We start from the raw sequence: 112,565 nt of genomic DNA on the forward strand, positions 1-112,565 counted from the left end.
CGTCGACGATTACGAGGCGCTGCTGCCCTGGAACATCGAACTCAGCGCAGCATAGGCCGCGCTGCGCGCATCGGTTCCGACTCCGCGCACAAGGGCGTGGTTTATTGACGGCTTACGCTTTCTAAGACATTAGGTCTTGAGCACTTGAGCTTGCGGCCAGCGTTCTCAGGCTTGATGCTCGCGTGCAAGGATGTAGCGAACCTGGTCCGTTCTTCGTCCGTCTCTGCGATCCGCCTCACTTCGCGCGAGGACGGTTCCTTCTCAACGCCCGGGTATGTCTTGAGTGCGTACGCCTCATCCATCGACCAGCTTGAGAGGTGCCGACTCCACATGCCCGTAGAGGGGAGCCACCAGTGGAAATACTCAACTTCTTTCATGGGTACTACTGCATGCCCATCCAGTGTTTTGTCAAGGCATTCGCTTCGCACGATCCTTCATCAAGTCGGTGATCGACTGCACTGAGTTGACGTACAGTTTGGCGGTCTCGACGTTCGGCTTGTACTTGCTGTGCGCCACTTGGTTTGCCAAGTCCAACAGGTCTTTGATCGTGCGACGCATCTTCGCGTTGATGTAGCGCTGTTGCTCCAGCTTCACGATCACGTCATCCATCATCACAAGCAATCCTGGAACGGTGCCAGTCATCTTGGTGAACATGTTGGTGAGGGTTCGCTCAAGGTACTGGCGCCCAAGATGAAAACCCGCTGACGGATCGGCATAGAGCAGCAGCATGTTGGTGACCGGTCTGTCGTCATACTGCGTGTTCTCTTCTGCATTGTTGGACGGCATCGGTGGCGGTCGCTCGTCATAGTGAGGCGCTGGTGGCACTTCAAAGGGGGGCAACGGTTGCTGTTCCTCTACTGCGATCTCACGTACCTCGGCTTGGACCTCTTCAACCTTGCGAGCGAACTTGGCCTTCTGGCCGAACAGTTCAAGCTCCGAAACGTTGTCAAACAAGGCGAGCCATTTGTCCTTGAAGAACCAGATCACAAACCCAACGACCGCAGGCCATGCCAGACCTTTCACAAGGTCGGTAGACGCCTTGAACATTTCGACCGATGCCTTGACGAGCTCGGCGATGAGGGTGTTGCGGTCCATAGCTGGAGTGTATAGCCGGCAATCTGTAGGCGTTCCAACGAAGGTCGCCTTCCTCAGTGCGTGGCCGAGGTAGACCGGAGGTTCCCCGCTATGCCCGGCAACGTGGCCTCACAACTTTGGAGTTGACGACCGCAACACCAAAGCGCTCAATCCATCTTTTCCCTGCAACGACTGGAGAGTTAGGCATGAAGACATCTTCAGTCGCCGCAGTCGTCGCCGGTTGCACAATCGTTCTCGGTTGCGACATCGAGCCTCATGTCCTGTTCGTCACGGATGGAAACCCGTTTCAGGGTCTGCAGTTGACCGATGCCCAGGACGGATGCACCGCGCCCCACCGTGTCAGCTACCTCACATCGCTGGATGGCGGAGCGTCTAGGGGATGTTGGGTTCGGGAGGGAGCCTACATCCGCGCCCGCTTTCCAAACTTGGGTGACAAATTAATACCGGTGGGCGAGTTCCGCCGCACGACGTTGGCTGAGTATCAGAAAGCCTCTTTGGGCGACGACTAGGGCAAGGGCGCGTCGAGCGCTTCCCTTTGGTCTTTCAATGCTCGTGCAAGCTCGCGCAGCATCTCCCGATGCCCACCCTTCCAGCCGTTGCGTGGCGGCAATCGACCGGCCCCCGCGCTGAGCAAGGCAAGGCCGCTGCATCTCACTCGTGGTCGCGCATGTCCCCGCACACGGTGCCAGTGACAGTCGCTGATGTTGCGCGCAAAATCAGTGCCCCTTTTTCAAACCCGAACCGGAGGGCGCTATGCCGATAGTGAATTGGAGCCTGAAGTCGTTTCACCCTTCTTGGCGCAACATCGCATTGCTTGTCGTCGGTCTGCTCTCCTTCCTGATGTCTGTCGAGCCCGTCAGTGCTGCGGACGAACCCCTCACGCCGGGTGCCACCAAGATTCGAGATTTGTTGACCAGCAGCCCCGCTTGGTCGCTTGCAACCACTGTCAGCATGCCCCTTCCCCCCCTTGAAAGCTGGAATTTCTACCCGTCCACCTTTTCTGCGGTTGGCGCCAAGCTGCGACTTCAGTACGTGAGCCCGGACGCGGGAACTGTGGAGTCGGACGTTGCGCTCGGCGATGCCGGATTTATGTTTACGAGTGCGATAAATGGCGATATCAGTATGGTCTTCGACCCTGCAGACACGGAGCGTCCATTCAAAGGTCAACAAAACGGATGGACGTATTGGCTGGTTCAGAAGCGATAGTGCTCTTATGACGGTGCATCCTTTGCCCCTTGCACGTCCTCGGCGTCGGTGTCGCGTGGAACGACCGCAGACCACGGTGCTGGCTCATGCGCGCCATCCACTGGGCCAGAAACTCCCCCCAACGTCGACGGATGTTCGCCTTAGCCACCAAGGGAGGCAGCGGCTCCGGTTTGGATTGCCAAGGCCTACTGATTCGAGCCGTTGCTGGCCTGCCGTAGCTGCTCTCTCTCGACCAACAGATCGACGAACGCTCTTACCTTCGCCGGACGAAAGCGCGCCGCCGGAAACACTGCATGGATGCCACCGGAAGGCAGGCGCCATTGGGGCAGAACCTGGATGAGGCGTCCCGCGGCAAGGTCGTCTTCGACCGCGTAGTCCGGGAGCACAGAGAGCCCCAGGCCCAGGCACACGGCTGTACGCACGGCGAGCGTGGCATCCAGAAAAACGGAGGCGTGCACGGTCACGTCCTGGCGTTCGATCTCGTTGAGCGAGAAGTTCCACTTCTGGGAGTCACGCAAGGCGGTGAGTGCGACGAACGGCAGCCTGGCAATGTCTTCCGGTCGGGTGAGCTGTGCCACCTGCGGCGCCATGGCCGGTGACGCAACGAGCAATTGCCTGAAAGTACCGATCCTGCGCGCCTGCAGGCCGGTCTCGGCCAGCCAGCCAACCCGGATCGCCAGTTCGATATTTCCGCTCATGATGTTCAGCGTCTGGTCGCTCAGGATGGCATCGACTTTGCAGGCGGGATAGCGCTGCCTGAAAGCGGCGATGACCGGTACAACGACGCCGATGCCGTAGTCGAAGGGCGCCGTCAGCCGCAGCGTGCCGGACGGGTCTGTCGATCCCTCGGCCAGTTCGTCGAACGCATCTTCGGCTTCGCGCAGGATCATGGCGCAGCGCAGGTAGAAGGCTTGCCCGGTTTCGGTGGGCTGCACCTTGCGCGTGGTGCGAACGAGGAGCGAGGTTCGGAACTCGCTTTCCAGCCGTGCCACCTGTTGGCTCACCACTGCCTTGGTGATGCCCAGGCGCTCCGCTGCCGCGGTGAACGAACCGGTCTCCACCACCGACACGAAGTAGGTCAGGCGCCTCAGATTTCCCAGCCCTCCCAGGCTGTTGTCGGCTTGATTGTATGTTTTAAGCATACATTGTGTTTAGCATGTATGTATTTACTAGTCAATTGACGGTACCTACCATCGCTGCCAAGAACTGAATCCATGACCAAAACCCTGCATTACCTGTTCGATCCGCTGTGTGGCTGGTGCTACGGCGCAGCGCCCGCTGTTTCCGGGTTGTCGGCATTTCCCGGCGTCAGCCTCGAGTTGCTGCCTACGGGCCTGTTTTCCGGTGAGGGCGCGAGACCGATGGACGACGCGTTCGCGTCCTATGCCTGGTCCAACGACCAGCGCATCGAACGCCTCACGGGGCAACGCTTCACCGAGCAGTACCGCAGTCGGGTTCTCGGAGATCGCCAGCGGCCTTTCGACAGCGGTCCCGCCACGGTTGCCCTGAGCGCCGTGTCGTTGACCGACCCCGCCAGAGAGCTCGAAGCCCTCAAGGCCATCCAGCATGCGCGCTACGTGGACGGTAGCGACGTGACCTCATTGGCGGCCCTGGCCGATCTGCTGGGGGCGCTGGGTCTCGAAGAGGCCGCCGCGAAGGTCGCGCACCCCGATGCGGATCTGCTCGGCGCCAACCGGGCCCGTACGGGTCGCGCCCAGGCGTTGATGCGGGAGTTCGGTGCCCGCGGCGTGCCGACCTTGATTGCCGAATCCGGCGCGAAGCGCTGGGTGGTGGATCACGCTGCCATCTATTCCAACCCACAGGCACTGATCAGTCAGCTGGAAGCGGCCTGAGCTGCGCCTGAACCCATCGTCGGGCCCGGCCCGGCTATCCACTGTCCACTTGATTTTGTAGAAGGTAAGACCCCATGACAACGCGAAGAAACGTGATCAAAACTGTAGCCGGCGCGGGTGTCGCGACGGCCATCCTAGGAGTGAAAAACGCTATGGCTGCAACGACCCAACTGACCTGGAAGCATTTTCCCGCCGGCGAGCACGGATTCTTCCGTGCACCGGTGCTGATTTCTGGTGCGAACGAAGCCGTCCTCATCGATGGAGGCTTCACGCTTCCCGACGGCAAGGCGCTCGTCGAGGCCATCAAGGCCAGTGGCAAGAAGCTCACGACCATCTACATCAGCCAGAGCGATCCCGACTACTACTTCAGCCTCGCGCCGATCAAGGCGGCGTTTCCCGGGGCCAAGGTGATCGCGGCGTCGGCCACGATCGCGGCCATCAAGGGCAACGTCGAAAAGAAGCTGGCGACCTGGGGTCCCCAACTCAAGGAAAACGGCCCGCAGGCCCTGGCAGACATCGTGATGCCCGAAGTCTTCGACGGCCGGACTCTCACCCTGGAAGGCCAGACCATCGAGATCGCCGAAGCCGATGGCCTTGCCAACCGCCGCTACATCTGGGTGCCTTCGCTCAACGCCATCTTCGGCGGCGTGCTGCTGTTCTCGGGCGTTCACGTTTGGACCGCCGACACACAGGGCGCCGAGGCTCGCGCGGCTTGGGTGAAGACGCTCGACGCGATGGCAGCGCGCAAGCCCGCCGTGGTGGTTCCTGGCCACATGGCGCCCAGTGCTGCAACCGACGCAACGGCGATCCGCTACACCCGCGACTACCTCGTGGCGTTCGAGGAAGAACTGGCGAAGGCCGCAGATAGCGCGGCCCTCATTGCCGCCATGTCCAAGCGCTATCCGAGCGCCGGCATGGGCGTGGCGCTGCAGATTGGCGCCAAGGTCGCCAAGGGCGAGATGAAGTGGGGATGAGGCGATGACGACGAACATCGACATCGTCGGTGCGCACTACGCGGCGTCGGCGCAGGGGAACATCGACGAGATGATGGCCAATGTGTCGCCACAAGTGCGCTGGACCGAGATGGCGGGCTTTCCCTGCGCGGGCACGTGGGTCGGGCCGCAAGCAGTTGCCGATAACGTCTTTGCCGTTCTGGGCAGGGATTGGATCGGCTACCGCTTCGAACTGCAAAGCCTCGTCGACGGTGGCGACCAGGTCGTCGGGGTGGGAACCTACCACGGCACCTACCGCGCCACCGGCAAGGAAATGCAGGCTCGAGTGGCCCATGTCTGGAAGTTGCAGGACGGAAAGATCGTGGGCTTCGAGCAATTCACCGACACGCTGCTCGTTCATCAAGCAATGAGCTGATACAAGCTGCCTGCGCCACGTCCGCGAGGCAGCAAAGAAGGAACTCGCGATGCTGCCCGCGGCGGACATTGCCGCATTCTTGCGCGGGCTCAGTCCGGCCCGGCTGCTGGGCGCGTTCACGCCGGGCAGCGTCGGCATCTACCGGGCTCCACGTCCGGTGCGCGACGGTGTGGTGCTGCCGCGCGAACCGCTGGCTGAAGTCTTCGCTTGCGGCCAATGGAACCGCGTGCCGGTAATTCTTGGAAGCAATCGCGACGAGTACAAGACCTTCAGTGCCGACAAGCCCGAGCACTCGCGCCTGGTGATGGGGAAGATCCCGATGTTGCGCGACCGCCGCGGCTATCAGGTGGAAATGAAGTACCTGTCGCTATCCTGGAAGGCGCTGCATATCGACGCCCCGGCCAACGCGATGCTGGCTGGGGGACACACCGAGGTGTGGACCTATCGTTTCGATTGGGACGAGCCACCCGCCGTGCCCTTCGTGCGCCCGGATCTGCTTCTCGGCGCGGCACACGGCATGGAGATGGCCTTCGTCTTCCGCGACACGGCCGGCGAACTCGACATCTTTGGCGTGAACACGCGGTTCAATCGCCCCGGCAGGGCCGTACTCGCCCAGGCAATGGGCGATTCCTGGGGCTTGAAGTTTGATGTAGCGCTGGCCACGCATTTTTTCTACAACGATACGCCTGCCCGGTGCTGTGTCGGAGTGATGCCGTACCGCTGCTTGAACTCGCGAGCAAAGTGCGCCTGCGTCGAAAAGCCGCATCCGAGAGCGATGTCCCCGATAGACTTGGAAGCATGAGCTGTGTCGGCGAGTTGCCGATGCGCCAAAGCAAGGCGTTCCTGCCAGATCCACTGCGTCACGCTGCAGTCATGCTCAGTGAACACGCGGTTCAGGTTACGCAGCGACATTGCCATGTGGTTTGCAACAGCTTCTGCGTCGAGTTCGCCGTCCGCGAGGTGTTCGGCAATGAAACGTTCAGCTCGCAGGAGGCGAAGGGTGTTGACGTCGTGACTACGCGGCGTCTCATGCGCCGAGGGTTGCAGCAGCACCCGCAATCTCGCGCGGATTTCCTCGTTCAAGGAGGTGGCAACGTCGGCCAGAGGGCTTTCCATGAACCCAAGAATCCGGTCTCGCAGTGGCTGCATGAGCATCTGGCCCGCGCGAAGGTTGCCGTCGATCTTGAGCAGTGAGGAAGGCAGCGCAATGCCGCCACTGGACTCGAACAATGCGTCTGCCTTGACGTCAATCATCAGCTGTCGCATTGGCTGCGTGAACCCGTACAGGTACGGCTTGTCGGTGCTGTAAATGATGAGGTCGCCGCGGTGGACGAGGGTGCAGCGGCCAGACTGATAGAAGAATGCCTCGCCTTCCAGCAACAGGCATGCGAACAGTGAATCCTTTGGGTGACGTCGCACGATGGGCATCGTGCGTTCAATAACGTGTTCGTTTCCGACAATGTCGGCAAGGCGAAGTGCGCCAAGGTCGAAGTTGCGCTGCCGTGCGTTGAGACCTTCCGGCGCGAAGGTAGAACACCGCAGGCCGACAAGCTCGGATGCGGTGTACGACTCCCAGTAGCGCAAGCGCTCGCGCGCCGGCGCTAACTCCGTCGCCCCTTCCTTGAAGGGGACGTAACGGCCCTGTCCGGTGGTGAGTGATGGCATGGGGTTGGGGCACGCCGACCCAGGGCTGGGGCGAACCAATTCATGTTAGCACCGCAGCGGCCGTATTCAAGTCGCTGGGGCGGATCGGGGAATTCCCTGATGCACCGCCGTATTGTCAAGACGAGACAAACAACTCGTCCGCGGTGGAACAGCGCGTTCCTCCAACTGGCGCCAAAGTTGCCACCCATACACGTTATGGAGACAACGATGAAAGCTGAAACCGAGTTCTGGCGGGACATTGCGCCGATTGCCGATGTTTTCAAGCCCGACGCCAAGCCCGAGGTGCACATCGCCAATGCAGCAACCGATGACCTGCGCTACTACGTGCCGTTCAGCGAGACCGTGTCCTCTCGCCCGCTGTGGATCTCTCCCAGCCAGAACAAGTGGGCCGATGTGCTCCGGGCCGACAAGCCGGGCCTCGTGAACCGCCACTATCACCCGCACGAGGTCTTCGCGTACACGATCTCCGGCAAGTGGGGCTATCTCGAACACGACTGGATCGCGAAGGCGGGCGATTTCGTGTACGAGACGCCCGGCGAGGGGCACACGCTGGTGTCTTACGAGCACCCCGATCCCATGCGCGTGTTCTTCATCGTCAAGGGGCCGCTGATCTGGCTCGACGAAAAGGGCGGCTCTGTGGGCCACTTCGACGTGCACGACTACATCAAGCTCTGCCGAGAGCACTACGAAAAGATCGGCATCGGCGCAGGCTACGTCGACACGCTGTTCCGCTAAGCGCGATGAAGGCACTGCGTTGGCATGGGCCACGGGACTTGCGACTCGTGGAGCTGGTGGAGTCCGCCTTGCGGCCAGGCGAAGTACGAATTCGAGTCGCCTACTGCGGCATTTGCGGAAGCGACTTGCACGAATACGTCAACGGGCCGCATGCCATTCCCGTCGACTGTCCGCATCCGATTTCGGGTCGACGTGCGCCCTTGACGCTGGGACACGAGTTCTGCGGCACGGTGGTCGAGTCCGCCGAGCGGGACGTCACGGTCGGCGCGCGTGTGGCGGTCGAGCCCGAATACCGCTGCGGCAAGTGCGACTACTGCCGACAGGGCCAGTACAACCGCTGCGTCGCGATGGGATTCATCGGCCTCATGGGCGATGGAGCTTTCGCGGAAACAGTGGTGGTGCCGTCGTACACGGTTCACCCGCTCCCCGACGAAGTGCGCTTCGACCAGGCTGCTGCGCTTGAGCCTGCAGCCGTCGCCTTGCACGCCGTGCGCACGAGCGGGCTGCGGGCGGGCGACGCTTGCGCGGTGTTCGGAATGGGTCCGGTCGGCCTTCTCACGGTGGCCATGTTGCGCCGGTGCGGCGCCAGTGAGATCGTCGCCGTGGATGTTCATGCCCATCGCCTGGCACTTGCGGGCGCGATGGGCGCCAGCAGGGTCGTGGACGCGACCCGCGAGGACAGCGCCAGCGCAGTCTTCGCGGCGACCTCGGGCCGAGGCGCCGCGATCGCATTCGAAGTGGCCGGCTTGCAAACCACGCTGGACGGGGCGCTCGCGTGTGTCCGGAAGGGCGGCGAGGCCGTGCTTGTCGGGCTGATGGGCAAGGCCCAGATCGACATCTTCGACATAGTCAACCGCGAATTGCGACTGACGGCAAGTGTCGGCTACAGGGATGTTTTTCCGACGCTGATCGCGTGGACGGCGGGGGGCCTGCTCGACCCGTCAACGATCGTTACGCGGAAGGTCGCGCTCGCGCAGGCCGTTCCACATGGATTTGACGCGCTGCTTGCCGACAAGGATCAGGTGAAGGTTCTCGTCGCGCCCAATCTGGAGAACATGAAATGACTTTTGTATCAACGCTTTTCGAGGGGCGCCGTGTAGTGGTCTTGGGCGGCACGTCCGGGATCGGCGCCGGCACCGCGTTGCGGTTCGCGCAACTGGGGGCACATGTCGTGGCCGCGGGCCTGCAGGCCGCCGGGGAGCACGCGCCGATCCACGACCGGGTCCGCCGCGAGGAACTCGACGTGACGGATGGACCGGCAGTGCAGGCTCTGCTAACTCGGGAGAGCTCTATCGACGTTCTGGTCAATTGCGCCGGCATCAGCCGCGACCGGGATGAATACGAGATAGACGTTTTCGAGCAGGTGCTGGCCGTCAATCTGACTTCGATCATGCGTGCGTGCAATGCGGCTATGCCAGCACTGATTCGAGCCAGAGGCTGCATTGTCAACGTCGCCTCGATGTTCAGCACGTTCGGCAGCGCGGACAGGCCCGCCTACGCGGCAAGCAAGGGAGGCGTGGTCCAGCTGACCAAGTCCCTAGCCCAGGCCTATGCTCCGGCGAAAGTTCGCGTGAACGCCGTTGCCCCCGGCTGGATCGCCACGCCGTTGTCCGAGGGACTGCGTCGCGATGAAGAGGCAAGCCGGCAAATTCTCAACCGGACGCCACTGGGGCACTGGGGCGAACCGGGGGACGTGGCAGACGCCATTGTCTTTCTCACTTCGCCGGCTGCCAGCTACATCACCGGCGTGACCCTGCCCGTGGACGGCGGTTACCTGACCGTCTAAGAACCTTGACTACCCGAGTGGGCACTGCGAATTGATCCACAGCGCATTCTGCGCGGTTTGCCTCGAAACAGACCGTCAGGCAGTCGACCATCCGCTCCGAGTAAAGCAATAGAGGAGACATACGTTGGAGACTCAAGTTGTCGACTACATCGTGGTCGGAGCCGGCTCGGCCGGATGTGTGATCGCGCACCGCCTCGTGAAGGCGGGTCACTCGGTGCTAGTTCTCGAGGCAGGTCCGACCGATGCGAGCAAGTTCATCAAGATGCCGGCAACGTTCGTCCGCGTCATCGGGACCGAGCGTTCCTGGGTTTACGAGACAGTCCCCCAGCCGCATGCCAATGGCCGCAAGATGTACGTGCCGCAGGGGCGCATGAATGGGGGCGGCAGTTCGCTCAACGCGATGATCTACATCCGCGGTGCGGCGGCGGACTACGACGCGTGGGCTGAGGCAGGCTGCGACGGCTGGGGCTGGAAGGATGTGCTGCCTGCATTCAAGCGCGCCGAGAACAACATGCGCTTCTCCGGTGAGATGCACGGTACCGACGGACCTCTGCATGTCAGCGACACGAAATACCGGCACCCCCTGAGTCTGGCGTTCCTGAAGGCCGCGCAGGAGGCAGGCCTTCCGTACAACGACGACTTCAACAGCGGCACTCAGGACGGCGTGGGCTTCTACCAGACCACGACGATCAATGGCACACGCGGCAGCACGGCCGCCACATACCTCGCTGCAGTTCTCGGCGATCCGAAGCTCACCCTGGTCAACGGCGCCCATGTGTTGCGCGTGACCCTTGAGGATGGCAATGCGACTGGCGTGGAGTACCGCCGCAATGACGGTGGCACCGTGATGGCGCGTGCCAACCGCGAAGTAGTGCTGAGCGCGGGTGCGCTCGCATCGCCGAAGTTGCTGCAAGTGTCGGGTATCGGTCCGGGCGACCTGCTGCGCGACTTGGGCGTCCCGGTGCATCGCGATCTGCCGGGCGTGGGCGAGAACTTTCAGGACCATCTCGAGATCATTGCGCACGGCCGCTGCAAAGAGCCGATCAGCCTGCTGGGCCAGGACAAGGGCCTCACTGCGTTGAAGCACGGCGTGCAATGGGAGCTGTTCAAGACAGGCCTTCTCACCTCCAACGTGGTGGAGAGCGGCGGCTTCGTCGACACAGCCGGGACCGGCCGTCCCGATGTGCAGTTCCACGTGTTGCCTGTGCTGGTGGGCGACGTGGATCGCCCGATGCCGGAGGTGCACGGCATTTCGATCGACCCCTGTTTCCTGCGCCCCAAGTCGCGCGGGCGTGTGCGTGCCGCTAGCGCGAACGCCCTGGATCCGGTGGAGTTCGATGGAGGTTTCCTGTCTGAGCAGGAAGACGTGGACACGCTCGTGCGCGGCCTCAAGCTGGCACGACGCATTCTGCGGATGCCCTCGCTGCGCAAGGTGGTCGCCGACGAGCTCTACCCAGGTCCCCAGGAGCACATCCCCGACGGCGAATTGGAGCAATTCGTGCGCCAGTACGCCAAGACCGTCTATCACCCCGTGGGCACCTGCCGAATGGGAAACGACCCAATGGCTGTCGTTGATTCCCAACTGCGCGTACGCGGCGTGGGCCGCCTGCGTGTATGCGACGCATCGGTGATGCCCACCATTTGCAGCGGCAACACCAATGCGCCCACGATCATGATCGCCGAGCGCGGCGCCGAGTTCATGCTCGGCCGCTGAGCGGTGCGATTTCCCCTTCCCCTCCACCATCCCGCACCATGAACCCCAAAGACCTTTCCCAACAGGAGCTGGAACGCATCGGCTTCCTCTCGCGGCGCAGCTTCGGCAATTTCATCGACGGCAAATTCTGCGAGTCCCGCAGTGGCAAGCGCATCGATGTCGTCGATCCTGCTTCGGAAATGATCGTGGCCGACACGCCCGATAGTGACGAGGGCGATGTGGATGTCGCTGTCGCTGCGGCGCGCAGGGCATTGGAAGACTCGGCCTGGTCGCGCATGCGGCCTGCCGACCGCGAGCGCGCACTGTTCCGGCTTTCCCAGCTGATCGAAGAGCACGCGGACGAACTGAGCGCCATGGAGACCCTGCAAAGCGGCAAGCTGCAGGGCGTCGCGCGCATGATCGACGTTGGTTTTTCCGCCGAGTTCGTGCGTTACATGGCCGGCTGGGCCACCAAGCTCGAAGGCAGCACGCTGCAGCCCTCGATCCCGTTTCCTCCGGGAGCCCGCTACCACACCTACACGCAACGCGAACCGGTGGGTGTGGTCGGCGCAGTGGTGCCCTGGAACTTCCCATTGGCCATCGCGCTCTGGAAGATCGCGCCGGCGCTGGCGGCGGGTTGCACCGTGGTGCTCAAGCCATCGCCTGAAACGCCGTTGACTGCGCTGCGCCTGGCCGCACTCGCGCTGGAAGCAGGCATCCCCGCCGGAGCGCTGAATGTGGTGTGCGGCGGCGCGACGGCCGGCGCTGCGCTGTGCGCGCACCCCGGTGTCGACAAGATCAGCTTTACCGGCAGCACGCAGACCGGACGTGCCATTGGCCACACCGCGGTCGACCGCATGGCACGTTTCACGCTGGAACTGGGCGGGAAGTCTCCCATGATCGTCTTGCCGGATGCCGACCCTGTCGCCGCCGCCGCAGGCGCCGCCATGGGCATCTTCTTCAACCAGGGTCAGGTCTGCGCCGCGAGTTCGCGGCTGTATGTCCATCGCAGCCTGTTCGACCAGGTCGTGACGGAGGTGGCGCGCCAGGCAGAGGGAATGCGCATCGGCTCCGGATTCGATGCCACGGCGCAGTTGGGGCCAGTCGTGTCGCGCCGGCATTTCGACCGGGTCATGGGTTTCATTGACGGTGCACGCCGCGAGGGAGCTACGGCCCTGACCGGAGGAGAGCGCGCACGCGATGCCGGCTGTTTCATCCAGCCCACCGTGTTCGTGGACGTGAATCCCGGGATGCAGATCGTGCGCGAGGAGGTCTTCGGTCCCGTGCTCGTCGCAATGCCATTCGACGACGTGGAGGACGCCATTCGCCAGGCCAACGACACGCCCTTCGGACTGACAGCCAGCGTGTGGTCGAACAACCTGTCGGCCGTGCACCGGATCATCCCCCGCATCAAGGCCGGAACGGTCTGGGTCAACACCCACAACCTGCTCGACGCGAACCTGCCGTTCGGTGGGTACAAGCAAAGCGGTTTCGGCCGCGACCTCGGTCGCGCTGCGGTCGAGTCCTATACGGAACAGAAGAGCGTCTGCATGTCGATCTGATGAACCGATCCATCCACAACAGGAGACAACATGAAAACGATAGAAACCCACTGGTCAAACCGGAAGATCACGAAAAAAACTTTCCAGCGAATCTTCGTTGCAGCGGCCCTGGTGGCCGGCGGCAGCGCAATGGCGCAAAGCAAGCCCGTTTGCGGACTGAATAACGGCAAGGCGGCGACCGGCGAGCCGATCGCGATCGGCGCCGTGGTCGGCAAGACCGGACCCGACGACTTCAGCGCCTCGGCGCTGGCGGCCCAGGCGTACTTCAAGTGCGTGAACGCCAACGGCGGCGTCAACGGTCGGCCAATCGAGTTCACGATCGCCGATGATCAATGGAATCCCGAGGTGGCAGCCCAGGTGGCGGCCAAGCTCGTGAAGGATCGCAAAGTGGTCGCGATGGTGGGCAGCTCCAGCTTTGTCGAGTGCGGTGTCAATGCCAAGATGTACGCCCAGGAGGACGTCATGGTGATCGCCGGGGTCGGCGTGCCGCGCGAGTGCTTCTTCGCCAAGAACTACGTCCCGGTGAACACCGGGCCGCGCGTGTCCGCCACCGTTGTCGCGATGTATGCGGCGCAGCAATACAAAGCCAAGCGGATGGTCTGCGTCATCCCGAACATCCCGAGCCTGGGCAACTGGGCCTGCGATGGGGCGAAGGATTGGGGCAAGGCCAACGGTGTCGAAGTTGACGTGATCACCATCGATCCCGGATCGCCCGATGCCACCTCCACGATGCTGCAGGCTGCGGCAAAGAAGCCGGACGTCGTCATCCTCAACGTGCCCAAGGGCATCATGGTGCCGATGCTCGCCGCTGCCGAACAGCAGGGTCTCGCAAAGAAGATCCACTTCGTCAGCAGCACGCCCGCCTACAACTTCGACGTGCCCAAGACGATCGGCCCGGCGTGGAGCGGCAACTTCGACATCCACCTGGAGTTCATGCCCGTCGAATCCGCCGGCAAGGACAACATGAACTGGAAGGCGACGATGGAGGCCTTCGGTGGCAAGAATGACCCGCGCGATTCCTTCGCACAGGCGGGCTATCTGGCAGCGCGCATTGCAACCGAGGCCCTGCTCAAACTCGATCCGAAGAAGATCGACCGCGCCACTGCCAGTGCCGCGCTGCGCGATGTAAAGGGCTTCCAGAGTGACATCCTGTGCCGGCCGTTCTACGTTGGCGCGGGCGCACGCCACAACGCCAACAGCAGCGGTCCCATTGCCCAGGTAAGTGGCAACGGCTTCAAGCAGGTTAGCAACGGCTGCCTGATGGCCGCGGATCCTGAACTGGCCGACCTGCGCGCGCAGGAAAAGCAGCTGGGCCTTTGACCCGGAGCCGCCATGTCTGAACTGTTGCCATTCCTGGTCTCCGGCCTCGGCGTGGGCGCGGTGTACGCAATGTCGGGCGTGGGCCTGGTCGTCCTGTACCGTTCGTCGGGCGTGCTGAACTTCGCGTTCGGTGCGCTCGGCGCAGTTGCCGCCTATGTGGCCTGGTCGGCGTTGGATCGCGAGTGGCCGTTGGCGCTCGCCGCGATCGCCGCGGTCTCCACCGCCGTTGCGATCTCTTTCGCCTACGGACGCCTGCTCGCTCCCCGCCTGGCCGCAAGCGACCCGACGGTGCGCTCGATCGGCACGCTGGGCCTGGCGCTCGTGCTGCTCGGTTTCACCGAATGGTTCTGGGGAGAGCAGCCGCGCAGGCTGGTGCTCCCGACGGACAACCAGGCCATCGAGCTGGCTGAAGTGCGCCTGACCTACACGCGTGTGGTCGGCTTGGGCGTGGCCGTTTCGATGATGGCCGCCGTCGGCTTGCTGCTCGCGCGGACCCGCATCGGCCTGGCGATGCGTGCGTTGGCCGACCAGCGCGGGCTGAGCGCCATCCTCGGCATCCGCGTGCTCCAGGTCGATACCGCGGCCTGGGTGATCTCCGGCGCTTTCGCCGGCGTGTGCGGCCTGCTACTGGCCAACATCGTGCGGTTGCAGGCCACGGTGCTGACCTTTCTTGTGATCCCTGCGTTCGCGGCCGCCATCATCGGCCGCCTCTCTTCCCTGCCCGCGACAGCTGCCGCGGGCCTGGCGATCGGAATCCTGGAGTCGGTCGCCGTACTGGTGCCGGGATTCTCCCCATTCAGGGCAGCCACCCCTTTTCTCATCGCGCTCGTCGCCATCGTGTTGTGGCGCGACGCATCCCGCAAAGCATGACTCCTGATTCCGTCCGTCGTGAGCGGCGTGCCGCCCGCCTCAGCCTTGCAAGCATGGTGCTCTTCCTCCTGGCTCTCGGCGCGCTGCTGCCGTGGATCGCGAACGCCTACTGGATCAAAACGCTGACCTCCTCTCTCGCACTGGCCATTGCCGCTGCAGGCGTGTCCCTGCTCTACGGGCAGCTGGGATTGGTAAGCCTTTGCCAGTTCGCCCTCCTGGGTGCGGGAGGCTGGGTTGCGCTGCGGGTCGGTCATGGGCTGCAGTGGCCATTCGAAGCTTGCGTGCTCGCGGGCGGGTTGTCCGCCGGCGTCCTTGGAATGCTTGCCGGGTTGCCAGCCCTGCGATTGAAAGGAATTTACCTGGCCCTGGTGACGCTGATGCTCGCCGGGGGATTCCAGGTGGTGGTCAGCGCGACGGGTTTTCCGGACGGCGGTCCGGGTTGGCTCGGGCGCATCACCGGTAGCGAAAGGTTGATGATGCCCCGGCCGGCGATAGCGCAGGGTGAAGGCGCTTACCTGACCTACGTTGCTGCGTGGCTGGCGGCGATGCTCGCGGTGATCGAACTGCATCGCCGCACGCGCGCCGGCCGATCGTGGGCGCTGATCCGCCGAGGCGAGGCGGTAGCCGAGGGTGCAGGCGTCAATGTGCTGCTTTACCAAACGTGGGCTTTCGGACTCGCAGGTGTCTGCACCGGTGTGGCCGGCGCCCTGCTGGCCGGCGCGGTAGGCCAGCTGGACGGCCGCGCGTTCGCGGCCAGCGAGTCGGTGATGCTCTTTGCGCTCACGCTTATCGGCGGCGCCCATCACTGGGCCGGCGCGTTGGTGGCCGGGCTGCTCCTGCGGGCTGTGCCGTCAATGCTGGTCGACCTGGGAGTGAACGGCTACCTCGCGATGGTCTTCTTTGGCGCAGCGCTCCTGCATGCGCTCATCACGGCGCCGCGTGGAATTGTCGGCCAATGGATTGCGGCGATTTCCCGCCTGCGCGCACGAAAGAGGGCACCATGATCGACATTCGCGGCCTGTGCGTCGCGTTCGGCGCCGTCACAGTCATCGACGGGCTGGACGCCGTGTTGGAGGCACCGATGTGCGGGTTGATCGGCCCTAACGGCGCCGGAAAGACGACCCTGGTCAATGTCATCAGCGGATTCGTCCGCGCCCAGGCGGGTGAGGTGTGCATCAACGGCACGCCCCTTCTAGGCTTGAACACTGCGCGCCGCGTCCGGCTCGGCCTGCGTCGATCGTTCCAGACCGAGCAGGTGGTCGAAGACCTCAGCACATGGGACAACGTGCAGGCCATGCTGGACCATGTGCCGCATGCGCTCGCGGACGCTCCGCGGCAGGTGCATCGCGCCCTTGAGCACACGGGCTTGCTGGACTGCGCGGCCACGCCCGGAGGCGAGCTGGACTTGTTCCGGCGCCGCATGATCGAAGTGGCGAAGGCGCTCGTCGGAAAGCCCCGGCTCATCCTGTTCGACGAGCCGGGAGCCGGACTGGACGAACGCGAATCGCGCGTGCTTCGTGACGCCATTGCCGCCATCCCTGAAGAGTTCGGTGCCCAGGTCGTGCTGATCGACCACGACGTGGAGCTCATCGCAAGCCTGTGCACGCAGACGCTGGTGCTCGACTTCGGCAGAAAGCTCGCGCTAGGGGCGACGCGTGCGGTGCTCGACGACCCTGTCGTGCGGCAAGCCTACCTCGGAAGCTGACCCAGCCATGCTTGAGATCCGTCAACTCCACATTTCCCGCGGCGGCAAAGCCGTCGTCCACGGTGTCGATCTCGACGTCGCGCCCGGCGAGATCGTTGCAATGCTCGGCCCCAACGGCGCGGGCAAGTCGAGCATCGTGCTGGCTCTGGCGGGCGCCATCCCGCGGTCGCAGGGGCAAGTCCGCTTGGGCGGAGCGACGCTGGATGGCCTCGCCCCCGATGCAGTGCGCCGCGCGGGGCTCGCCATCGTGCCCGAGGGCCATCAAGTGCTCGGCAGCCTCTCGGTTCACGACAACCTGCGCGCGGCGGCCATGGTGTTGCCCGCCAACGAGGTCGAGCCTGCGATCGAGCGCGTGCTGACGACGTTTCCCGAACTGACGCCCCGGCTCGAGCACCTCGGGCGCTCCCTTTCCGGAGGGCAAAAACAGATGGTCTGCATGGCGCAGGCGCTGCTGGCGCGGCCCCGCGTTCTCGTGGTCGATGAACTGTCGCTCGGTCTCGCCCCCCTTGTGGTCAAGCGGCTGGCCGACGTGCTGCAGAGCGTCGCGGCGGACGGTGTCGGCGTATTGCTGATCGAGCAGTTCACCACGCTGGCGCTGAGACTCGCCCAGCGCGCCGTCGTCCTGCAACGGGGACGAACCGCTTGGTGCGGCCCGGCGCAGACGCTGCGTGACGCGCCTGAAATTCTGCAAGCGAGCTATCTGGCTTGACGGAGAGATCCACTTTGCGAGCCGCCAGGCTCACCAATGAAAACATGTCAACCGCCAGGAGATCGTGAGATGCCTACACGCCGCAAATTCACAAGCCAGCTCGCCGGGATCGCAGCCTTGACCGCTGCCCCGTTGCGCTATGCGCATTCGCAGAGCATTGGTCTCGCAAAAATACTGGTCGGCTTTCCGCCGGGCGGAGCCACGGACGCGGTTGCCCGGCGACTGGCCGAAAAGATGCGAGGTGGCTATGCAAATACTGTCGTGGTGGAGAACAAGCCGGGCGCGTCAATGCAGATCTCCATTTCGACGCTTAAGGACAGTGCGCCGGATGGGAGCACCTTGTTGTTGTCGCCCACCGCGCCGTTCTCCATCTATCCCTTTACCTATCGCAAGCTCCCATACGTTGCAGAGGACGTGGCGCCAGTCACAACGGTTTGCTCGTTCGCATTCGGGTTCGCCGTGGGTCCGGCGGTGCCTCCCAGCGTGCGCGGGATCAGCGACTTCATCGCCTGGTGCAAGGCAAATCCAGACAAGGCCAACTTTGGCTCGCCCGCCTCGGGTTCCACGCCCCATCTGCTTGGCATCCTGCTGTCCAAGCTTTCCCACACGGAGTTGACGCACGTCGGGTACCGCGGAGATGCGCCCGGACTGCAGGATCTGATGGGCGGCCAGGTGTCAGCCTATTCATCGACAGTGGGAAGCTTCCTGCCGCACCTCAAAAGCGGCAGGCTTCGTCTTATCGCCGTCTCCGGGCAGGGCCGAAACGCGTTCGTGCGTGATGTGCCCACGTTCCGTGAGCAGGGATATCCGATCAACGCAACGGAATCGTTCGGCTTGTTCCTTCCGGGAAGAACCTCGCAAGATATCGTGCGCCGCGCAGCTGCATACCTGCACCCCATCCTGGCGCAGGGGGAAGTGGTCGCTGCGTTGGGTGACATCGGAATGACCGCGAAATCTGGCACCCCACAAGACTTGGCAAACCTCATCAAGGCCGATACCGACGAGTGGCGCCGATTGATCAAGATCGTCGGCTTTACCGCAGAGTCTTGATGCATAGGAAGCGGCGCGCCGCAATCGGCTTCTCGTCTCTGCGGGCCACTGCCGCCTCGTCGGAGTGACGATGGCCCAAACTTCGACGGGCTGCCAGCCCCCGAATTCAATTCGCAACGCATGCGGCCGCGGTCGTTCTTGAGGGATCGTAGAGCGCATCCTCGCCGACGAGAACCATTGCTTCACGCACTGCTCCATCGGCGGAATGCTCTCAAATTGGTGCATCGCCCACGCTGCATGCACTTGATCTCCGGCAAGCGTATGCGCCTGCCCTCTGGCTCCGACAGCAGACCGCCTTGTTTGTCACAACGAGACAAATATTGTCGTCCTGTGTCGAGCTAACTACCCACATCTGCAGGAATCTCGATCATTTCCGACAAAGTGCGCCCACATCGGGGAGCAGAGATCGAATAGGAATTCCGGGCACGCAGCATGCATATCCACGCCGCTCCCGGTTCGGACACCTCCTCCTTCTTGCCGGTGCATCAACACATAAATAATCTCATGAAGAAAATGAAGCAAACAAACTTGGAATTGCACCGTTCGCGCGCTGCGGGTGCGCTGTTGACGTCGCTCTTGCTGGCAGCCTGCGGCGGCGGCGAGACCGGCTCGTCATCGGCGGGGGCGGCCGCAGCTGCAGCTGCAGTTGCGCCCGCACCTGCACCTGCACCTGGATCCGTGCCTGCACCTGCACCAGCGCCAGCACCTGGATCCGCACCTGCACCGGCGCCTGCGCCTGCGCCCGCATCTGCTCCTCCTCCTGTGCCTGCACCCGCGCCTGCACCGGCAGCGCCCGCACCTGCGCCCGCACCTGCGCCCGCACCTGCGCCCGCGCCCGCACCTGCACCTGCGCCTGCGCCTGCGCCTGCGCCTGCGCCTGCACCAGCGCCTGCACCAGCGCCTGCACCGGCACCGGCACCGGCAGCGCCAGCACCAGCACCAGCACCAGCACCAGCACCTGCTCCTGCTCCCACCTCGAACAGCGGTGGATTCGCCGGCCAAGTCACCGGCGGCGGCAGCGTCGCGGCGGTGACGGTCTCTACCGCCGCGCAGATGCAGGCGGCCATCGACGCCTACACCGGCACCGGTGGACTCGTGATCCGCTACAACGGAACGTTCAACTTCGCCGCCATCACCGACGCCTGCACGCAGTGGAAGTTGCCTGACGGCGCCATCGTCGAGATCAAGGACAAGAGCAACATCACCATCGAGGGCGTCGATGGCTCATCGGCCAACTTCGGGCTGGCTGTGAAGGCCGACGCCACGAACATCATCATCCGCAACATGACGATCGGCCTGCTGCCCGGTTCGATCGATGCAATCGGCATCGAGGGCCAGGGGGGCAAGTTCCCGGGCTACGTCTGGATCGACCACAACACGCTGTTCAGCAGCCTGAAGGAGTGCTCGGGCGCGGGCGACCTGGAGTTCGACGGCCTGCTCGACAACAAGGCTGGCGCGCACCACCTCACCTACTCCTACAACTACATCCACGACCACCACAAGGTCGGCCTCATCGGCTCGAGCGACAGCGATGCCAGCGATCGCTTCATCACCTTTCATCACAACTTCTACGAGAACGTCGGCTCGCGCCTGCCGCTACAGCGCGGCGGCTACACCCACCTCTACAACAACCTGTACAGCGGCGTGCTCACCACGGGCGCCAACATCCGCATGGGCGGCTTCTCACTGATCGAAGGCAACTACTTCGAGAACTCGCAGAACCCCGTGACCTCGCGCGACAGCTCGGCCATCGGCTACTGGGAACTGCGCAACAACAACATCAGAACCCCGGCCGACTTCAGCGGCTTCGGCATCACCTGGGTGGCCAGCTCGTCCTCGCCGTCGCGCGACGCCACCGACTGGATCACGACGAACGTCTTCCCGGTTGGCATCCCCTACGCGTACACGGCGCAAGACCCGGCCTGCGTGAAGCAGAAGTTGCCCGCGGTGGCTGGCGCGGGCAAGGCGCTCGCCCTTCTAAGCTGCAACTGACGAGTGGCTCTGGCGATGGCGCAAACCGGAGCCCGATAGGCGGGCGGTTCGCTCATCGATGAAATCCGCGTGTCGATGGGTCGATTCGCGGCGCGCTGTGGGAGCGAGGCTTACTGTAGAACCGCGGTGCGGCGTGAAGCGAGGGCCAGGCGCTGACACTCGCCTGGCGTCATGCCGTATTGCTGCTTGAAGAGCCGGCAGAAATGGGCATTGCTCTTGAACCCCCAGGCATAGGCGATCTGCGCCGCAGCTCGGCCCCCGTTGCCTTCGTGCGTAAGAGCTGCATGACAGCGTTCCAGCCGCGCATTCCAAATCTGCCGTTCGAGGCCGACCGTGTCGGCCTCGAACACCCTGTGCAGGTAGCGCCTGGAACAGCGTAGCGCATCGGCGATGCCTTGGATGCTCAGGTCTGGCTCAGAAAGGTGGGCGTGGATGTACTGCCGCGCACGCAACTTCAGAACAGAGGGTAGAGGTACCGGCTCGCTGCTCCGACGGGAGGTCTCGGCCAGAGTCGAGCCGAGCAGCCCCATAACAGATTCACTGATCGATTGGCCGACGCCGTCGGGCAGACCGGGCAATTGCTCGCTCAGCGCACGCAGGTAGGTGCCAAAAACGCCATGCAGGCCAGCCACATTGTCGTGGCCTGTCTGGCCGGCCAGCGGGCCGGAAAGCTTAAGCCCTGAAAGGAGTGCACGCGGCACCTGAGTCACCAGTAGCGTGCAGCGCTCCTGGTTGGTGATGGTGTACGGCGCGCGAGGATCGTAAAGGATCCACTGACCCGGTTGAAGCTCCACGCGGCGGTGCTGTTGTTCGACGACGCCGCGGCCGGACACCTGCAGAACCAGCTTGTAAAACTCGTCGCTCGGAAGATCACCGCAAGTGCTGTCGCGCGCCACGTGGTGTGCCGGCGCGGTGATGCTGAACATGCGTAGCGCGCCGACCTCGTAAGTATCGAGAGATGCATCCAGCGGCTCGTCATCCAGGCTCGACACCCTCAGGCGACCAAAGTACCGTGTGTTGATGCTGCTCCACGCGGCGGCACGCTCGCAGACGAACACGCGGTTTGTTGACCAATGGGTAGTGTGCATGGGGAGCCCCCGGAAATAGGTTGGTGCAGTCTATTTGGGCCGTTTGCACGCCCAGTCAGTAAAAACGAGTAAGCGGCGCCGTCATCGTTCCCCGACGCGGCCCTATCGATTGACTGACAGTGCACACGCGGAAACCTGCAAGGCCCTTGCATGACCGGCCAACTTCTATCAATCAACCCGGATGTTGTTGGCCTTGATGAGGCGCCCCCAGCGCTCGCGTTCGTCCTTCACATACCTGGCCATGTCGTTCGGGCTGCCTGGCAGGCCCTCGACGCCCAGCGCGAGGAAACGCGCCTTCACCGGCGTCGAATTCAAGGCATCCACCAGCGCCTTGTTGAGCTTTGCCACCGTCTCCGGCGGGGTGCCGCTGGGGACCGACAGGCCCTGCCACGCATAAGCCTCGAAGTCCGCGAGTCCCTGCTCGGCCAGCGTGGGCACGTCGGGCAAGCTGGCGATTCGTTTGGCGCTCGCCACGCCGATCGCCTTGACCTTGCCGGCGAGCACGAACTGGTTGCCGCTGGCGGTGTCGACCATCATGAACGGCACTGAACCTCCCAGGATGTCCTGCATCGCAGGCGCTGCGCCGCGGTAGGCAACGTGCGTCATGGCAATCCCCGTCTTCTCGCGCAGCAGTTCAGTGGCCAGGTGGTGCGGGCTGCCCGCGCCGGCCGACGCATAGTTGACGCCGCCGGGCTGCGCCTTGGCCCAGGCGACGAACTCCTTGAAGTTCTTCGCCGGCACCTGCTGGCCCACCACGAGCACGAGCGGAAAGCGCGCCAGCATGCCGACCGGTGCCAGGTCTTTCTCGGCGTTGTAGCTGAGCTTGGAGAACAGGAAGGGGTTGGCCGCCAGCGTCGCGAAGTCCGCCGTCAGCATGATGCTTCCATAGTCCTTGGAGCGGGCCGCGTATTCGGCAGCGATGTTGGTCGCGGCGCCAGGCTTGTTGGTGACGACGATCGGCCGGCCAAGATCCTTGGACATCGTTTCGGCGGTCGCGCGGGCAACCGAATCGGAGCCGCCGCCGGCGGCATATCCGACAACCCATTCGATGGGCTTGCTGTCCTGTGCGACAGCGAGCAGGCTTGTGGCGGCCAACGCAAGGCCAGCGAGGCAAGAGCGAATCATGTGAAGTGTCTCCGTGGTTGTGTAAGTGGCGCAAGGGATGCCGGGGTCAGCCGCGCCGGGCAGCGTCGAACGCTTCGCGAAGAACCGGAAGCGACCCGATGTGATTGGCCAGCACCAGAATCAGCCGCGCATTGAAGGCATGACTCTCCTCCGTGGACAGGCCCTGATGCGCTTCGATCAGCGCCTGGTAGAAATCATCCGGTGCGTCGAGGTGCGCAGCGGTGGTGAGTTGGGTTGCAGTGGCGTGCGGCATGGCGGCGTCCTTCATGCTTTGGCGAGTGCGCGGTTCAGGGCTGCGCGGAGGGTGATGGCGTCGGCGTGGCGCCAGCGCCCGCAGATGTGTTGATCCGGACGCAGCAGGTAGACCGTGCCGTCTTGCGCGTCATACCGTTCGGCAGCCAGCGCATGGGCTGCATCCAGCGGCACGCGCACCTTTTCGACCGGCACGCTGGCGGCAGCGGCGGCGTCCGAGACAGCACGCGCTGCGCTGTCCGAAGGTGTGCCGGAACCGAACACCAGGGCGGTGAAGCCGGCCCACTGGCTTTGCCGCAGCAGCCAACCTTCCACGCCATCGGCCGAAATGACCGGCGCATCGGAAGCCACGGCGCCCGGCACCATCCGGCCCTTGAAGCCGTAGGTATCGGCGGTGTTGAGTGACGAGCCGTGCAGCGTGGCAGGTACCGAAAGGCGCCCGCTGTTGACGAGGGTTCGCGCGAAGGCGTGCTTCTTCGCGAGCTCGAGCACCGCGTCGCGGAACAGCCGGCTCACCTCGCTCTTGGGCGTGATGAAGTCGGTGGCGCGCGTGGAATTGAGGATGTTCTCGTCGGCGGCGTATTCGCGCTCCTGGCCGTAGCTGTCGAGCAGCGCATCGGGCGCCCTGCCCTGTACGACGGCGGCAAGCTTCCACGCCAGGTTCTCTGCGTCCTGCACGCCCGAGTTGGCACCGCGTGCACCGAACGGCGATACACCGTGCGCCGAATCGCCGGCAAAGAACACGCGGCCCTGCCTGAACTGGTCCATGCGCAGGCACGAGAAGGTGTAGACGCTCGCCCATTCGAGCTCGAACTGCGCGTCTTCGCCCAGCAGCGCCCTGACGCGGGGAATGATCTTCTCGGGCTTCTTTTCTTCTTCGGGGTCGGCATCCCAGCCGAGCTGGAAGTCGATGCGCCAGACGTTGTCCGGCTGCATGTGCAGCAGCACGCTCTGGTTGCGGTGGAACTCCGGATCGAACCAGAACCAGCGCTCAGCCGGCCGGTCGAGTTTCATCTTCACGTCGGCGATCAGGAAGCGATCCTTGAACTGGCGCCCCTTGCTTTCCTGCCCCAGCAACTGGCGCATGCTGGAGCGGCCGCCATCGCAGGCCGCGACATAGTCGGCTTCGAGTTGATAGGCGCCTTCGGGGGTCTCGACCGTCAGGGTGACGTAGTCCGCATGCCGGGTGACGCCTGCAACCTTGTTCTTCCAGCGCAGATCGATCAGCGGCAACGCTGCCGCACGCTCGGCCAGGAAGCCTTCGACGTAGTACTGCTGCAGGTTGATGAACGCCGGGCGCGCGTGTCCGGCCTCCGGCAACAGGTCGAAGCTGTAGATCTGCTCGTTTCTGAAGAACACGCGGCCGACGTTCCACGACACGCCCTTGTCGACCATGCGATCGCCGCAGCCGAGCCGGTCGAAGATCTCCAGCGTGCGTTTGGCAAAGCAGATGGCGCGCGATCCGGTCGACAGCGTGTTGTCGTTGTCGAGCAGAACCACCGGCACGTCCCGCTGTGCCAGGTCGATGGCCAGCGCAAGGCCGACGGGGCCCGCGCCCACGACGACCACGGGGCGCCGAGCAGGCGTCGCCGCATCCTGGTCAGGATGCCGGGCGTAGTCGAACACCAGTTTCTGGTAGTCGACGGCTTCTCCCTTGCGCGAAGCAAGTTCGTTCAATTGCATTGTTTGTCTCCACTTGCGCGGCTTGTGGTTGCCGCGACGCGTCACTGGCCTTCGAGCGTCTTCCACATTTCAACGTCGCGCTCGGCCGTCCAGATCCTGGGATCGGTGTACTTCGTTGATTCGTCGTAGCAACGGGTGACATCGAAGGGCATGCAGTGATCGAAGATGACCCAGTGGCCGTACTTGGGCTTGAGCGCGGCAAAGGTGTCTTTGTAGACCGCGTTCAGATCCTTGCCGGCCGCGACGCCCTTCTGCACGTTGGCATAGACGTCGGCGATGAAGCCGCGCGTCTCGCTGAGCCCCTTGGCCACTTCTTCCGGCGTGGTCAGCGCGGCACCGCGGCCGGGCACCAGGGCCTTGGGCTGGAGGGCTGCAAGGTTGTCGAGCGTCTGCGGCCAGTCCTTGAAATAGGCGTCGCCGGCGTAGGGCGTTGCGCCGAACTCGACCAGATCGCCCGACAGCAGCGCGCGCTCCTGCGGCAGCCAGACCACCGTGTCGCCCTTGGTGTGGCCGCGGCCGAGCTGCAGCAGTTGCACTTCGAGCTTGCCGAGCCACAGCGTCATCTTGCCGGTGAAGGTCATGGTGGGCCAGGTGAGGCCCGCGGGCACGCTTTCGACGTTCTGGAACAGGCGCGGGAACCGGCCGATCTCGCTGGCCTTGTCCTGCTCGCCGCGTTCGACGATCAGGTCGCGCGTGTCCTGGCTGGCAAGGATGTGCTCGGCGCCGTACGCGCTGGCACCCAGCACGCGCACCGCGTGGTAGTGCGTCAGCACCACGTACTTGATGGGCTTGTCCGTCACTTCGCGGATACGGCGGATCACGTCCGCCGCCATCGCCGGCGTGGCCTGGGTGTCGGCCACCAGCACCGCATCGTCGCCAATGACGATGCCGGTGTTCGGGTCACCCTCGGCCGTGTACGCCCAGGCGTGCTCCGAGATCTGGCTGAAGGTGACCTTCTTTTCCTCGAGGTCGGCTTGGCTGGCGAATGTCTTGGTCGTGGTCATTACCGGGATTCCTTGAATGCAGGAGTTTGTCTTAAGCAAATGTGTTTGCAGTATGCGCTACGCATTCGCTTATGGCAAACTAATTAGCATCCTGAGAATTAAGTGTTTACCCTCAAGGGCGGGCCGCTGGATGTTGTTTGGAAATGGCAAAGTGCTTTGTCCCAGACAAACTAAACTTGTGACAGACATCTTGAAAGGCTCGCCATGCGAGACAGCCATCCCGGAGAAGCAGTGAAGGAAGACAAGGAACAGCGGGCCGTCCAATCGATCGAGGTGGGAGGCCGCCTGCTCCTTGCCTTGGCGAACAGCCCGACCCCCCTGACGCTCAGGGATCTTTCCAGCCGATCCGCGCTGCCGGCGTCGCGCGCGCATCCGTATCTGGTGAGTTTCGGCAAGCTCGGGTTGATCGAGCAGGAGTCCGATTCAGGCCGCTATGCGCTGGGGCCTGCGGCGCTGCAGCTTGGGCTGACCTGCCTGCACCAGCTCGACCCCGTGCGGGCTGCATTGCCGGTGGCGCAACAACTCGCCGCATCGACCGGACATGCGGTGGCGCTGGCGGTTTGGGGCAACTTCGGGCCCACCATCATCCGGATGATCGAGGCCCGTGAACCGCTCCACGTTTCGATGCGAGCCGGAACGGTGATGTCCATCCTCGGCACGGCCACCGGCCGGGCCTTCGCCGGAGTCATGCCGGTTGAACGCCTCGAGAAAGCCATGGCGGTCGCGCTGGGAGATCCTGAACGTCGGAAGGCCCCGCTGCTCGAGGCCCAGTCGGAGGCACTGCAGGAAGCCGCGGCAGACATCCGCGACCACGGCGTCACACGCGCGAAGGGAAGACCGATTCCCGGCGTCAACGCCTTCAGCGCCCCGGTCTTCGATCATGAAGGGGAGCCCGTGATCGTCATCACGGCACTGGGGCACCAGGACGGCTTCTCCGCCGACTGGAGTTCCGATGTTGCGGTCGCCGTCCGCAATGCGGCAAGGGAGGCTTCCAGCCGGCTTGGGTGGCGCCATACCTGAGCTATACACCCCGACCGGCTGATCGCCGGCCGCCACCTCACTCCTCCAGGAACAAATCCGCCACCGTCGACCGAAGCCACTGGTTGGCGGGATCCTGCTGGTAGCGCTCGTGCCAGTGCTGCTTGATCGAGAACGACGGAAACTTGAACGGGGCGGGCAAAGACTTCACCTTCGCAATTCGGACGAGCATCTCGGCAACGCGCTCCGGAACCGTCGCGACAAGCTCGGTGTTCGCAAGCAGGTTGCCCACGCCAGGCAAGGTCGGGAGCGAAAGCGCCACCCTCCTTTCGATCCGCTGGCGCACGAGTGCCTGCTCCACCAGTTCGTGGCCTGTTCCGGGTGCCGTGATGACGACGTGCTTTTCACGCTTGAAAAGGCTCTCGGTGAGTCGCTTGCCGACACGTGGATGCGCGCGACTGACGACGCAGGCAAAAGTCTGGTCGAACAATTTCTGCTGGTAGAAGCCTGCTTCCAGTTCAGGCATGAAACCGACGGCCAGGTCGGCCTCTCCGGATTCAAGCAGTTTGGGCGTGTCCGATGTGATGCGCAGAACCTCGACACGAACATCGGGCGCGAGCTTGCCCATCTTGTTGATCAGCGACGGAAGGAACTCGAGGTGGCTGATGTCCGTCATCGCGATGCGAAAGAGCCGCGAGGAGATGGAAGGATCGAAGACCACCTGCTGCTGCATGGCGACGCGAAGAAGTTCCAGCGCCTCCCGCAATGGCCGCGCGAGAGCGGCCGCGTGCGGCGTGGGCATCATCCCGGCCCCGGTCCGCACGAACAGAGGGTCGTTGAACTGCCGGCGCATGCGTGCAAGCGCGAGGCTCACGGACGTTTGCGCGAGCCCCAGGTTCTCTCCGGCGCGCGAAACGCTTCGCGTTTTGTACACCTCGTCGAACACCATCAGAAGCTTCAGGTCCACTATGTCTTTTCCCGCTGGCCACATTGGCCGCATCGCATTGACGTGATGATGCCCGCCCCGGAAGCCTCCATACAAGCGGAACGCGCTAGCCTTCGATGTATGCGCCGTCGACCTGCAACCGCTGCTGAAGCCGAAGCACATCGGTCTCACGCAAGGCAGCGACGCCGGCATGCGCCGCAGCCGTGCCGGCCGCCTGCCCCATCACAAAGCAGCCGCCGCTTGCGCGCGCAGCCGACTGGCCTTCGTGCGTCATCGATGCGCAGCGGCCGGCCACGAGAAGGTTATCGACGCCCTGCGGCACCAACATCCGCCATGGCAGATCGTTGTAGGCGCGATGCTGATCCGTCGGAAAGCGCCATTCGATCTTGCCGGCCTGGTGCAACTCCATCGGCCAGGCGTTGATGCCGATGCTGTCGTCAAAGCGCGCGGAGTTCAGGATGTCTTCACCCGTCAGCGCATACAGGCCGCCGATGCGACGCGTCTCGCGGATGCCCACCTGCGGCGCAATCTCGACGATCTGCGATTCGGCGAATCCTGGCACTTGCTCACGCAGAAAACGAAAGAAGTCGACGATCTGCCGCCGCCCCTCGACTTCGCCCGCGCTCAGTTCGCGCGCGTCCACACCGTTCATCGCGTGGCCAAGATCGTTTTTCAACTGCGTGACGTTGGCGCGCCATTCGGCCGGATGGATCTGGGGCCGCAAGATTGCGCCTTCGCGCGGGAAGCGGTAGCGGCCAGGGAACTCTTTCTGGGCGCGTTCCATGTATTCGTTGATGGCCTTGAACTCGCCAACTGCAGCCAGCGCTGCCGGAGCGTCCACATGGCCAACCCGGAACATGGTGGATGGGAAAAGCCCGCTGCCATTGCCATCACCCAGCGCATACGGCACGCCGGCAAAGGCAGCCACGTCCGCGTCGCCCGAGCAATCGATGAACACGTTGGCTCGCAGCGCCTGCCGGCCGGACTTGGTCTCGATCACGAGAGCTGCAATGCGAGGCCCATCCATCACGACAGCGGCTGCCTGTGCGTGGAAGAGCAGCTGTACGCCGGAAGCCAACAACAGCTGATCAGCCGCGCATTTGTACGCCGAGGTGTCATAGCTGCGCACGCGTATGCGGCCCCCCATCCCGTCTTGCGGCCGGTTCAGGCCGCCCAGCGACTCGATACGCGAAAGCAAGTCGTCTACAACGCCATGCACCAGCTGGTGCATCTCACCATCGCGCTGGCCGTACAGCCCCGCGAAGTTCGTGACGCCGCCGGCAGTGCCCATGCCTCCAAGGAAGCCATAGCGCTCCACAAGCAGCGTACGTGCCCCATGCCCAGCTGCGCTGACCGCGGCGGCAAGCCCGGCGGGCCCGCCTCCGACCACCACGACATCGTATTCACCATAGACCGGCAGCTCGCGTGCCGGTTCCTGCACTGTGTCCATCGTGTTCATTGGAGCTTGATTCCGCTTGCAGAAATAATGCGCTGCATGATCTTCGACTCGGCCGCAACGCGGGTCTGCAGAGCAGGCGCCGATGCAGTTGCCGGCGCCTGCCAGCCCTGATTGAAAAGCTGCTGCCGTGTGGCGGCATCCTGCAACACGCCAGGCAACACAGCGGCCAGCCGCGATTTGGCTGCAGCGCTGAGCTTGGCCGGGCCAACGAGTGCAGTCCAGACCTCGAGCTCGAAATCCTTCACGCCGGCATCGGCCAGGGGCGGGATGTCCGGGGCGAGCGTGCTGCGCCCGGTCGTCAGGCCGATAGCCTTGAGCTTGCCTGCGTTGATTTGCGGCAGCGCAACGCCTGGCGGTACCAGCGCCATCTCGATCTGCTGGCCGAGCATCGCCGTCACCACCTGCGGATTGCCCTGATATGGCACATGCATCGCGGCCATGCCAGGCACCCGCGTTTTCAGCAGTTCCATACCCAAGTGACCGACGGAACCGGCGCCCACGGAGCCATAAGACCACTTCTCGCCGGCCGACCGCGCTGCATCGAAGAACGCCTTGCCGCTCGGCGCGCCTGCCTGTGCAACCAGGATCAGCGGCGCAGTCCCGACCAGCGTGAGATACGTGAAATCGGTCGCCGGGTCGTAGGGCAGCTTGGCATACAACATCTTGGCCGAGGTCAGGTTGCCGTTGATGACGATGCCCAGCGTGTGGTCATCTGTGGCCTTGGCGATTTGATCGGCGGCGATGTTGCCGGATGCACCAGCCTTGTTGTCCACGATCACCGGTTGGCCGAGTGCCTTCGAAAGCGGCTCGGCAATGGCACGGGCCGCGCCGTCAGGCGTGGAGCCACCGGGAAATCCGACGAGCAGCCGAAGTGGCTTGGTTGGCCAGGCGACAGCTTGGGGCTGTGCAAAAGCAGCAGCCGTTCCACACGCAAGCAGGGCGACCAGCGCGCCGAGGCGTGCGGCCAGATTCAAGGACAGGGGGCGTCTACCGCAAATACGCTGGTCTGAATGGTTCATCGTGTCTCCGTAATTTGTATTCACGAGGGTGCGTGGGGCCCCTGGTGCATGAAGGTTAGGCATGGAACACCATTGCAGCAATGGCATGGATCGAATATCGGTCAGCAGGATCCTCAATAGTGGATCCAAAGTCGCCGGTTCAATGCGCCCCGGCGACTGCCGCGTCGAGGCATCGCTCGGCGCGCCAGTCATAGAGCCACTCCAGCGCGTCGTAGAAGCGTTCCTGGCTTCGACCGGTCCACAGACTGTTGCGAACCAGTCGATCCACGCCCTTCGCGTGATAGATGCGCCCCATCTCGCGCACCGACAACACGACCCGTGCCGTGCGGGCAATGCGGGCCGACTCATACAGCCGGAACGCATCTGCAAAGCTGTTTGTTCTCTCGACCGCAGCAGCCAGTGTGACTGCGTCTTCCATGGCCATGCATGCGCCCTGCGCCAGATACTGCATCATCGGATGGGCCGCGTCGCCGAGCAACGTGGCACAGCCCTCGCTCCAACGTTCGACGGGTTCCCGATCGGCCGTGCTCCAGCGCCGCCATGTTGTTGGTCGGTCGAGGAGTTGCCGGGGCTTTGCATGCACGCCCTTGAAATACGACAGCACCTCTTCCTTGCTGCCATCGCTCACACCCCACTCCTCTTTCTCCCTGCTGTGGAAGGTCACGACGAGGTTGTACTGTTCGCCGCCGCGCAACGGGTAGTGCACCAGGTGGCAGTCGGGGCCGGCCCACACCACCGGCGCGTTCCATTGAAGATCCTTGGGCATGTCTTCGGCCGGAACCACGGCGCGGTAGACCACATGCCCTGAAACACGCGGCGTATCCCCCAGGAGGCGGGTGCGCACGACAGACTTCACGCCGTCGCAGCCAATCAAGGCCGCACCCTTGAAAATCCTGCCGTCCGAGGTCGTGGCTGATGCGCCGTCGTCATCGAGGTGCACCGAGTCGATTCGCGCACCGACATGCAGGGTAACGAGTGCGCTGGCTTTGGCCGCGGCATAAAGCGCGCCATGCAGATCTGCTCGATGACTGACCGCGTAAGGGTTCTTGAAGCGGGCACGAAATGCGTCGCCCACCGCAACAGACGCGACCTCCCTGCAGTCGACTGCGTCCATCATGACCAGGCGCTCATTGAAAACCGCTTTTTGGCGCACTTGCTCGCCGACGCCCAGGGCATCGAGCGCTGCGAAGGCATTCGGCCCCAGTTGAAGGCCCGCACCGATCTCCGCAATCTCGGCACTCTGCTCGAGAAGTTCGACAGGCTGCCCGAGTTTGGCCAGTGCCAGTGCGCAGGCAAGTCCGCCGATGCCGCCTCCGGCAACGATGACGGGCGGCCTTGTGGTGTCCATATGGGTAGTCATTGCGCATCCACCTGTGCAGGCTCAGGCGATCCGCACGGTCAGCGGCTCGAGGCCGTCGACGTGAACCGAGATGGTCTGGCCGGCCACCACCGCACCTACGCCTTCCGGGGTGCCCGTGAAGATCAGGTCGCCGGGCTCCAGTGCGAACAGCGTCGAGAGATTGGCGATGACTTCGTTGACCGACCAGATGAGGTGGGACACATCGCTCTTCTGCTTGACCTTGCCGTCCACTTCCAGCGTGATGGCACCCGAGGTGATGGCACCGCCGTCCTCGATTCGACGGATAGGTGCGATCGGAGCCGAGAGATCGAAGGCCTTGCCCACTTCCCACGGGCGGCCTTTTTCGCGGGCAGCGATCTGGAGGTCGCGGCGCGTCATGTCCAGACCGACCGCATAGCCATAGATCAGCTCGGCGGCTTTTTCTGCAGGCACGTCCCGCCCGCGCTTGCCGATCGCCACGACCAGTTCGGCTTCGAAATGATAGTTCTGCGTTTGCGAGGGATAAGGCAAGGTGGCGGTCGCGCCTGCCTCGACCGGAATCACCGACGCATCGTCGTTGGGCTTGCAGAAAAAGAAAGGCGGCTCCCGATCTGGATCGAAACCCATCTCGCGGGCATGTGCGGCGTAGTTGCGGCCCACGCAATACACGCGCCGCACAGGAAAGAGATCGTCCGACCCGGCGACGGGAATGCCTACGATGGACATGGGAGTAACGACAAAGGACATGTGTGCTTCTCGAAGAAAAGTTGAGGAATGGATTGACGATCAGTTGCCCAGAAACTGTTCGCGATGAATGCCGATCGCGTCCTGGACTGGACGATCCGAGAAGCTGAACAGCACCGTCTCGTCGTCGGCTTCCAGCCGAAGGCTGGCCCAGGAAGGCACGACGAAAGTGTCTTGCGGCTGGAAGGCGAAGCGCTGGCCAGCGATCTCTGCCGTGCCGCGCCCTTCGACCACGCTGTACACCGCACCATCGGTGGCGCGATGGCTCTTGCCCTTGAACGACTTCGGCAGCAATTGCAGATAGGTCGCCATGGTCGGCATGGGCGCCCCACCCGTGAGCGGGTTGACGTAGCGCAGCTTCCAGCCCAACCAGTCGTCCGGCGCCTCTGCCTTTTGCAGCGCGGCCAGCGCTTCGCGGCTGCGCGCATACGGATAGCTGAAGATCGGCGAGGTCGGCGACGTGTGCGTGTGGCGGACCGGCACCATGTTGTGCCCGAAGCGCGCATAGCTGTGGCCTTCGGGGCGCGCCACGCTCTGTGAGGCCGCAGCATCGTTCTCGGCGAAGCCCGCATCGAAAAAGCGCACCAGCGGAATGTCCAGGCCATCGAGCCAGACCACCGGCTCGCTGTCGCCTTGCAAGCCCTCGTTGCCGTGGTCGTGCCAGGCCCATGACGGCGTGATGATGAAGTCGCCCGGAAACATCGTCGTGCGTTCTCCACCCACCGTGGTGTACGCCCCCTTGCCATCGACGATGAACCGGAGCGCCGACTGCACATGCCGATGCGACGGTGCGACCTCGCCCGGCATGATCAGCTGCAAGCCTGCATAGAGCGATTGCGTGATGCACGACCGGCCCGGCATGCCCGGGTTTTCGAGAATCAGCACGCGCCGAACCGCTTCTTCCGCGGTGATGAGTTCGGCCGACTCCATCAGGGAGGGCTTGATGTCCGCATAGCGCCAGAGCGCCGCGACGCACGGCGAAGCGGGCTCCCGCGGCACCAGCGCGTGCAGTTCTTCCCACAGCGGGGTCAGGTTCAGGGCTTTGATGCGCTCGTAGTAGCGGCGCCGCTGCGCAAGCGTGTCGAGCGTTGCCGGCGAGGCGATGGTGTCCATGTTGTCTCCTGGGAAGCGACGTCCTTGTCACTCAGGATCCGATTCTTGCGGGCCACCTCTATTCGAGCAACCGCGTTCATGGAATACTTCCAATCGCAATATTTAATAATGGCTTTGGAGCTTCACGATGGCAGGACTTGATCTCGAATGGCTGGCGGTGTTCGATGAGGTCTACAAGACGTCAAGCGTGTCCCGAGCGGCAGAGCGGCTGGGCATCGCCCAGGCCTCGGCGAGCATTGCGCTGGGCAAACTGCGCACTCACTTTGACGACCAGCTGTTCAGCAGAACCGCGCGTGGCATGCAGCCCACGCCGCGCGCCCAGGCGCTACAGCCCGTCATGCGAAAGGTCTTGGCAGAACTAGAGCAGGCGCGGGCAAGCCGGCAGGTGTTTGACCCAAAGGTGGCAGACCGCGAGTTCCGTATCTGCATGACCGACATCAGCGAAGTCGTTCTCTTGCCGAAGCTGCTCAACCACCTGCGCACCGCTGCGCCGGGAGTGCGCGTCCATGTGGAGAAGATCTCGACCGCAAGCGCTCGGCGCCTGGAGGATGGGGAGGTCGACCTGGCCGTGGGCTTCATGCCGCAGCTCGACGCCGGCTTTTATCAGACCGTTCTGTTCGCGCAGAACTTTGTCTGCCTGGCGGCGGCGGCACACCCCCGGATCAGCGGGCGCTTGACCAAGGCCGCCTATGCGCGCGAGAGCCATGTCGTTGTCACGGCCTCAGGCACTGGACATGCCATCGTCGACAAGGTTCTCACCGCGGCAGGCGTGGTGCGGCATGTGGCGCTGAGTGTGCCGAGCTTTCTTGGCGTTGCCAGGATCGTGGCGGAGACAGAGCTGATCGCCACGGTGCCGCTTCGGTTCGGCGAAGCAATGCAAACCCGCGAACACATCCGCCTGATCCCGACGCCTCATGCCCTGCCGCACTATGAAGTGAAGCAACACTGGCACGAACGGTTCAACGCTGACGCGGGCAATGTGTGGCTGCGTCGAACGGTGGCGCAGTTGCTCGCATGAATGAGGCGACCCTCAGCGGGCCCGGGGAGTTTTCACCAATCGGGTTCGCTGTTTCTGCAATACCGCAAGCGCGACCAGTTCCGCCCGGCAGTCGGCCGGCGTCGCAATCAGTCGGTAAGGGTTGCGGCGCAACGCTGTGACCGCCTTCTCGGCGGCCACAGGATCCTTGGTCGACCCGACAAGCCCGGCCGCCACCATGGCCCGCGATTGCCGGGTAAAGGCTTTCTCAAAGGCAGGTGTGCCACAGCGCGCCGCGACCACGCGGTAGTCTGCTTCCTGCTGCAGCGTCCCCCCGCTGGCCGGCGCCACGGCTACTTGGGCGGTCGCGAAGCTCGACCACAGCAGGATCGGAATGGCAACTCGGCGCGGGATTGAAACTGACATGCAAATACCCCCTTTGGAGCTTAAGCATCAGGCGGGGCCGCCCTGCCCCGCGCAGGCAATAGACCACTTCGTCAGTCAGCATTTGGCTCGCGGTTCCCTCCGACCGCGGAACAGACGAAATGCCTAGCCAGCGGCCGTCCGACGGAGCGTCGGAAGGCCGACGCCTGTCGCTTCAAAGCCGCCATCCACCGCGAGCACCTGCCCATTGACGTAACTCGCCGCAGGGCTGCACAGAAACCCCACAGTGGACGCGATCTCGTCCATGGAGCCGTACCGCCCCAACGGAATGGTGTCATGGTAGTCGGCGCGAATGGCGGGCGTGTGAACCTGCCTGGCCATCTCCGTCTCCACCGGTCCCGGCGCAATGGCATTCACCCGGATGCCGACAGCGCCCAGTTCAACCGCCTGCTGGCGGGTCAGGTGAATGAGCGCCGCCTTGCTCGTTCCGTAGGCGACGCGCAAGGTGCTGGCCCGGAGGCCCGAGATGGATGCGATGTTGACAATGGCCCCGCCGCCGGTTCGAAGCATGACGGGCGCACAGGCCTGCGAGCAAAGGAAGGCCCCATCCAGGTTGGTCGCGAAGACGGTTCTCCATTCCTGGAACGTCGTCGTCTCGATGCTCTTGAAAACGGCAATGCCTGCGTTGTTGACCAGGTAGTCGATGCGGCCGAATCGGGCGGCGCCCTGATCGATGCTGGCTTGCACCTGATCCGGCTGGGACACATCGCAGCTAAGCGCCAGAACACGCGCCTCATCGTTCAGGGCGGCTTGCGCCTTTGACAACGTCTCTTCGTCAATGTCCAGCATGAGGACACGATGCCCACTGTCGAGAAACCAGCGGGTGATTGCGAGGCCGATACCGCGCGCTGCGCCGGTTACGACCGCGACCGGCATGGCTGGCGCTGAAGGCGGGTCGATCTTTGAAGAGGACATGCAGGATCCGGCAAGGGGTTGCTGCAGATTGTCGTGCAAGCCGTGTTGGCCTGCGAGTCGACAGCCAGCCCTTGCCCGATCAGCACGTCGATGGGGTTACCCTGCGCAAGGGCCTAGGTTCAGCTCGAGCCCAACTGTGATTGGGGCGATAGTTGCGAGCGCAACCATGCAGCCAGGTCGGCCATCACCTGGGTGCCCAGCGGCGACACCGCAGTGAAGTGAAGGCAGGCGTGGATAGCACCGGGGTAATGGCGGTGCTCGGTCGGCACGCCGCCCTGCGCGACGCGCAGCGCCAGCGCATGGCCCTCGTCACGCAGCGGGTCATGGCCCATGGTGGCCAGCCAGGTGGGCGGCAGCGTGTCCAGCACCTGCGAGTGCAGCAAGGCGAAATCGGAGTGCCGCGCCAGCTCCTGCCGCCCGCCGAGGTAGCAGTCGATGAACCATTGCATGACACCGGTGGTGAGGAACTTGCCTTCGCCGTTCTCGGCCATCGAAGGGCTCGGTTCGCTGTAGTGCTGGGCGACGGGATAAATGAGGCCCAGCGCACGCGGTGCGATGGCGCCTGCGCCACGCAGCGCCGCCACGGTGGCGAGTTGCGCACCCGCGCTGTCGCCGGCCAGCGCGATGCGCGACGGGTCGGCCCCGAGCTCGTGCGCATTCGCGGCCACCCAGCGCAGCGCGCATGCCACGTCGTCTACCGCGGCTGGAAAGGGATGCTCGGGCGCCAGCCGGTAGTCCACCGCCACCACCACGGCGGCCACGTCATGGCACAGGGTGCGGCAAATCTTGTCATGGGTTTCGAGGTCTCCGATCACGAAGCCGCCGCCATGTACATAGAGCAGCAAGGGGAGCGGCCCCTGGGCGTCGGGTTGGTAGATGCGCAGCGTCAACGGACTGCCGGGTCCGTCGATGACGCGGTCGTTGGCCGACGCGATGGCCGGCGCCGGCAGGCCCAGGCCGGCCGCCAGGTCGCGGTAGATCTGGCGCGCCACCGACGGCGGCAGCGACTCCAGCGGCGGGTTGCCTTGTGCGGCGGCCTGCGCCAGAAAGCCGGCCAGCGCCGGGTCGAGCGGTGCCGGGTCGAGCACGGCGGGGATGGAGGTGTGGGTCATTGTGGTCGTCCAGGCGTTTGTCTCGGTTTTCGCTGCGGGGCCGCCGAAGAAATGGGTCGGACTGGCCGCGGGCGGAAATGCCCGCAGCAGCGCGTTCTTTGTGCAACGGTCGTACCAGCAGCGCCGCGACGGGGGTGGCCCGACGCTGTTGTGCAATGCTTTTTCATTGGGGCAATCAGGGAATTCCCGAGGCCTTGATAGTTATGCCAAATAACTGGTTTACCCGAATCCGCGTTTTCACCAAATGATCAAACAACGGTCATTCGTTTCACCAAACGATGAACAACAACGCGCGGGTGGCGATCATCGCTGTGGTGGCCGGCAGCCTGGTTTTGTGGCTGCGATTGCCGGGTGGCCGGCGCTCCCGCAGGCGGCGCGAGTTCAACCAGGCGCACCTTCCCCATGGAGCCGGATGATCAAGGCGCGCAGCCAGGCCACGGCGGGGTCCCGGTGATACCGGCCGTGCCAGAACAGGTTGATCGCAATCTCGGGCAGCTTGGCCGGATGGGGGACATATGACAACCCGAAAGGCTCGACCAAGGCCTGGGCGAGCCGCTCAGGAACTGTCGCCACCAGGTCCGAGTCGTGCAGGATATGGCCGACCGCCACATAGTGCGGCACGGTCAGGACGACCTTGCGAACAATCTTCTTGCGGCTGAGAAGTTCGTCCGCCTTGCCGTGGCCAGTTCCCTCCGAAATCACAACCACGTGGTCGGCCTGCGAGAACTCGCCCAGGGTGATCTGCCGCTTGTCCAGCGCATGGCCGCGGCGAAACATGCAGACGTAGTGCTGCTTGAACAGTCGCCGCTGGAAATAGCCGCCCTTGAGCTGCGGCAGCAAGCCGATGGCCAGGGTGACGTGGCCGGATTCCATCTCGTCCTGAAGATTGACCGCGGTGTTGCGAACGGTGCTGAGCGAGAGACCCGGTGCCACGCGCGCCAGTTCCTTCATCAGTTTGGGCAGGAAATAGATCTCACCGATGTCGGTCATGCCGATGGTGAAGGCGCGCGTCGAAGTGGCCGGATCGAACGAGCTTCGCTGGTTGATCGCGGCATGGATCGTTTGCAGGGCGCTCGCGGTCGGCTCGGCCAGCTGCTCGGCGAAGGGTGTCGGCTCCATGCCCTTCGGCGTTCGAAGGAACAGGGGGTCGTCGGTCAGCTTGCGCAGGCGCGCCAGCGCGTTGCTCACCCCGGGCTGGGACAGGCCGAGGGTGGTCGCCACCTTCGACACCCGCCGATCGATGAGCAGCTGGTTGAACACAACCAGCAGGTTGAGGTCGATGTCCTTGAGCTCCACGGCGACCCCCATTCGCAAAATCTATATGAACTATTCGGCACATTCTATTGAACGATGGCTCCGAAAAATCGATCATTGCCGAACCGCGATGCAGGCCGTGCGAAACGGCCGACAGGAGACAAATATGGATGACACATCAGCAGTCTTTCCCCAGCAGATCCACTGGGAAGACAAAGGCACCAGCCGAATCCCCTTCATGGCCTACACCGATGCCGATCAGCACCGGCGTGAGCTCGAGCGCCTTTTCTACCGGGGCCACTGGTGCTATGTGGGCCTGGAGGCCGAGATTCCAGAGGTTGGCGATTTCAAGCGCACGGTGGTCGGCGAGCGCTCGGTCATCATGGTTCGGGATGCCGAGGGCTCCATCAGCGTCGTGGAAAACGTGTGCGCGCATCGGGGCATGCAGTTCTGCCGCGAGCGGCACGGCAACCGCAAGGCCAGCGGGTTCACCTGCCCGTACCACCAGTGGAACTATTCGCTCGGCGGCGATCTGCAAGGGGTGCCCTTTCGCCGCGGCGTCAAGCAGGACGGCAAGATCAATGGCGGAATGCCGGCCGACTTCAAGCCTGCCGATCATGGCCTCAACAAGCTGAAGGTTGCAACGCGCGGCGGCGTCGTGTTTGCGTCGTTCGATCCGGACGTGGAATCGCTCGAGGACTTCATGGGCCCGGAGATCCTGGGCTACTTCGACCGGCTGTTCAACGGCCGGAAGCTGACGATTCTTGGGTACAACCGCCAGCGCATTCCCGGCAACTGGAAGCTGATGCAGGAGAACATCAAGGACCCGTACCACCCGGGCCTGCTGCATACGTGGTTCGTCACCTTCGGGCTCTGGCGTGCGGACAACAAGTCGGAACTCCGCATGGACAGCCACCACCGGCACGCCGCGATGATCTCGACGCGCGGCGCAAGCGGCAAGGCGGATCAGGTCACGCAGGTGTCGAGCTTCAAGGAAGGCATGAAGCTCAACGATGACCGCTTTCTGGACATCGTGCCCGAGCCGTGGTGGGGCGGCCCGACGGCGGTGATGATGACGCTGTTCCCGAGCGTGATCTTCCAGCAGCAGGTCAACAGCGTCTCGACGCGGCATATCCAGCCGAGTGGATCCGGTGCGTTCGACTTTGTCTGGACGCACTTCGGCTTCGAGGACGACGACGACGAGATGACGCTGCGGCGGCTGCGGCAGGCAAATCTCTTCGGGCCGGCGGGCTTCGTTTCGGCCGACGACGGGGAGGTGATCGAGCTTTCGCAGAAAGGCTTCGAACAGAAACCTTTCCACCGCACCCTCGCCGAGCTCGGCGGGCGCGAAGTCGGCGACACGGACCACATGGTCACCGAGACACTGATCCGGGGCATGTACGCGTACTGGCGCAAGGTCATGGAGGCTTGAGATGAACTTCCAGGACTACTTCGACCTGACCCAGCTCTACGCCCGCTACGCCCAGGCAGTCAGTTCCGGCCAATGGGAACTGTGGCCGGAATTCTTCACGGACGACTGCAGCTACCGCCTGCAGCCGCGCGAGAACTACGACCGCGGCTTTCCGCTCGCGACGCTGTCGTTCGAGAGCAAGGGCATGCTGAAGGACCGTGTCTACGGCATCCGCGAGACCCTGTTCCACGACCCCTACTACCAGCGCCACGTGGTCGGCACGCCGGTCGTCCTGAAGGCCGAGGCGGACCGCTTCGAGTGCGAGGCCAACTACGCGGTGTTCCGCACCAAGCTGTCCGAACTCTCGAGCGTCTTCAGCGTGGGACGCTACATCGACGTCGTCGTCCGCACCGGGGAGGGACTGAAGTTCGCCTCGCGCCAGGTCATCTACGACAGCGAGATGATTCCCAACTCCGTCATCTATCCGCTTTGAGGCCAGCCATGAGCGATTCCCAATGGACCGATGCCGCCCCCGTCGACGAGGTGCCCGCCGACGATGTCGTCGGCATGCTGGTCGGCGGGCGCGACATCGCGCTGTACAACGTGGACGGCCAGATCTACGCGACCGACAACGTGTGCACCCACGGCCATGCCCGCCTGTGCGATGGCTTTCTTGAAGGGCACGAAATCGAGTGCCCCCTGCACCAGGGCAAGTTCGACGTGCGCGACGGGAAGCCGACCTGCGCCCCCGTGACCGAGTCGATTCGCTGGTACCCCGTGAAGATCGACGCGGGCCGCGTGCTCCTCTCGCTGGACTGAACCGGTGAGCGCCGAAACCATCGTCATCGTGGGCGCCGGTCAAGCCGGCGGCTGGGCCGCGCAAACGCTGCGCAGCGAAGGTTTCGGGGGCCGCGTGATCCTGATCGGCGACGAGCCTCATCGTCCCTACGAACGCCCGCCGTTGTCCAAGGCGGTGCTCTCTGGAGATGCGCATGCGCAGACGACCTACCTGCTGAAATCGGAAGCCTTCGATGCGCTCGCCATCGACTGGCGGCCGAACGTCAGCGCGACCTTCATCGACCGGGTTGCGAAGCTGCTTCACCTGACGCGTGGAGAGCAAGTTTCATACGACAAGCTGATCCTCTGCAACGGGGGGCGGGCGCGCCGATTGAGCATCCCGGGCGCGGATCTGCCCGGCGTTTTCACCTTGCGCAGCATCGAGGACGCGGCGGCGCTCGGTGCCGCGTTGTCTGCCGGCAAGCGGTTGCTCGTCGTCGGGGGCGGCTGGATCGGCCTCGAAGTGGCTGCAACGGCCAGGAAGAAGGGGCTGGAGGTGACCGTCGTGGAAGCGATGGGCCGGCTGTGCGAGCGCACCGTTCCGCCGGAAATCTCCGACTACCTGCTGCAACTCCACACCTCCCGCGGCGTCGACGTCCGGCTCGGCACGGGGATCGAGCAGCTGGTGCAGGGCGCGCGAGGCGGCCTGACGGCCTCGTTCGGCGACGGGCGGGAGCTCGAGTGCGACGCGGTCCTCATCGGTGTCGGCCTGATCCCCAACGACGAACTCGCACGCGAGGCAGGCCTGGCGTGCGATGGCGGCGTGCTGGTCGATTCGCAATGCCACACATCGGATCCCGACATTCTTGCCGCCGGCGACGTGGCGGCATGGCATTGCGAATGGGCCGGGCGGCGGATGCGGCTCGAGTCCTGGCAGAACGCGCAGGAGCAAGGGATCGCCGCCGCGCGCGCCGCGCTCGGCTCCACGGTGAATCATCAGCCGTTGCCCTGGTTCTGGTCGGACCAGTACGACGTCAACCTCCAGATCTACGGCATGCCCACGCCAGCGCACCGCGTGGTCGTGCGCGGCGATCGAAGCGCCAACAGCTTCGTGATGTTCTTCCTCGACGCCGACAAGGTGGTCGCGGCGCTGGGCCCCAACGCCGCACGGGATCTGCGCTTTGCGCGGCGCCTGATCGAGCGCCGCACCAGCGTCGATGCGGCGCAGCTAGCCGACCTGCAGGTGCCGCTCGCCAAACTCTGAACCAGACCCCGGATGTGGAACCAGCTTCCAAACTCCTTCACCACGAACTTCATGACCACTACCTATCTCTGGACTCCTGCTGTCATTCCATCTCTGCCGGTGCGCGGCAAGACGGAGCGTCTGCCCGTCAACCGCCTGTTTTTCGTCGGCCGCAACTATCACGCCCACGCCATCGAGATGGGCCGGCCGGTCGACAAGACGGTGGAGGTGCCGTTCTATTTCACCAAGAGCCTGCCGACGCTGGTGGAATCCGGCGCCACCGTGGCCTATCCACCCGGCACGCAGAACTACCACTTCGAGATGGAGCTGGTGCTCGTCATCGGAGCGCCGGGCTTTCGCGTCAGCCGCGCCGAGGCACACCAGCTGATCTACGGGTATGCCTGCGGCCTGGACATGACGCGGCGCGACCTGCAGCTCGTGGCCCGCGACAAGGGCCGGCCCTGGGATCTCGGCAAGGACGTCGAGCAATCGTCGGTGGTGTCCGAGGTCGTCCCCATGGCTGGCACCGTGCTCGAGCAGGGCGCGCTGGCGTTGAGCGTGAACGGCCAGGAGCGCCAGCGCTCGGATCTTTCGAAGCTGATCTGGAACATCCCCGAACTGATCGAGGATCTTTCGAAGTTCTACCACCTGCAGCCTGGCGATCTGATCTTCACCGGCACACCGGAGGGCGTGGGCGCGCTCCAGCCGGGCGATCACGTCGAAGGCAGCGTTGCCGGCGTGGGCGAGATCACACTCACGATCGGCCCGGCCGAGTGAAGCGCAAGCCAACATAGCGCAGCTCCCGGCAAACGATACAGCGCCATGCGAGCGCTCGTTGCAGCGATCCCCACGAAGGAACTTCCATGACAGTCGACACCGTACCCTCCCCCGTGCGCCTGAAGGCCGTCGCAGCCCCGGGTCAACCCGAGCCCAGCCCCGCGCTCGAGCAGCTCTACCGAGGCTTCGAAAGCGAGCTGCTCGTTCCGCTCTGGACCGAGATCGGCGATCTGATGCCGCGGCATCCGCGCAGCAAGGCGGTGCCCCACCTTTGGCGCTGGGATCGCCTGGTCGAACTGGCAAGCGAGGCCGGGCGCATCGTGCCCGTGGGTCGCGGTGGCGAGCGGCGCGCCATCGCGCTGGCCAATCCGGCGCTCGGCGGCAGGCCGTTTGCCACGCCCACGCTGTGGGCTGCCATCCAGTACCTGATGCCGGGCGAGGATGCACCGGAGCATCGCCACACACAGCACGCGTTCCGCTTCGTGGTGGAAGGCGAAGGCGTGTGGACCGTGGTCAACGGCGACCCGGTGCGGATGTCACGCGGCGACTTCCTGCCGCAGGCCGGGTGGAACTGGCATTCCCATCACAACGCGGCCAGCGCGCCGATGGCCTGGATCGATGGACTGGACATCCCGTTCTCGTACTACACCGAGTCGCAGTTCTTCGAGTTCGGCCGCGAGCACGTCAGCACCGCCGAGAAGGCCACGCCGGAACGCTCGCGCTCGGAGCGCCTGTGGGGACACCCGGGCCTGCGTCCGCTGTCGCAACCGGAGGCGCCGGCCGCGACGCCGCTCCTGGCCTACCGCTGGGTCGATACCGATCGCGCCCTGGCCGACCAGCTGGCGCTGGAGGCCGAGGGCCATCCCGCAACGTTGAGCCCGGGCCACGCGGCGATTCGCTTCACCAACCCGAGCAATGGCCGCGACGTGCTGCCCACCATTCGCACCGAGATGCACCGCATCAGGAAGGGAACGAGCACCGTGGTGCAGCGCGAGGTCGGGTCATCGGTCTACCAGGTGTTCGAGGGCAGCGGCACGGTGAAGGTGGGCGAGCAGAAATGGACCGTCAAGCGCGGCGACATGTTCGTCGTGCCGTCTTGGCAGCCCTTCTCGGCACACTGCGACGCGGCCGGCCATGCAGCGCTCGACCTTTTCCGCTTCAGCGACGGGCCGATCTTCGAAGCGCTGCACGCGCATCGAACGCATTCGGGCGACCTGGAGTAGCCGGCACTTCGTTATCGAAATGGCCGGGTCAGCCTCGGGGGCCGAGAAAGCCCGGCATCGCAGCCGCCTGTTTCACCCAGTTCTCCATCTGCAGCTCGTCGAGCTCGTCGCCTTCGTGAATGTCGAGGTAACGCGTGTCCTGATTCTTGCTCGGGCCTGGCGGCACCGGCCTGAGCGACGAGCCGCGGAAAAAGCTCACCTTGAGGTAGCGGGTGAAGGCGTGGATTCCAAGGAACCAGCCCTGGCCCTCGACGCCGTAAAACGGTGAGTTCCACTTCACGGCCTTGCGCACGTCGGGCACGTTCCGCGCAATGAGTTCGTCCAGGCGCTTCCCGACATCGCGCTTCCAGCCAGGCAGCGCATCGATATACGCCTGCACGGGGGCCTCGCCGTCCGCCTTTGCGATCTGCGGGTTGCCACCCGAGAGGAGGACGACGGCGCCCTGCCTGGCCTTCGGCGTTGCCTTCGCTCCTGATCCGTTTTGCTTCATATCACGGCTGATTTTCCCGCCGGGCTTGACGCCGTGGCAAGCCCGCGACACCCAATGGTCCATCGAGTCAGTCGTGAAGGCTGCCCGGGCGCGCAGCAGGGAGCTTCGGGCAATCCCGGAGGCCTTCTGAAACGCTGAAGCCGACCGTCGTCGTGCCGCCGCTCGAGCGCGCGAACACGGTGCCGTTGTGCATCAGGGCCACCGCCTTGACGATGGCCAGGCCGAGCCCGTGGTTCTCGCCGCTGTTGTGGCGTGAGGCGTCGACGCGGTAGAAGCGGTCGAACAGGCGCGGCAGTTGGTCGGGTGCAATCGGCGCACTGGGGTTCGAGAAGCTCACCTCGGCCGAATGCGCCTGTTGGCCGATGCGCACCAGCACGCTGGCGCCCGGCTGCGAATGCTGGATCGCGTTCTGCAGCAGGTTGGTCAGCGCGCGGCGGAACAGAGATGTCTCGATCGGCGCCACGGCGTCGCCCTCGACCTGCACCGTCATGCCGGCCTCGTCGAGTAGCAGCTCGAGGAACTCCACCGTCTTGCCAACCTCCGCCGCGATCGAGGAGGCCACCAGCCCGCGGGCCCGCACGCCCTGCTCGGCGCGCGCGAGAAACAGCATGTCGGAGACGATCGCGCGCAGCCGCTCCAGTTCTTCAAGATCGGACTGCAGCACCTCCTGCAGTTCGGCCGCGCTGCGCGGACGCGCCAGCGCGACCTGCGTCTGGCCGATCAGGTTGGCCAGCGGCGTGCGCAGCTCGTGCGCGACGTCGTCGCTGAAGGTCTCGAGCTGCCGGTAGGCCGCATCGAGCCGGTCGAGCGCCGCATTGAACGAGGCACCGAGATGCGCCAGCTCGCGCGGCAGGGCCGGCAGCTGCAGGCGCTGCGCGCGGTTGTCGGGCCCGATGCGCTGGGCGTCGGCCGACAGGCGCTGAACCGGGCCGAGCCCGATGCGCGCGATCCAGTAGCCCAGGGCGGCCGCCAGCGCCGTGCCCGCGAGCGTCAGCGCCACGAGCGCGGTCTCGAAGGCGCGCAAGGTGCTGCTGAAGGGTTCGGCGTCCACCCCGGCCATGAATCGCACCGCCGGGCGCAGGTCGTTGGCCGGCAACGCCTGACCGCGCACGCGCATGGGCTTCGGGGGCGTTCCTACGGGCAGCTCCACGCTCTGCTGCATCGAGTCCGCGAACTGCGGCATGTCGGCGCCGTAGCGGAACGCGGGGTCCTCGCTCCACATCCAGAAGCGGGTGCGGGTGTCCGCGGAACTCAGGGTCTCGAGCTTTTCACGCATGCGTTCACCGAGCTTTGCCGCACGGCCATGCTGCAGGATGTACGCCATGTCCTCCAGGCGCGCGTCGATCTGCTCCTCCTGGTGGCGCAGGAGCTCGTGCGAGAGCACGCGGTGCAGCGAAGCGCCGACCAGCGCGAAGCCCGCCATCGCCGCCGCGGCGAACATCAGCGCCAGCCGGACGGCGATCGAGTTCCTCATTCAGGCCCCTCGCCGCCGCGGTTCTCCAGCACATAGCCCATGCCGCGGATGGTGTGCAGCAGGTTGCGGCCGAAGGGTGCGTCGATCTTGCTGCGCAGCCGCTTGATGGCAACCTCGACCACGTTGGTGTTGCTATCGAAGTTCATGTCCCACACAAGCTCGGCAATCACCGTCTTGGAGAGGATCTCGCCCTGCCGCCGCGCCAGCACCGCGAGCAGCGCGAACTCCTTGGCCGTGAGGTCGATGCGCTGGCTGCCGCGAACCGCCTTGCGGCTGATCAGGTCGACGCGCAGGTCGCCCACGCGCAGCAGCGTCGACTCGTGGCTGCGCCCGCGGCGCGTCAGCGCCTGCAGCCGGGCCAGCAGTTCGAGGAAGGAAAAGGGCTTGACCAGGTAATCGTCGGCACCGGCCTGCAGCCCGCGCACGCGGTCTTCCACGCCGTCGCGCGCAGTCAGCATGATCACCGGCGTGTTCTTGACACTGCGCAGCGACTTGAGGATCGAGAAGCCGTCGAGCCCCGGCAGCATGACGTCGAGCACGATCACGTCGAAGTCGAAGTGCAGCGCCATGTGCTGGCCGTCGATGCCGTCGAAGGCGAGATCGACCGCACAGCCCTGCTCCGTCAGGCCCTGGTACAGGTAGTCGGCCGTCTTGCGCTCGTCTTCGACGATCAGCACCTTCATTCGATCGCAACTCCCGCCGCAGCTGCCTGGGGCGGCCGGGCCTGCCGGCGTTCCGCCTTGCGGCGCACGTACCAGTGGTGCGCCCGGTCGAGGTAGAGGTAGATCACCGGCGTGGTGAAGAGCGTGAGCATCTGCGACAGGATCAGCCCGCCCACCATCGCGTAGCCGAGCGGTCGCCGCAGTTCCGAGCCGGCGCCGTGGCCGAGCATCAGCGGCAGGCCGCTCAGCAATGCGCACATGGTGGTCATCATGATGGGCCGAAAGCGCAGCACGCAGGCCTCGAAGATCGCATCGGCCGGCGACATGCCCCTGTCGCGCTCCGCGTGCAGGGCGAAGTCGACCATCATGATGCCGTTCTTTTTCACGATGCCGATCAGGAGAATGATGCCGATCAATGCGATCACGCTGAGATCGTACCCACCGGCCATCAGGATCAGCAGCGCACCCACGCCGGCCGATGGCAGCGTCGACAAAATGGTCAGCGGGTGGATGTAGCTCTCGTAGAGCAGCCCCAGCACGATGTAGACCGAGATCAGCGCGGCCGCGATCAAATAGGGCTGGGTGCGCAGCGAATCGCCGAAGGCCTGCGCCGCACCCTGGAAGGTGCCGGAGAGCGTCGGCGGCACGCCCATCCGGGCCTGCGCGGCGTTGATCGCATCCACCGCCTGGCCCAGCGAGGCGCCCGGCTTCAGGTTGAACGAAAGCGTCACGGCGGGGAACTGCCCCTGGTGCGCGATCGCGAGGTAGCCGGTCTTGCTGGTGTCGAGCTTGACGAAGGTCGAAAGCGGAATCTGCTGGCCGTTAATCGGCGACGTCAGGTAGAGGCGGTCGAACAGCGAGGGGTCGCGCTGCAGCGCCGGCGTGACCTCGAGCACCACGTTGTAGCTGTTGAGCTGGGTGAAGTACTGCGCCACCTGGCGCTGGCCGATGGCGTCGTAGATGGTGGCGTCGACCATCGCAGGCGAGATGCCGAAGCTCGATGCGCGCTGCCGGTCGACCGTGACCATGGCGGTGGGTGCGGCGTTCTGCTGATCGGAAGTCACGTCGGTCAGCTGCGGCAGCCCGCGCAGGGTGTCCAGCAGCCGCGGCGCCCAGAGGTTGAGCTCGGCCAGATCGGAATCGGTGAGCGTGTACTGGTACTGCGTGCGCGACAGCCGCCCGCCGACGCTGATGTCCTGGCCGGCCTGCATGAAGAGCGTGATGCCCCGCACCGGCGCCAGCTTCGGCCGCAGCCGCGCGATCACCTCGTCGGCAGTCGAGGTGCGGCCCTCGTCCACGGGCTTGAGGCCAATGAAGAAGTTGCCCGAGTTGAAGGTGCTGGCGCCGGCCTGCATGCCGAAGGACGCGACGTCGGGATCCTGCCGGATGATGTCCGCCAACTGGAGCATGCGATCGTGCATGGCAGCGGAAGACGAGTCCTGCGCCGCGTCGGCCGAGCCGAAGATGAAGCCCGTGTCCTGCTGCGGGAAGAAGCCCTTCGGAATCACGACGAACAGCGCCACGGTGGCCGCCACCGTGAGGATGAAGCTCATCAGCGTGATGAAGGGATGGCGCAGCACGAGGTGCAGGCCACGCTTGTAGCCATTCAGCATGGCGTCGAAGCCGCGCTCGAACAGCTGGTAGGCGCGGCCGTGCTGCTCGCCGGCGGCGTGCGGCTTGAGGAACCTGGCGCACAGCATCGGCGTGAGCGTCAGCGAGATCAACACCGAGACGGCGATGGTCAGCGTCACCGTGACCGCAAACTCGCGGAACAGGCGCCCGACGATGCCGCCCATCAGCAGCAGCGGAATGAACACCGCGACCAGCGACACCGAGATCGAGATGATGGTGAAGCCGATCTCCCCCGCCCCCTTCAGCGCGGCCTCCAGCGGCGCCATGCCGTCCTCGATATGGCGGTAGATGTTCTCCAGCATCACGATCGCATCGTCGACCACGAAGCCGACCGCGATGGTCAGCGCCATCAGCGAGAGGTTGTCCAGGCTGTAGCCCACTACGTACATCACGGCCGCGGTGCCCAGCAGCGCGAGTGGCACGGTGACGCTCGGGATCAGCGTGACGGTCACGTTGCGCAGGAAGACGAAGATCACGGCCACCACCAGCGCGATCGACAGCATCAGCGTGAACTCCACGTCCTTGACCGAGGCGCGGATGGTCTGGGTGCGGTCGACCAGCGTGTCGACGGTTACGCTCGGCGGAATCGCGGCCTTGAGCCGCGGCAGTGCGGCCTGGATGCGGTCGACCGTCTCGATCACGTTGGCGCCGGGCTGCTTGGTGATGGCCAGCATGATGGCGCGGTTGGCTTCGGGCTCGTCGCCGTGCGCCGCCTTGCCCGCGTAGCCCCAGGCCGCCAATTTGCTGTTCTCCGGCCCGTCAACGGCCACGCCCACATCGCGCACGCGGATCGGCGCGCCGTTGCGCCAGGCCAGCACCATGTCGTTCCATGGCGCGGCCTTGAGCAGCTGGTCGTTGGTGTAGACGTTGAGCGCCTGGCGTTCGCCGTCGAGCGTGCCGGTCGGCTGGCTGACGGTGGTCTGGGCGATCACGCCGCGCACGTCCTCCAGGCTCAGGCCGACCGCCTTGATCTTCGCCGGGTCGACCTGGATGCGCACCGCCGGCTTCTGCACGCCGAAGATGTTGACCAGCCCGACACCCGCGATGCGCGAGATCTGCTGGGCCAGCACGTTGTCGGCATAGTCGTTGACCTGGATCAGCGGCAGCACCTTGGACTGCACGCCCAGGATCAGCAATGGCGCATCGGCCGGGTTGATCTTGCGGAAGCTCGGCGGGCTCGGCAGGTTGTTGGGCAACTGCCCGCCCGCCGCGTTGATGGCGGTCTGCACGTCGAGCGCGGCGCCGTCGATGTTGCGGTCGAGGTCGAACTGCAGCGTGATCTGGGACTGGCCGAGCGAGCTGCTCGAGCTCATCTGGCTCAGGCCCGCGATCAGCGAGAACTGGCGCTCCAGCGGCTGCGCCACGTTGGCGGCCATGGTCTCCGGGCTCGCGCCTGGCAGCCGGCCGGTGACCTGGATCGTCGGAAAGTCGACCTGCGGCAGCGGCGCCACGGGCAGCAGCGGCCAGGCGACGATGCCGATCAGCAGCACCGCCAGCGCCAGCAGCGAGGTGCCGATCGGCCGCTTGATGAAACCGGCCGAGATGCTCAAGGTTTCGCTCCCGCAACGACGGCCGGCGCATTGCCGTTCTGCCCGCCTTCGGTGATGCGCGCACCAGGCGTCAGGCGGTACTGGCCATCGACCACGACGCGGTCGCCGGCTGCCAGCCCCTTGCCGATGGTCGCCTTGCCGTCCGCGGTGTCAGCCACCTCGACCGGTTGCACGCGCACCTTGTCGTCCGGCCCGACCACGTAGGCAAAGAAGCCGGCCTGGCTGCGCTGCACCACCGCCTGCGGCACCGTGAGCGCATCGGCGCGTTCGCCCAGCACCACGCGCGCATCGACCGACTGCCCGGGCCACAGCTTGTGCTCGGCGTTCGGAAACTGCGCCTTGAGCGCGATGGTGCCGGTGGTGGTGTCGATCTGGTTGTTGAGCAGCACCAGCTTGCCGGTGGCGAGCACTGCGCGGGTGTCGCGGTCGATCGCCTGCACCTGCAGCGGCTCGCGGCTGTCGCGCAGTGCACCGTTCACCGCCTGGAAGCTGGCCTCGGGCAAGGTGAACTGCACCGCGATCGGGTCGATCTGGTTGATCACCAGCAATCCGTTCGCATCGGCGGCATGCACGATGTTGCCGGGATCGACCAGGCGCGCGCCGACGCGCCCGCCGATCGGCGCGCTGATGGTGGTGAAGTCCAGCTGCACCTGCGCGAAGTGGATCTGCGCCTGGTCGCTCTTGAGCGCGGCCTCCAGCTGGCCGACCAGCGCACGCTGCGTGTCGAGCGTCTGCTGGCTGGTCGCGTCTTCCTTGATAAGGTCGCCGTAGCGCTTCAGGTCGGCCCGCGCATTGGCCAGTTGCGTCTCGTCCTTGGCCTTCTGCGCGAGCACCTGTTCCAGCTGCGCCTGGTAGGTGCGCGGATCGATGCGCGCCAGCACCTGGCCGGCCTTGACGTCCTGCCCTTCGCGAAAGTCGACGCGGTCGAGCTGGCCGTCAATGCGCGTGCGCACGGTAACGGTCGCAACAGTCATCGCCGTGCCGACCCCGCTGCGGGCGATCGGCACGGTTTCGCGCGCGACGCGCACTGTGCTGACCGGCACCGGCGGCGCGCCGGCACTGGCGCGTGGCGGCTTCGGGCCGAGCCAGCGCCAGCCGCCCCAGGCCAGCAGGAGCACGGCCAGCAGCGCGAGCAGGGAGGCAGGCCAGCGCGGGCGCCGGCGAACGGGGGATTCAGGGGACACCATGACTTTCATTTCCCGGCCGAAGCCGTGTTTGCAGATGCCTGCAGCTGCGAGGCATTCCAGCCGCCGCCCACCGCCTTGACCAGCGCAACGCTGGCGGCGAACTGCCGGCCCTCGAGCTGCAAGGCCGTGCGCTCGTTGGTCAACGCGAGCGCCTGGGCCGTCACGACGCTCAGGTAGGTGGTGGTGCCGGCGCGGTACTGGCTCAGCGCCACCCGCTCGGCCGCGCGTGCCGAGCTCACCGCCTGATCCTGCGCATCGCGCTCCTGCGCCAGCAGTTCGAGCGCGGCCAGGTTGTCCTCGACCTCCTGGAAGCCCGCCAGCACCGTCTTGCGGTACTGGGCGGCGGAGGCATCGAAAACGGCACGCGCCTGCGCCACCTGCGCGCTGCGCAGCCCACCGTCGAGCAGCGTGCCCGCCAGCGCGGCGCCGAGTGCCCACACCTTGTCCGGTGCCGCCAGCCAGCGGCCCAGGCCGGCGCCGCTGAAGCCGCCGCCGGCCGTGAGCGAGAGCGTCGGGTAGTAGGCCGCCTGCGCGAAGCCGATGCCGGCGTTGGCGGCAGCAGCGCGGCGCTCGGCGCCAGCGATGTCGGGCCGCCGTTCGAGCAGTTCCGAAGGCAGGCCGACGGGCACCTGCGGCAGCTGGAGCGCCAGCTCGCCCGGCGGCAGCGAAAAGCTCGACGGCGTCTTGCCCAGCAGCACGGCGATCGCATGCGCGAGCTGGCGGCGCGTGAGCTCAATATCGAACGTCTGGGCCTGCGCCGCCTGCAGCGTGGTGTTGGCAAGTTCCACGTCGCTGCGCGTCACCACGCCGGCGCGGTACTGGCTTTGCGTGATCTGCAATGACTTGCGATAGGCCTCGAGCGTGCGGTCGTAGAGCTTCTGCTGCGCATCGGCAACGCGCAGCTGGATGTAGTCGTTGGCGAGCTCCGCCTGAACCGCGAGGCGCGCTGCGGCCAGATCCGCTTCGCTGGCCTGCGCGCTGTCGCTCGCGCCTTCCACCGCGCGGCGCACCCGGCCCCAGAGATCCGGCTCCCAGCCGGCCTGCAGCGACCAGGCGTGCGCGTTGCCGAGCGTGGTCGAACCAGTGGCGGTCTTGCTGCGCGCGCGACTGACCGAAGCATCGACGCCCACGGTCGGGTACCAGGCCGATTGCGCGTTCTGCACCAGCGCCTGCGCCTGGCGGTACTGCGCTTCGGCGATCCGGATGTCCTGGTTGGCGCTGACGGCTTCGGCGACCAGCGCGTCGAGCCGCGGGTCGCCGAAAGCGGCCCACCAGGGCCGAGCGGTGTCCGCGCTGGCCGGCGTGGCGGTTTTCCAGCTGTCGCTGGTTTGCCAGCTGCCGCCTTCCTTGAAGGCCGGCGCCGCGGCGCCTTCGGGCAACGCCGGGCGCCGGTAGTCCGGGCCGACGGCACAGGCCGTCAGCAACACCACCAACGCAAGACACAGGATTCGCATGCGGCCCACTCTAGACAGCCGGCCCGGACGCCAACCTGACGGCTGGATGACATTGCCGTCAGGTTGACCGCGTCAAGGGCTAACATGCCCCGATGACTTCTCCCACGCACCTCGCCGTCCTCGACGACGAGGTCGAAATCACCACCCTGCTCGCAACCTATCTGCAAGGCCACGGCTTCCGGGTCAGCCAGCTGCATTCCGGCAGCGCGCTCATGGCGCTGATGGCGCACGATGCGCCCATGCTCGTGCTGCTCGACCTGGGCCTGCCCGGCGAGGACGGCTTTGCCATCGCACGCCAGCTGCGGGAGCGCTGGCGCTGCGGGCTGGTTATCGTCACCGGCCGGGGCGATGCGGTCGACAAGGTGGTCGGCCTGGAGATCGGGGCCGACGACTACATAACCAAGCCCTTCGACCTGCGCGAACTGGTCGCGCGCATCAAGGCCGTGCTGCGCCGCCTTGTACCGGCCGAAGCCGGGCCGGCCAAGCCGAACGCCGAAGCCTCGACGCTGCTGCGCTTCGCGCAATGGGAACTCGACACCGCGGCACGGCGCCTGCTCGATCCGGGCCGCAACGAGGTGGCCCTGACCACGGGCGAATTCGACCTGCTGAACACGCTGGCGGCGCACCCTGGCCGCGTGCTGTCCCGGGACTTCCTGCTCGAACACACCCGTGGCCGCGATGGCGGCCCGTTCGACCGCACCATCGATGTCCAGATCGGCCGGCTGCGCCGAAAGCTCGAGGCCGACCCGAACAATCCGCAGATCATCAAGTCGGTTCGCGGCGCGGGCTACATCCTGGTTCCCACGGTCGAGACCGCCTGATGGAGCGCAGCTCCCTCGTTCCCGGCTTCGACGACGGCGCGGTATTCCGCTCGCTCTTCGCCGCCTACCCCGACTCGCTGCTGCTGGTCGATCTCCAGGGCGTGATCGGCCTGGCCAATCCGGCCGCGGTCGAGCTGCTGGGCTACACGGCCGACGAACTGGTCGGCCTCTCGGTCGACGCGCTGGTGCCCGACGCGATCCGGCCGCGCCATGCGGCCTACCGCAATGCCTATGCCCACCACCCGCGCGCCCGGCCGATGGGCATGCAGATGGACCTGGTTGCCAAGCGGCGCGACGGCAGCGAGGTGATGGTCGAGATCGCCCTGAGTCCGTTGCAAAGCCACGGCCTGCCCTATGTCGTGGCCGCGATCCGCAGCGTGGGAACCTATCCGCGCGTCAAGCAGGCGTTGGAGAGAGCCCGCTATGCCGAGCATCTCGCCCAGTTCGGCCGCTTCGCGGTCGATGCGCGGGATCCGAAAGAACTGCTGGAACTTGTCCCTGCGATCGCGGCCGAAGCGCTCCAGGTCGAGACAGCCGAGATCCTGCTGCTGGAACCCAGCGGCCTGGAGTTCCGGGTTGCCGCCGTCACCGGCCCGCTGCAGGATCTCGCTGTCGGCGATCTAATTGCCAATGCGCCCACCTCGCCCTCCGGCAGCGTCATCGCCGATGGCAAGGCACTGCTGGTGAACGACTACGCGCAGCAGCACCGCTTCCGGCTGGCGCCGCGCGCCGTCGAGCGCGGGCTGGCGAGCGAACTCGCCGTGCCGCTGTCGGATCGCGGCCGCACGATCGGCACCCTGGCCGTGCGCTCGCGCACCCCCAAGCGCTTCGGCGACGACGAGTTGCGCTTTCTCGATTCGTTGTCGAGCCTGCTGGGAACCGTGCTGCAGCGCGCGACCAGCGAAGAGGCACTCAACCATGCGCAGCGGCTCGAAACCGTCGGCCAGCTGACCGGCGGCGTCGCACACGACTTCAACAACCTGCTGACCATCATCTCGGGCAACCTGCAGGTGCTCGAGGACGCGCCCGCCTATGCTGCCGATCCGTTGATCCAGCAACTGGTCGGCGCCGCTGCGCGCGCCACCCGGCGCGGCGCCGAACTAACCAGCAAGCTGCTCGCGTTCTCGCGCCGCCAGGTGCTTCAGCCCACGATCGTCGACACCGCCGCCCTGCTGCATTCGCTGACCGACATGCTGCGCCGCACGCTGGATCAACGCATCGTCATCACGCTCGATGCCGAAGACGCGCTGTGCCTGGCGGATCCGGGGCAACTCGAATCCGCACTGTTGAACGTGGCTATCAACGCCCGCGACGCGATGCCGCTCGGCGGCACGCTCGCCTTCACCTGCCGCCTGGTGCCGTCGCTGCCGTTGAACCTCGATGCCGAGCGCGAACCGGCCGAGGCGCACGGCTATGTGGCGATCTGCATCTCGGACACCGGCGACGGAATGCCCGAAGCCGTGAAGGAGCGCGCCTTCGAGCCCTTCTTCACCACCAAGGAGACGGGCCGCGGCACCGGTCTCGGCCTCTCGACGGTCTATGGCTTTGCCAGGCAGTCGCGCGGCGCCGTCAGTCTCGACAGTGCACCCGGCGCGGGCACGAAGGTGACGCTCTATCTGCCGCGCGCAGAAGGCGACGGTGTCGCCGACGAAGCCTTCGACACCGCGGCGCCGGGCAGCGTGCCCGCGGGACTGCGCGTGTTGCTGGTCGAGGACGACGCCGAGGTGCGAAGCGTGGTGCAGCGGTTTCTGGCCTCGATGGCCTGCGAAGTCGTCGCTTGCGCCGATGCCGAAGAAGCATTGCGCGTGCTCGCATCGGAGCCGGGCATCGGGCTGCTGCTCACCGACATCCTGCTCGGCGCCGGCATGCGCGGCACCGAACTGGCGGACGCGGCGCGCACGCGGCGGCCTGGCCTGCCGGTGCTGCTGATGTCGGGCTATTCGAGCGAGTTGCTCGACGAGCCGCAAGGCCGGGAACTGCTGCGCAAGCCTTACACGCGCGTCGAACTCGAGCGCGCCATGGCGCGGGTGCTGAACGCGGCTCAGTGAAGCGCGGCCGCGCTCATCGGCGCGGCGCTGCGCATGAAGCTTGTCAGCGCCTCCACCTGCGGGATATGGATGTCGCGCCGCCCCTTCTCGGTGAAGCGGATCACGTCGCCCCGCGCCATCCGCGACAGCGCGCGGCTCACGCTCTCCAGCGTCATGCCGAGGTAGTTGCCGATTTCGGCACGCGTCATGCGCAGCGTGAACTGGTCGGTACGCAGGCCGCGCTGCGCCAGCGCATCGGCCCAGTAACGCAGGAAGCCGGCCACGCGGGCATCGGCGGGCAGCGTGCACAGCGACAGCATGGAGTCGTGGTCGCGCGTGAGTTCGCGGCTCATGGCCTCATGCAGCGCGGTGAGCAGCGCCGGCGTGCGAATGGCCGCCTGGAGCAATGCGTCGTAGCGGATGGCCCAGACCTCGCCGGTGTCCATCGCGACCGCGTCGCAGCCGTACTGTGCCGTCGCGATGCCGTCGAGGCCTAGCCAGTCGCCCTTGAAGTGGAGGCCGACCACCTGTTCGCGCCCTTCGCCCGACAGGTTGACCATCTTGAAAAAGCCCGAACTCACGACGTAGAGGCAGCCGAACTGCTGCCCCACCTGGTAGACCGTGTCACCCGCGCGGACGATGCGCCGCTGGATCGGAACGCTGTCCTGCAGCAGTTGCAGCATGTCGGCGATGCGCCGCACGGCTGACCGGTGGCCCTGGGTAACGCTTGTTGCTTCGGTAGTCATCGCTTGTTGTTCCTTGCAGATCGATGGCTTGAAGCTTAGAAAACCGCGGTAACTGGCGCGCCAATGCGGCCGCCCCCTCGGTAACAGTGCGTGAATGCTTTGTGTCCGGTCGGTATCGACGGGTGCGGGATGCCGGATTGTTGACGCCGATCAAGGCCTGGAGCGCAGCAAGCAATACCTTCGCTGGTGTGGAATCCGTTCTCACCCCTCCTTCTCACCGCCCGTCACCGGACGACCCACCGGCCGCGGAAGACATCCTGGCGATCTTTGCCGCGGCCCGGCGCCTGCGTGCTGATGCCAGCGCGGGCACGCTCGGCCAGCCGCTACGCGGCAAGAACCTGGCGCTGCTGCTCGAAAGCCCGCCCGGCGAGGCGCAGTCGGCCCTGCATCGCGCCGCGCTGGAACTTGGCGCCCGGGTCGCCGAAGTCCGGTTCGCCGACCCGGGCGGGTCGGCCTTCGTGCAGGACGACATTCGCGGCCTGGCCCGAATGCTGGGGCGCATGTACGACGCGATCGACTGCGCCGCACTGGCGCCGGCCACCGTGCGCCAGATCGAGCAGGAGGCGGGCGTGCCGGTCTACGCCGGACTGGGCCTGGACGACCATCCGGCAAGGGCGCTGGCGGATCTCATGACCCTCTGCGAGCATCGGCCGGCGCCAGGCGCATCGATCCGCTTCCTCGGCGACCCGACAACGCCGCGGGCACGCGCCTTCCTGCGGGCCGCGCGGGAGGTCGGCTTGGCGGAATCTGTGGATGCGACTCTCGTGGTGGACGCGGCCCATGGTTCGCACTGGTCGCTGTGCGGGCCGGCCGGCCCGCTGGACGCGCTTCGGCGTTCGGAAAACCACCGCTGCATGATGCAGACCCTGCTGCTCGAGACAATCGTCAAGGCCTGATCGGGGGCGCTCCGCGGCTTACGGCTCGGGCCGTTTCCATAGCCAGACGGCGACCACCGCCATGAGGAGCGGTACGCCGACCTTCACGACGGTCGGCGCGGGGGTGAAGAGCAGCGCTGCCGAACTGAAAGCCATCATCCCGGACGCGACCCACTTCGCGCGGCGCGGCACTGCGCCACCCTGCCGCCATTGCCGGATGTACACGCCGTAGCGGGGGTGTTCGAGCAGCCACTGCTCCAGCGCAGGCCAGCCGCGGCCGCCCGCCCAAGCGGCCGCCAGCAGAAAGGGCACCGTCGGCAGAATGGGCAGCACGACGCCGAGCAGGGCGAGCGCGAGAAATGCCAGTGCCAGCACCCGCCAGAGCAGCTTCGCGATGGGACGCATCGACCCATGGTAGGCCAATCGCCCGCCGAAGGCGGATGACGGGCCGCAGGCTTGCGCCAGATCAAAGGCGCCGTCACACGCCCGCACTAGGCTTGCAGTGCCGATACCGAAACCATGACGCACCCCAGCATCACCATCATCTGCCACGAACACCAGGCGCTGTCGGCGATGCTGCGCTCGATCATCCTGCTTCTGGATGGACATCGGCGGCGGAACACGCTGCCCGACTTCGATGCGCTGCAGGCCATGCTGTTCTACGTCGACGAGTTCCCGGAGAAGCTGCACCATCCCAAGGAGAGCCAACTGCTCTTCCCCAAGCTGCGCGGGCGCAATGCCCGGACCGACGCGGTGCTCGACCGCCTGGATCGCGACCATGCACATGGCGAGCAGGCGATCCGCGAACTCGAACACGCGCTGCTCGGATTCCGGATGATGGGTGCCACCGACCAGGGCGAAGCCCGCCGGGACAAGTTCGAGACCTTGATGAAGCAGTACGCCGACTTCTATCTCGACCACATGCGCATCGAGGAAACCGAGATCCTGCCGCTGGCCATGACCGTCCTCAGCGACGACGAATGGGCCGAACTCGACGCAGCGTTCCTGCAGAACCGCGACCTGCTCGCAGGCTACGAGGCCGACGAGGCCTACCGGCCGCTTTTCGGGAAGATCGTCGACACGCTGCAGGCTTCGGGCAGTGTCGGCTCGGTGCTCGAAGCCTTCGCAGGGGTCGCGCGGCCGAAGTTCCCGCCACATCATTGACAGGGTGCACGCGTTGACAGACGCGTCGCTGCTGGTCACGATGCTCCTTCCTGCACACGGGCAACCGGCTGCCCGGCGCCAGCGCCTCACCCCTCCACCGGACACCGAAAGCCCCCCAATGATTTCCAGCTTCAACGATCTGCTGCGCGCTGCGCGCGAACAGCCGCAACCGCAGCGCCTGCTGTTCGTCTTCGCCACCGCGGGCCTGCCGGACGACGCGACGCCCGAACAGCGCGAGCGCTTTGAGGCCGGCCAGGGCGGCACGCTGACGCCGCTGATGTGCGTCGACAAGACACCCGAAGAACTGGACTCCTTTGACACGCTGCGCGAAGAGTCGCGGGAGTTCGGCCAGACCTGGGATCTCGTCTTCACCGCCGCGATCTCGGGCAGCGCCGGCCTCGGGCCGACCAGCGCGCAGGCCGAAGCGCCGCTTCAGCGCATGGTCGAATCGATCAAGTCCGGCGGCATTGGCGACTTCGTCGCCTTCGACGGTGCGGGCCAGGCCGTGCAGATTGGCTGAACCAACCCGGGCGCGATGCCGCCCGCTCAGGCCGCGTTGACGCCCAACGAAAGCGCGGCGTCCTGCCGCGTCAACAACCGGGCCAGCAGTTCGCGCACGCTGCGGATCTGCTCGCCGAACGGCAGCGTGCCGACGCCGCGGAAGAACAGTCCCTTCTTCACGTCGCCGCGCAGGGCGGCAGCCAGTTGAGTGTCGATGCAGAACTGGCCCCAGCCGGCCAGCCCGTCACGCAACCCGCATTGGGCCAGGCAGTCGAAGGCAAGCGTGCAGCGCGGCTTGACGTGCGCCACGCTCTGCAGCTTTGCCTCGGCCTTCAGGTAGCCTTTCAGCCACTGGGTTGCCACGGCGCGCGCGGGCAGGCCGGCCACGCTCGTGAATTCGACCAGATCCTCGTCGCGTGCCTCGGCCAGCACGCGCTTGAATTCGGGGTGTGCATCGCACTCCTGCGTGACGGCGAATGGCGTGCCGAGCTGCACGGCGGCGGCACCCAGCGCCTGCACGCGCGCGATGTCCTCGAAGCAGCGGATGCCACCGGCCGCGATCAGCGGGATCTCCTTCTCGATGCCCGCGGCGCGCAGGAAGGCGAGCGACTGCGGAATGACGTTCTCGAAGTCAAAGCGCGGGTCGGCCAGGTCGGCGATCTTCGCTGCGCCGAGGTGGCCGCCGGCCAGCCTCGGGTGTTCGATCACGATCGCGTCGGGCAGGCGCTTCCTGCGCTCCCACTTGCGCACCAGCAGCTGCACGCCGCGCGCGTCCGAAAGGATGGGCACGAGCAGCGCGCCGGGGTGATCCTGCGCGAGCTCGGGCAGGTCGAGCGGCAGGCCGGCGCCGACCACCACGGCATCGATCCCGCATTCGAGCGCACGCGTCACCGAGGGAGCGTATTCGCCCACCGCGCGCATCACGTTGATGGCGAGCAGGCCGCGCCCGCCCGAACGCTCGCGCGCGGCATGGATCTCACGCGCCAGCGCTTCCAGGTTGGCCGCGTTGATGTCTTCCTTGGCGCGGCGCGTGGCGGCCGCTCCCGGTGCCAGTTCGCGCGTGAGCGCCATCAGATCCGGATGATGGCGGCGCAGGTCGACCGACGAAATGGTGCCCATCGCGCCAAGCGCCGCGACGCTGCCGGCCAGCCGGTGCGCCGACACGCCGACGCCCATGCCGCCCTGGACGATCGGCAGCAGGGTTCGCTCACCCAGGCGCAGCGGCTTCAGGCCGCATCCGCGCAGCAACGCATTCAGTTGATCGGCGCTGGCGGCGCTGTCTGCGGCGTGGGTGGTTCGGTCGATGTGGAGGGCAGTGGTCATGTGGGCAGCGGCAAGGCGCATGTGCGCCGCATCTGTGGCAATCGTTCACGGTAGTGCCTCGCTGCGAACGCGGTTTTGACCAAGGTCAAACTTGCGCTTCGCTGCGCGGCGCCGGCCCGAGTGCTTCGTCGATCTCGTTGAAGATGCTGGTGCCGCTGCCGTCGTCGACCGCTGCGTGGTCGAACGGGCCAGTACCGCTGTGGTCGGCATCGGACGCCGGCACGAAGCTCCCACTGCGCAGGTCGAAGACATGCACCTCGCCCTCCTCGATCACATAGTGCCAACCGTGCAGCGCGAGCCGGCCCGACTCGACGCGCTCCCGTACCATCGGGTAGTCCATCAGCCGCTCCAGCTGCAGCACGACGCAGCGCTGCTCGGTGCGGCGCAGCGCTTCCGGCGTCACCTGAACCGGCAGCACGGCCTCGCGCGCGAGGTCGAGCCAGGCCGCAAGGTTGGGCGCCTGCGGCAGGCTCTCTTCGTACAGCGCCCGGATGCCGCCGCAATGGCTGTGGCCGCAGACGACGATGCGCTCGACGTTCAGGCGGAGCACGGCGAACTCGATCGCGGCAGCCGTTCCGTGATAACCCGCCGAGCCATCGTGCGGCGGCACGAGCGCGCCGACGTTGCGGACGATGAACAACTCGCCGGGCCCGGTGCCGGTCAGCAGATAGGGCACGAGGCGCGAATCGGAGCACCCGATGAACAGGATGTTCGGATGCTGGCCGTCCCGCACCAGGCTCTGGAACCGATCCTGCACACCGGGAAAATAGTCGTCGTGGAAGCGCCTTAGTCGCAGCAGCAGATCGTCAGGCATCGTGCGCCGCCTGCCGCGCTACTGGACCAGCGGCGTCTCTGCCGCGTCGAGATCCACGCCCTCGACCACGGCCTGGCCGGCCAGCACCTGAAGGCACTGGCGCAGCGCCGTCACATAGGCCTGCTGGCGCAGTGCCATCGAGACCGCGCCCCGCACCGACTCGAAGGACTGGGGCTCGCCGCCCTCGCGCTCCAGCACCTCCACCACGTGCAGGCCGAAGCGGCTGTGCACCAGGCGCGGCAGGACGCCGACCTCGACATGGCCGAAGATCTCGCGGGCAAACTCGGAGGCACAGTCGGCCGGGATCAGCCATCCCAGCTCGCCGCCCTGTTCGCCGCTCGGACAGTTGGACAGCTCGCGTGCGGCGCGTTCGAAGCCAGCGCTTGCGCTGCCATTCGATTTGCCGTCGTGGCAGCGGACATCCAGCAGGCAGGCCTCGGCGCGATTTCGCAGTGCCACCACGTCCATGCCCTGCGTCACTGCGAACAGCACATGCCGCAGCAGCACGCGCTGGCCCGTTCTGTAGCGCGCCGGGTGCGCAGCATGGTGGCGCCGGCAGGCCTCCTCGGACGGGTCGGGCAACTGCAGCTCGCGCTCCAGCCACGCATCGATGGCCTGGGACGCGGCCTCGCTGAGCATGCCGTCGCCGGACGCGATATCCGTGGGCGCCAGCAGCCCGCCCTGGATGGCGGCCTGGCGCAGCAGCTCGGAGCACGCGCGCTGGCGCAGTTCCTCGACCGACAGCACCTCGGCATCGCCGTGCAGGAGCACGCCATTGATGCGCGCCACCCGGGGCAGCGCAGCCTGGGATGCTTGGCCAGCGTCCGATTTGAAGGTTTCGACATTCATGAAGGTTTTCTCCTGGGGCTCAGAGGCCGGCGCGGGGCTCGCGCGGCTCGTTGTGGCCGGCCGGCACGTTCAGCCGGCGGCTGCGGACGACCTGGGGTGACCGGAACAGGAAGCGAACCGTCCCGAAGCCGCTCCACACATGCACCAGCCGGCTGAACGGGAACAGCAGGAAGATCGTCATGCCGAACACGATGTGGAACAGGTAGGGCCAAGGCAAGGCGGCCAGCGCGGTGGCATCCACCGGTCGCAGCGTGACGATGCGCTGCGCCCAGTCCGCCAGGATCAGCATCACGCTGCCATCGGCATGCGCCCACGAAAATGGCAGCGTGATCAACCCCACAACAAGCTGAATCCACAGCACCACCAGCACCGCGATGTCGGTGGGATGGCTGGTGAGGCGGATGCGCGGATCGAACACGCGCCGGTACAGCAGCAGCGTCAGACCGACGAAGCACACTGCGCCCGCGATGCCGCCCGCCACGACGGCCAGCATCTGCTTGGTCGCCGCACTCATGAAGATGCCGTAGACGCTGTGCGGCGTGAACAGTCCGACCATGTGGCCGAAGAACAGGAACAGCACGCCGAAGTGGAACAGGTTGCTTCCCCAGCGCAGCGTGCCGGCCCGCAGCATCTGGGAAGAGTCGCTCTTCCAGGTGTACTGGTTCTGGTCGAAGCGGATCAGGCTGCCGAGCACGAACACCATGAAGCAGACATACGGATAAACCTGGAAGAGAAATCCATACATGCCTTTCATGACGATGCTCCTTGTGCCATGTCGCGCTTGCGCACGATGTGAATGGGTTGTGCCTGCCCTGGCTTGGCCTGGCCCTTGGTAGAGCAGCCATCGAACACGAACGGTTCGGCCCAGCTCTCGTCGAGCGCCTCCTCGGCCGGCGGCTTGACCGGCTGCGCCTTCTCGCCGGCCAACTCGAGCAGCGCGCCGAGCACGCTGGCGTAGGCGCTGCCCCGATGCTGCAGGGCACCGAAGATGGCATTGAAGATGTGCGCCATCTCGCCGAGGAAGGCGCGCGCCTCGCGCACCGGCTGCGTGGAGACAAACTCCAGCACGGCCGGCAGGTAGTCGGGCAGTTCGCCCTCGGCCAGGATCAGGCCGGCCTTCTCGTAGGTCTGCCCCAGGTCGATCATGGCCGGGCCGCGTTCGCGCGAATCGCCGTGCACGTGCTCGAACAGGTGCAGGGAGGTGCCGCGGCCCCGGTCGAACAAATCGACGTAGTCGGACTCGGCCTCCAGGGCATCGGCACGCGACAGCATGTCCATCAGCGCATCGAGTTCGGCCAGGCGCGAGTGCGACAGGACGTGCTCGTCCTGCAGCAGCGCGCGCATCTCCGGCAGGTCGCTGCGCAGTTGCGCATCCGGGTAGCCGAGCACCGCCGCGAGCACGCGCAGGCTCTTCGTCATCGGACGCTGGGAGTTCAGTGCAAACATGGTCAGACCTCCGCCCGGATGGGAATCGTGCGCTTCTTCTCGCTGCCGAACAGGCTGACCTCGCTGGTGCCTTCCGAGCATCCGTTGCCGAACGTGAAGCCGCAGCCGCCACGCACGTTGAAGGTGTTCTCCGCGTACTCGCGGTGCGTCGTGGGGATCACGAAGCGGTCCTCGTAGTTGGCGATCGCCATCACCTGGTACATCTCCTCGACCTCCGCCTGGGTGAGTCCGACCTGCGCGAGCACGGCGTGGTTGATGCGCCCGTCGACATGCTTCTCGCGCTGGTAGGCGCGCATGGCCAGCATGCGTTCGAGCGCCTTCACGATGGGCACGGTGTCGCCCGCGGTCAGCAGGTTGGCCAGGTACTTGACCGGAATGCGAAGCTGGTTGACGTCGGGAATCTCGCCGTTGCTGCCCACATGCCCCGCATTGGCCGCGGCGCTGATCGGCGAGAGCGGCGGCACGTACCAGACCATCGGCAGCGTGCGGTATTCGGGGTGCAGCGGCAACGCCACCTTCCACTGCACCGCCATCTTGTAGACCGGGCTGTTGCGCGCTGCCTCCATCCACTTGTCGGGGATGCCGTCGAGGCGCGCCTGCGCGATCACCTTCGCATCGAACGGGTCGCAGAAGATGTCGAGCTGCGCCTGGTACAGGTCGCGGTCGTGCTCGACGCTCGCGGCCTCCTGGATGCGGTCTGCGTCGTACAGCAGCACGCCCAGGTAGCGGATGCGGCCGACGCAGGTCTCACTGCAGACGGTCGGCTGCCCGGCCTCGATGCGCGGGTAGCAGAAGATGCACTTTTCGGCCTTGCCGCTCTTCCAGTTGTAGTAGATCTTCTTGTACGGGCAGCCGCTCACGCACATGCGCCAGCCGCGGCACTTGTCCTGGTCGATCAGCACGATGCCGTCTTCCTCGCGCTTGTAGATCGAGCCCGAGGGGCACGACGCGACGCACGCCGGGTTAAGACAGTGTTCGCACAGCCGCGGCAGGTACATCATGAAGGTGTTCTCGAACTGGCCGAGCATGTCCTTCTGCATCTTCTCGAATCCGTCCAGGTTCTTGTCCTTGCTGCGCCCGGAGAACTCGCCGCCGAGGATCTCCTCCCAGTTCGGGCCCCACACGATCTTGTCCATCTGCTTGCCGGTGATCAGGCTGCGCGGACGGGCCGTGGGGGTTGCCTTCATCTCCGGCGCCGACTGCAGGTGCCCGTAGTCGAAGGTGAAGGGCTCGTAGTAGTCGTCGATCTCGGGCAGGCTCGGGTTGGCGAAGATGCGCATCAGCAGCTTCCACTTGGCGCCCTGCCGCGGCTCGATCGCGCCGTTGGCCTTGCGCACCCAGCCGCCGTTCCACTTGTCCTGGTTCTCCCACTCCTTCGGGTAGCCGATGCCCGGCTTGGTCTCGACATTGTTGAACCACGCGTACTCCATGCCGGGGCGGCTGGTCCAGACGTTCTTGCAGGTGACGGAGCAGGTGTGGCAGCCGATGCACTTGTCCAGGTTGAGCACCATTGCGATTTGCGCGCGGATCTTCATGCGACTTCTCCTTCGGCCTGGACGGGGCGGATCAGTTCATCGGCAACCGGCGTATCGAGCCAGTCGATCTTGTTCATCTTGCGGACCACCACGAACTCGTCGCGGTTGGTGCCGACGGTTCCGTAGTAGTTGAAGCCGTAGCTGAACTGCGCGTAGCCGCCGATCATGTGGGTGGGCTTGAGCACGATCCGGGTCACGGAGTTGTGGATGCCGCCGCGCGCGCCGGTGATCTCGGAGCCGGGCGTGTTCACGATCTTTTCCTGTGCGTGGTACATCATCACCATGCCCGGCTTGACGCGCTGACTCACCACCGCACGCGCCGCGATGGCACCGTTGAGGTTGAACAGCTCGATCCAGTCGTTGTCGACGATGCCGACGCGCTTGGCATCGTCCTCGCTGATCCACACGCAGGGCCCGCCGCGGCTGAGCGTGAGCATCAGGAGGTTGTCGGTGTACGTCGAGTGGATGCCCCACTTCTGATGCGGCGTGATGAAGTTCAGCGCGATCTCGGGGTTGCCGTTCGGCTTGATGCCCTGGATTCCCGCGGTGGTCTTCAGATCCACCGGCGGGCGGTAGCTGGCGAAGCCCTCGCCGAACGCGATCATCCACGGATGGTCCAGGTAGAACTGCTGCCGTCCGGTCAGCGTGCGCCATGGAATCAGCTCGTGCACGTTGGTGTAGCCGGCGTTGTACGAGACGGTCTCGCTCTCGATGCCGCTCCAGGTCGGTGAGCTGATGATCTTGCGCGGCTGCGCCTGGATGTCGCGAAAGCGGATCTTCTCGTCCTCGCGGTGGATTGCCAGGTGCGTGTGGTCGCGGCCAGTCTGCTTGCCCAGGGCCTCCCAGGCCTTCACCGCCACGTGGCCGTTGGTTTCGGGCGCAAGCATCAGCACCACCTCGGCGGCGTCGATGTCGGTCTCGATCTTCGGCATGCCGCAGGTCACGCCGGGCTCGGTGACGAAGCCGGAGAGTTCGCCGAGCTGCTTCACTTCGGTCTGCGTGTTCCAGCTGATGCCCTTGCCGCCGTTGCCGGCCTTTCCCAGCAGCGGCCCCAGCGCCGTAAAGCGCTTGTAGACATTGGGGTAGTCGCGCTCGACCACCTGCAGGTTGGGCGCGGTCTTGCCCGGCACCAGCTCACACTCGCCGCGCTTCCAGTCGCGCACCTCGAACGGCTGGGCCAGTTCGGAGGGGGTGTCATGCATCAGCGGGGTCAGCACCAGCTCGCGCTCGACACCGAGATGGCCGACGCAGACCTCGCTGAACTTCCTGGCGAAGCCCTTGTAGATGTCCCAGTCGCTGCGCGACTGCCAGGCCGGATCCACCGCCGTGGAGAGCGGGTGGATGAAGGGATGCATGTCGCTGGTGTTGAGGTCGTTCTTCTCGTACCAGGTGGCCGTCGGCAGCACGATGTCGCTGTAGAGGCAGGTGGTGCTCATGCGGAAGTCGAGCGTCACCAGCAGGTCGAGCTTGCCTTCTGGCGCCTTGTCGTGCCACACGACCTCTTCGGGCTTGGCTTCCTCGGCGCCGAGATCCTTGCCCTGCACGCCGTTGCTGGTGCCGAGCAGGTGCTTGAGGAAGTATTCATGGCCCTTGCCGCTGGAGCCCAGGATGTTGGAGCGCCACACGAACATGTTGCGGGGCCAGTTGTCCGGGTGGTCGGGGTCGGTGCAGCTCATCTTCAGCGAGCCGTCCTTCAGCGCCCCGACCGCGTAGTCCTTCGGATCGGCGCCGGCGGCCTGCGCATCGCGCACCACCTGCAGCGGATTGGTCTGCAGCTGCGGCGCGCTCGGCAGCCAGCCCATGCGCTCGGCGCGCACGTTGTAGTCGATCATGCTACCCGCGTAGGTCTTCTTGTCGGCCAGCGGCGAGAGCACTTCCTCCATGCCCAGCTTCTCGTAGCGCCACTGGTCGGTGTGGGCGTAGAAGAAGCTGGTGCTGTTCATCTGGCGCGGTGGGCGGATCCAGTCGAGCGCAAAGGCCAGCGCGGTCCAGCCGGTCTGCGGGCGCAGCTTTTCCTGGCCCACGTAGTGCGCCCAGCCGCCGCCACTCTTGCCGATGCAGCCGCACATCATCAGCATGTTGATGACACCGCGGTAGTTCATGTCGCTGTGGTACCAGTGGTTCATCGCCGCGCCGATGATCACCATCGACTTGCCCTGCGTCTTGTGCGCGTTCTCGGCGAACTGGCGTGCCACCGTGATCAGCTGCGCGCGCGGCGTGCCGGTGATGCGCTCCTGCCAGGCCGGCGTGTAGGGGGTGTCGTCATCGAAGCTGCTGGCCGTCATCTCGCCGCGGAGCCCGCGCGCCACGCCGTAGTTCGCCACCTGCAGGTCGAACACGGTCGCCACGAGCGCGTCGCGCTGGTCGCCTGCCTTGCCGAGCGCGATGCGCCTCACCGGCACGGTGCGCACCAGCACGTCGGTCTGTTCGTTGTTGGGGAAATGCTCGCTGACGATGCCGCCGAAATAGGGGAAGCCGACCCGCGCCGTCTCGGTGGCCGGCTCGTCGCCCTCCAACACCGACAGCCGCAACTTCACCTCGGCGCCGTGGCGCGCCTCCCTGGCTTCGAGGTTCCACTGCCCTTCGTCGGCGCGGCCGTCAGCCCCCCAGCGGAAGCCGATCGCGCCGTGCGGCAGCACCACCTTGCCCTGGTCGTCGAACGCGACCGTCTTCCACTCCGGATTGTTGGCCTGGCCGAGCTTGCCGTTGAAGTCCGACGCGCGCACATAGCGGTCGGGCACCATGACAACTTCGCCGCCAGGCAATGTGTGCTCCTTGAGCATCACCAGCATCGGCATGTCGGTGTAGCGGCGCACGTAGTCGTCGAAATAGGCGCTGCGCTCGCGGCCGCCATCGGGAAAGTAGAACTCCTTCAGGATCACATGGCCCATGGCCATCGCCACCGCCGCGTCGGTACCCTGCTTCGGGTGCATCCAGATGTCCGCCAGCTTGGCAACCTCGGAATAGTCCGGCGTCACCGCCACCGTCTTCGCGCCCTTGTAGCGCACCTCGGTGAAGAAGTGCGCGTCCGGCGTGCGCGTCTGCGGCACGTTGGAACCCCACGCGATGATGAAGCTCGAGTTGTACCAGTCGGCCGACTCCGGCACGTCGGTCTGCTCGCCCCAGACCTGCGGGCTTGCCGGCGGCAGGTCGCAGTACCAGTCGTAGAAGCTCATGCAGACGCCGCCGATCAGGCTCAGGTAGCGCGAGCCCGCGGCGTAGCTGACCATCGACATGGCCGGGATCGGCGAGAAGCCGATGATCCGGTCGGGGCCGTGCTTCTTGATCGTGTAGACGTTGGCTGCGGCGACGATCTCGTTGACCTCGTCCCAGGTCGAGCGCACGAAGCCGCCGAGGCCCCGCACCTGCTGGTAGTCGCGGCGCTTGGCATCGTCTTCGACGATCGAAGCCCATGCGCCAACCGGGTCGTGTGCGATGCGCGCTTCGCGCCAGCTCTTCAGGAGCCTGCCGCGCACCATCGGGTACTTGACGCGGTTCGCGCTGTACAGGTACCAGCTGTAGCTGGCGCCGCGCGCACAGCCGCGCGGCTCATGGTTGGGCATGTCCCAGCGCGTGCGCGGGTAGTCGGTCTGCTGGGTTTCCCAGGTGACGATGCCGCCCTTGACGTAGATCTTCCATGAGCACGAGCCGGTGCAGTTCACACCGTGGGTCGAGCGCACGATCTTGTCGTGCGCCCAGCGGTTGCGGTAGGCGTCTTCCCAGGTGCGGTCTTCGCCGGTGGTGACGCCGTGGTCGCCGGAGAAGGCTTCCCTGGGCTGGCTGAAATAGCTGAGGCGGTCGAGAAAATGGCTCATTGGAGGGTCTCCGGAAAATTCGTGGCGCAGGGCTCAAGGGTTCTTCACGTACGCATTGGTGCGCAGGTAGAACCACCAGTTGAGAACGAGGCACAGGGCGTAGAACACCGCGAAGCCGTACATGGCGAGTTCGGGCGTGGCGGCCTTGATTTGGGCACCGATCACCACCGGTGCGATGAAGGCGCCGTAGGCCGCCACGGCCGATGTCCAGCCCAGCACGGGGCCGGCCTGCTGGCGGTCGAAGATCACGCCGATGGTGCGAAAGGTCGAGCCGTTGCCAATGCCGCTGGCGGTAAACAGCACCACGAACAGCACCATGAAGATCAGGAAGTACTGCTCGGGCGCGGCCGACTGGTAGGCCAGGAGCATCACGTAGCCCACCGCCGTCGAGGCGAGCACCATCACCGCCGAGATGATCTGCGTGACGATCGAGCCGCCGATCTTGTCGGCGACCCAGCCGCCCACCGGCCGGACCGCGGCGCCTACGAAGGGCCCGATCCAGGCGTAGGTGAGGGCCGAAGGCGCATTGGGGTTCTTCAGCACGTGCTGCATCACGCCGGCCGCATCGGGCACATGGCTGACGCCGAAGATCACCGTGATGGCCAGCGGCAGCGCCATCGAGAACCCGATGAACGAGCCGAAGGTCACGATGTAGAGCACCGTCAACGCCCAGGTATGCCGGTTGCGGAAGATCTCGAACTGCTTGGCAATGCTTTCCTTCATCGGCCCGAAGGCGGTGAGCTTGAGCACCAGCAGCGTGCTGACGATGATCAGCGGCATCGCGACCCACATGTTCAACACGCCGAGGCCGGTGGGCGCCGGCAGGTACAGGTACAGGCCGAGACCGGCCGGCACGAACGACAGCGTGTAGAGCCAGATGATCTTCATGAAGGCGACGACCGGGCCGCCCGTGTTCGGCGAGACGGTCTTCAGGTTGTTCATGCCGAACCAGCACAGGGCCGCCAGCGGCACCAGCGACAGCAGCCAGGCGAAGCCTGCGTTCTGGATCCAGGTCGGCGTGCCGGCCGCAATCTTCCCGAAGATCCAGCCGCTGTCCTTGACGAGCGTCATCGGCTCGCCGCCGAGCGCGCCGAACATTCCGACCGTCATGACCAGCGGGATGACGATCTGCATGCTCGTCACGCCGAAGTTGCCCAAACCGGCATTCAGCCCCAATGCCGTTCCCTGCAGCCGCTTCGGAAAGAAGGTGCTGATGTTGGACATCGAGCTCGCGAAATTGCCGCCGCCCACGCCCGACCACAGCGCCATCAGCTGGAACGCCCACAGGGGCCAGTCCTTGTGTTGCAGCACGATGCCGGTGCCGATGGCCGGGGCCAGCAGCATCGCGGTGGTCAGGAAGATGGTGTTGCGGCCGCCCGCGAGGCGAATCAGGAACGAGGCCGGGATGCGCATCGTGGCGCCGGCCAGGCCCGAGATCGCAGTGAGCGAGAACAGCTCGGCCTGGCTGAACGGAAAGCCCAGGTTCAGCATCTGCACCGTGATGATTCCCCACATGCCCCAGATCGCGAAGCCGCACAGCAGACTGGGCACCGAGATCCACAGGTTGCGGTAGGCAATGCGCCGGCCGGTGGACGCCCAGAAGGCATCGTCTTCAGGGCGCCAGTCGGCGATGTCTGCGCCGCTCGCGGGCCGCGCCGGGCCGGTGCTGGCGATGGTCGGGTTCATGAGGATTCCTGCAACGTAGGGGGAGTGGTTCGGCCGTCGAGGCTGAAGGCGTGGGCGCGTTGGCCCATGACCTCGGTGCTGCGCACCTCGGTCCAGTACATCCAGATCAGCGACACCCAGACCACGCCGTACATCAGCATGAAGGCGCTGGAGCGGATGCCGGTGAGATCCACCAGCACACCGAACATGATCGGCAGCACGAAGCCGCCCAGCCCGCCGGCCAGGCCGACGATGCCGCTGATGGTTCCGATGTTTTCGGGGTAGTCGTCGGCGATGTACTTGAACACCGAGGCCTTGCCGAATGCGAATGCGGTGCCGAGCAGGAACATCAGGCCGGTGAAGGCGTAGACGTTCAGGCCGAGGTGAAAGGTCTTCGGGCCGCTGATGGTGGCGATGGTGAAGTCGGTCTGCGGGTAGCTCAGCAGGAACAGGCAGATCCAGCTGACCCACATCACCCACCAGGTGACCGAATGCGCGCCGTACTTGTCGCTCAACCAGCCGCCCACGGCGCGCAGCACGCCGCCCGGCAGCGAGAAGCACGCAGCGAGCAGCGCCGCGGTGCGGATGTCGAGGCCGAACTCGCCGATGTAGTACTGCACCATCCACAGGCTCAGTGCCACGTAGCCGCCGAACACGATGCTGTAGTACTGGCAGTACTTGATGACCTTCGGATCCTTGAGGGCCCGCAGCTGGTCGGAGAAGCGAGTGTGGCTCGGCACGAGGTGGGTCGGATCGCTCGCGCTGAACATCCAGAACAGCAGCAAGGTACCGAGCATGACGGCGGCATACACCTGCGGCACCATGGCCCAGCCGAAGGCCACGACGAGCGCCGGCGCGATGAACTTGTTGACCGCCGCGCCAGAGTTGCCCGCACCGTAGACACCCATTGCGAAACCCTGGCGGTTCCTGGGAAACCAGCGCGCCACATACGGCGTGCCGACCGAGAACGAACCGCCGGCCAAACCGACGAACAGGCCGATGACCAGGAAATGCCAGTACGCCGTGGCGTAGCTCATCATCCAGATGGCGGGCACGGTGAGGGCCATCAGCAGCGCCATCACGATGCGGCCACCGTACTTGTCGGTCCAGATGCCCAGGGGCACGCGAATCAGCGAACCGGTCAGCACCGGCATGGCGGTCAGCAGGCCGAACTCGGTGGCGTTGAGGCCCAGCGCCTTCTTGATCGGGATGCCGATCACGCCGAACATCATCCACACCATGAAGCACACCGTGAATGCCAGGGTGCTGACCATCAGCACCGCCAGTGCCTGGCTCTTCTTGCTCATGACGAAGTCCGCTCGTTGCTCATGAACCGACTTTAGGAACTGCCGGCACTTTGCGGCATCCTTCGGCGGGAGGGCCGCGGGGCGGCACAAGAACGATGCGGCCGGACGGCGGCATCCTCATGAAGAACTAGCGGCGTAGGAGAACAGCGCGTGTTTGCGCTGGATCAACCCAGGCCGTGCTCAACTGCGATAACAGCGGCTTGCACGCGCGAGCTCACGTCGAGCTTGCGCAGGATGTGCTGCACATGGATCTTCACCGTGGTTTCGGCAATGCCCAGCGAGCGCGCGATCTCCTTGTTGCCCTGCCCATGCGCAACGCCGCGCAGGATGTCCTGCTCGCGCGGCGACAGCGTTTGCAGCGGCGATGCCGGCGCCGCGGGCTCGACCAGCGGGGCGGGCCGCGGCGCGGCGGCACCGCGGTAGGCCGCGACCAGCTTGCCGGTCATTTCTTCGGCCACGATGCACTCGCCACGCATGGCACGACGGATCGCCGCGGCCAGCGCATGGCCCTCGATGGTCTTGAGCAGGTAGCCGCTCGCGCCGGCGCGCAGCGCGCCCGCGAGGTCGCGTTCGTCTTCGCTCACCGTCAGCATCAGAACCCGTGCCGCGGGCGCGGCTTCGCGCAGTGCCGGCAAGGCATCGACCCCAGTGACGCCCGGCAGGTGGTTGTCGAGCAGGATCACGTCGGGCTTCAGCTCCTGCGCGCGGCGCTGCGCCTCGCCCGCGTCGCCGGCATCGCCGACGACCTCGAACTCCGGATCGCGCTGCAGCAGCGCCGTCAGCCCGCGCCGGAACAGCGTGTGGTCGTCGACCACCAGGATGCGGATGGCCGAAGGCAGATCGGTCATGGGCATTCAGGCAACCTGGTATTGCGGCGCCGCCACCACACCACCTGTGCCGGACGTCATCGGCAGGGTCAGTACGACCGAGGTGCCACGGCCGGGCGTGGAGAGTACGTCGAGCTGCGCACCGAGACGTTCGGCACGCTCCGCCATGATGCGAAGGCCCACGTGGGTTTCGTCGGGAACGCCGTTGCGGTCGGCAAACCCAAGGCCATCGTCGCGCACCTCGAGCCGCCACTGCGGCGCCTGCTGCACGTCCAGCCACACCTGGCTGGCACGCGCGTGCTTGCGAACGTTCGACAGCGCCTCCTGCACGATGTGCAGCACCTGGATCTGCGTGTCCGGGAGCATGGGCATGCCCTGGCCAAGCATCTGGAGGCTAGCCTTCAGGCCGCTCTGGTGCTCGAACTTCCGCAGCGTCGTGAGGAGGGCCGGCTCTATGTCCTCGCCGTTGGCCCGGGTGCGAAAGTGCAGCAGCAGCTCCCGCACGTCCCCGTAGCTCTCGCGCACGCCGACGTCGATCTCTCCCAGCACGTGCTGGATCTGCCGATCGTCGCCGGCAGCGACCGCGTCGCGCATCAGCTGCACCTGGATCTTCAGGAACGCAAGCGACTGGGCGATCGAGTCGTGCAGTTCGCGAGCGAGGAAACCGCGCTCCTGCGAGATCGCTGCCTCCAGCCCGAGCGAATCGAGGCGCAGGTTCTCCATTGCGCCGGCGAGATGGACCGTGAGCGATTCGAACAGCGAACGCTCGGCTTCGGAGATGGTGATCCGGGCGTGGAAGAACAGGTCGACCTCGCCCATCAGCCGCTCATGCAACCTGATCGGAATGGACACCACGGTCTCGAAGCCTGCCTGCGCGCAATGGCGCGTCCGGGCCGGCAGCATGGTGCGGATCGAAATCACGCGCGCGCCCGGCGACGCGAGCGGCGAGCCGCAATGGCAATCGCCCGCCTCGAGGCAATGCTCGGCATCGGCCATCGCCTGCGGCAAGCCCTGCGAGGCCAGCATCAGGTAGCGGCGGTTCGCCTCGTCCGACCAGCGCAGGGCAACGCCGTCGGCGTGCGCGATCCGTGCAATGCTCTTCGTGAACCCCTGCGCCAGTTCATCGAGCGTCGCGGCCTTGGCGACCAGCATGGTGACCTCGTAGAGGCATTCCAGTCGCCCACGCTCCTCCTCCAGCTGCGCCGTCTTCTTCTGCACCCTGCTTTCCAGATCGCGGTACATGGACTGCAGCTGCCTGGCCATGTCGTTGAATCCCTCTGCCAGGGTGCCGAACTCGTCGGTGCTGGTGCGCTCGACGCGGGCGCCGAGATCGCCATCCTGGAGGCGCTGGATCGCCCGCTTGAGCACGCTCAGCGGTTCCAGGACGAAGCGGAAACCGGTATGGATCAGCACCGCCGCACCGATGAGCGCCACGCCCATCATCGCGACCTGCAGCAAGTGCATGAGTGCAGTCCACCGTGACAGGTAGATTTCGATGCCGGCGACGAATGCGTCGATGTCCAGCGTGACCGCGGCTGCGTCGTCGCCAAGGCTGGCCGTCGTCGCCACGCCCGGCAGCGCCGAAGCCGCCACGCGGCTGCGAAGGACGGTCCAGTCGCGTTCGACGACGGCGAAGCGCTGGCGCGCGGCGTCGTCCCAGGGCACGAACAGCGGCCGTTCGGCGTCGCCGCTGCGCAGCACCTGGAGGCTGCGCTCGAACTCGGCCGCCTGCTGGGACAGCACCTGCGCATCGCCTGCGCCCACCGACAGCACCATCCGATAGGTTTGCATGCGCATGCGCCCCGCTTCGTTGACCGCGGCGGCGCCGCCCTGGATCTGCCATGACATGTAGACCAGCACGGCAATGGCGCACAGGAATGCCAGCAGGCACGGCGTGGCGACCAGCGCCAGCTTGGCGCCAAGAGTCCATTGCCTGGATCTGGCCGTCGAACGAATTGGGTCGTTGCCCGTGCCGGCGGAAAGCTCGGCGGCAGTCAATCGCGTTCTTCCGTTTGCATGCCGCATTCTGCGTGCGGAACCGGGTACTTGGTTGATTCAAATCAAGCACCGGGGGTTCCATGGGGCTACGCTGCAGAAGCTCACCCCCGAAACGATGAAGCGAAGCGGCGCGGTGCCGGCCGCGCCGGTTGCGCCGCGGATCGTTGCGCCCTCGAGCGCTATGTCTCCGAACTGGAGAGCCCGCGCAGCTTGCGGTAGAGCGTATTGCGGCTGATGCCCAGGCAGCGGGCCGCCTCGGAGAGGTTGCCGCCACTGGACTGCACGACCTGCTTCAGCGTGCGTGCCGACTGGGCCCGCAGGTCGACGACGTCGTCGACCACCTCGCGCACAGCCGGGGCGCCACGCAGGTCGTCGGCCAGGTCATCGGGCAAGTGAACCCAGTCGATCATTGCCTCGCTGTCGTCAATCAGGGCGCACGCCGTGCACAGCGCGCTGTTCAGCTGGCGAAGGTTGCCCGGCCAGCGAAAGCGCGCTACGGCGCAGGCCAGATCGGGCGCGAGCTGGAGTTCGCGATCGGGAAGGATGTCGCGCAGCATGCGGGCCACCATCTGCAGCTTGTCCTGCCGCTCGCGCAGCGGCGGCAACTGCAGCGCCAGGCCGTTCAGCCGGTAGTACAGATCTTCCCGAAACCGCCCGGCATCGATCTCGGCGCGCAGGTTGCGGTGGGTGGCGCAAACGAGCCGGAAGTCCACCGCCACCGGCTTGCCGCCGCCCAGCGGCACCACCTGGCGATCCTGCAGAACGCGAAGCAGCCGCGTCTGCAGGACAAGGGGCATGTCGCCGATCTCGTCGAGAAGCAGCGTGCCGCCATGCGCCTCGCGGATGCGGCCGGGCGCGCCATCGCGGCTCGCCCCGGTGAAGGCGCCCGGGCGGTAGCCGAACAGTTCGGCCTCGATCATCGTTTCGGGCAGCGCAGCGCAATTGACCGCGACGAACGGCCCGTCGCGACGCATTCCGCTCGCATGGATGGCCCGGGCGAACACCTCCTTGCCGACGCCCGATTCGCCTTGCAGGAGCAGCGAGATCGGCTTGTCCATCACGCGTCGTGCGCGGCCGATCGCCGTCTGCATGGCCAGATCCCCGGTGTCCAGTGCCGCCAGCGCATCGGCATGCGCCGCAGCCTGCAACCGGACAGCGGGGGTGCCGTGGCTTGCCGCCAGCACGCCGCGGCTCGCCTCCACCCGGGCCCAGAGTACGCTGCCGTCATGGCGGCGCACTGCCCGCGGCGCGCAGGCCGCCTGGCGGCACCAGGCGAAAAGCGTCGCCATGTCCAGCTGCAGCAGCCGCTCAATCGTGCTTGCACCCACGTCGGCGCGCGAGAGCCCCAGCATCGCCAATGCGGCCGCGTTGGCCCCGATGAGCCAGCCATCATCGGACAGGGCCACAAGACCTTCGGCCACGCTCCCGATGCCCTCGGGCTGCGCATGCAGCCGCAGGCGCAGGCTCGTGGCGTGGCGCGCGTCGAACAGCTTCTGCTCGATCGTGCGCACTGCCAGGCGCACCAGCCCCAGCGTATGCGGATGGAAGCTGCGCTGGTCGCCCGAAATGTCCAGCACGCCGAGCACGCGGCCGCCGGGATCGATGATCGGCGCGGCCGTGCAGGCGAGGAAGCCATTGCGTTCGAGGTAGTGCTCGCCGCCGTGCACCACCACCGGTGCGCCATCGGTCAGCGCCGTGCCGATGGCATTGGTGCCGCGCCACTGTTCGTGCCAGTTGGCGCCCGGGCGCAGCGCCACGCGCTGGGCCCGGCTTGCGAAACCTGCATCGCCCATGGCCTGCAGCAGCGTGCCTTGCGCATCGGCAAGGATGACCATGCTCCCGGTGTCGCGCATCTGCTCGAACAGGAACTCCATCAACGGCTGGGCATGCGACGCCAGTTCGCGCTGCCGATCGAGTGCCCGTGCCAGTTGCGCCGCGGAGGCATGCGGTGCACCGGGTACGCGGCCGGCAGGAACCAGGCCGAAGCCGCGGCTGCGTTCCCAGCTCCGGCGCAGCGAGGCCTCGATCAGGCCGTCAGCGACCTCGCCGGCAGTCAGCAGTTGGCGGCGCGCTTCGCGCAGGCGCGAGCCCGGCGCGCGCGTGGCGAGAGATTGAGCAGGCATCTTGTCTCCAGGTTCAGCATCGATGCGGCATTCGACTGTCCTGTTTCGTGACAGGTGTTCACCGCATGGCACCCCTTGCGCAGTCTGGGACATGGATCTGACGTGGTTCTTGCGCCAGATCAGGGAAATGGCGGCCAAACGGGACTGGCACGCCACGTGCGATGCGGAACGTCCGGATCCGCACAGCATCCGGTTTGCGCGGTTCCCATTCCACCCCTACCGGACGGAGACAAGAAACCATGCAATACGCCAGCCCCAATACCCCGGGTGCCAAGATCGACTTCAAGCCTGCCTACGACAACTTCATCAACGGCAAGTTCGTGCCACCGGTGAAGGGCGAGTACTTCGACGTGATCACGCCGATCACCGGCACGCCCTACACCCGTGCCGCGCGCTCGACTGCGGAGGACATCGAACTCGCCCTCGATGCAGCCCACGCCGCAGCCGATGGGTGGGGCCGCACCGCGCCCGCCGAACGGGCCCGCGTGCTGCTGCAGATCGCCGACCGCCTGGAGCAGAACCTCGAGCTGCTCGCCTATGTCGAGACGGTGGACAACGGCAAGCCGATCCGCGAGACGCTCAACGCCGACATTCCGCTGACCATCGACCACTTCCGCTATTTCGCCGGTTGCCTGCGCGCGCAGGAAGGCTCGCTCAGCGAGATCGACGAGAACACCATCGCCTACCATTTCCACGAGCCGCTTGGCGTGGTGGGCCTGATCATTCCCTGGAACTTTCCCATCCTGATGGCCGCCTGGAAGCTGGCACCGGCCATCGCCGCGGGCAACTGCGTGGTGCTCAAGCCCGCTGAATCGACGCCCATCAGCATCCTGGTGATGGCCGAGCTGATTGCCGACCTGCTGCCGCCGGGCGTACTCAATATCGTCAATGGCTATGGCCGCGAAGCGGGCATGGCGCTGGCCGGCAGCAAGCGCATCGCCAAGATCGCGTTCACCGGCTCCACCGCCACTGGCCGCGTCATCGCGCAGGCCGCGGCCGGCAACCTCATCCCGGCCACGCTGGAGCTCGGCGGCAAGAGCCCCAACATCTTCTTCGAAGACATCGCCGATGCCGACGACGACTTTTTCGACAAGGCCATCGAAGGCCTGGTGCTGTTTGCCTTCAACCAGGGCGAGGTCTGCACCTGCCCGTCGCGTGCGCTGATCCAGGAGTCGATCTACGACAAGTTCATGGCGCGTGCGCTGGAGCGGATCAAGGCCATCAAGCAGGGCAGCCCGCTGGACACCGAGACGATGATGGGCGCGCAGGCGTCCTCCATGCAGATGGACAAGATCATGAGCTACCTCGAGATCGGCAAGCAGGAAGGCGCGCAATGCCTGATCGGCGGCGGGCGGGCGCAACTGGGTGGCGACCTGGCTGGCGGCTACTACGTGCAGCCCACGCTGTTCAAGGGCCACAACAAGATGCGGATCTTCCAGGAAGAGATCTTCGGCCCCGTGCTCGCGGTCGCGACCTTCAAGACCGAAGCCGAAGCGCTGGAAATCGCCAATGACACGCCCTACGGCCTGGGTGCGGGCGTGTGGACACGCGACGGCAGTACCGCCTATCGCATGGGCCGCGCCATCAAGGCCGGCCGGGTGTGGACCAACTGCTACCACGCCTATCCGGCGCATGCCACGTTCGGCGGCTACAAGGAATCCGGCATCGGCCGCGAGACGCACAAGATGATGCTCGACCACTACCAGCAGACCAAGAACCTGCTGGTGAGCTATTCGCCGAAGAAGCTCGGCTTCTTCTGAGGATCGCGCCCACGGATGCCCGCCAAGCCTTGGAAGCTTGAGCGGGATCAACACCTGGGAGATGGCGTCCTCTCAGAATGGTTCGAGCCCGGCGCCAAGCGCAGGCTCCGCCCTCCTTGCTGCGCACCATCCCTTGTCCAACCTGAAACTGATGCCTGCCCCGCTGCGCGGCGCCCTCACCGCCGCGTTGCTCGGCTTGAACACGCTGGTCGCGTTCAGCTTGATGGTGCCGCCGGCAATGATCAAGTTGCTGGTGCCGGTCAACATGGTTCGCGCCGGCTGCGACCGCGTCCTGAACGCGCTGGCCGGAGGGTGGGTGGCCATCAACAACGCATGGATCGCAGCCGTGTGCCCTGCGCCATGGCGAGTCCAGGGCGTCGAGGGGCTGAACCGCCGCGGCTGGTATCTGGTGTCGAGCAATCACCAGAGCTGGGTTGACATCCTGGTGCTGCAGCGTGTGTTTCACGGGCGCATCCCGTTTCTCAAATTCTTTCTGAAGCGCGAGCTCGTCTGGGTGCCGGTGATGGGGCTGGCCTGGTGGGCGCTCGACTTTCCGTTCCTCAAGCGCGGCCGTGGTCGGGGTGCGGGCCGGGGGGATCTCGCCACGACGCGGCGATCCTGCGAGAAGTTCAGGCGCGTTCCAACGGCGGTCATCAACTTCGTCGAGGGCACGCGCTTCACGGCGGCCAAGCATGCCGCGCAGCACAGCAGCTACCGGCACCTGCTCGAACCCAGGACCGGTGGCCTCGGCGTGGCGCTGTCCACGATGGGCGAGCAGTTCGAGTCCATGCTCGACGTGACCATCGTCTACCCCGAGGGGACGCCGAGCTTTTGGGCGCTGCTGTGCGGCAACGTGAAGGCCGTCACCGTCGACGTCCGTCAATGCCCCATTCCGCCCAACCTGCTGGGCGCGGGCCCCTCGGGGAACAGGGCGCACCGCCAGCGGATCCGCAAGTGGGTCGAAGGCCGGTGGGCAGAGAAGGATCGGCTGATACAGCGCCTGCTGGCCGAACCGCGCAGCGCTCGCGAATAGGCACATGACCGGTCCCGCCGCGCGGGCGATTTGGAGACGAATGTTGATGCACATCAACGTCCCGGAGCGAAGCCTTTCCTAGGATAGATGTATTCCAAATACACCTTCTGCCCAGTTCGCTTTCCACAAGGAATTCCCCGTGCAATCTGCAGCCTTCTCCTCCGTCGTCGAAACATCATGAAAAACAACAGCAGGCTCTGGCGCTGGCTCGCCTTCATCTTCGTACTGTCCTTCGGTGCGCTGGGTTATCTGGGCGTGCAGATCTACCTGACGGCCCCCCCGATTCCCACATCCGTCACCGCTTCCAACGGCGATGTGGTCTTCACCGGCGAGCAGGTCCAGCGCGGCCAGCAGGTCTGGCTGTCGGTCGGCGGGCAGCAACTGGGCTCCGTGTGGGGCCATGGCGGCTACGTCGCACCCGACTGGTCTGCAGACTGGCTGCACCGTGAGGCCGTTGCGCTCAAGAATCGCCACGCAGAGGCCTATCGCAAGGCGCCCTCCGCGCTGAGTGCGTCGGAGCGCGGTGCGCTCGACGCCACGCTGGTCGAGGAGATGCGGCGCAACACCTACGACAGCACGAGCGGCGTGGTCACCGTTTCCGTGGCACGCGCCGAGGCGATCCGCGAAACAGCGGCGCACTATGACGCACTGTTCGGCCGCGACAGCTCGGTCGCCACGCTGCGCGACCAGTATGCGATGACGGTGGACATGCTGCCCGATCGCGCCGACCGCCAGGCGCTGACCGCCTTCTTCTTCTGGACGGCGTGGGCTGCTGCCACAGACCGCCCCGGGGAAACGGGGCTGAGCTACACCAGCAACTGGCCGCATGAGCCGCTGGTCAACAACACGATGACCAGCGGGGCGGCCATCTGGACGATGGTCAGCATCTGCCTGCTGCTGGCGGCCATTGCGGCCATGCTGTGGCTGCACGGCAGCCAGAAGCACGAAGCCGAAGCGCAGCCGCCCAAGGCGGATCCGCTGCTCGGTGTCGTGGCAACGCCCTCCATGAAGGCCACGCGCAAGTACTTCTTCGCGGTGATCGGACTGATGCTGCTGCAGATCGGCATGGGGGTCATCACGGCCCACTACGCCGTCGAAGGCCAATCGTTCTTCGGGCTTCCGCTGGCCGAGGTGCTGCCCTACGTGGTCAGCCGCACGGTACACACGCAAGTCGGCATCTTCTGGATTGCCACCGCGTGGCTGGCCACAGGCCTCTACATCGCCCCGCTGTTGTCCGGCCGCGAACCCAAGCTGCAGAAGCTCGGCGTGGACGTGCTCTTCTGGGCCCTGATCGCCATCGTGGTGGGCTCGACGCTGACCGGCTGGCTCGGCACGCTGCAGCACCGCGGCGTTGACTTCAGCTTCTGGATCGGCAACCAGGGTCTGGAATACACCAGCATGGGCCGCGTCTGGCAGGTGCTGCTGTTCGTCGGCCTGCTGTTCTGGGTGTTTCTGCTGGGCCGCGCGCTGTGGCCGGCACTGGTCAAGCCTTCGGCATCCCGTGGCCTGATCGCGATGGTGTTCCTCTCGGCCACCTGCATCGGCGGCTTCTATTCCACTTCGCTGGTCTGGGGACAGCACACCCACTACTCGATGATCGAATACTGGCGCTGGTGGCTGGTGCACCTCTGGGTGGAAGGCTTCTTCGAAGTGTTCGCCACCGCCGTCGTCGCACTCATCTTCACGCGCCTGGGCCTGGTGCGCACCGAAAGCGCCAACCGCGCCATCATTGCCGAGACCATCGTGTTCCTGTTCGGCGGCATCCTCGGGACGCTGCACCACCTCTACTTCACCGGCACGCCGACCTCGGTGATCGCCGTGGGCGCGGTGTTCTCCGCGCTCGAAGTGGTGCCGCTCACCCTGATCGGCCTCGAGGCGCTGCAGACCTGGCGCCGTTCGCAGGCCATGCCGTGGCTCGCTGCCTACAAGTGGCCCGTCATGTGCTTCGTGGCCGTCGGCTTCTGGAACACCATCGGCGCCGGCGTGCTCGGCTTCGCGATCAATCCGCCCGCCTCGCTCTACTACGTGCAGGGGCTCAACATGACGGCCGCCCACGGCCACGCCGCGCTCTTCGGGGTCTACGGGATGCTGGGCATCGGACTGATGCTGTTCTGCCTGCGCGGCCTGTACGAGCGCCACTTGCATGCCGACGGCCTGCTCAAGCCCGCGTTCTGGAGCCTCAACATCGGCCTGGCCATGATGGTGTTCCTGTCGCTGCTGCCCGCCGGCATCTACCAGGCCTGGGCCAGTGTCACGCAGGGGTTGTGGTTCGCCCGCTCCGCCGAGATCGTGCATTCCCGCGTGATGGAGATCCTGGTCTGGATGCGGGTGCCGGGCGACATCGTTTTCGCCGTGGGTGCGGTGCTCCTCGCCGCATATGCGCTGCGCCTGCTGCGCCCTCCGGTGTCGCAAGCCGGGCCGCAGACATCGCCGGGCCTGAAGGGCCGCGAAGGCCTGGCCATCCCGGCTGCCGCCGCGGCCGAACGGTGAGGCGGCTTGCCCCCGAGAGACCATGAAGCTCACCGCCTTCACCGACTACAGCCTGCGGGTACTGATCTACCTGGCCGCGCAGCCGGAGCGGCGCGCCACCATTGCGGGGATCGCCGCCTCTTTCGGGGTGTCGGAGCATCACCTGACCAAGGTGGTTCACTTCCTTGGAAAGCATGGGTGGCTCGCCAACGTTCGCGGCAAGGGCGGCGGCCTGTCGCTCGCCAAGGCGCCCGACATGATCAATATCGGCGACGTCGTGCGCCACACCGAGGGCAACGCGATCGTCGAATGCTTCGCGCAAGACGGTGGCGAGTGCCGGATTACCGGCCTGTGCCGTCTGCGCGGCGTGCTGGACGAGGCCCTGGCGGCGTTCCATTCGATCCTGCATCGCTACACGCTGGCGGATCTGGTCCACAACCGCGAGGCGCTGTCCGCGATATTTTTTGTCGATGAAGCCCCGGCGCACCACCATGCCAAGGGGGGCACATGACGAACCAGGCAATCCTCGACCTGGCCTCTTTCCCCTACGACGGGCCGGAAGCCTTGCGGCAGCCGATCGCCACCGCGCTGTCACGCGTGGTCGATCCGGAAATCTCGATGAGCATCGTCGATGTCGGCCTCGTCTACGGCGTCACCGTCGACGCCAAGACCGCGCACGTGCTGATCACCATGACTTCGGCCGCCTGCCCGGTGATCGACGTCATCATCGAGGACGCGGAGCTCGAACTGGACAAGGTCGTCCCGGCCGATCTCAAGATCTGCATTGAACTGGTGTGGGAGCCGCCCTGGACGCCGAAGCGCATGAGCGCGAAGGCCAAGCGGTTCATGGGATGGTGAACGCCGAACGTCTTTCCATCCGCAGCAGCCACCGGGCATCGGCGTCCCGCGTCTGGAACTTCATGCGCATGGTGTTCGGTGCGGTGGTTGGCGTCTCGTTGGTGGGTGGCATCGCGGGCGGACTTTGGCGGCTCGGCGTCGCGCTGCCGGATCCGATCTCCTTTGCCTGGACGGGCCAGGTGCTGATGGTGCATGCGGCCCTCATGATCTGCGGCTTTCTGGGGACGGTCATCGGCATCGAACGCGCAGTGGCCGTCAAGCACCGTGCGGCCCTGCTCGCGCCACTGGCGTCAGGCGCTGGCGCTGTGTGTCTTGTGCTCGGGCAGCAGGCCACCGGCGCGTGGCTGGGCGTGGCGGCGGCGGTGGCCTTCCTCGCGGTCAACGCGGTGGTCGTGCGGCGCCAGCACGCTGCCCACACGCTCCTGTTGCTGGTGGGTGCGGCCGCATGGGTGATGGGCAACGTGCTGTTCGCACTGGGCCACGACGGCAACGCCGTCTTTCCGTGGTGGTTCGCCTTTCTCGTCATGACGATTGCCGCCGAGCGCCTGGAGATGACGCGGCTCATGCGACGACGCCCGGGCGCCAGCGCCACGCTGCATGCCGTTCTGTCTTTGCTGCTGGCGGGCGCGGCATGGTCGGGCGTGGCACCGCGCGCCGGTGGCCTCGCCTATGGCACGGCGCTGGTGTTGCTGGCGGCGTGGCTGGCGACCTTCGATGTTGCGCGGCGCACGGTGTTCGCGCACGGCATCAGCCGCTACATGGCGATCTGCCTGCTGGGTGGCTACGCCTGGCTCGCGGTCGGCGGCGTGGCGTGGGCGATGACGGCGCTCGGCTGGGCCGGTCGCGACGCAGCGCTGCACGCGTTGGGACTCGGTTTCGTCGTCAGCATGATGATGGGGCACGCGCCGGTCGTGCTGCCGGCGATCGCGCGGGTCAAGCTCCAGTTCGGCGCGCTCTTCTATCTGCCGCTGGCCGCCCTGCACCTGTCGCTCCTGATGCGGCTCTTCCTCGGTTCCTTCAGCGAACCGTTGCGCGCCGCCGGCGCCGCACTCAACGCAGCGACGATCGGCTTCTTTGCCGCCACCGTGGCCGGTGCGGCCGTGGCCTGGCGTCTCCACCACGGCGCCCCCGGCGTCAGAAAGGCCCGGTAATGGCTTCCTTCATCGCCATCGAGCGCGCGCAACCTCCCGTGGTTCCAGCGCCCGCCTTTGCCCTGTGGCAACTCGGCTTCCGGCCGTTCTATCTGCTTGCCAGCGCCTTCGCTGCACTGTCCATCGGCCTGTGGGCGCTGCAGTTCGCAGGCTGGCTGCCGATGGCCTACCTGCAGGGCCCGCTGTGGCATGCGCACGAAATGCTGTTCGGCTTCACCCTCGCTGTGATCGTCGGCTTTCTCTTCACCGCGGGGCGCAACTGGTCCGGCCAGCCGACGCCCGTGGGCCTGCCGCTGGCCGCCCTGGCGACCCTCTGGGTGGCAGGGCGCGTCCTCGTGCTCACGCCTTTCGGCTGGGCGGCTGCCGTCGTCAACGCGGCCTTTCCGCTGGCCTGTGCGGTAGCACTGGGGATTCCGCTGATCACTGCGCGCAACCGGCGCAACTACTTCTTCATCGGCTTGCTGCTGGTGCTTTCGGGCGCTGCATTCGCCTTCCATCTCTCGGCCCTGGCCGTGATCCAGGTACCAGCATGGATCGGTATCCAGGTGGCCCTGGACGTGTTGCTGCTCATCATGGCCGTCATGAGCGGCCGCGTGATTCCGATGTTCACCAACAACGGCGTTCCCGGCGCGAACGCGACGACGCATCCCCTGCTCGAGAAGGCGGCGCTGGGCTCTGTGGCCGCGCTGCTGCTCGTCGACGCAACGGGCCTGCCGCCGGTCGCCGTGGCAGCCATCGCCGTGCCGGCGGCGCTCGTGCATCTTGCGCGGTGGTCGCTCTGGCGGCCCTGGAAAACGCTGAACAACACGATCGTTCTAGTCCTGCACCTGGCCTACGCGTGGATTCCCGTTCACCTCGCATTGCGGGTGCTGGCGTCCGGTGGCTGGGTGTCGCCCTCGCTGGCGGCGCACGCGCTGACGGTGGGCGCGGCAGGGGGGCTCATCATCGGGATGATGGTTCGCACGGCGCGAGGCCACACCGGTCGAATGCTGCGCGCCGACCAGTTCGATACCGCCTGCTTCGTGCTGGTTCTGCTCGCCGCGCTCACGCGAGTTCTCGTGCCGTTCGTCGCGCCGTCCCAGACCCTCGCCGCGGTGCTGGGTTCCGCCGCCTTCTGGACACTGGGCTTCGGCCTGTACGCCGTGCGCTACTGGCCGGTGCTGACGCGGCCCCGCCTGGACGGCAAGCCGGGCTGAGCGCACGCCGTATCCTGTCGTGGATAATGAGAATCGTTCCCATCTGCAATTTACGCACCGGGTGAGCCGTCGCGACGCCAGCCTGTCGAGGGGACTCGTCACCTCCATGGCTGTGATCGATCTGTGCTTGAACGCTACTACCAGGAACTGCTGAACTTCTGTTCGCGCACGGCGCGCAACCGCGATGCCGCGGCCGATGTCGTGCAGGAGAGCTATGCACGCGTTCTGGCCGTGCAGCATTCCGGCCAGCCGGTGCCCGAGCCGCGCGCGCTGCTGTACCGCACGGCGCGCAACCTGCAGATCGACCAGCACCGCCGCAGCGAAGTGCGCGGCGAAGCGCTGCAGCCGGACGACGAGGAGGCGCTTTCCGCCGAGCTCGACAGCCTGGCGGCGCCGCGGGCCTGCGAACCCGACGCGGCCGCCGAGTCCGCGCAGGCGGTCAGCGCCCTCCTTGCCACCATCGACGCCCTGCCCTTGCGCTGCCGCGAGGCTTTCATCCTGCACAAGTTCGATGGCTTGCCGCACGCGGAGGTTGCAGAGCGCATGGGCATCTCGCGCAAGATGGTCGAGCAGCACATCAAGCTGGCCATGGAAGCCTGCAGGCGCTGCGCGGGCGACCTAGGGTTTCGGGCCGCTGGTGCGTCTACATCAAGGAGATGACAGCGTCATGAGCCCCCAGCCGCCAGCAGACCCGCCAGCCGCGCCGTCCCCGGAAATCGAGGGCGCGGCCCTGGACTGGTTCGTGCGCCGTGGCGGCGGCAGGATCGATGCCGCCGAGGAAACGGCATTCCAGGCCTGGCTGGCTACCGATGGCCGCCACCGCGCGGCCTTCGCGCACTGGCAGCGCGACTGGAGCGCGCTCGATGCACTGCCGGCGGAGGGCCTGCGCACGCTGAGGAAGAGGCTGAGTGCCGACAAGGCAGCAGCCCATGCCGCGCCGCTGCGGCGCGCCTGGTGGCGCGGGCTGGCCGACTGGGCGCCGCAAGGTGCGTTTGCGGCCGTGCTGCTCATGGTCGTCGGCGGCAGCTACCTGGCCTGGAGCCACTGGCAGCAGCCCTTGTTCGCGCAGAGCTTCGCGACCGCGCGCGGCCAGCAGCTCGATGTGGCCTTGCCCGACGGCAGCCGTCTGCGGCTCGACACCGCGACCCGCGCCGACGTAACGCTCTACCGCCAGCGCCGCGAGCTTCGCCTGCCCGAGGGACAGACCGTGCTGCAGGTCAAGGGCGACGCGGCGCGCCCTTTCGACGTGCTCGCCGGCCCGCTGCGCATCACGGTCGTCGGCACCCGCTTCTCGGTGCGCTACACGCCCGGCCTGTCGGACAAGGAAGGCGTGCACGTTGCCGTGGAAGAGGGACGGGTGCGCGTGGCGCGGGCCGACCGGGCGGCATCCGGCGCCGCCGTCGAGCTCGGTGCCGGCCAGCAGGTCGCCAGCGATGCGGCCGGCATGCTCGGCGAAGTGTCCGCCGTGCCTGCCGCCGGTATCGCGCCATGGCGCGAGAGCCGGGTCAGTTTCGACAACACGCCGCTGGCCCGGGCGCTGGCCGAATTCGAGCGCTACGGCCCCACCCACCTCGTGGTGCGCGACCCGGGCGTGGCAGCGCTGCGCGTCACCGGCACCTTCGACCCACGCCGGCTCGACAACTTCTCGCGCGTCCTGCCGCAGGTGCTGCCGGTGCGGCTGCGCGCGCAGGATGGCGTGACGGAGATCGTCCACGGCAAGTAGGCACGCCGCAGGCCGCAAAAAACTTTGAAGCCGACCTAGGGTTTGCCGAAGCCCATGCGTCTACATGAGAAGGATTCTTATTTACTTCCTTCTCAGAGATCACGCGCATGTTCCGTTCCCGCCGCTTTCACCCTGCTCCGCTGGCCCTCGTCGGAGCGCTGTCCTTTCTCAGTGCCGTCGCGCACGCCCAGGCTTTGGCGCCGATGCAGATCAGCATCACGGCGCAGCCGCTGGCCCCGGCGCTCAATGACCTGGCGCGGCAGACGCGGCTCGAACTGATGGTTCAGCCCGCGCTGGTGGCGGGCAAGGCGGCACCGGCCGTGTCCGGGCACCTGACGCCACAGCAGGCGCTGAACCGGCTGCTGGCCGGGAGCGGGCTGGCGGCGACCATCGAGGGCAACGCCGTCGTCGTCAAGACCTCGTCCGAAACATCGGCCGCCGGCAACCTGCCGGTCGTGACGGTGACGGCAAGCCCGCAAGAGGAAACCGCCGGCGGGACGACCGGCTATGTCGCCAGGCGCAGCGCTGCGGGCGCCAAGACCGACACGCCGATCCTCGAAACGCCGCAGTCCATCTCGGTGGTGACCAAGCAGCAACTAGAAGACCAGAAGCCGCGCAGCATTCCCGAGGCGCTGAACTACACGCCCGGCGCCTTCACCGGGCTCGTGGGTTCGTCCAACCGCTACGACTACGTGGCCCTGCGTGGCTTCAACGACAGCAGCGTCGACAGCACCCTGCTCGACGGCTTGCGCCTGCTGAGCGACCAGGGCAGCTACAGCTCGATGCAGGTCGATCCGTATTTCCTGGAGCGCATCGACGTAGTCAGGGGGCCGGCCTCGGTGCTCTATGGACGTGCGTCGCCCGGCGGGCTGGTGGCCCTGACCAGCGCAAAGCCGCAGTTCGAGCCCTATCGCGAAGTCCAGCTCACCGTTGGCAATCGCAACCGGGTGGAAAGCGCGGTCGATCTCACGGGGCCGGTCGATGCGAACGGCGTGGTGGCATACCGCCTGACGGCGCTGGGGCGCTCGCTGGATTCGCAGTTCAACCATGTGAAGGAACAGCGGCAGGCCATCGCGCCGTCGCTGACGATCAGGCCGGCGAAGGACACGCAACTGCTGCTGCAGGCGTATCTCCAGCACGACCCCGAAGGCAGCTACCACAGCGGCGTGCCGGCGGACGCCAGCATCAATGCAAACCACAACGGAAGACGGATCTCGCGCTATTTCTTCGATGGCGATCCGAGCGTCGAGAAGTACCAGCGCACCCAACGCTTTCTCGGCTATCAGCTTGACCATGCCTTCAACGACCAGTGGAAGTTCCGGCAGAACTTCCGTTACGTCTCGGCCGACACCACGCTGCGCCAGGTCTACGGCTACGGCTGGGCCAGCGCCAACGAGCTGACGCGCTATTACGCCGGCGCACGCGAATCCACGCGCGGCCACACCGTCGACAACCAGCTCGAAGGGCGATTCGAGACAGGGGCGGTCAAACACACGCTGCTGACAGGGCTGGACTACCAGAAGCGAAGCGTCGGCGGGAGCTGGGAGTCGGGCGGCGCGTCACCGATCAACGTGTTCGCGCCGGTCTATGGACTCCCCGGCCTGAGCGACGTCGCGAGCTCCCCGATCGACCGCCACCTGGAACAGACCGGCCTCTACATCCAGGACCAGATGGAGCTCGGCCGCTGGCGCCTCACGCTCGGCGGACGCCAGGACTGGGCGCAGGCCTCGAACCTTTATGGAACCGGTGCGCCGGCGGAATGGAAAGGCTCCAAGTTCACCAAGCGGGCCGGCCTGGTCTATCTGTTCGACAACGGCATCGCGCCCTATGTCGGCTATTCGGACGGCTTCAACCCGAGCCTGCGCAACGACCAGCAAGGCAAGATCCTGCGGCCGGCCGAGACCCAGCAGGTGGAGGTCGGCATCCGCTATCAGCCCAAGGGTTCGAACACCCTGCTGTCGGCGGCCGTGTACGACCTGAAGCAGGAAAACGTGGCCACCCGCCCGGTCGGCGCCACCTACTACGTGCCGAGCGGCAAGGTGCGCTCGCGCGGCCTCGAGCTGGAGGCGCGTTCGCAGCTGAGCAGCAACTTCTCGATGCTCGCAAGCTACACCTTCACCGACATGAAGTTCATCGAGTCGGCGGAAGGCTTCACCGGCAATACGCCCTACCAGGCGCCGCGCCACATGGCCTCGGTCTGGGGCGACTGGACTTTCATGCCCGGCTTCACGCTGGGCGCCGGCGTGCGCCACGTGGGCACCAGCTGGGTCGACAACGCCAACAGTTTCAAAGTGCGGCCGTACGCCGTGGTCGACCTGATGCTGCGCATCGACCTGGCGTACGTGAACCCGTCGCTCAAGGGCTCCAGCCTGCGCCTCCATGCCAACAACGTCTTCGACAAGAGCTACGTGGCGTCGTGCCTGAGCCAGCAGTACTGCTACTGGGGCGACGCACGCAACGTGGCGGCCACCCTGACGTACCAGTGGTAGCGGCCGCGCATCGACAACCCCCAGATTGGAGTGCCATGAAAACGGACGTTCAAGAATTCATCGCGATCGGGCTCGGGCCCTTCAACCTGAGCCTGGCCTGCCTTGCGGAGCCGATTGCCGGTCTGAATGGCATCTTCCTGGAGCGCAACACGGAATTCAGCTGGCATCCCGGGATGCTGATCGACAACGCCACCCTGCAGAACCCTTTCCTGGCCGATCTGGTGAGCCTCGCAGATCCCACGAGCCGCTTCAGCTTTCTCAACTATTGCAAAGCGGAAGGCAAGATCTACTCGTACTACTTCCGGGAGAACTTCTACCTGAAGCGCGCGGAGTACAACGCCTACTGCCGATGGGCCGCGGCACAGCTGTCCAACGTGCGCTTCTCGTGCGATGTGCAGGAGGTAGTGCATGACCTCGAGAACGGCTGCTATGTCGTGACCGGCGTGCAGGGCCCGCAGCGCGAACCCTTCGTCCTGCGCTGCCGCAAGCTGGTGCTGGGCGTCGGCTCCCGGCCGGTCTTTCCCCAATGCTGCGAGCCGGCCGAGCACCGCTTCATGCATGCCGCCGGCTACCTGGCGCACAAGGCGCAACTGCAGCAGAAGCGCTCCATCACCATCGTCGGCAGCGGGCAAAGTGCGGCGGAGGTCTATCACGACCTGCTCAAGGAAGCCGATGCGCACGACTACAGCCTGACCTGGATCACGCGCTCGCCGCGCTTCTTCCAGATGGAGACCACCAAGCTCACGCTGGAGATGTTCTCGCCCGACTACATCGACTACTTCTTCCACCTCGACGAGCAGAAGAAGGAGCGCATCGTCCGCACCCAGGACAGCCTCTACAAGGGCGTCAACGCCAGCCTGATCAACCAGATCTACGACCTGCTCGACGACAGGCGCAACGAGGGCCGGCTGCGCACGCACCTCATCACCAACTGCGAGCTGCAGGGCTGCCGCTACGACGCTGCCGGCGACGGCTACGACATCGAGTTCCGGCAACTCGATTGCGAGACCCGCTATGCGCACCGCAGCGAGGGCGTGGTCTTCGCCACGGGATACCGCGAGAACATCCCGCCCTTCATCGACGGCATCCGCCACCGGCTGCGCTGGGACGAGAAGGGCCGCTACAGGCTGGCGCGCAACTACGCGGCCGACTTCAATGGCAACGAGGTCTTCGTGCAGAACGCCGGCCAGCACACCCACGGCATGACCAACCAGGATCTGGGCATGAGCTGCTACCGCAACTCCTACATCCTGCGCGAACTGACGGGCGTGGAGCACTACAAGATCGAGCGCCGCATCGCGCTCCAGGATTTCGCGATTCCAGCGACCGCGGATTTCGTCCGGCTCTGACGCGGAAAACAGCATGAGCCTGAAATTCCACGTGATCATGATGACGGTGCTGGCGGTCATCAGCGACGCCATCCTCATCCCCTTCTATCCGCAGTTCTTCAGCGCGCGCTACGGCATCGACAGCGCAGTGCACGTGGGCGCCTACGTGGCGGCCATCTCGATCGCGGTGATGTGCACGCTGCCGATCTGGGCGCGCGTGGCACGGCGCATCGAGCCGTTGCACCTGCTGGTCTACACGCAGTTTGCCGCCGGCACCTTCAGCCTGCTGTGCGACTGGGCACCCGACGTACAGAGCTACTGGGTGCTGTCGATGCTGATGTTCATGTGCAAGAGCAGCTACCTGCTGATGTATCCGTACATGATGCGGCTCACGCCGAAGGACCAGCATGCGGCCACCATCGGCGTGCTGTCGGTCGTGGTGCATTTCGGCGCCATCTTCGGTGCGGTGGTGGGCGGCTTCGTGCTGCAGGCCTGGGGGCCGCGCGCCAGCATCTACGCCATGGCTGCCGGCGACTTCTTCCAGATGGCGGTCTGCATCTACCTGATCCGCAGCGGCAAGATCGTGCGCATCAACACCGGCGAGCACGCGCAAACCGCCGCGGCGGCCGCCGAAGCGCGCCGCGTCAACTGGCGCGCGCGCCTGCCGATCCTGCGGCTGGCACTGGTGATGCTGCTGTTCGACTTCAGCGCCTACCTGATCCGCCCCTTCTTCGCGGTCTACTGGCAGAAGACGAGCGGCTACGACAGCGAACTGGTCTCCGGCATGGCCTTTGCCATTCCGGGCGTGGTGGCCATCGTGGCGCTGCGGCTGCATGCCCGCATCCTGGCGCGCAGCGGGCGCTTGCCCGACCACACCGTGGGCAACCTGCTGCTGGGCATGGTCGGGCTGCTGCTGCACGCCGCGCCGGACCCGGTGTGGATCGTGGTGGGACGCGTGCTGTATGGCTGGTCGCTGTTCCAGATCATCGTCAAGCTCGAAGTCAACCTGTTCCGCCTGTCGACGCCACAGCGCTATGCGCAGGACTACAGCATCACCAACTTCTTCCAGAACCTGGGCGTGCTGCTGTCCTCGTTCGCAGCCGGCGCGATCGTCGAGCGCTACGGACTGCACGTGCCCTTCCTGCTGGCGGCGGGCGGCTTCGTGCTGACCGCGTTGCTCGACCGCCTGATCCTCAACGTGCCGAGCGCCGATCACGCGGCCGCGCTGGAGGCGCCCGCCCATGCCAACTGAGAGCGCCTACCGCGACCAAGCCGGCTTCGTCTTTCGCCCGCTTCGGATTCCGGACGACGTGCCGATGCTGCATCGCTGGTTCACCCAGGAGCGCGCTGCGTTCTGGCTGATGCAGGACAAGTCCGAGGACGAGGTGCGCGAGGTCTACCGGCAGATGATGGCGTCCGGCCATGCCACGGCCTACATCGGCTGGCACCAGGGTCGGCCGGCCTTCCTGGCCGAGTGCTACGACCCTGCACACGATCGCATCCGGGCCTTCTACGAGGTGCGGCCCGGCGACCTGGGCATGCACGTCTTCGTCGGCCCTGCGGACGTGCGCATCCCCGGCTTCTCGCGCGCCGTGTTCCACGCGCTGATGCGCTTCATGTTCGCCCACCTGGGCGCCCGGCGCATCGTCGTGGAGCCCGACGCGGGCAACCACAGGATCCATGCATTGAACCGGTCGGCAGGCTTCGTCTACGACCGCGACGTCGTCTTCCCCGAGAAGATCGCCAGCCTCGCCTATTGCACCCGGCGGGATTTTGAACAGGCTACGGCCACCAACCAGGAAGCAGTCCATCCATGAATGCAGACATCGCGAAGCAGCTCTATCAACAACCAGCCGAAGCCGCCGCGCACCTGACGCCGGAAGTCTGGGCCGAGGCCAACCGCCTGCTGCTGCGCAAGGCGATCGCCGAGTACGCGCACGAGCTGATCATCGAACCCGAGCGCCTCGGCCCGGACCAGAACGGCTTTGCGCGCTACCAGGTCTTGTCAGACGACACAGCGGTCTGCTACCAGTTCGAGGCGCAGCGCCTGGCGTTGCGCCACTGGCACATCGAGCCGGCATCGATCCGGAAGCACGTGAACGGCGCGGAGCAGCCGCTGGACGCCCTGCAGTTCATCATCGAATGCCGCCAGCGCCTGGGCATACGCGAAGAGCTGCTGCCGATCTACCTGGACGAGATCAGCAGCACCCTGTTCGGCAGCGCGTTCAAGCGCATGAAGGCCGATGCGCCCAGCAGCGCCGAACTGGCCGACGCCGCCGACTTCCAGACCATCGAGGTCGCAATGATGGAAGGCCACCCGGGCTTCGTCGCCAACAACGGGCGGCTCGGCTTCAACGCGGTGGACTACCGCGCCTACGCGCCCGAAGCCGGTTCAGACATCCGCGTGATCTGGCTCGCGGTGCACAAGGCCCATGCCACCTTCGCCAGCATCTCGACGCTCGGCTACGAACAACTGCTGGCTGAAGAAATCGGGCAGGACACGGTCGAGCATTTCACCCGCCAGGTGAGCGCCTGCGGCGTCGATCCGGCCGACTACTACTTCATGCCGGCGCATCCGTGGCAGTGGTTCAACAAGCTGTCGATCGCTTTCGCCGGCTACGTCGCTGAGCGCAAGATCATCTGCCTCGACTACAGCAGCGACCGCTACACCGCGCAGCAGTCGATCCGGACTTTCTTCAACACCAGCGACCGTAGCAAGCGCTATGTGAAGACCTCGCTGTCGATCCTCAACATGGGCTTCATGCGGGGCCTGTCGCCCTACTACATGTCGGGCACGCCGGCGATCAACGAGTTCATCAAGCAACTGGTGGACGGCGATCCTTATCTGCGCGCGAACGGCTTCACCATCCTGCAGGAAGTCGCATCAGTGGGTTTTCGAAACTTCCACTACGAAGCGGCAATTCCGCTCGACACGCCCTACAAGAAGATGTTCTCGGCGCTTTGGCGCGAGAACCCGCTGCCGCTGCTCGCACCGGGCGAACGCCTGATGACCATGGCCGCGCTGCTGCACGTCGACAAGCATGGCCATGCATTGCTGCCGGAGTTGATCCACCGCTCGGGACTGGGCACGGTGCCGTGGCTGCGCCGCTACCTGGAGGCGTACGTGACGCCGCTGCTGCACTGCTTCTACAGGCACGACCTGACGTTCATGCCGCACGGCGAGAACCTGATCCTGGTGCTCGACCGCCATGTGCCGGTGCGCGCCATCATGAAGGACATCGCCGAGGAGTGCGCCATCCTCGACATCGAAGCCAAGGCGCGCCTGCCGGAACGCGTCGATCGGCTGGCGGTGGATGTGCCCGACCACTTCAAGTTGCTCGGCATCTTCATCGACGTGTTCGACGGCGTGCTGCGCCACATCAACCAGGTGCTGGTGGAAAACGCATGCTGCACCGAAGACGATTTCTGGGGCGCGGTGGCCGATTGCGTTACCGACTACCAGAACGCCCACCCCGAACAGGCCGACAAGCACGCGCACTACGACATGTTCGTGCCCGAGTTCCTGCATTCGTGCCTGAACCGGCTGCAGCTCGGCAACAACGTGCAGATGGTCAACCTGTCCGACCCCGCCTCCAGCCTCAAGATGGCCGGCAATCTCGCGAATCCGATCGCGAAGTTCCGCCCCCGCGCGGCAGCACGCGCCCAGGCGGATGCGTTGGCGGAAAGCCTGGCGTAACGGATCCCATGCGGGCGATCATCGACACCGATCCGAACCTCGCCCGCGTGTTGCAGTTGGCCGAGCGCATCGTCCCGGGTCTGCGCGGCGAACAGAGCGACGTGCCGCTGCCCGATGCGCTTCGCCGCGACGACGAGATCGCGGATGGCGAGACGGCACTGCGCGCGCTGTGCCGTCACTGGACACAGGCACACGGCGCCGCCGGGGCGCACTACGTGGCGCTGCGCTGCTGGGGGCTGGCGATCTGGCAGCCGGTCTATCTGGGCGTGATCGCCACGCATCTCGATACGCACGTGCCGCGCCTCGCGGGTTTGGCGCAAGCGGTGGTCGCCGGCTTTCCCACCGGCTTCCGGCTGCCGGTTCACGTGCCGGCGACCGGCGACCTGTCCACGCGCATGCGGCTCTCGGCCGATGAACTGCGCACGCTTTGCGACGCCACGCGCGAAGTGCTGATGCCGCTGGTGGCGCTGCACCCCCGCGCCGCCGACCGGCTGCAGGCCGAATGCGTGCTCGGCGCACTGCTGCTGGTGCGGCGCCAACAACCCGCACGGCCCGACGCCGAACTCGTCGCGCTGGGAGCCGACTGGCTCACGCAGCTCGGCATTGCCGGCGGCTGCGGCTTCTTCGCCTACCGGGCGCGCGACGGCACGCCCGCACTCGCGCTCGACCGCAAGGTGTGCTGCCACCACTTCCGCCGACCCGACGGCGAGAAATGCAGCACCTGCCCCAAGCTCCCGCTCGACACGCGCATCGCCCGCCTGCTGGCCGATCCTTCGTAGTCCGGCCTCCCCGTTCTCTCGGTGCGCCGAAGCCCGTACGGGCCGGCGTGGTTCGTCACGCTTTGGAGATTCCCATGAACGTTGTCGCACGCCTGGCGCGTGTTCTGCCGGCAGTCACGCAGTTGCCGGTCAGCGCCTATTTCGACGAAGCCCTGCTCGCGCGCGAGCAGGAACTCATCTTCAACAAGTCGGCCCGCTATGTGGGCCACGAGAAAGCCGTCCCGCACGTCGGTGACTGGCGGCGCCTTGCGCAGGAGGGCGGAGGCCGTGTGCTGGTGCGCAATGCGCAGGGCGTGGAGCTGATGTCCAACGTCTGCCGGCACCGGCAGGCGCTGATCCTCGGCGGAGAAACCGGCGACGTGAGGGGGCCCGCCAACCCGAGCGGAAACCTGGATGCGGCGGGCGGACACATCGTCTGTCCGCTGCACCGCTGGACCTACAACGACCGCGGCGAACTGCTTGGCGCGCCGCAGTTCGAGCAGAAGCCCTGCAAGAACCTGCAGCGCTTTCCGCTGCGCAATTGCCACGGCCAGCTGTTCGAAGGTGCGCGCGATCCGGCGCGGGATATGGCGGCGCTGTTCGCGCAGCCGGAGTTCGATTTCTCGGACTATGTGCTCGACCACGTCGAAGTCCACCAATGCAACTACAACTGGAAGACCTTCATCGAGGTGTACCTGGAGGACTACCACGTCGCGCCGTTCCACCCCGGCCTCGGCAGCTTCGTGGATTGCGACGACCTGAGCTGGGACTTCGCCGATTTCTACAGCATGCAGCGCGTCGGCGTGCACCAGTCGCTGGGCGCGCCGGGCTCGGAGGTCTATCGCGCCTGGCACGATCGCCTGCTGGACTACCGCACCGGCAGCGCGCCCGATTTCGGCGCGGTGTGGGTCACCTACTTCCCGACCCACATGATCGAGCTGTACCCGCATGTGCTGGTTCTGTCCACCCTCTACCCCAAGGGGCCGCAGAGCACTATCAACGTCGTCGAGTTCTACTACCCCGAGGAGATCGCCGCCTTCGAGCGTGAGTTCATCGAGGCGCACCGTGCGGCCTACATGGAAACGGTGAGGGAAGACGACGAGATCGGCGAGCGCATGGATGCGGGACGCCGCGCGTTGTTCGAGCGCGGCGTCTCCGATGTCGGACCGTACCAGTCGCCGCTGGAAGACGGCATGCAGCACTTCCACGCGTGGTACCGGCGGATGATGGGTGCCTCGATGCTGGCTTGAAAAGCCCGCTGTTCCTAGCCCGGACCATCGTTGCCCATGGCCCGCCCGATCGCATCGGCGAGCTGCTGCTGGTCGAAAGGCTTGGCGACCTTGACCGCCAGCGCGTAGGCGCTGGCCGGCCAGTCCGCAAAGCCGGAGGCCAGAATCAGGCGCAGCTCGGGATGCTCCTTGCGCAGCACTTCAAACAACTGCAAGCCGGTCATCTTGGGCATGACCTGGTCGGAAATCACCAGATCGATTCCGGGTTCGTTCCGAATCAGGCCCAGGGCCTCCACGGCGCCCGAGGCGCTGAACACCGAATGTCCGAGATCCTCCAGCATCGAAGCGGTGCCGGCCAGTACCAGCGGGTCGTCATCGACCGCGACAACCTTCAGGGCCGCAACGCACTGCGCTGCAGCGGGCGGTGGTGCAGCATGGCCCCCAGGCAGCGCCTCGTGCACCTCGCCCCTTGTCGAAGGGAGCCAAAGCGATGCGGTCGTCCCGACACCCTCGGTGCTGGTCATCACGAATTTTCCGCCGGACTGAACCGCCAGCCCCTGCACCATGGCCAGGCCCAGGCCGGTGCCCTTGCCGACACCCTTCGTCGTGAAGAAAGGCTCCATGGCACGCGTCAACACTTCGGGGCTCATCCCGCTGCCGCTGTCAGAAATCGACAGGCGCACGAATGTTCCCGCCTGCAGGCCCTGCGAGGCGGCAAGCACCTCTTGCGTTGCCTCCAGACGCAGCGTGCCACCGTTCGGCATTGCGTCGCGCGCGTTGACTGCGAGGTTCAGGATGGCCAGCTCGAGCTGATGCGGATCCACGAGCGCCGGACCGAGTTGCGCCGCAAACTCGCGCTCGATGAGAATCGTCGGCCCGAGCGTGCGCTCGAGCATGTCCGTCATGCCGCCGATGACAAACGGCAGATGCACGCTTTCGGGACGGAGCTCCTGCCGGCGCGCGAAAGCCAGCATGCGCTGGGTGAGCGACACGCCGCGCTTGGCGCCCTGCACGGCGTTCTCCACCAGCTGCCGGAGCTTTTCATCTGCAGGCAAACGACGCCGCAACAGCTCGAGACTTGTGAGGATGACCATCAACAGGTTGTTGAAGTCGTGCGCCACACCCCCGGTGAGTTGCCCGATCGCATCCAGCTTCTGCGACTGGAAGAGCGCTTCGCGCGCCTGCTCGAGTGCGAGCTGGGCATTGCGTTTCTCCGTGATGTCCCGCGTGACCTTGGCAAATCCGCGGAGCTCCCCGTTGCTGCCGTAGATCGGGTCGATCACCACGTTGGCCCAGAATTCGGTTCCGTCCTTGCGCACGCGCCAGCCCTCGCCCTCGAACCGGCCCTCGGCGGCTGCGATCGCAAGCGCTCTTGCAGGAAGGCCCTGGTTCCGGTCTTCGGCACGGTAGAAGCGCGAAAAGTGCGTGCCGATGACTTCGGCAGGCTCATAGCCTTTGATTCGCTGACCCCCGGAATTCCAGTTCGTGATGATGCCCTCGGGGTCGAGCATGTAGATCGCGTAGTCGGTCACCGCCTGGACAAGCAGCCTGAACTGCTCCTCGCTGCGTCGCAAGGCGTCTTCGGCAGCCCGTCGCTCGCTGAGATCGCGGGTCACCTTCGCGTAGCCGAGCAGTTCCTTGGCCGGCGACCAGATGGGATGCACAACCACCTGCGCCCAGAAGCGACGCCCCCCCTTGGCGTGGCGCCAACCTTCCGATTCGAACCGCCCCCTCTGCAATGCAGTCGCCAGCGCCCTGGCCGGCAGCCCGCTCTGAACGTCTTCGGGCTCGTAGAACAGCGAAAAGTGGCGGCCTACGATCTCGGACTCCGTGTAGCCCTTGAGCCGCTCTGCGCCGACATTCCAGCTGACAACGAATCCGTCCGGATCCAGCATGTAGATCGCAGAGTCTGCGACCGCGTCCACGAGCAGGCGATACCGCTCCTCGGTGCTGATGCTGGTTGTACGCGGCTGTGGTTCCATTGCAAGCGGACTCATTCTGTCGATCCGGCACAGCCCTCAAGCGATTCCGGGCGGTGCTGCGTGCAAGAGTCTAGACGTTTGCGCTTCACCGCAGACGCCGCAGGGCTGGGTAGGGGTTGATGGCCGTGCCCTGCCACCAACGCTTGTCCGCGCCGAGCCGGAAGACAGCGAAGTGCAGGTGCGGCGCGTTCCCGGGCGCGTTGCCCGTGGTTCCGACGTAGCCGATCAGGTCGCCGCGCCGCAAGACCATGCCCTCGTGCAGGTGGTCGGCGTAGCGATCCAGGTGCGCGTAGTAGTAGGCGAGCTGGCCGGTGGGATCGAATTGGTAGATCGTGAGGCCGCCCGGCACGCTCGTGAAGAGCTTGACCAGGGTGCCGTCGTCCACTGCGCGCACCGGCGTCCCGCGCGGCGCGGGGATGTCGATGGCCTCGTGCGCCCCACCCGCACGGCCGTCGTCGAAGGTGTCCTGCAGCGCCTGCGCCTGCACGCCCGCCACAGGCATCGCGAGCGAGCGCGCGGCGAGCAGCCCGGGGCCGTCGTCCGGCTTCGCCCCTTGCTGCACCCGCGGCACACTTACACCAAGGCCCCAGGCAACGCCCAGCAGACAGCCGGCGCACGCCACGATGGAGCGCTTGCCAAGGCCTGCCATGCGCATCCTCAGGCCCTGACCTCGACCGAGAAACCGGCCTTGGCCAGCTGCGCCAGGCGCGCGGCATTCCAGTTGGTCAGGTGGATGCAGCCGTTGGTCTCATCATGGCCGACACGCTCGGGCGACGGCGTGCCGTGAATGCCCCAGTGCGGTTTCGACAAGCCCATCCAGATATTGCCTACGGGATTGTTCGGCCCCGCCGCGATGTCGACCTTCCGGGCATTGGCCGGCACATTCTTCTTGAGGAGCGCGGGGTTGTAGGTGAAGGTGGGATTCTTCACCTCGTTGGTGATCTTCATCTTGCCGAGCGGCAACGGGTCGAGCCGCCCGCCGATGCTGATCGGGAAGCCCGCGAGCGGCTTGCCCTCGCGATCCAGCACGAACAACATGTGATCGCCCTTGTCGATCTCGATGGACTTCGCCGCGGCCACCACGCCCGCGTCGGCATCGGTCGTCGCGTTGACCACGACTATCGAATCGCCGGCCCTGAAGCCCGCGCCCTTGTTCAGATCCGCAAGCAGCCGCGGCGCCATGTGATGCCGCTCCGACAGTGCTTCCCGGATGTTCTCGTAGTCAAGCGACTTGAGCTTGGCGCGCTCGGCCATGTCGACGGGCGTCGGGGTAAAGGGGCCAGCCGCGTCCTTGTCGGTGATCGTGTAGGCAGCGAAGAGCGGCGCAGTGTCTTTCGTCAGGGCATCCCAGGTGGGGGCATCGACCTTGCCGGTGCCCGGAATGCCGTTGGCCTTCTGGTAGGCAGCCACGACGCGCCGCATGTTGGCGCCGAAGCCACCGTCGATCTCGCCGGGCGAAAACCACGCGCGGTCGAGCAGAATCTGCGCACGCACCACCGCGGCGCCGCGCGAGCCTTGCGCCAGCAGGGGCGTCGCGTTGGCGGCGTTGAGCTTCGCGATATCGCCGCCCGCATCCTGCTCGGGCGCCGCCTTCTTCGTGGACGACCTGGCCGCCCATGCGCTCCATGGCGTGAAGATACCGGCCAACCCTGTAGACGCCAGAAGCAGGGCACGACGCGAAGCGTCCATGGCCTCGCGGCCCATCCGGCCATCGGCAATGGTGCTGTCGTCATTCGGCATCGGGGGCTCCAGGTGGAAATGTGAGCCTGACCCTAGCAGCCGCGGACGCAGCGACGTGTAGTCTCAGGTAACCACCTGGCATCGGTGCCATGCGTACAAGGCCATCATCAGGCCAGCGGTGCAGAGGAACCCTGGTCGCCACGCCCAGCACGCCTTCGCAGCGCAGCGGCTTTGCCTGTGAAGCGGCTCAAGTCAGAAGGGCGTGTCGCCCTGGATGGTGGTTCGGTAGAGCTTGCGCCGCAGGTGGTCGGGCGTGCCGGCCGCAAGATGCATCACCGAGCGGTTGTCCCAGAACACCAGGTCGTGCGGCTGCCAGCGATGGCGGTAGACGAACCCGGGCTTCACGCTGTGCGCGAACAGTTCGGCCAGCAGCGCGTCACCCTCCTCCCGCGGCAGGCCAACGATGCCGGTCGTGAAATGCTCGCTGACGAACAGCGCCTTGCGGCCCGTTTCGGGATGCGTGCGCACCACCGGCTGCACGGCGGGCGCGACCTGGTCGATCTGCTCCTGCGAAAGCTTGGGCCGCCACGGGTTCTTCGCCCGCAGTTCCTCGTACTTGGCGAGGTAGCTGTGCTCGGCCTTGAGCGGCAGGATGCGACGTTGCAGCGCCGGGCTCAGTGCTTCCCATGCCAGGTGCTGGTTTGCGAAGAGCGTGTCGCCGCCCTCGGCGGGCAGTTCCTGCGCGTGCAGCAGCGAGCCGAGGCTGGGCTTGGGCTTGTACGAGATGTCCGAGTGCCAGTAGGCGCCGGCGTCGCCAAGGCCGATTGGCTCGCCGTTCTCCTTGATGTTGGAGACGATCAGGATCTCGGGATGGCCCGCCAGGTGGTACTGATGCAGCACGTGGATCTCGAGCGGGCCGAAGCGCCGGCTGAAGGCGATGTGTGCATCGGGCGACACCTGCTGGCCGCGGAACACGACCACGTGATGGTCGAGGTGCGCGCGATGGATGCGCGCGAAATCGGCGTCGTTGATCGGCCGGGAGATATCGAGGCCGATGACCTCGGCGCCGAGGGGGGCGTCGAGCGGCCGGATCTCGAAGGTCTGGGCAGGTGCGTGAGGCAACAGAACGGCCGGCATGATGAGACCAGTGGCAAGTGACAGCGAACCCTCGACTGTAGGGGCCGGGTGGACCATCGGGAACAACCAATTTCTTGCTTGCTTATGAGCAAATCGTCTGAGACTGCCAGTGACGGCCGCACCGTGTTTTCGACGCCGAAGCGGCGCAAGCGGATGCCAGCGCGAAAGCTCAGATCATTCTCCTATTTGAAAGCAACGAATCGGTTGTTCGGAATCTGAAGGCACGCCCGCAGAATCGGCCGTTCCATGAATTTCCAACAGTTGCGCTCCGTGCGCGAAGCCGTTCGATGCGGCTTCAACCTCACCGAAGCAGCCCATGCGCTGCACACCTCCCAGCCCGGCGTCAGCCGACAGATCCGCGAACTGGAGGATGAACTCGGCATCGCCCTTTTCGCGCGTGCGGGCAAGCGCCTGACCGGCCTGACTGCGCCGGGCGACCACCTGCTGCCGATCATCGAGCGCGTGCTGCTCGAAAGCCACAACCTGCGCCAGGCCGGGCAGGAGTTCCTCGCGCAGGAGCAGGGCCTGCTCTCGATCGCTGCGACGCACTCGCAGGCACGCTACGCGTTGCCGATGGCCGTGCAGGAATTCCGCGGCAGGTTCCCCAACGTGCAGTTGCACCTGCGCCAGGGCTCGCCCAAACAGATCGCGCAGATGCTGCTCGACGGCGAGGCCGATGTGGGCATCGCCACGGAGGCGCTGGGCGACTACCCGCAACTCGTGGCACTGCCCTCCTTCCGCTGGACCCACTCCCTGATCGCGCCACCGGGCCACCCCTTGCTCGACGGGCCGCTGACCATCGAACGGCTGGCCGCCTACCCGCTCGTCACCTATGACAGCGGCTTTACCGGGCGCACGCGCATCGACCAGGCCTTTGCCGAGGCCGGCCTCAAGCCCGACCTGGCCATCACCGCGATGGACGCCGACGTCATCAAGACCTACGTGGAGCTCGGCATGGGCGTCGGGATCGTTGCAGGCATCGCCTTCGAGGCGGAGCGCGACACCCAGTTGCGCGCGGTCGATGCAGGGCACCTCTTCGGCATCAACCTGACGAAGCTCGCGGTGCGCCGCGGCGTCTACCTGCGCAGCTTCGTGTATGCCTTCATTGAAGCCTTCTCGCCCACGCTGACACGCGCCGCGGTGGAAGAGGCGCTCGGCAGCGACGCGGCCGGGGAGGAGAGCCAGCCCCTGCCCCATTGGGTTCAATAGGTCACGGTAACGGTCACGACGTCGAGGTAGCTGTCCGGCCTCACGTTGGCGCTGGCGCCGGGCACCCGGCCATAGACGGTCAGTGCCTGAACCAGACCGCTGCCGGTGCCCGCGACGGTGTTGGTGCCTGTGACGTTGCCCCAGATGCTCGAGTGACCCGCGTTGCGGTAGAGCTGGTAGGGCACCGTGTCGGTATTGCCCGGCACGCCGCCCGTCGGGGCCATGACGCCGGCGCCGGTCGTCGCACCATTGGATGGCGCCAGCCCGACCGTGTAGGCCGTCGGCGTCGTGCAGGTCACGTTGATGGTGCTCGTGCGGTCGATATCGGCTGCCCCCGGGAGACCGTCGACGCTGCCGAAGTTCAGCGGATCGGCCGTGACCAGGCAGCTCTTGGCGACGGTCGCGCTGACCACGAACGGGAACTTGCTCGAGAGCAGGACGCTGTTGCAGTCCGGCGGCATGAACAACAGGTCCGACGTGAGCATGATCGAGGTGTGGTCGCCGGCGAAACTGTCCTGGTACGCGCCCGGCGGCACGGTGGTCTGGAGCGCGACCAGTTCCCCGCGCATGGTGGTGCTTCCCGATACGCGCCCGTCGCCGCTTAAAGGACTCCAGCCAGGAATGCTCAACGCCACGGTGAAAGGATTCGGCACCGAGGCGTTGCCGTTGGTGCCCCAGACCGTGCCGCCTGTCGACTGGTAGAGCTGAAACTTCAAGGTGTCTGTGGCGCCGCTCTTCATGATGCGCGGATTGAAGTTCCCGGCGCCTTCGTTGCCGTCGCCTATGTTGAAGCAGACCCTGGCCTGCACGGCGAGGCTGTTGTTGGTGCAGGTGTAGTTCAGCGTGGCCGTGACGGGCGATGGCGTGCCTCCGGCGACCAGGTCGACCGTGCCGAAAGCCACGTTCGTCATCGTCGCGGTGCAGTTGACGGCCGCCTGCGCATTGCCTGCCGGCAGCCACCACAGCAACGCGCAGATCAAGGGCATGAGCAGGCCCTGCCAGGTTCGGTTTTGAAGGTTCATGGCGACCTGGCCTCCCTGGCGCAGCGCAGCGGCCCGATTTGGGGAATGCCGGTGCCGTCCTTGCGGTAATCGAAGCTGGCCTGGCAACGGCCGTTGGGCATCTGCACGTCGAGCGTGTTCCGGGGTTCGAGCGTCTCGAGATAGACCGCGCCGTCGAAGCCGACCAGCGCGGGCTCGTCGGCCCGGCCGTTGGCGCGCACGCGGCTGCCCAGCGGCAGCGGCTTGCCAGCCTCGTCCACCAGGATCAGCGCAGCCGCGTGGATCGGCGTGATGCCGAATCGCACCAGCGTGCCGGCGCGGTCGCTCGGCGTGGCGAGGGTCTTCACGCGTTCGATTCGCACGTCGGCGGGCAATTGCATCGGGTCGATCGAAAGGTGGTTGTTCTGGTAGGCGCTGAGCGGCGCTACCAGCAGCATGCCATTGGCGTCCGTGGTGCCGATCGACCGGTTCTCCAGCTTCACCGGCACGCCGGCGACGCCGTCCGTGGAGACCACCGCGAAGGCATCGTCGATGCGCCGCGCCGCGAACGGCTGGCCGCCCATGAACACGACCGAACCCGTGGCGCCAGCATAGGCGAAACGGCTGTCGCCGAGCATGCTGATGCCGGCCATGGCGCGGCCGTAGCGGCCGAGGTAGTCGATCTCGGCCTGTCCGCCGCTCTGGCCCCCGCCGTGACGCAGGCCGGTGCGCCAGCCGACGCCGCCGTCGCTCGGGGTCGAGCTCTGCACGTCGGCGGTGTAGACGGTGCGATCCCGATCGCGCTGCACTCCGGCAGTGGCCGTGACCTTGCCGTCGAGCGACCAGGTAAAGCCGACGAAGAGACTGCGCTCGCGCCGCTCGTCGAGGTTCTGGTTGAGGCTCACGTTCAGCGAGGCGCTGCGTCCCAGCGACTTGAACCAGTAGGCGCTCGCCAGGCGCGTCGCCGGTTGCGCGGGATAGCGCAGGTAGAGATAGCTGAGGCCGAAGCTGCCGAAGTTGTCGGTGGTGTAGCCGACCGAAGTGCGGCCCGAGCCGCGGGCCGGCGCACTGCCGTACAGGGATGCGACGTCGCGGTACTCGCCGCGGGTGCGGGTGCCTTCGACCGCGAAGTTGAATCGGTTGTCGCGCCAGCTGTAGCCCAGGTTCAGCAGCGAGCCCCCTTGCCCCTGGTAGCTGCTCTGCGCCACCGCGCCCGACAGCACGCCGCTTTGCCCCAGCAGCCACGCGCCGCCGACGCCACCCTTGACCAGTCCGCGCGTGGCCTCGCCGTGCGCCTCCAGCGTGAAGCTGTTGCTCACGCCATAGCGCCAGGTGCCGGTGGTGGCGGGGTCGCTGCCGTAGTCGAAGGAGCGCAGGCCGTAGCCCTTGCGCACCACGCCGAGGTCGACCGACCAGTCGGACAGCCCCTGCTGGAGCAGCCGCTGCGTGTCGTACAACGAGAAGTCGAGCGTCGTGGCGCGGCCGAAGGCATCGGTAAGAACCACCTGGGCGTTGCCAGCGCCGTTGATGCTCGGAACCGTGTTGAGCTGAAACGGCCCGGCCGGCACCCGGCCCGTGTACTGGCGCATGCCGTTGATGTAGAGCTCCACCTGCGAGGGCAGCGCAGCCGCCCCCAGGAAAGCCGGCAGCGGCGTGGTGGTGCGATAGGGCTGCAGCGCAAAGTTGCGCGAGAGCTGGACGCCGCCGATCCGCGTGGACCGCGACCATGGCAGCGCCGCAGTGGTCGTGTCGCCCACGCGCAGGGTCAGCATGTCTTCAGGGAAGGAAGTGCTCAGGGTGGTGTCGAGCCGGACCGAGTCATGCCGCCAGCCCGCGTCATCGATGCGGGCCGCGCGTGTCATCAGCGTGTTGCTGAGCACCGAGCCCGCGCTGAACGCGCGCAGTTCGGTGATCGCGTTGAGGCTCGAAGTGTTGTTGCGGCCTTGCGTGCCATAGAGGTCGTAGTTGAGCAGCAGGCCGGGCGACGCGCTGGCCCTGGGCGCGATGACCGCCGATGTGTCGACCACGGTCTTGGACAGGCGCAGCACGTCCGCGGTTGCGTTGATCGCCACGCTCTGGCGAGCCGCGTCGTACTTGACCTGCACCCCCGGAAGGCTGTTCAGCCTGACGGGATCGGCCATGCCTGCCGGCAGCACGAAGCCAAGCTGCCGCAGTGTGGCTGCGCTGGCCCACAGCGCCTGGCCGCGCAGGCCGAAGTGCACCAGGCCTTGCGGATTTCCGTTGAGGCTCAGTTCCAGATAAAGGTCGCTGCCGCCCGGCCCGGCGAGGTCGCCGTCCGCGGATGCGGCGACCGGAGAGCTTGCGGCGGTTGCAGCACTCTCGGCCTGCGCGGCGAAGGGCATCAGACCGGAGAGAAGCAGCAGTGGCAGCAGGCGCTCAGCGGACGCGTTCGAGAGGCGGAATGTGTTCCTGCGTCGCGTGGCCATTGATCATCGTTTCCAGGATGCCGCCGAGTGCAAAAGCCTCTGCGGACGATTTCAATGGCCAGCGCATCCGTGCGCCCGGCAAAACGTAGCCCATCAGGCCGGCATGCACCTGCGTGCGGTGGCCGGCGCTATCGACAAAATTCAGGTCGGCCAACTGGGCGTGCATTCCGCCGCTATTGGCGACTTCGAGCACTGCATGAACGCCCTCCCGGCGCAGCGACCATTTGAGCTGGGGCGCTGCAGACTGCGCGCCGGCAGCCGCGACGAAGATCGGGACCGAATAGCGCAGCACGAGCTGCAGGCCCTTCTTGTCCTGCACCTGGACCGGCAGCTCGTCGATGATGACCCGGTACGCGTCCTCGACCACGCCAGCGGGAGCGCCGGCACGAATGACGCGGATCAGCTGGCGGTCCGACACCGCCAGTTGCACCACCGGCGGGCTGACCAGCAGCCCGCGCGACGGGGTCAGCTTTTCGACGCCGTTCTCCTGTGTCCAGTGATAGACCCGCACCTGCGCGTGAACCACATTGTCGCCAGTGTTGCCGAGCCACAGGCCATCGGCGTTCTGCGCCGGCTGCAGTGTCAGCGTGACTGGCGAAACCTGCAGCCCGCTCGCCGCCGCGACCGCGTGCGCGCAGGCAAGCGCAAGGAAGACCGCGTAGCGCAGCAGGCGCACGGCCCGTCGATCAGTAGTTGACCTGAACCGTCACGGTGTCGGCATAACTACCGGGCGTGACGTTGGCGCTCCCAACCGTGGCGAACACCGGGATGGTTTGCGCCGCGCCGGTGCCGGTGCCGGCAACGCCGTTGCCGACATCGATGTCCGTGGCGGTGCTGCCCCAGACCGGCCCCGCGGCGCTCACCGAACGCAGCTGGTAGGCCACCGTGTCCGGGCCCGCCACAAGGGGGCTCATGACGCCGCCGCCCGTGGTGCTGCTATTCGAGGGCAGCAGGCCGACGTTGTAGGGCGTCGACTTGGAGCAGGTCACGCTGATGTTGCTGGAAGCGGACAAGGCGGTGGCGGTGGAGTTCACCGAGCCGAAGTCGATGTTGGAACCGGCACCCGCCGTGACCGAGCATGCCTTGACGACCGTGATCAGCACCTGAAACGTGGCGGTGGTCGTTGCGGCGACCGCAGCGCTAGTGACCGTGGCGGCCAGGACTGCAGCGGCGATGAGGGAAAGTTTTTTCATGGTGCGGGGTACTAGGTTCGGTTGAAAAGGGTGACTGGACCGGCCTGGGTAGTGTGCGCGCCCGCTTTCCAACGGCTAGTGCATTAGTGCTCGCAAGTATCAATATAGATATTTCTGTTGTTAAAAGTTGATGAAATTGCCGCCCGCGACGTCACCACTGCGCCCCACTCCGCGATGTCGCCCTTGATGGCCGCCGTGAAGCGCCCCGCCCTCTAGAAGGCGTGCTTGATCCCGAAGTCGTACCCCATCGCCTTGCTCGGCGCATAGCCCGAAGTGCCGGCTCCCGTCGACAGATAGGCCGCGGTTCCGCCCGTGGTGGCGCCCATGATGGCCGGGTTGTTCTGGCCATCCTTCACACGGATGCGCGCCACGGTGGCGTAGAGGGCGGTGCGCTTGGAGAGGTTGTGCTCGTAACCGATGGCGAGCTTGTTGACCGAAGCGTCGCGCCGTGGCGCGAAAGGCGACGCCAGGGAACCCGGATCGTTGTCGAATTTCACGCGCGAGTAAGAGGCCTTGATCAGGCCCGGCCCCACCGGCACCGTCACGCCAAGCAGCCCGCCGGTGTACTTGTCGTTCTCGCGCGCGGCGAGCAACCCGAACACGGGAACAGGCGTCGTCGATTGCTTCTGATCACGCACCTGCGAGAGTTCGCCAATCACCTTGAAAACATTGAAGTTGTACGACGCGCCAAGACTGATCGTCTTGATCTTTTCGCCGAGATTGACGCCCGTGAGGCCGCCTGCGGCATTCACCCCTGTCGCATCTGCCGCGGTGCTCGCGCCGTAGGCCAGCGCCACGTCCAGCGGCCCCGACGCATAGCCGAAGCGGCCACCGAAGAACCGGCCCTTCGTGGTCGGACTGCCGGGCACGTTGCTCACGTCGACGTTTTCGTGCAGCGCGTACTGAAGCTGGCCATAGAAGCCGCCGAGCGTCGGTGGCAGAAAGTACCCGATGCTGTTGTTGGTGCGCAGGTAGTTGTCCGACGCTGCAAGCGCTGACCCAGGGCCCCGGGCCACCGCGATATTGCTGCCCACGGTCGACACGACGTTCGCGCCGACGCCGGTGGTGCCGAACGGACTGAACACCGAATCGTTCCAGAAGGTCGGCGTGTAGTCGCGGCCCAGGCGGATCTCGCCAAAGTTCCCTGCCAGACTCACGGTCGATCGCCTATTGAAAGCGAACGCCCCGGCAGGCCCACCGCCCAGCCCCGTATCGTTCGCCAGCTGCGCTTCGAGCCAGAAGCTGGCTGACAAACCACCGCCCAGATCTTCCGTGCCACGGAATCCAAGCCGGCTGTTGGAGATGCCGCTGTTGGACAAGCCCGTCTGGCTTTGGGTAACGCCTGTGGGTGCGGTGGCGGGAGGCAGAACCAGCGCACTGGTGTTGTTGTAGAACGTGCTTTTCGCGCTGTAGTAGCTGACGCCGGCGTCCAACACGCCGAACAGCGTGACGGAGGATTGAGCGGTTGCCGCGGTGGCGCACGAAAGCATGCTCGCTGCCAGGACAGTGGATTTTTTCATGAGGGTTCTCGGTGATGAAGGTTGCTGGGCCGGCGTCGGCGACTACTGCTTGGCGATGCCGGCGCGCGTGATGACTTCGCCCCAGCGCGTGACTTCACTCGCCAGCAGTTCGCGCGCCTTCTCGGGCGAGCTCGCGCCGGGCGTCACATACAGCGCATGCAGCTTTTTGAGGACTTCAGCGTCGGCAAGGGCGGCGCCGATCTCGCGGTTCAGCCGTGCGATCACCGGCGCTGGCGTGCGAGCGGGCGCGGCCAGTGCGTTCCACGATGTCACCGCATACCCGGGGATGCTGCTCTCGATCATCGTCGGCACGTCCGGCAGGGCCGGTGAGCGCTTCTCGCTCGTGACGGCCAGCACGCGCAGCGCGCCGGAGGTGACCTGCGCCATCACGGGCGCCAGGATCTCCACCGCTGCATCGATCTGACCGCCGCGCAGCGCGGTGAGCACCGCCGGCGAGCCGTTGAAGGGCACCACCTGCACGTCCACCTTGCCCTGGATCTTCAGCAGCTCCGCGGCCAGGTGCTGGGTGCTGCCAACATTGATGCTGCCGATGTTGAGCTTGCCCGGATTGGCCCGCGCATAGGCCAGCAGCTCGGTCGCATTGCGAAAGCGTGCATCGCTGCGCGCAAGCAGGCCCAGCTCGAAAGTGGCAAGTGTGGAGATCGGAGCGAGATCCCGGATCACGTCGAAAGGCAGCGTCTTGAAGAGGTTGGCGCTGACCGCGCTGGCGTTCGACATCAGCAGCAAGGTGTAGCCGTCCGCTGCCGCCTTGGCCACGAGGTCCGACGCCACCACGCCCCCGGCGCCGGGGCGGTTGTCGATGATCACGGGCTGGCCCAGCGATTGGCTCAGGCGCTGCGCCACCACGCGCGCCGTGAGGTCGGCCACCCCGCCTGCGCCGAAAGGCACCACGATGCGGATCGGCTGCGCCGGCCAGGTTTGCGCGTACGCGCTGAGGCTCGGTGCCAGCGCGCCCACAGCGCCCAGCATCAGCAGCCGACGATTTCTTGATGTCATTTATGTCTCCTTGTGAATGGAATGTCGGCACTGTCCGCCAGGTGGCCTCTATCAGCAATGCCACAAAGAGACTTGTTGATATGCCGAACTTCGATAACGCAGGCAAAGGCAAGGCGAGCGCCCACTACCGGGTGGCAGGGAGCCCCGGGGGGAAACTAGTTCTCTTGCGGCCAGTAGAGCCGCGCGGGGTTGTCGACCAGCAGCTTCTTCTGCAGTTCGGCTGTGGGCGCGATGTGCGGGATGAAGTCCACCAGCAGGCCGTCGTCGGGCATGTGATCCTTCAGGTTCGGATGCGGCCAGTCGGTGCCCCACAGCACCCGGTCGGGGAACAGCTCGACGATGCGGCGAGCGAAGGGCACCACGTCGCGGTAGGCGGCCTGTTCGCCGTCTCGTGCCGAAGGGCCGGTGATCGACAGGCGCTCGGGGCAACTCACCTTGGCCCACACGTTGGAATGCTCGCGCATGAACCGCACGAACAGCTCGAACTCGGGATCGTCTATCGGCTTGCTCACGTCGGGACGGCCCATGTGGTCGACCACCACGGTGGTCGGAAGGCTGGTGAAGAAGTCCCACAACTCCGGCAGATCGACTGCCTCGAAATAGATCACCACGTGCCAGCCCAGCCGGTGGATGCGAGCGGCGATCTCCATCAGTTCGTCCTTCGGCGTGAAGTCCACCAGCCGCTTGACGAAGTTGAAGCGCACGCCGCGCACCCCGGCGGCGTGCAAGGCCTGCAGTTCCGCGTCGCTCACGCTTCGCTTGACGGTGGCGACCCCCCGGGCGCGGCCGCCCGAAGCCTCGAGCGCATCCACCAGCGCGCGGTTGTCCGCGCCGTGGCAGGTGGCCTGCACGATCACATTGCGGTCGAACCCGAGGTGGTCGCGCAGGGCGAACAGCTGCTCCTTCGACGCATCGCAGGGCGTGTACTTGCGCTCCGGTGCGTAGGGAAACCGGGCGGCCGGCCCGAACACGTGGCAGTGGGCGTCCACGCTGCCGGGCGGAAGCTTGAACTTCGGCTTGGACGGATCGGCGTACCAGTCCAGCCAGCCGGGCGATTTGGTGAATGCAGTCATGGCGTATCTCTTTGGTTCAGGCCGGTTCCATGCCGTGGCGGCGCTTCGCTTCGGCCGCGGCGCGTGAACCCATGAAGTCGAGCAGGCGGCCTACTTCCGCGCCCTGTGTCGATGCGGCGCAAAGGCCCGCGGAGAAGGTGGTGGTGATCTGGATGGTGGCGGGCAATCGGCCGACCACGTCGATGCCCTCGAGATGCATCAGTTCGCTCAGTTGTTGAAAGCCCAGGGCCACTTCGCCGCGCGCGACCAGCTCGCCGACCGGAACGCCCGGCGGCGCTTGCACGATGCGCGGCTGGATCTCGGAGGCGATGCCCCAGCGCTCGAAGAGCTTTGTCAGCGCCACGCCGCTCGGCCCGGTGGAGTAGCCGATCGATGCGGCCTCTTGCACCGCGCGACGCACGGCGTCCTCGGAGGCGATGTCCGGCCTCGGCGAACCGGCACGCACGGCGACGGCCACATCCGAATGGACGAGGTCGACCTTGCTGCCAGCGACCACCCGGCCCGACGAGACGAGCTTGTCGATGGCGCCGGACGCCAGGAAGACGACGTCGAATGGCTCGCCGGCCTCGACCCGGCGCGCGGCGTCGACGCCGCCTACAGATTCGATATCGACCGTGCTGCCTGACAGATGCGCATACGCTTCGGCCAGATCGCCAAGCACAAGGCGAGTGGCCATGGACGAAATTCCGCGGATCGGGAGCGATGTCATGCGGCAATTCTGCTGCGCGCTGCCGCCCGGATGGAAGCCATCGCCGCCACTACCAGCTAGAACAATCGGGAATAGCTGGCACCCTGCCCTACACTGCGATGCATGGATCTTCGGCAGCTGGAGTACTTTGTTCGTGTCGCCGAACTGGGCAGCTTTACGCGAGCCTCGCTCGCGCTCGATATCGCGCAGCCGGCACTCAGTCGCCAGGTTCGGCTGCTCGAAGTGGAACTGCGCCAGACCCTGCTGACCCGCAACGGAAGAGGTGCCGTGCCGACCGATGCCGGCCGGCTTCTGCTGGAGCACGGGCGCGGCATTCTGCACCAGGTCGAGCGTGCGCGCGAGGAACTGGGCCGCGTGCGCGGCGCCCTCGCCGGCCGGGTTGCGATCGGCCTGCCGCCGAGTGTGGCCAAGGTGATCACCGTTCCGCTTCTCCGCGAAGTCCGAAAGCGCATGCCGGAAGCCTCGCTGTCCGTCAGGGAAGGCCTGTCGGTGGCGTTGTACGAGTCGCTCACCCGCGGGCAACTCGATATTGCATTGCTGTACAACACCGTGCAGTCGCCGGACGTGGAACTCACCCCCCTGCTCGAAGAGCAACTGTTCCTGATACAGCGCAGAACCGGCAAGGCAACGCCCACGGCGAAGCCCAGGGGAATACCGCTGCGCGAAGTGGCCGGCCTTCCACTGGTGATGCCCAGCCGCCCCAATGCCATCAGGATGCTCGTGGAAACCGAGATGGCCCACCTGGGCTGCCGGCCGCAGGTGGCCCTGGAGATCGATGGCGTCGCCGCGATTCTCGACCTGGTCGAAGACGGCGCGGGCAGTGCCATCCTGCCGCGCAATGCCGTTGCCACTGCCGCGCGTCCGCAGGCTTTCGTGACGCGGCCCATCAGTGCGCCCCGCCTGCACAGCAAGCTGTTCATGGCGATGAGCTCGCGCCGCACGGCGACGCTCACGCAAAAAGCGATGCTGCAGCTTGTCCAGCAGATGGCGTTGAAGCTTCTGGCCGCTTAGGCGCAGGCACCCGCGGGAGGCGAGCAACGCCTCCGCGCTTCGGTCTGGTGCTTACCGATGCCGTCTACGCGCAGGCCAGATTCTGGCTTTGCGGCCGCGCTATCATCGACGCGACTTTCTCTTCGTTGCAGGGATGGCCATTTTGCCGCTCCAGAAGTCGACGACCTGTCGTGCTGCTTCGGATTGCGCTGCTCCAATCTGCCGCTTGGCAGCGCTGGTAGCCTGGCCGCGAGCCGAGCCCGCCGCCTTGTTGGCAGCGCTAAGCCACATGCTCATCAACGGGTTCTTTTTTGTCCATGGATTGCTCATAACACCTTTCGTATTCGGCCGATGACCGTTGAGCCACCGTGGAGCCACCTCACACGCGGCAGTGCAGCATTTGCGCTCGAAATTGATACGCCGCTGTCCTACATGTGGCGCGCGTATGCTTCGGCTGTCGAGCGGGCGGCCCGCACTTGGCCTTCCACATCAAGGGTTAAGGTAAAAGGGTAAGGCGGACACGCGCTGCGGCGCGCTGAAGTTTGGACCGCCTTGCATTTCCATACTCAAGCCGGAGGGCCATGCGCGAAGACATCATCAAGGAGGCGCTTTTCCTGCGCTTCGGCATTGGCTCAGATGCCGGGCAGATCGCGGATGCCATCCGCGTGGCCTTGCGGCTGCTCCACGCCGAACTCGCCTTGGTTGTCGGCGCTCAGGCATCGGCCGCCCTGGTCGCGCATGCCGTTCATCGCACGCGCACCGTAGTCAACTGGACCATGCCGGCTGCTGCTGCACTCACTGAGGCGATGCTCGCCGCCTTGCGCGAAGATCTTGCGGCGCGCACACCCGCTGATTCTCTGTTCGCAGGGGAGACCTTGATTTTCGCCCTGGTCGATCACCTCATTTCCCTTATCGGTGAACCATTGACGTTTCGCATGTTGAATTTGGCTTGGGCCGTGCCCGGTGCCGACCAGTCCCCCCAGGAGATTCTCTAATGACTAGCAATGTTGTCATCCGACGACTCACTACCGGCGTGCCTGGCTTGGACGCGTTGCTGGGGGGCGGACTGGCGGAGTTTTCCTTCAACCTGATCGCTGGAGCGCCGGGATCCGGCAAGACGACCCTTGCGCACCAGATCATGTTCGCACTCGCGAATCCCGA

The 112,565-nt window shown here is 65.9% G+C and carries 101 protein-coding genes and 1 pseudogene (1 of these 102 running past the window's edge); 50 read left to right on the forward strand and 52 right to left on the reverse strand.

Annotated features, from left to right (window positions below; all coding sequences use genetic code 11):
- Window positions 1-408 precede the first annotated feature (408 nt).
- Window positions 409-1,095, reverse strand: coding sequence for a hypothetical protein (locus tag ACSFA8_RS09275; RefSeq protein WP_435479222.1), 687 nt, complete (start codon window positions 1,093-1,095; stop codon window positions 409-411).
- Window positions 1,096-1,280: 185 nt separating this feature from the next.
- Here ACSFA8_RS09275 and ACSFA8_RS09280 point away from each other — a divergent pair, with 185 nt between their 5' ends.
- Window positions 1,281-1,604, forward strand: coding sequence for a hypothetical protein (locus tag ACSFA8_RS09280; protein WP_435479223.1), 324 nt, complete (start codon window positions 1,281-1,283; stop codon window positions 1,602-1,604).
- Between the two features lie 244 nt (window positions 1,605-1,848).
- Window positions 1,849-2,301 carry a hypothetical protein gene (locus ACSFA8_RS09285; protein ID WP_435479224.1) on the forward strand — a complete coding sequence of 151 codons (453 nt, stop codon included), beginning with the start codon at window positions 1,849-1,851 and terminating at the stop codon, window positions 2,299-2,301.
- A gap of 185 nt (window positions 2,302-2,486) precedes the next feature.
- Here the strand turns inward: ACSFA8_RS09285 and ACSFA8_RS09290 are convergent, their stop codons facing one another.
- A complete protein-coding gene (locus ACSFA8_RS09290) occupies window positions 2,487-3,443 on the reverse strand; it encodes a LysR family transcriptional regulator (protein ID WP_435479225.1) in 957 nt (318 codons plus the stop codon).
- Window positions 3,444-3,515: 72 nt separating this feature from the next.
- On the opposite strand from ACSFA8_RS09290, the gene ACSFA8_RS09295 reads away from it, so the two are divergent.
- From ACSFA8_RS09295 to ACSFA8_RS09305, 3 genes are all read left to right on the forward strand, one after another.
- Window positions 3,516-4,154: a DsbA family protein gene (locus ACSFA8_RS09295; protein ID WP_435479226.1), complete on the forward strand. Its 639-nt coding sequence runs from the start codon at window positions 3,516-3,518 to the stop codon at window positions 4,152-4,154.
- Between the two features lie 74 nt (window positions 4,155-4,228).
- A complete protein-coding gene (locus ACSFA8_RS09300; protein WP_435479227.1) occupies window positions 4,229-5,128 on the forward strand; it encodes an MBL fold metallo-hydrolase in 900 nt (299 codons plus the stop codon).
- A gap of 4 nt (window positions 5,129-5,132) precedes the next feature.
- Complete coding sequence (locus ACSFA8_RS09305; protein WP_435479228.1) at window positions 5,133-5,522, forward strand: nuclear transport factor 2 family protein; 390 nt, start codon at window positions 5,133-5,135, stop codon at window positions 5,520-5,522.
- A gap of 672 nt (window positions 5,523-6,194) precedes the next feature.
- Here ACSFA8_RS09305 and ACSFA8_RS09310 read toward each other — a convergent pair.
- A complete protein-coding gene (locus ACSFA8_RS09310; RefSeq protein WP_435479229.1) occupies window positions 6,195-7,187 on the reverse strand; it encodes a helix-turn-helix domain-containing protein in 993 nt (330 codons plus the stop codon).
- 207 nt (window positions 7,188-7,394) lie between these two features.
- Here ACSFA8_RS09310 and ACSFA8_RS09315 point away from each other — a divergent pair, with 207 nt between their 5' ends.
- The 11 genes from ACSFA8_RS09315 (at window position 7,395) to ACSFA8_RS09365 (ending at window position 18,617) form a co-directional block, all read left to right on the forward strand.
- A complete protein-coding gene (locus ACSFA8_RS09315; RefSeq protein ID WP_435479230.1) occupies window positions 7,395-7,922 on the forward strand; it encodes a 2,4'-dihydroxyacetophenone dioxygenase family protein in 528 nt (175 codons plus the stop codon).
- Between the two features lie 5 nt (window positions 7,923-7,927).
- Entirely contained in the window at window positions 7,928-8,986 is a 1,059-nt protein-coding gene (locus ACSFA8_RS09320; RefSeq protein WP_435479231.1) for a 2,3-butanediol dehydrogenase, read from the forward strand.
- Window positions 8,983-9,708 carry an SDR family NAD(P)-dependent oxidoreductase gene (locus ACSFA8_RS09325; RefSeq protein ID WP_435479232.1) on the forward strand — a complete coding sequence of 242 codons (726 nt, stop codon included), beginning with the start codon at window positions 8,983-8,985 and terminating at the stop codon, window positions 9,706-9,708. Before ACSFA8_RS09320 ends, ACSFA8_RS09325 begins: the two co-directional genes overlap by 4 nt.
- Window positions 9,709-9,832: 124 nt before the next feature.
- Window positions 9,833-11,422, forward strand: a complete 1,590-nt coding sequence (locus tag ACSFA8_RS09330) for a GMC family oxidoreductase (RefSeq protein ID WP_435479233.1) — start codon at window positions 9,833-9,835, stop codon at window positions 11,420-11,422.
- A 38-nt stretch (window positions 11,423-11,460) separates the two neighbouring features.
- On the forward strand, window positions 11,461-12,963 hold the full coding sequence (locus tag ACSFA8_RS09335; protein ID WP_435479234.1) for an aldehyde dehydrogenase family protein: 1,503 nt from the start codon (window positions 11,461-11,463) through the stop codon (window positions 12,961-12,963).
- A gap of 129 nt (window positions 12,964-13,092) precedes the next feature.
- Window positions 13,093-14,283 (forward strand): ABC transporter substrate-binding protein, encoded by a 1,191-nt coding sequence (locus ACSFA8_RS09340; protein WP_435479741.1) that lies wholly within the window; start codon window positions 13,093-13,095, stop codon window positions 14,281-14,283.
- A gap of 12 nt (window positions 14,284-14,295) precedes the next feature.
- Window positions 14,296-15,153, forward strand: a complete 858-nt coding sequence (locus ACSFA8_RS09345; protein WP_435479235.1) for a branched-chain amino acid ABC transporter permease — start codon at window positions 14,296-14,298, stop codon at window positions 15,151-15,153.
- A 53-nt stretch (window positions 15,154-15,206) separates the two neighbouring features.
- Complete coding sequence (locus ACSFA8_RS09350; protein ID WP_435479236.1) at window positions 15,207-16,157, forward strand: branched-chain amino acid ABC transporter permease; 951 nt, start codon at window positions 15,207-15,209, stop codon at window positions 16,155-16,157.
- Entirely contained in the window at window positions 16,154-16,858 is a 705-nt protein-coding gene (locus tag ACSFA8_RS09355) for an ABC transporter ATP-binding protein (RefSeq protein WP_435479237.1), read from the forward strand. The genes ACSFA8_RS09350 and ACSFA8_RS09355 overlap by 4 nt, the downstream gene beginning before the upstream one ends.
- A 7-nt stretch (window positions 16,859-16,865) precedes the next feature.
- Window positions 16,866-17,567, forward strand: a complete 702-nt coding sequence (locus ACSFA8_RS09360; protein WP_435479238.1) for an ABC transporter ATP-binding protein — start codon at window positions 16,866-16,868, stop codon at window positions 17,565-17,567.
- A gap of 69 nt (window positions 17,568-17,636) precedes the next feature.
- Complete coding sequence (locus ACSFA8_RS09365) at window positions 17,637-18,617, forward strand: Bug family tripartite tricarboxylate transporter substrate binding protein (protein WP_435479239.1); 981 nt, start codon at window positions 17,637-17,639, stop codon at window positions 18,615-18,617.
- A gap of 502 nt (window positions 18,618-19,119) precedes the next feature.
- Here the strand turns inward: ACSFA8_RS09365 and ACSFA8_RS09370 are convergent.
- Complete coding sequence (locus ACSFA8_RS09370) at window positions 19,120-19,575, reverse strand: hypothetical protein (RefSeq protein ID WP_435479240.1); 456 nt, start codon at window positions 19,573-19,575, stop codon at window positions 19,120-19,122.
- Between the two features lie 26 nt (window positions 19,576-19,601).
- Between ACSFA8_RS09370 and ACSFA8_RS09375 the strand changes: the two are divergent.
- Window positions 19,602-20,609, forward strand: a pseudogene (locus ACSFA8_RS09375) (pectate lyase family protein); the annotation flags it as partial.
- Between the two features lie 110 nt (window positions 20,610-20,719).
- On the opposite strand, the gene ACSFA8_RS09380 reads toward ACSFA8_RS09375, so the two are convergent.
- The 5 genes from ACSFA8_RS09380 to ACSFA8_RS09400 all read right to left on the reverse strand — a co-directional run bounded on the left by ACSFA8_RS09380 (window position 20,720) and on the right by ACSFA8_RS09400 (window position 25,761).
- The gene (locus ACSFA8_RS09380) at window positions 20,720-21,697 is read right to left on the reverse strand and encodes an AraC-like ligand-binding domain-containing protein (RefSeq protein ID WP_435479242.1); all 978 of its coding nucleotides are present in this window, start codon (window positions 21,695-21,697) and stop codon (window positions 20,720-20,722) included.
- Window positions 21,698-21,865: 168 nt separating this feature from the next.
- A complete protein-coding gene (locus ACSFA8_RS09385; protein WP_435479243.1) occupies window positions 21,866-22,822 on the reverse strand; it encodes a Bug family tripartite tricarboxylate transporter substrate binding protein in 957 nt (318 codons plus the stop codon).
- A gap of 46 nt (window positions 22,823-22,868) precedes the next feature.
- Complete coding sequence (locus ACSFA8_RS09390) at window positions 22,869-23,090, reverse strand: DUF2783 domain-containing protein (protein ID WP_435479244.1); 222 nt, start codon at window positions 23,088-23,090, stop codon at window positions 22,869-22,871.
- On the reverse strand, window positions 23,087-24,757 hold the full coding sequence (locus ACSFA8_RS09395) for an FAD-dependent oxidoreductase (RefSeq protein ID WP_435479245.1): 1,671 nt from the start codon (window positions 24,755-24,757) through the stop codon (window positions 23,087-23,089). Before ACSFA8_RS09395 ends, ACSFA8_RS09390 begins: the two co-directional genes overlap by 4 nt.
- 41 nt (window positions 24,758-24,798) lie before the next feature.
- A complete protein-coding gene (locus tag ACSFA8_RS09400) occupies window positions 24,799-25,761 on the reverse strand; it encodes an MBL fold metallo-hydrolase (RefSeq protein WP_435479246.1) in 963 nt (320 codons plus the stop codon).
- Between the two features lie 231 nt (window positions 25,762-25,992).
- On the opposite strand from ACSFA8_RS09400, the gene ACSFA8_RS09405 reads away from it, so the two are divergent.
- Window positions 25,993-26,781: an IclR family transcriptional regulator gene (locus ACSFA8_RS09405; protein WP_435479247.1), complete on the forward strand. Its 789-nt coding sequence runs from the start codon at window positions 25,993-25,995 to the stop codon at window positions 26,779-26,781.
- A 37-nt stretch (window positions 26,782-26,818) separates the two neighbouring features.
- On the opposite strand, the gene ACSFA8_RS09410 is transcribed toward ACSFA8_RS09405, so the two are convergent.
- The 6 genes from ACSFA8_RS09410 to gtdA form a co-directional block, all read right to left on the reverse strand.
- Entirely contained in the window at window positions 26,819-27,706 is an 888-nt protein-coding gene (locus ACSFA8_RS09410) for a LysR family transcriptional regulator (RefSeq protein WP_435479248.1), read from the reverse strand.
- Between the two features lie 85 nt (window positions 27,707-27,791).
- Window positions 27,792-29,135, reverse strand: coding sequence for an FAD-dependent oxidoreductase (locus ACSFA8_RS09415; RefSeq protein WP_435479742.1), 1,344 nt, complete (start codon window positions 29,133-29,135; stop codon window positions 27,792-27,794).
- Window positions 29,136-29,140: 5 nt separating this feature from the next.
- A complete protein-coding gene (locus ACSFA8_RS09420; RefSeq protein WP_435479743.1) occupies window positions 29,141-30,163 on the reverse strand; it encodes a Bug family tripartite tricarboxylate transporter substrate binding protein in 1,023 nt (340 codons plus the stop codon).
- Window positions 30,164-30,302: 139 nt separating this feature from the next.
- On the reverse strand, window positions 30,303-31,511 hold the full coding sequence (locus ACSFA8_RS09425; protein ID WP_435479249.1) for a 3-hydroxybenzoate 6-monooxygenase: 1,209 nt from the start codon (window positions 31,509-31,511) through the stop codon (window positions 30,303-30,305).
- 33 nt (window positions 31,512-31,544) lie between these two features.
- Window positions 31,545-32,249, reverse strand: coding sequence for a fumarylacetoacetate hydrolase family protein (locus tag ACSFA8_RS09430; RefSeq protein ID WP_435479250.1), 705 nt, complete (start codon window positions 32,247-32,249; stop codon window positions 31,545-31,547).
- Between the two features lie 39 nt (window positions 32,250-32,288).
- Window positions 32,289-33,359 carry a gentisate 1,2-dioxygenase gene (gene gtdA / locus ACSFA8_RS09435; protein ID WP_435479251.1) on the reverse strand — a complete coding sequence of 357 codons (1,071 nt, stop codon included), beginning with the start codon at window positions 33,357-33,359 and terminating at the stop codon, window positions 32,289-32,291.
- 127 nt (window positions 33,360-33,486) lie between these two features.
- Between gtdA and ACSFA8_RS09440 the strand changes: the two genes are divergently transcribed.
- A complete protein-coding gene (locus tag ACSFA8_RS09440) occupies window positions 33,487-34,377 on the forward strand; it encodes a LysR family transcriptional regulator (protein WP_435479252.1) in 891 nt (296 codons plus the stop codon).
- Between the two features lie 12 nt (window positions 34,378-34,389).
- Here the strand turns inward: ACSFA8_RS09440 and ACSFA8_RS09445 are convergent, their stop codons facing one another.
- The 4 genes from ACSFA8_RS09445 to ACSFA8_RS09460 form a co-directional block, all read right to left on the reverse strand.
- Entirely contained in the window at window positions 34,390-34,761 is a 372-nt protein-coding gene (locus ACSFA8_RS09445; protein WP_435479253.1) for a hypothetical protein, read from the reverse strand.
- A 123-nt stretch (window positions 34,762-34,884) separates the two neighbouring features.
- Window positions 34,885-35,694, reverse strand: a complete 810-nt coding sequence (locus ACSFA8_RS09450; protein ID WP_435479254.1) for an SDR family NAD(P)-dependent oxidoreductase — start codon at window positions 35,692-35,694, stop codon at window positions 34,885-34,887.
- A gap of 119 nt (window positions 35,695-35,813) precedes the next feature.
- Window positions 35,814-36,806 (reverse strand): alpha/beta hydrolase, encoded by a 993-nt coding sequence (locus tag ACSFA8_RS09455; RefSeq protein ID WP_435479255.1) that lies wholly within the window; start codon window positions 36,804-36,806, stop codon window positions 35,814-35,816.
- A gap of 381 nt (window positions 36,807-37,187) precedes the next feature.
- A complete protein-coding gene (locus tag ACSFA8_RS09460; RefSeq protein WP_435479256.1) occupies window positions 37,188-38,102 on the reverse strand; it encodes a LysR family transcriptional regulator in 915 nt (304 codons plus the stop codon).
- A 124-nt stretch (window positions 38,103-38,226) separates the two neighbouring features.
- Here ACSFA8_RS09460 and ACSFA8_RS09465 point away from each other — a divergent pair, with 124 nt between their 5' ends.
- The 6 genes from ACSFA8_RS09465 (at window position 38,227) to ACSFA8_RS09490 (ending at window position 43,491) form a co-directional block, all read left to right on the forward strand.
- Entirely contained in the window at window positions 38,227-39,492 is a 1,266-nt protein-coding gene (locus ACSFA8_RS09465; protein WP_435479744.1) for an aromatic ring-hydroxylating dioxygenase subunit alpha, read from the forward strand.
- Between the two features lies 1 nt (window position 39,493).
- The gene (locus ACSFA8_RS09470) at window positions 39,494-39,964 is read left to right on the forward strand and encodes an aromatic-ring-hydroxylating dioxygenase subunit beta (RefSeq protein WP_435479257.1); all 471 of its coding nucleotides are present in this window, start codon (window positions 39,494-39,496) and stop codon (window positions 39,962-39,964) included.
- Between the two features lie 8 nt (window positions 39,965-39,972).
- On the forward strand, window positions 39,973-40,290 hold the full coding sequence (locus ACSFA8_RS09475; RefSeq protein WP_435479258.1) for a non-heme iron oxygenase ferredoxin subunit: 318 nt from the start codon (window positions 39,973-39,975) through the stop codon (window positions 40,288-40,290).
- A gap of 4 nt (window positions 40,291-40,294) precedes the next feature.
- On the forward strand, window positions 40,295-41,512 hold the full coding sequence (locus ACSFA8_RS09480) for an NAD(P)/FAD-dependent oxidoreductase (protein ID WP_435479259.1): 1,218 nt from the start codon (window positions 40,295-40,297) through the stop codon (window positions 41,510-41,512).
- A 51-nt stretch (window positions 41,513-41,563) separates the two neighbouring features.
- Window positions 41,564-42,268 carry a fumarylacetoacetate hydrolase family protein gene (locus tag ACSFA8_RS09485; protein WP_435479260.1) on the forward strand — a complete coding sequence of 235 codons (705 nt, stop codon included), beginning with the start codon at window positions 41,564-41,566 and terminating at the stop codon, window positions 42,266-42,268.
- An 86-nt stretch (window positions 42,269-42,354) separates the two neighbouring features.
- On the forward strand, window positions 42,355-43,491 hold the full coding sequence (locus ACSFA8_RS09490; RefSeq protein ID WP_435479261.1) for a cupin domain-containing protein: 1,137 nt from the start codon (window positions 42,355-42,357) through the stop codon (window positions 43,489-43,491).
- 28 nt (window positions 43,492-43,519) lie between these two features.
- Here the strand turns inward: ACSFA8_RS09490 and ACSFA8_RS09495 are convergent, their stop codons facing one another.
- From ACSFA8_RS09495 to ACSFA8_RS09520, 6 genes are all read right to left on the reverse strand, one after another.
- Window positions 43,520-43,981: a DUF1801 domain-containing protein gene (locus tag ACSFA8_RS09495; RefSeq protein ID WP_435479745.1), complete on the reverse strand. Its 462-nt coding sequence runs from the start codon at window positions 43,979-43,981 to the stop codon at window positions 43,520-43,522.
- Between the two features lie 67 nt (window positions 43,982-44,048).
- Window positions 44,049-45,455 (reverse strand): heavy metal sensor histidine kinase, encoded by a 1,407-nt coding sequence (locus ACSFA8_RS09500; RefSeq protein WP_435479262.1) that lies wholly within the window; start codon window positions 45,453-45,455, stop codon window positions 44,049-44,051.
- A complete protein-coding gene (locus tag ACSFA8_RS09505) occupies window positions 45,452-46,138 on the reverse strand; it encodes a heavy metal response regulator transcription factor (protein WP_435479263.1) in 687 nt (228 codons plus the stop codon). The genes ACSFA8_RS09500 and ACSFA8_RS09505 overlap by 4 nt, the downstream gene beginning before the upstream one ends.
- Complete coding sequence (locus ACSFA8_RS09510) at window positions 46,135-49,299, reverse strand: efflux RND transporter permease subunit (protein WP_435479264.1); 3,165 nt, start codon at window positions 49,297-49,299, stop codon at window positions 46,135-46,137. Before ACSFA8_RS09510 ends, ACSFA8_RS09505 begins: the two co-directional genes overlap by 4 nt.
- Window positions 49,296-50,486 (reverse strand): efflux RND transporter periplasmic adaptor subunit, encoded by a 1,191-nt coding sequence (locus ACSFA8_RS09515; protein ID WP_435479265.1) that lies wholly within the window; start codon window positions 50,484-50,486, stop codon window positions 49,296-49,298. Before ACSFA8_RS09515 ends, ACSFA8_RS09510 begins: the two co-directional genes overlap by 4 nt.
- Window positions 50,487-50,491: 5 nt before the next feature.
- Complete coding sequence (locus ACSFA8_RS09520) at window positions 50,492-51,940, reverse strand: efflux transporter outer membrane subunit (RefSeq protein WP_435479266.1); 1,449 nt, start codon at window positions 51,938-51,940, stop codon at window positions 50,492-50,494.
- Window positions 51,941-52,032: 92 nt separating this feature from the next.
- On the opposite strand from ACSFA8_RS09520, the gene ACSFA8_RS09525 reads away from it, so the two are divergent.
- Together ACSFA8_RS09525 and ACSFA8_RS09530 are read left to right on the forward strand one after the other, a co-directional pair.
- Window positions 52,033-52,761 (forward strand): winged helix-turn-helix domain-containing protein, encoded by a 729-nt coding sequence (locus ACSFA8_RS09525; RefSeq protein WP_435479267.1) that lies wholly within the window; start codon window positions 52,033-52,035, stop codon window positions 52,759-52,761.
- The gene (locus tag ACSFA8_RS09530; RefSeq protein WP_435479268.1) at window positions 52,761-54,809 is read left to right on the forward strand and encodes a PAS domain S-box protein; all 2,049 of its coding nucleotides are present in this window, start codon (window positions 52,761-52,763) and stop codon (window positions 54,807-54,809) included. The genes ACSFA8_RS09525 and ACSFA8_RS09530 overlap by 1 nt, the downstream gene beginning before the upstream one ends.
- On the opposite strand, the gene ACSFA8_RS09535 is transcribed toward ACSFA8_RS09530, so the two are convergent.
- Window positions 54,803-55,534: a Crp/Fnr family transcriptional regulator gene (locus ACSFA8_RS09535; protein WP_435479269.1), complete on the reverse strand. Its 732-nt coding sequence runs from the start codon at window positions 55,532-55,534 to the stop codon at window positions 54,803-54,805. The genes ACSFA8_RS09530 and ACSFA8_RS09535 overlap by 7 nt on opposite strands.
- A gap of 140 nt (window positions 55,535-55,674) precedes the next feature.
- On the opposite strand from ACSFA8_RS09535, the gene ACSFA8_RS09540 reads away from it, so the two are divergent.
- A complete protein-coding gene (locus ACSFA8_RS09540; RefSeq protein ID WP_435479270.1) occupies window positions 55,675-56,430 on the forward strand; it encodes a Rossmann-fold NAD(P)-binding domain-containing protein in 756 nt (251 codons plus the stop codon).
- An 18-nt stretch (window positions 56,431-56,448) separates the two neighbouring features.
- Here the strand turns inward: ACSFA8_RS09540 and ACSFA8_RS09545 are convergent, their stop codons facing one another.
- On the reverse strand, window positions 56,449-56,814 hold the full coding sequence (locus tag ACSFA8_RS09545) for a YbaN family protein (RefSeq protein ID WP_435479271.1): 366 nt from the start codon (window positions 56,812-56,814) through the stop codon (window positions 56,449-56,451).
- A 114-nt stretch (window positions 56,815-56,928) separates the two neighbouring features.
- Here ACSFA8_RS09545 and ACSFA8_RS09550 point away from each other — a divergent pair, with 114 nt between their 5' ends.
- Both ACSFA8_RS09550 and ACSFA8_RS09555 read left to right on the forward strand, forming a co-directional pair.
- Window positions 56,929-57,573 (forward strand): hemerythrin domain-containing protein, encoded by a 645-nt coding sequence (locus ACSFA8_RS09550; RefSeq protein ID WP_435479272.1) that lies wholly within the window; start codon window positions 56,929-56,931, stop codon window positions 57,571-57,573.
- A gap of 118 nt (window positions 57,574-57,691) precedes the next feature.
- Complete coding sequence (locus ACSFA8_RS09555; protein ID WP_435479273.1) at window positions 57,692-58,093, forward strand: ribonucleotide reductase subunit alpha; 402 nt, start codon at window positions 57,692-57,694, stop codon at window positions 58,091-58,093.
- 26 nt (window positions 58,094-58,119) lie between these two features.
- Here ACSFA8_RS09555 and ACSFA8_RS09560 read toward each other — a convergent pair whose 3' ends face one another.
- From ACSFA8_RS09560 to ACSFA8_RS09615, 12 genes are all read right to left on the reverse strand, one after another.
- The gene (locus ACSFA8_RS09560) at window positions 58,120-59,397 is read right to left on the reverse strand and encodes an NAD(P)H-dependent flavin oxidoreductase (RefSeq protein WP_435479274.1); all 1,278 of its coding nucleotides are present in this window, start codon (window positions 59,395-59,397) and stop codon (window positions 58,120-58,122) included.
- Between the two features lie 85 nt (window positions 59,398-59,482).
- Complete coding sequence (locus ACSFA8_RS09565) at window positions 59,483-60,211, reverse strand: carbonic anhydrase (RefSeq protein ID WP_435479275.1); 729 nt, start codon at window positions 60,209-60,211, stop codon at window positions 59,483-59,485.
- Between the two features lie 18 nt (window positions 60,212-60,229).
- The gene (locus ACSFA8_RS09570) at window positions 60,230-61,060 is read right to left on the reverse strand and encodes a peptidylprolyl isomerase (protein ID WP_435479276.1); all 831 of its coding nucleotides are present in this window, start codon (window positions 61,058-61,060) and stop codon (window positions 60,230-60,232) included.
- A gap of 19 nt (window positions 61,061-61,079) precedes the next feature.
- Entirely contained in the window at window positions 61,080-61,814 is a 735-nt protein-coding gene (narI, locus tag ACSFA8_RS09575) for a respiratory nitrate reductase subunit gamma (protein WP_435479277.1), read from the reverse strand.
- Window positions 61,811-62,506: a nitrate reductase molybdenum cofactor assembly chaperone gene (narJ, locus tag ACSFA8_RS09580; RefSeq protein ID WP_435479278.1), complete on the reverse strand. Its 696-nt coding sequence runs from the start codon at window positions 62,504-62,506 to the stop codon at window positions 61,811-61,813. Before narJ ends, narI begins: the two co-directional genes overlap by 4 nt.
- 2 nt (window positions 62,507-62,508) lie before the next feature.
- Window positions 62,509-64,041, reverse strand: coding sequence for a nitrate reductase subunit beta (gene narH / locus ACSFA8_RS09585; protein ID WP_435479279.1), 1,533 nt, complete (start codon window positions 64,039-64,041; stop codon window positions 62,509-62,511).
- Entirely contained in the window at window positions 64,038-67,856 is a 3,819-nt protein-coding gene (locus ACSFA8_RS09590; RefSeq protein WP_435479280.1) for a nitrate reductase subunit alpha, read from the reverse strand. Before ACSFA8_RS09590 ends, narH begins: the two co-directional genes overlap by 4 nt.
- Before the next feature lie 33 nt (window positions 67,857-67,889).
- Window positions 67,890-69,542, reverse strand: coding sequence for an MFS transporter (locus ACSFA8_RS09595; protein WP_435479281.1), 1,653 nt, complete (start codon window positions 69,540-69,542; stop codon window positions 67,890-67,892).
- The gene (locus ACSFA8_RS09600; RefSeq protein ID WP_435479282.1) at window positions 69,539-70,828 is read right to left on the reverse strand and encodes an MFS transporter; all 1,290 of its coding nucleotides are present in this window, start codon (window positions 70,826-70,828) and stop codon (window positions 69,539-69,541) included. The genes ACSFA8_RS09595 and ACSFA8_RS09600 overlap by 4 nt, the downstream gene beginning before the upstream one ends.
- 164 nt (window positions 70,829-70,992) lie before the next feature.
- A complete protein-coding gene (locus tag ACSFA8_RS09605; RefSeq protein ID WP_435479283.1) occupies window positions 70,993-71,676 on the reverse strand; it encodes a response regulator in 684 nt (227 codons plus the stop codon).
- 6 nt (window positions 71,677-71,682) lie between these two features.
- Window positions 71,683-73,653, reverse strand: a complete 1,971-nt coding sequence (locus tag ACSFA8_RS09610) for a type IV pili methyl-accepting chemotaxis transducer N-terminal domain-containing protein (RefSeq protein WP_435479284.1) — start codon at window positions 73,651-73,653, stop codon at window positions 71,683-71,685.
- 179 nt (window positions 73,654-73,832) lie between these two features.
- Complete coding sequence (locus tag ACSFA8_RS09615; RefSeq protein WP_435479285.1) at window positions 73,833-75,776, reverse strand: sigma-54-dependent Fis family transcriptional regulator; 1,944 nt, start codon at window positions 75,774-75,776, stop codon at window positions 73,833-73,835.
- Window positions 75,777-76,015: 239 nt separating this feature from the next.
- Between ACSFA8_RS09615 and exaC the strand changes: the two genes are divergently transcribed.
- From exaC to ACSFA8_RS09695, 16 genes are all read left to right on the forward strand, one after another.
- Window positions 76,016-77,536 carry an acetaldehyde dehydrogenase ExaC gene (gene exaC, locus ACSFA8_RS09620; RefSeq protein WP_435479286.1) on the forward strand — a complete coding sequence of 507 codons (1,521 nt, stop codon included), beginning with the start codon at window positions 76,016-76,018 and terminating at the stop codon, window positions 77,534-77,536.
- A 133-nt stretch (window positions 77,537-77,669) separates the two neighbouring features.
- Window positions 77,670-78,569 (forward strand): acyltransferase, encoded by a 900-nt coding sequence (locus ACSFA8_RS09625; protein WP_435479287.1) that lies wholly within the window; start codon window positions 77,670-77,672, stop codon window positions 78,567-78,569.
- 177 nt (window positions 78,570-78,746) lie between these two features.
- Window positions 78,747-81,059, forward strand: a complete 2,313-nt coding sequence (locus tag ACSFA8_RS09630) for a nitric-oxide reductase large subunit (RefSeq protein ID WP_435479288.1) — start codon at window positions 78,747-78,749, stop codon at window positions 81,057-81,059.
- Window positions 81,060-81,081: 22 nt separating this feature from the next.
- Window positions 81,082-81,549, forward strand: a complete 468-nt coding sequence (locus ACSFA8_RS09635; RefSeq protein ID WP_435479289.1) for an RrF2 family transcriptional regulator — start codon at window positions 81,082-81,084, stop codon at window positions 81,547-81,549.
- Window positions 81,546-81,896 carry a metal-sulfur cluster assembly factor gene (locus tag ACSFA8_RS09640; RefSeq protein ID WP_435479290.1) on the forward strand — a complete coding sequence of 117 codons (351 nt, stop codon included), beginning with the start codon at window positions 81,546-81,548 and terminating at the stop codon, window positions 81,894-81,896. Before ACSFA8_RS09635 ends, ACSFA8_RS09640 begins: the two co-directional genes overlap by 4 nt.
- Entirely contained in the window at window positions 81,890-83,047 is a 1,158-nt protein-coding gene (locus ACSFA8_RS09645; RefSeq protein WP_435479291.1) for a hypothetical protein, read from the forward strand. The genes ACSFA8_RS09640 and ACSFA8_RS09645 overlap by 7 nt, the downstream gene beginning before the upstream one ends.
- Complete coding sequence (locus ACSFA8_RS09650; RefSeq protein ID WP_435479292.1) at window positions 83,047-84,243, forward strand: NnrS family protein; 1,197 nt, start codon at window positions 83,047-83,049, stop codon at window positions 84,241-84,243. The genes ACSFA8_RS09645 and ACSFA8_RS09650 overlap by 1 nt, the downstream gene beginning before the upstream one ends.
- A gap of 123 nt (window positions 84,244-84,366) precedes the next feature.
- The gene (locus ACSFA8_RS09655) at window positions 84,367-84,903 is read left to right on the forward strand and encodes a sigma-70 family RNA polymerase sigma factor (protein WP_435479293.1); all 537 of its coding nucleotides are present in this window, start codon (window positions 84,367-84,369) and stop codon (window positions 84,901-84,903) included.
- Between the two features lie 7 nt (window positions 84,904-84,910).
- On the forward strand, window positions 84,911-85,966 hold the full coding sequence (locus tag ACSFA8_RS09660) for a FecR family protein (RefSeq protein WP_435479294.1): 1,056 nt from the start codon (window positions 84,911-84,913) through the stop codon (window positions 85,964-85,966).
- Between the two features lie 107 nt (window positions 85,967-86,073).
- Window positions 86,074-88,455: a TonB-dependent siderophore receptor gene (locus ACSFA8_RS09665; protein ID WP_435479295.1), complete on the forward strand. Its 2,382-nt coding sequence runs from the start codon at window positions 86,074-86,076 to the stop codon at window positions 88,453-88,455.
- A 35-nt stretch (window positions 88,456-88,490) separates the two neighbouring features.
- Window positions 88,491-89,804: a lysine N(6)-hydroxylase/L-ornithine N(5)-oxygenase family protein gene (locus tag ACSFA8_RS09670; RefSeq protein ID WP_435479296.1), complete on the forward strand. Its 1,314-nt coding sequence runs from the start codon at window positions 88,491-88,493 to the stop codon at window positions 89,802-89,804.
- A gap of 13 nt (window positions 89,805-89,817) precedes the next feature.
- Window positions 89,818-91,035, forward strand: a complete 1,218-nt coding sequence (locus tag ACSFA8_RS09675) for an MFS transporter (protein WP_435479297.1) — start codon at window positions 89,818-89,820, stop codon at window positions 91,033-91,035.
- On the forward strand, window positions 91,025-91,600 hold the full coding sequence (locus tag ACSFA8_RS09680; protein ID WP_435479298.1) for a GNAT family N-acetyltransferase: 576 nt from the start codon (window positions 91,025-91,027) through the stop codon (window positions 91,598-91,600). Before ACSFA8_RS09675 ends, ACSFA8_RS09680 begins: the two co-directional genes overlap by 11 nt.
- The gene (locus ACSFA8_RS09685) at window positions 91,597-93,480 is read left to right on the forward strand and encodes an IucA/IucC family protein (protein ID WP_435479299.1); all 1,884 of its coding nucleotides are present in this window, start codon (window positions 91,597-91,599) and stop codon (window positions 93,478-93,480) included. Before ACSFA8_RS09680 ends, ACSFA8_RS09685 begins: the two co-directional genes overlap by 4 nt.
- A gap of 8 nt (window positions 93,481-93,488) precedes the next feature.
- Window positions 93,489-94,259, forward strand: a complete 771-nt coding sequence (locus ACSFA8_RS09690) for a siderophore ferric iron reductase (RefSeq protein ID WP_435479300.1) — start codon at window positions 93,489-93,491, stop codon at window positions 94,257-94,259.
- A gap of 74 nt (window positions 94,260-94,333) precedes the next feature.
- Window positions 94,334-95,488 carry an aromatic ring-hydroxylating oxygenase subunit alpha gene (locus tag ACSFA8_RS09695; protein ID WP_435479301.1) on the forward strand — a complete coding sequence of 385 codons (1,155 nt, stop codon included), beginning with the start codon at window positions 94,334-94,336 and terminating at the stop codon, window positions 95,486-95,488.
- A gap of 14 nt (window positions 95,489-95,502) precedes the next feature.
- Here the strand turns inward: ACSFA8_RS09695 and ACSFA8_RS09700 are convergent, their stop codons facing one another.
- The 4 genes from ACSFA8_RS09700 to ACSFA8_RS09715 form a co-directional block, all read right to left on the reverse strand.
- Complete coding sequence (locus ACSFA8_RS09700) at window positions 95,503-97,464, reverse strand: hybrid sensor histidine kinase/response regulator (RefSeq protein WP_435479302.1); 1,962 nt, start codon at window positions 97,462-97,464, stop codon at window positions 95,503-95,505.
- Between the two features lie 70 nt (window positions 97,465-97,534).
- Complete coding sequence (locus ACSFA8_RS09705; RefSeq protein WP_435479303.1) at window positions 97,535-98,098, reverse strand: M23 family metallopeptidase; 564 nt, start codon at window positions 98,096-98,098, stop codon at window positions 97,535-97,537.
- 8 nt (window positions 98,099-98,106) lie between these two features.
- Window positions 98,107-99,189: a L,D-transpeptidase family protein gene (locus tag ACSFA8_RS09710; protein WP_435479304.1), complete on the reverse strand. Its 1,083-nt coding sequence runs from the start codon at window positions 99,187-99,189 to the stop codon at window positions 98,107-98,109.
- Window positions 99,190-99,381: 192 nt separating this feature from the next.
- Window positions 99,382-100,266 carry a TauD/TfdA dioxygenase family protein gene (locus ACSFA8_RS09715; protein ID WP_435479305.1) on the reverse strand — a complete coding sequence of 295 codons (885 nt, stop codon included), beginning with the start codon at window positions 100,264-100,266 and terminating at the stop codon, window positions 99,382-99,384.
- 246 nt (window positions 100,267-100,512) lie between these two features.
- Between ACSFA8_RS09715 and ACSFA8_RS09720 the strand changes: the two genes are divergently transcribed.
- A complete protein-coding gene (locus ACSFA8_RS09720) occupies window positions 100,513-101,475 on the forward strand; it encodes a CysB family HTH-type transcriptional regulator (protein WP_435479306.1) in 963 nt (320 codons plus the stop codon).
- On the opposite strand, the gene ACSFA8_RS09725 is transcribed toward ACSFA8_RS09720, so the two are convergent.
- The 8 genes from ACSFA8_RS09725 to ACSFA8_RS09760 all read right to left on the reverse strand — a co-directional run bounded on the left by ACSFA8_RS09725 (window position 101,469) and on the right by ACSFA8_RS09760 (window position 110,381).
- On the reverse strand, window positions 101,469-102,497 hold the full coding sequence (locus ACSFA8_RS09725) for a Csu type fimbrial protein (RefSeq protein WP_435479307.1): 1,029 nt from the start codon (window positions 102,495-102,497) through the stop codon (window positions 101,469-101,471). The genes ACSFA8_RS09720 and ACSFA8_RS09725 overlap by 7 nt on opposite strands.
- On the reverse strand, window positions 102,494-104,902 hold the full coding sequence (locus ACSFA8_RS09730; RefSeq protein WP_435479308.1) for a fimbria/pilus outer membrane usher protein: 2,409 nt from the start codon (window positions 104,900-104,902) through the stop codon (window positions 102,494-102,496). Before ACSFA8_RS09730 ends, ACSFA8_RS09725 begins: the two co-directional genes overlap by 4 nt.
- Window positions 104,853-105,578 (reverse strand): fimbrial biogenesis chaperone, encoded by a 726-nt coding sequence (locus ACSFA8_RS09735; RefSeq protein WP_435479309.1) that lies wholly within the window; start codon window positions 105,576-105,578, stop codon window positions 104,853-104,855. Before ACSFA8_RS09735 ends, ACSFA8_RS09730 begins: the two co-directional genes overlap by 50 nt.
- Before the next feature lie 10 nt (window positions 105,579-105,588).
- Window positions 105,589-106,095 (reverse strand): Csu type fimbrial protein, encoded by a 507-nt coding sequence (locus ACSFA8_RS09740; RefSeq protein ID WP_435479310.1) that lies wholly within the window; start codon window positions 106,093-106,095, stop codon window positions 105,589-105,591.
- A 212-nt stretch (window positions 106,096-106,307) separates the two neighbouring features.
- Window positions 106,308-107,615, reverse strand: a complete 1,308-nt coding sequence (locus tag ACSFA8_RS09745) for a porin (protein ID WP_435479311.1) — start codon at window positions 107,613-107,615, stop codon at window positions 106,308-106,310.
- 42 nt (window positions 107,616-107,657) lie between these two features.
- Window positions 107,658-108,632, reverse strand: coding sequence for a Bug family tripartite tricarboxylate transporter substrate binding protein (locus ACSFA8_RS09750; protein WP_435479312.1), 975 nt, complete (start codon window positions 108,630-108,632; stop codon window positions 107,658-107,660).
- 155 nt (window positions 108,633-108,787) lie between these two features.
- Window positions 108,788-109,705: an amidohydrolase family protein gene (locus ACSFA8_RS09755; protein WP_435479313.1), complete on the reverse strand. Its 918-nt coding sequence runs from the start codon at window positions 109,703-109,705 to the stop codon at window positions 108,788-108,790.
- 16 nt (window positions 109,706-109,721) lie between these two features.
- Window positions 109,722-110,381, reverse strand: coding sequence for a substrate-binding domain-containing protein (locus ACSFA8_RS09760; RefSeq protein ID WP_435479314.1), 660 nt, complete (start codon window positions 110,379-110,381; stop codon window positions 109,722-109,724).
- 135 nt (window positions 110,382-110,516) lie between these two features.
- Between ACSFA8_RS09760 and ACSFA8_RS09765 the strand changes: the two genes are divergently transcribed.
- Complete coding sequence (locus ACSFA8_RS09765) at window positions 110,517-111,425, forward strand: LysR substrate-binding domain-containing protein (protein WP_435479315.1); 909 nt, start codon at window positions 110,517-110,519, stop codon at window positions 111,423-111,425.
- Window positions 111,426-111,527: 102 nt separating this feature from the next.
- Here the strand turns inward: ACSFA8_RS09765 and ACSFA8_RS09770 are convergent, their stop codons facing one another.
- Entirely contained in the window at window positions 111,528-111,734 is a 207-nt protein-coding gene (locus ACSFA8_RS09770; protein ID WP_435479316.1) for a hypothetical protein, read from the reverse strand.
- Window positions 111,735-111,985: 251 nt separating this feature from the next.
- Between ACSFA8_RS09770 and ACSFA8_RS09775 the strand changes: the two genes are divergently transcribed.
- Window positions 111,986-112,399: a hypothetical protein gene (locus tag ACSFA8_RS09775; RefSeq protein WP_435479317.1), complete on the forward strand. Its 414-nt coding sequence runs from the start codon at window positions 111,986-111,988 to the stop codon at window positions 112,397-112,399.
- Window positions 112,399-112,565: the start of an RAD55 family ATPase gene (locus tag ACSFA8_RS09780; RefSeq protein ID WP_435479318.1), read on the forward strand. 1,297 nt of this gene lie beyond the right edge of the window; only the first 167 of its 1,464 coding nucleotides appear in the window; it begins with the start codon at window positions 112,399-112,401; its stop codon lies off the right edge, out of view. The genes ACSFA8_RS09775 and ACSFA8_RS09780 overlap by 1 nt, the downstream gene beginning before the upstream one ends.

The organism is Variovorax nitratireducens (assembly GCF_051216545.1).
Lineage (GTDB): Bacteria > Pseudomonadota > Gammaproteobacteria > Burkholderiales > Burkholderiaceae_C > Variovorax.

What these genes read in the sequence shown, in the direction of transcription:
- ACSFA8_RS09395 (WP_435479245.1), bottom strand. Translation starts at nt 24,757, where the DNA reads ATGCAATTGAACGAACTTGCTTCGCGCAAGGGAGAAGCCGTCGACTAC.
- ACSFA8_RS09515 (WP_435479265.1), bottom strand. Translation starts at nt 50,486, where the DNA reads ATGGTGTCCCCTGAATCCCCCGTTCGCCGGCGCCCGCGCTGGCCTGCC.
- ACSFA8_RS09390 (WP_435479244.1), bottom strand. Translation starts at nt 23,090, where the DNA reads ATGAAGGACGCCGCCATGCCGCACGCCACTGCAACCCAACTCACCACC.
- ACSFA8_RS09700 (WP_435479302.1), bottom strand. Translation starts at nt 97,464, where the DNA reads ATGAGTCCGCTTGCAATGGAACCACAGCCGCGTACAACCAGCATCAGC.
- narH (WP_435479279.1), bottom strand. Translation starts at nt 64,041, where the DNA reads ATGAAGATCCGCGCGCAAATCGCAATGGTGCTCAACCTGGACAAGTGC.
- ACSFA8_RS09490 (WP_435479261.1), top strand. Translation starts at nt 42,355, where the DNA reads ATGACAGTCGACACCGTACCCTCCCCCGTGCGCCTGAAGGCCGTCGCA.
- ACSFA8_RS09325 (WP_435479232.1), top strand. Translation starts at nt 8,983, where the DNA reads ATGACTTTTGTATCAACGCTTTTCGAGGGGCGCCGTGTAGTGGTCTTG.
- ACSFA8_RS09660 (WP_435479294.1), top strand. Translation starts at nt 84,911, where the DNA reads ATGAGCCCCCAGCCGCCAGCAGACCCGCCAGCCGCGCCGTCCCCGGAA.
- ACSFA8_RS09565 (WP_435479275.1), bottom strand. Translation starts at nt 60,211, where the DNA reads ATGCCTGACGATCTGCTGCTGCGACTAAGGCGCTTCCACGACGACTAT.
- ACSFA8_RS09675 (WP_435479297.1), top strand. Translation starts at nt 89,818, where the DNA reads ATGAGCCTGAAATTCCACGTGATCATGATGACGGTGCTGGCGGTCATC.
- ACSFA8_RS09740 (WP_435479310.1), bottom strand. Translation starts at nt 106,095, where the DNA reads ATGAAAAAACTTTCCCTCATCGCCGCTGCAGTCCTGGCCGCCACGGTC.
- ACSFA8_RS09275 (WP_435479222.1), bottom strand. Translation starts at nt 1,095, where the DNA reads ATGGACCGCAACACCCTCATCGCCGAGCTCGTCAAGGCATCGGTCGAA.
- ACSFA8_RS09355 (WP_435479237.1), top strand. Translation starts at nt 16,154, where the DNA reads ATGATCGACATTCGCGGCCTGTGCGTCGCGTTCGGCGCCGTCACAGTC.
- ACSFA8_RS09555 (WP_435479273.1), top strand. Translation starts at nt 57,692, where the DNA reads ATGATTTCCAGCTTCAACGATCTGCTGCGCGCTGCGCGCGAACAGCCG.
- ACSFA8_RS09770 (WP_435479316.1), bottom strand. Translation starts at nt 111,734, where the DNA reads ATGAGCAATCCATGGACAAAAAAGAACCCGTTGATGAGCATGTGGCTT.
- ACSFA8_RS09430 (WP_435479250.1), bottom strand. Translation starts at nt 32,249, where the DNA reads ATGTCCTTTGTCGTTACTCCCATGTCCATCGTAGGCATTCCCGTCGCC.
- ACSFA8_RS09615 (WP_435479285.1), bottom strand. Translation starts at nt 75,776, where the DNA reads ATGCCTGCTCAATCTCTCGCCACGCGCGCGCCGGGCTCGCGCCTGCGC.
- ACSFA8_RS09745 (WP_435479311.1), bottom strand. Translation starts at nt 107,615, where the DNA reads ATGAAAAAATCCACTGTCCTGGCAGCGAGCATGCTTTCGTGCGCCACC.
- ACSFA8_RS09645 (WP_435479291.1), top strand. Translation starts at nt 81,890, where the DNA reads ATGGTGAACGCCGAACGTCTTTCCATCCGCAGCAGCCACCGGGCATCG.
- ACSFA8_RS09505 (WP_435479263.1), bottom strand. Translation starts at nt 46,138, where the DNA reads ATGAAGGTGCTGATCGTCGAAGACGAGCGCAAGACGGCCGACTACCTG.
- ACSFA8_RS09445 (WP_435479253.1), bottom strand. Translation starts at nt 34,761, where the DNA reads ATGTCAGTTTCAATCCCGCGCCGAGTTGCCATTCCGATCCTGCTGTGG.
- ACSFA8_RS09570 (WP_435479276.1), bottom strand. Translation starts at nt 61,060, where the DNA reads ATGAATGTCGAAACCTTCAAATCGGACGCTGGCCAAGCATCCCAGGCT.
- ACSFA8_RS09520 (WP_435479266.1), bottom strand. Translation starts at nt 51,940, where the DNA reads ATGCGAATCCTGTGTCTTGCGTTGGTGGTGTTGCTGACGGCCTGTGCC.
- ACSFA8_RS09715 (WP_435479305.1), bottom strand. Translation starts at nt 100,266, where the DNA reads ATGCCGGCCGTTCTGTTGCCTCACGCACCTGCCCAGACCTTCGAGATC.
- ACSFA8_RS09350 (WP_435479236.1), top strand. Translation starts at nt 15,207, where the DNA reads ATGGTGCTCTTCCTCCTGGCTCTCGGCGCGCTGCTGCCGTGGATCGCG.
- ACSFA8_RS09485 (WP_435479260.1), top strand. Translation starts at nt 41,564, where the DNA reads ATGACCACTACCTATCTCTGGACTCCTGCTGTCATTCCATCTCTGCCG.
- ACSFA8_RS09690 (WP_435479300.1), top strand. Translation starts at nt 93,489, where the DNA reads ATGCGGGCGATCATCGACACCGATCCGAACCTCGCCCGCGTGTTGCAG.
- ACSFA8_RS09725 (WP_435479307.1), bottom strand. Translation starts at nt 102,497, where the DNA reads ATGAACCTTCAAAACCGAACCTGGCAGGGCCTGCTCATGCCCTTGATC.
- ACSFA8_RS09470 (WP_435479257.1), top strand. Translation starts at nt 39,494, where the DNA reads ATGAACTTCCAGGACTACTTCGACCTGACCCAGCTCTACGCCCGCTAC.
- ACSFA8_RS09635 (WP_435479289.1), top strand. Translation starts at nt 81,082, where the DNA reads ATGAAGCTCACCGCCTTCACCGACTACAGCCTGCGGGTACTGATCTAC.
- ACSFA8_RS09415 (WP_435479742.1), bottom strand. Translation starts at nt 29,135, where the DNA reads ATGGACACAGTGCAGGAACCGGCACGCGAGCTGCCGGTCTATGGTGAA.
- ACSFA8_RS09290 (WP_435479225.1), bottom strand. Translation starts at nt 3,443, where the DNA reads ATGCTTAAAACATACAATCAAGCCGACAACAGCCTGGGAGGGCTGGGA.
- ACSFA8_RS09280 (WP_435479223.1), top strand. Translation starts at nt 1,281, where the DNA reads ATGAAGACATCTTCAGTCGCCGCAGTCGTCGCCGGTTGCACAATCGTT.
- ACSFA8_RS09465 (WP_435479744.1), top strand. Translation starts at nt 38,227, where the DNA reads ATGGATGACACATCAGCAGTCTTTCCCCAGCAGATCCACTGGGAAGAC.
- ACSFA8_RS09500 (WP_435479262.1), bottom strand. Translation starts at nt 45,455, where the DNA reads ATGAGGAACTCGATCGCCGTCCGGCTGGCGCTGATGTTCGCCGCGGCG.
- exaC (WP_435479286.1), top strand. Translation starts at nt 76,016, where the DNA reads ATGCAATACGCCAGCCCCAATACCCCGGGTGCCAAGATCGACTTCAAG.
- ACSFA8_RS09475 (WP_435479258.1), top strand. Translation starts at nt 39,973, where the DNA reads ATGAGCGATTCCCAATGGACCGATGCCGCCCCCGTCGACGAGGTGCCC.
- ACSFA8_RS09385 (WP_435479243.1), bottom strand. Translation starts at nt 22,822, where the DNA reads ATGATTCGCTCTTGCCTCGCTGGCCTTGCGTTGGCCGCCACAAGCCTG.
- ACSFA8_RS09440 (WP_435479252.1), top strand. Translation starts at nt 33,487, where the DNA reads ATGGCAGGACTTGATCTCGAATGGCTGGCGGTGTTCGATGAGGTCTAC.
- ACSFA8_RS09595 (WP_435479281.1), bottom strand. Translation starts at nt 69,542, where the DNA reads ATGAACCCGACCATCGCCAGCACCGGCCCGGCGCGGCCCGCGAGCGGC.
- ACSFA8_RS09345 (WP_435479235.1), top strand. Translation starts at nt 14,296, where the DNA reads ATGTCTGAACTGTTGCCATTCCTGGTCTCCGGCCTCGGCGTGGGCGCG.
- ACSFA8_RS09365 (WP_435479239.1), top strand. Translation starts at nt 17,637, where the DNA reads ATGCCTACACGCCGCAAATTCACAAGCCAGCTCGCCGGGATCGCAGCC.
- ACSFA8_RS09545 (WP_435479271.1), bottom strand. Translation starts at nt 56,814, where the DNA reads ATGCGTCCCATCGCGAAGCTGCTCTGGCGGGTGCTGGCACTGGCATTT.
- ACSFA8_RS09730 (WP_435479308.1), bottom strand. Translation starts at nt 104,902, where the DNA reads ATGGCCACGCGACGCAGGAACACATTCCGCCTCTCGAACGCGTCCGCT.
- ACSFA8_RS09535 (WP_435479269.1), bottom strand. Translation starts at nt 55,534, where the DNA reads ATGACTACCGAAGCAACAAGCGTTACCCAGGGCCACCGGTCAGCCGTG.
- narJ (WP_435479278.1), bottom strand. Translation starts at nt 62,506, where the DNA reads ATGTTTGCACTGAACTCCCAGCGTCCGATGACGAAGAGCCTGCGCGTG.
- ACSFA8_RS09695 (WP_435479301.1), top strand. Translation starts at nt 94,334, where the DNA reads ATGAACGTTGTCGCACGCCTGGCGCGTGTTCTGCCGGCAGTCACGCAG.
- ACSFA8_RS09760 (WP_435479314.1), bottom strand. Translation starts at nt 110,381, where the DNA reads ATGGCCACTCGCCTTGTGCTTGGCGATCTGGCCGAAGCGTATGCGCAT.
- ACSFA8_RS09550 (WP_435479272.1), top strand. Translation starts at nt 56,929, where the DNA reads ATGACGCACCCCAGCATCACCATCATCTGCCACGAACACCAGGCGCTG.
- ACSFA8_RS09315 (WP_435479230.1), top strand. Translation starts at nt 7,395, where the DNA reads ATGAAAGCTGAAACCGAGTTCTGGCGGGACATTGCGCCGATTGCCGAT.
- ACSFA8_RS09710 (WP_435479304.1), bottom strand. Translation starts at nt 99,189, where the DNA reads ATGCCGAATGACGACAGCACCATTGCCGATGGCCGGATGGGCCGCGAG.
- ACSFA8_RS09750 (WP_435479312.1), bottom strand. Translation starts at nt 108,632, where the DNA reads ATGACATCAAGAAATCGTCGGCTGCTGATGCTGGGCGCTGTGGGCGCG.
- ACSFA8_RS09640 (WP_435479290.1), top strand. Translation starts at nt 81,546, where the DNA reads ATGACGAACCAGGCAATCCTCGACCTGGCCTCTTTCCCCTACGACGGG.
- ACSFA8_RS09340 (WP_435479741.1), top strand. Translation starts at nt 13,093, where the DNA reads ATGGCGCAAAGCAAGCCCGTTTGCGGACTGAATAACGGCAAGGCGGCG.
- ACSFA8_RS09420 (WP_435479743.1), bottom strand. Translation starts at nt 30,163, where the DNA reads ATGAACCATTCAGACCAGCGTATTTGCGGTAGACGCCCCCTGTCCTTG.
- ACSFA8_RS09455 (WP_435479255.1), bottom strand. Translation starts at nt 36,806, where the DNA reads ATGACCCACACCTCCATCCCCGCCGTGCTCGACCCGGCACCGCTCGAC.
- ACSFA8_RS09650 (WP_435479292.1), top strand. Translation starts at nt 83,047, where the DNA reads ATGGCTTCCTTCATCGCCATCGAGCGCGCGCAACCTCCCGTGGTTCCA.
- ACSFA8_RS09360 (WP_435479238.1), top strand. Translation starts at nt 16,866, where the DNA reads ATGCTTGAGATCCGTCAACTCCACATTTCCCGCGGCGGCAAAGCCGTC.
- ACSFA8_RS09605 (WP_435479283.1), bottom strand. Translation starts at nt 71,676, where the DNA reads ATGACCGATCTGCCTTCGGCCATCCGCATCCTGGTGGTCGACGACCAC.
- ACSFA8_RS09680 (WP_435479298.1), top strand. Translation starts at nt 91,025, where the DNA reads ATGCCAACTGAGAGCGCCTACCGCGACCAAGCCGGCTTCGTCTTTCGC.
- ACSFA8_RS09295 (WP_435479226.1), top strand. Translation starts at nt 3,516, where the DNA reads ATGACCAAAACCCTGCATTACCTGTTCGATCCGCTGTGTGGCTGGTGC.
- ACSFA8_RS09285 (WP_435479224.1), top strand. Translation starts at nt 1,849, where the DNA reads ATGCCGATAGTGAATTGGAGCCTGAAGTCGTTTCACCCTTCTTGGCGC.
- ACSFA8_RS09775 (WP_435479317.1), top strand. Translation starts at nt 111,986, where the DNA reads ATGCGCGAAGACATCATCAAGGAGGCGCTTTTCCTGCGCTTCGGCATT.
- ACSFA8_RS09450 (WP_435479254.1), bottom strand. Translation starts at nt 35,694, where the DNA reads ATGTCCTCTTCAAAGATCGACCCGCCTTCAGCGCCAGCCATGCCGGTC.
- ACSFA8_RS09765 (WP_435479315.1), top strand. Translation starts at nt 110,517, where the DNA reads ATGGATCTTCGGCAGCTGGAGTACTTTGTTCGTGTCGCCGAACTGGGC.
- ACSFA8_RS09720 (WP_435479306.1), top strand. Translation starts at nt 100,513, where the DNA reads ATGAATTTCCAACAGTTGCGCTCCGTGCGCGAAGCCGTTCGATGCGGC.
- ACSFA8_RS09685 (WP_435479299.1), top strand. Translation starts at nt 91,597, where the DNA reads ATGAATGCAGACATCGCGAAGCAGCTCTATCAACAACCAGCCGAAGCC.
- ACSFA8_RS09425 (WP_435479249.1), bottom strand. Translation starts at nt 31,511, where the DNA reads ATGGACACCACAAGGCCGCCCGTCATCGTTGCCGGAGGCGGCATCGGC.
- narI (WP_435479277.1), bottom strand. Translation starts at nt 61,814, where the DNA reads ATGAAAGGCATGTATGGATTTCTCTTCCAGGTTTATCCGTATGTCTGC.
- ACSFA8_RS09560 (WP_435479274.1), bottom strand. Translation starts at nt 59,397, where the DNA reads ATGACCACTGCCCTCCACATCGACCGAACCACCCACGCCGCAGACAGC.
- ACSFA8_RS09495 (WP_435479745.1), bottom strand. Translation starts at nt 43,981, where the DNA reads ATGAAGCAAAACGGATCAGGAGCGAAGGCAACGCCGAAGGCCAGGCAG.
- ACSFA8_RS09755 (WP_435479313.1), bottom strand. Translation starts at nt 109,705, where the DNA reads ATGACTGCATTCACCAAATCGCCCGGCTGGCTGGACTGGTACGCCGAT.
- ACSFA8_RS09380 (WP_435479242.1), bottom strand. Translation starts at nt 21,697, where the DNA reads ATGCACACTACCCATTGGTCAACAAACCGCGTGTTCGTCTGCGAGCGT.
- ACSFA8_RS09310 (WP_435479229.1), bottom strand. Translation starts at nt 7,187, where the DNA reads ATGCCATCACTCACCACCGGACAGGGCCGTTACGTCCCCTTCAAGGAA.
- ACSFA8_RS09600 (WP_435479282.1), bottom strand. Translation starts at nt 70,828, where the DNA reads ATGAGCAAGAAGAGCCAGGCACTGGCGGTGCTGATGGTCAGCACCCTG.
- ACSFA8_RS09665 (WP_435479295.1), top strand. Translation starts at nt 86,074, where the DNA reads ATGTTCCGTTCCCGCCGCTTTCACCCTGCTCCGCTGGCCCTCGTCGGA.
- gtdA (WP_435479251.1), bottom strand. Translation starts at nt 33,359, where the DNA reads ATGGACACCATCGCCTCGCCGGCAACGCTCGACACGCTTGCGCAGCGG.
- ACSFA8_RS09530 (WP_435479268.1), top strand. Translation starts at nt 52,761, where the DNA reads ATGGAGCGCAGCTCCCTCGTTCCCGGCTTCGACGACGGCGCGGTATTC.
- ACSFA8_RS09320 (WP_435479231.1), top strand. Translation starts at nt 7,928, where the DNA reads ATGAAGGCACTGCGTTGGCATGGGCCACGGGACTTGCGACTCGTGGAG.
- ACSFA8_RS09525 (WP_435479267.1), top strand. Translation starts at nt 52,033, where the DNA reads ATGACTTCTCCCACGCACCTCGCCGTCCTCGACGACGAGGTCGAAATC.
- ACSFA8_RS09705 (WP_435479303.1), bottom strand. Translation starts at nt 98,098, where the DNA reads ATGGCAGGCCTTGGCAAGCGCTCCATCGTGGCGTGCGCCGGCTGTCTG.
- ACSFA8_RS09400 (WP_435479246.1), bottom strand. Translation starts at nt 25,761, where the DNA reads ATGACCACGACCAAGACATTCGCCAGCCAAGCCGACCTCGAGGAAAAG.
- ACSFA8_RS09305 (WP_435479228.1), top strand. Translation starts at nt 5,133, where the DNA reads ATGACGACGAACATCGACATCGTCGGTGCGCACTACGCGGCGTCGGCG.
- ACSFA8_RS09630 (WP_435479288.1), top strand. Translation starts at nt 78,747, where the DNA reads ATGAAAAACAACAGCAGGCTCTGGCGCTGGCTCGCCTTCATCTTCGTA.
- ACSFA8_RS09670 (WP_435479296.1), top strand. Translation starts at nt 88,491, where the DNA reads ATGAAAACGGACGTTCAAGAATTCATCGCGATCGGGCTCGGGCCCTTC.
- ACSFA8_RS09300 (WP_435479227.1), top strand. Translation starts at nt 4,229, where the DNA reads ATGACAACGCGAAGAAACGTGATCAAAACTGTAGCCGGCGCGGGTGTC.
- ACSFA8_RS09590 (WP_435479280.1), bottom strand. Translation starts at nt 67,856, where the DNA reads ATGAGCCATTTTCTCGACCGCCTCAGCTATTTCAGCCAGCCCAGGGAA.
- ACSFA8_RS09335 (WP_435479234.1), top strand. Translation starts at nt 11,461, where the DNA reads ATGAACCCCAAAGACCTTTCCCAACAGGAGCTGGAACGCATCGGCTTC.